Below are 111038 nucleotides of genomic sequence, written 5' to 3'. Positions count from 1 at the left end.
CGAGGCCGGCCAGCTCCACGTCGTCGTAGGTCACCAGCTCGCCGGAGTCCAGCGACTTGCTGACGACGTCGGCGATCAGCACGCCCTCGGTCGCCGACGTCACGGTGACCCGCGGGTCGGTGACGGTCAGCTCGAGCAGCGGGCCGGCGCCCATGTCATGGCCGGCGAAGTACACCCCGCCGACGAAGGCCAGTTCGGCCGTGCCGGCGTCGGCGTCGGCGGTGCCGGTCGCGTCGGCGAACCGGAAGGTCCCGTCCTCGTTTCGCATGGCGGGGTCGCGGACCTCGATCGAGCCGTGCGCGATCGGGCCGGTGATGTAGTTCCGGAACGACGCCTTCACGCCCCAGTCGAGGGTGCCGGCAACGGCGTCGGCGGCAGTCCCGGCCGGTTCGGCGGCGGCGCCGGCGGCCGTCGCGGCACTCCCGGCCGGTTCGGCGGCGGCCAGGGCCGCGGGTGCGGTGCCCGCGACCAGCGTGCCGGTGCCGAGCGCGGCGGCGAGCACGGCCGCCACGGTCCGTCTGAACGTTGTGGTCCTCACGGTCGGTTCGTCTCCTCGGTGCGGCGGCGAGCGGCGACGGCCACGACTCCGCCGCCGAGCAGGGCCAGGCCGGCCAGCGCGGCCGGGACGATCGGGGCGCCGGTCTCGGCGAGGTCGGACCCGCCGCCGGCCGCGCCGGCCGCGCCGGCCGCGCCGGCCGCGGCGCCCGTGGCGCCAGCGGCGCCCGTGGTCGACGACGGCGACGGGGTGCTGCCTGAGTCGGCGCCCGACGCTTCGCCATCGGCGTCGCCGCTGCCGGACCCGCCCGCGCCGGCGAAGGTGAGCGGAAGCAGCACGTCGGCGCTGCGGTCGGCGGTGCGGGTGTGGTCGGCGCGGGTGCCGACGACGCAGCCGTTGGGCGCCTGCGCGGGGTCGAGGCAGTCGGTGAACTCGTCACTCGCGGTGACACTCAGCTGCACGTCGAACGATCCCTTGCCGCCGACTTCGTCGAACGGCGTAGCCAGGCCCTCGCCGTAGGACGGCGGGTTCGACGAGATCCACGCCGAGGAGCCGCCGCCACCCTCCATGTCGGCGCCGCCGAGGCACGGCGTGGGCTGCTGACCAGCTCCGTTGTTGACACACACGACGACGTAGATGCCCTTGGTGAGGTCGTAGCCCTCGCCGTGGATGGTGATCGTCTCACCGGCCGGGTCGAGCCCGTCGACCTTGGAGACGGTGATCGTCTGGCCTTCCGGACCGGTGGCGGATGCGGCCGCCGCGGTCTCGGCGAGGCTCAGCGAGCCCCCCGTCGCCAGGACCACCCCCAGCGCCGTCACGAGTCGACGGCGACGCGAACGCCGTCGGGAAACGTCGGACATGTCCCACCCTTCAACCTGATGTCGGGGTTCTGCGGATCATGAGGCACAGTAACGGTAAAGGTAAGGCATACCTACATTGGGGTAGGCAAACCTAAGATGCAATACTTGTCTCAAGTGCAGCGCCGACCCGGAGGAGCATCCGTGCCGACCACTCGAACGCCGGCCGAGGCCGAACCCCGAACGTTCTCCCAGGCCCTGCGCGAACGCAGCTGGCACCTGCACGACGTCGCGAACGGCGCGGACTACATCAACGCGCTGATGGAGGGCCGCATCAGCCGAGCGGGCTACACCGCGCTCGTCACGCAGCACCTGTTCGTCTACGAGGCGCTGGAATCGGTCGGCGCCGGCATGCGCGACGATCCGATCGCCGGGCCGTTCGTCTCCGACGAGCTCGAGCGCGTGCCGTCGCTGCGGCGCGACCTCGCGTTCCTGCTGGGCGGCGCCGACGCCGTCGACGACCTCGAGCCGCTGCCCGCGACCCGCCACTACGCCGACCGCATTCGCGAGACGGCGCAGTGGCCCGGCGGCTTCGTCGCCCATCACTACACCCGCTACCTGGGCGACCTGTCCGGCGGACTGGCCGTCGGGACGCTGGTCTCGCGCACGTACGGCTTCGAGCTGGGCGGCGACGGCGTGCGGTTCTACCACTTCGAGCAGATCCCGAAGCCGCGGCCGTTCAAGGACGCCTACCGTGCCCGCCTCGACGCGGCGCCGTGGAACCCGGACGAGCGGGAACGCGTCATCGACGAGGTGATCGCCGCCTACGGGATGAACACCGAGATCTTCACCGAGCTCGGCGCGGCCCACCCGTCGCTGCCCGCGGCCGGCTGACGTGCGGCGTCGAGGTCACGGTCTGGTCGTCGCCGTGGCGGCCGGCCTGCTGTTCGGCGCGACGGCGTGCGTGGCGGCGGAGGACGACGCGGCAGACGGGGGGACGGACGCACGGCTGTCGTCGCAGAGCACCCCGGCGGACCCCGCTGCCGATGCCGTCAATGCCTGTCAGGAGCCGGTACCCGGGTTCGGGGTGACCGTCGACGCCGACGGTGAGCCGCTGCCTCCTCGCCCGTCGGCCTCGGCCGGTTCGGAGGCCGTCGACCCGGCCGCGGATCCGCGGGCCGTGCTCGGACCGTCGACCGCCGTCGTCGACCAGACGGTCACGCCGGTCGCCGACGACGTGTCGCCCGCGCTGCCCGTGACGGTCGAGTCCTGCGACGGCGAGACCGTGGTCGTCGACGACGCCAGCCGCATCCTCGCCGTCGACCTCTACGGCACGCTCGCCGAGATCGTGTTCAGCCTCGGCCTCGGCGACAACGTCGTCGGCCGCGACGCCTCCACCGGGTTCCCGCAGGCCGCCGATCTTCCGGTGGTCACGCCCGGCGGCCACGACATGAGCGCCGAGGCGATCCTCGAGCTGAACCCCACCGTCGTCCTCACCGACGCCAGCGTCGGCCCGCCCGAGGTGCAGCAGCAGCTCCGCGACGCCGGCATCCCGGTGATCTTCTTCGACGACGCCCGCGACCTCGACCGCATCCCCAGCCAGATCCGCGCCGTCGCCGGCGCGCTCGGCGTCCCGGAAGCCGGCGAGCAGCTGGTCGAGCGGACGTCCGGCGAGATCGCCGACGCGCTGGCGCTCGCTCCCGCGGGGGCCGACCCGCTGCGCATCGCGTTCCTCTACACCCGCGGCGGCATGGTGCAGCTGCTCGCCGGGCCCGGGTCCGGCGCCGACGCGATGATCCGGGCGGTCGGCGCGGTCGACGTCGGCACCGACATCGGGCTGGACCGGCCGTTCACGCAGATCACGTCCGAGGCGCTGATCGAGGCCGCGCCCGACGTGATCATCATGATGACCAAGGGCCTGGAGTCCATCGGCGGCGTCGACGGCATGCTCCGTCTGCCCGGCGTCGCCCAGACCCCCGCCGGCGAGAAGCTCCGCGTCGTCGACATGGCCGACTCCGTGCTGCTCAGCTTCGGGCCGCGCACCGGGCGCACCATCGAGGCGCTCGCGCACGCCGTCTACCAGCCATGACGGCGGCGGTGTCGGCGCCGCCGGCGCCGGCCGGGCCGGGTCCGGCCGCTGTGCGGGCGAAACGGTGGCGGCGCGGACGGGGCGGACTGCTGATCGGCGCGCTGTCGATCGCCCTGGTCGTCGTGACGATCGTGTCGGCCGGCCGCGGCCAGCTGCAGATCCCGCCGTCCGAGGTGGTCGGGTCGATCATGCATCGGCTCGATGCGAACCTGGAGTGGCTGCTGGCCCAGGTCGGCGTGACGGCGGACCTGCCGCTCGACGTCGGGCCGCGGCCCCAGCACGTGCAGGGCGAGAACACGCTCTGGCTGGTGCGGTTCCCGCGGGTCGTGCTCGCGCTGCTGGTCGGCGCCGCGCTGGCGACGGCGGGGGCGCTCATGCAGGGCGTGTTCGGCAACCCGCTGGCCGAGCCCGCCATCGTCGGGGTCTCGCCGGGCGCCGCGGTCGGGGCCAGCCTGGTGTTCGTCACCGGCGCGAACTTCCTCGGCGAATGGACCGTCGCGGTGGCGGCGTTCGCGACCGGGCTGATCACCACGCTGCTGGTGTACGCGTTGTCGCGGTCGGGCGGCCGGACGGAGGTCGTCACGCTCGTCCTCACGGGTGTCGCGGTCACCGCGGTCGCGTTCGCGATCGTGGCCTTCGCGACGTTCGTGGCGACGCCGGAAGCCCGGGAGCAGATCGTGTTCTGGCAGCTCGGGAGCCTCAACGGCGCCCGTTGGCAGGCGGTTGTGGCGGTGCTGCCCTTCGTCGTGGTCGGGTTGACGCTGGCGATCGCGATGGCGCGGTCGCTGGACCTGCTCGCGCTCGGCGAGCGCTCCGCCCGCCACCTCGGCGTCCACGTCGAGCGTCTCCGCCTCGTCGCCATCGCCGCCGTCGCCATGCTGGTCGGCTCCGGGGTCGCCTTCGCCGGGGTCATCGGCTTCGTCGGCCTGGTCGTCCCGCACCTGATCCGGATGATCGCCGGGCCGGGGCATCGGGTCCTGCTGCCGGCCAGTGCGCTCGGCGGCGCACTGCTGCTGGTGTCGGCGGACCTGGTCGCGCGCACGGCCATCCGGTATGCCGACCTTCCGCTCGGCATGCTCACCGCCCTGGTCGGCGGGCCGTTGTTCTTCTGGCTCCTGCGCCGGACCCGCACCAGCCAAGGCGGGTGGGCATGACGAACACGACGTCGCCCCACGACCAGCCCCGGCGCCCGCACTCGGCGGGACCCGGCCCGCTCGCCACCCGCGACGACCAGCCACCCGCCAGCACCCCCACGCACCGCCACCCAGAACCCCACGCCCGCCACGAGGGGCAGCTGGCCACCGACCCGGCCGACCAACCAGCGCCCACCGACCACCCCGAGGACCAGCACACGCGTCGCCCTCCCGAGCCCGGACTCGGCGAGGACCAGCCGTCGATCGGCCGGCGCCGGCGCTGGGCAGCAGTCCGCCGAGGCCACCGGCTCCCCGCCCCACCCGTCGCCGGGTCGGTCGTCACCGCGGCCACGGCCGTGTCCGTCGCCCTCGGCGGGACGCGTGTCCTGGAGGACGTGAGCATCGAGGTCCGCGCCGGCGAGGTACTGGCGCTGGTCGGACCCAACGGTGCCGGGAAGTCGACGCTGCTCTCGGCCCTCACCGGCGACGTCGCCGTGTCCGCCGGGACCGTCACACTGGCGGGGGCGCCGCTGAGCGCATGGTCGGCGACCGAGTCCGCGATGCGGCGCGCCGTTCTCCTGCAGCAGGTGCGCCTCTCGTTCCCGTTCACCGTCGCCGAGGTCGTCGAGATGGGCCGGGCGCCCTGGGCCGGCACACCCCTCGAGTCCACCGACGACGACGCCGTCCGCGCCGCCCTCGCCGACGCCGACGTCGCGCAGTTCGCCGCGCGCCGGTTCACCTCGCTGTCCGGCGGCGAGCAGGCCCGCGTCGCGCTGGCGCGGGTACTCGCCCAGCGAACCGGCCTGCTACTGCTGGACGAGCCGACCGCCGCGCTGGACCTCCGCCACCAGGAGCTCGTCCTCAGCGTCGCCCGCAGCCGGGCCGCCACCGGCGTGGCCGTCGTCGTCGTGCTGCACGATCTCAACCTCGCTGCCGCCCACGCCGACCGGGTCGCCGTCCTCGCGGGCGGCCGCATCGTCGCCACGGGAGCACCCGCCGACGTCCTCGGCGGCGACCTCCTCACCGAGGTCTACGACCACGACGTCGAGGTGATCGCCCACCCCCGCACCGGTACGCCGGTCATCCTCCCGCGCCGCTGACCTCCACCACCGGACGACGGCGCCCAGCTCCCAGCGCCCCGCGCCCCGCGCAGGCAAGGGGCACCGGCCCACACCGGCACCATCCGCAACGACTCTCATACCTGCTCGCTCCACGCTGACGGCGTCGGCCTGGCCACTCAGCCCCCGGCCAGGCCGACGCCCCACGAGGCGGGCCGCTGAGCCCGCCCTGGTCCACCAGCGTTTCGCCGCGCCCGTCAGCGGCATGGTGCGGACGACGACGCCCGCCGGCCTGGCCATACAACCGCGGCCAGGCCGGCGTCCTCGCGGTTCCCGGCGCCCCCCGACGCCGCCGGGAACCGTTCCCTCGTGCGCCTGCCCAGCGGCAACAGCGCACGCGTCCGTGCCGACGCGGTGAGCGTCGGCGTTGCACAGGTCGGCGCGATCGATCCGCGGCGCCTTCCCCGGCTCCGGGCGGACGGGCCGGAGCCGGGAAAGGCGCCGAGCTCAGCGGGCCGGTCTGGCGCGGCGCACCGTCACCACGACCTGGCTACGAACATGGTTCTGAATCGCTGGCGCAGCCCCGGCCGATGCGCGCGGGCTCGGTGCGCACCGGCGCCGCGGCTCAACGCCGTCAGGTATCGCGGACCAGCTCCGAGCTGCACGTGAGTGGCCCGGTACTTGCGCCTGCGTTCTGCCATGGTTCGATCGCCCCCTCCAACTTGGCGGCCTTACCCCTGAAGAGCCACCGCGTCGGCACCACAGCACGAATGATAAACGTGATCTCTCCCACAGTCATTGGTTTCGCTTGTCCGTATTGAACAAGTTTCGTCGCTTTTGAACCGTCTATTTCAGTCAATTTCCGGACCACGTACGTGTTTACCGAATGCACTAATGCGGACATCCCCGACGCCGGAGCGGCCTGGTCACAGGGACCGTGTGCTCATGATCAAGGGGTGGGATCATGAAGAGTCGACCGTATTGCTCGATCGCGCGTATCAGGGGGATGACGCCGCGTTCGGCACTCTCTACCGCAGGGTGTCCCCCATGGCGCGCCGCGCCGCGCACAACATCGTTCGCGACACACACGCCGCCGACGACCTCGTACAGGAGACGTTCTATCTCGTGCTGCGGGCGGTCCGATCCGGCCGTGGCCCGCGCGACTCCTTCTCGGGCTACGTCCTGGCGACGGTGAAGCACCTGGCCTACCGGTACTGCAAGGCCGAGAGCCGCACCATCGCCAACGACGATCCCGACATGTGGGAGCGCAGCGCCGAGATCGTCCAGTCACCCGCACAGTCGGAGCGCGTCACGGCCGCCTGGGCCTCACTGCCGCCGCGGTGGCGCAGCATCCTGTGGCTGGTCGAGGTCGATCGGTACTCACCGGCCGAACTCGCGCCCGGCCTGTCGCTGACACCGAACGCCGTCTCCAGCCTGGCATCGCGGGCCCGGCAGGCGCTGCGGACGGCGTACCTGGCGATCGACTGAGCGGTTCGGCCCGACGGCGGACGGCGAGCGGCGAGCGGCGGTCAGCGGACGCCGCGCAGCCAGCGCCGTTGCCAGGGAGTCTCGACGGCATGGGGGTTGTAGTGCGCGCGGATCCAGCCGACCGCCTCCGCCGCCGGCACGCCGTCGAGGATCGCCAACGCGGCCAGCGCGGTCCCCGTCCGGCCGCGGCCGCCGCGGCACGCCACCTCGACCCGTTCGCCGTCACCCGCGCGGCGGTACGCCTCGTGCAGCGCGTCGAGGGCGTCGGCGCGGTCGAGGGGGATCCAGAAGTCCGGCCAGCGGATCCGTCGATGCGGCCACGCCGGCATGGTCCCGTCGGTCAGAACCAGCGCGAAGTCGGCCGGGCTGGCCTCGGCGCCGAGCGGCCGGCCGCGCACCGTCACGCCGCTGGGCAGGGTCACCACGCCTTGGTCGTCGAGCCAGTCCTCCATGCGTCGATTCTCCGGCCGCGGCGGGCCGGCCCGGCCGGATTCGCCTACGCCCGCCGCGAACGGCCGGATCAGACGGTCTCCGCGGGGACTGGGGCGGCGGCGGGCTCGACGGACACGGGCACGGCCGACACGGGCCCAGCCGACACGGGCCCAGCCGGCACGGGCTCGGGACGACGAGCAGGAGCCGCCGCACGGCGCAGGCCGAGCGCGATACCGGCGCCGCAGAGCAGCGAACCCGCCAGCCCGACCGGAGTCCACACGGACGTCCCGGCGATGACGCCGACGACCATGCCGGCGATCGGCATGACCCCGGCGAACAGCCCGGCCCGGTCGGCGCCGAGCCGGACCACGCCGCCGTACCAGAGCAGGAACGCGATCGCCGTCGTGCACACGGCCAGGAACGCCAGCGTCGCCGCCTCGGACACCGTCGGCACCACGAGGTCGGCGCCCGGCTCGAGCACCGCCAGGACGGCCAGCAGCGGGACCGCGACGAGGCACACCGCGCCGGACAGCTGCAGCGGGGTGAGCTCCTTGAGCAGCGGGACGGCGAGCAGCGTGAACGCCGCTTCGCAGAGCAGGAACCCGACGGCGTAAGGCAACGCGGCGAGCGGGGCGGTCGTCGCACCCTGCACGACCAGGATCCCGGCGACGACGATCGTGGCGCCGCCGACCGTCCGGGCGCGCACACGGCCACCGTCGAACAGCGGACCGGCCAGCGCCAGCACCAGCGGCGTCGCACCGAGCACCGCCGCCAGGAATGCCGGGTCGGACCGCTTCGTGCCCTCGATGAGCAGCCAGTTGAACGCCGCCAGCCCGGTGCCGGCCAGCAGCACGAGCCGGCCGAGCTGGCTGGGACGCAGCCGCGGGAGCACGACCCCGCGCACCCGCATGACAGCGAGCAGCACGAGCCCGGCGAGCAGGTACCTCCATGCCTGCCCCGCCAGCACCGGGTAGTCGGCGAGCAGCGGGCCGAAGGCGATCGACGCACCCACGATGGTCATGCCGACCGTGCAGGCCAGCGCCCCGGCGAGGGTGGGCGACGTGAATCGGGTCATGGCACGATCCTGGCCGCCCAACTGGCCCATGGACAGGGCCAGATGCGACGTGGTCCACTAGGCCAGTGACGTCCGATGTCGCCGCCGAGCTCGCCGCGCCCTGGGGGCCGCCACCGCCGAACGCGAAGGCCGCCTGGCTACGCGGCCGGCTGATCGACGCGATCCTCGGCGGCCGGCTGCTGCCCGGCACGGCGCTGCCCGGCGCACGCGACCTCGCCCAGGCGGTCGGCCTCGCCCGTGGCACGGCCGACGCGGTGTACGCGCAGCTGCAGGACGAGGGGTTCCTCCGCTCCGAGCCCCGGCGGCGGCCGGTCGTGACCGGCGGCCCCGGTGCGGGCGCACCAGCGCTGGCCCCGCCCAGCTCGGCCGCGCCCCCTCCGTCGCCCGGAGTGCCCGATCCCGCGCTCTTCCCGCACCGGGCCTGGGCCACGGCGACGCGCGCCGCGCTGGCCGGGCTGTCCGAACGCGACCTCGGCTATCCGGACCCGGCCGGGCACCCGCGGCTCCGCGCGGCCCTGGCCGACTGGCTCGCCCGGACCCGTGGTGTCTCCGCCGAGCCGGACCAGATCCACGTGACGGGCGGCGTCTCGCACGCGATGTGGATGCTGACGACGGTCCTCGGCGTGGCGACCTGGGCGGTCGAGCAGCCGTGCTCCCCGGGCACGATCCACCACCTGGTGCGCCGCCCGGTCGAGGTGATGCAGGTGCCGGTCGACGCGGCCGGTCTGGATCCGGCCCTGCTGGCGGGCGCCCGGCCCGGCGAGGACGCCGGCGGCCGCGTCGGCGCGGTGATGATCACGCCGAGCCACCAGTACCCGACCGGCGTGCAGCTGACCGCGCCGCGCCGGCGATCACTCGTCGACTCCAGCCGCGCCGCCGGTCGCTGGATCGTCGAGGACGACTACGACTCCCACCTCGCCGCCCCCGGGGTCGTGCCGGCGGCGGTGCAGGCGCTGGCGCCGGATCTGGTCGTGTTCACCGGATCGCTGTCCAAGCTGCTGGCGCCGGGGCTCCGGCTGGGCTGGATCGTCGCGCCGCCGTCAGTGGCCGACCGGCTGCGAGAGCAGCGGGAGGACTCCGACCTCGGCGTGTCGGCGGTGCTGCAACTGACCGTGGCTGCGCTGATCGAGTCCGGCGGACTGGACCAGCACCTGCGCCGGGCCCGCCGCGTCTACGACGGCCGCCGGGCGCTGCTGGCGACGCGACTGGCGCCCCGATACGAGCTGAGCGGCGCACCGGTCGGGGTCCACGCCTTCGCCCCGACGCCCGACGCGGCAGCGCTGGCGAGCGAGCTGCGAGCGGCCCGCGTACCCGCCGCCACCGTCGACGACGTACGGCATCCGGGCGCCGTGATCTCCGTCGCCGCCGTCCGCTGAAGGCACCGATCGAGATCCCTCGTCCGGCGACGCGGCCAGGTCCCGCCGCGCCCGCTACCGGAGACCAGGGCGCCGCCGCGGTTCGGCTCCACCGACGCCCGACGCCCGACGCTGACGCCGGCGCCGCTGGCGTCAGCATCAGCGGCCCGGCGACCGGCACGTCGGCGGCCCCTCGTACCCGTTCGCGGCGATCACTCCCCAGCGACCTGCGGCCGGTGCACGAGGGGCGATCGTCTCACCGCTCGGATCGGGGCCCGGCGCGATCCGCCGCGGACATGGAACGGCGGCCGCCCCCGCCATGGGGACGGCCGCCGCGCCGTGGATCAGGCGGTCAGACCGCCGCACCCTCCCGGGCCGGCTCGTCCTCGCCGATGATGGCCGAGCGCCGCTTCGAGAACCAGACGGCCCCGACGATGATCGCGACCGCGACGATGGCGATCGTGTACCGCAGGCCGTCGTTGGCGTCCGCACCCACCGACATGGAGACGATGGCCGGCGCGATCAGCACGGAGACCAGGTTCATCACCTTGATCAGCGGGTTGATGGCCGGACCGGCGGTGTCCTTGAACGGGTCGCCGACGGTGTCGCCGATGACCGTGGCGTCGTGGGCGCCGGAGCCCTTGCCGCCGTGGTTGCCGTCCTCGACCAGCTTCTTCGAGTTGTCCCAGGCGCCACCGGAGTTGGCCAGGAACACCGCCATCAGCACACCGGTCGCGATGGCACCGGCCAGGTACCCGGCCAGCGGGCCGACACCGAGGCCGAAGCCGACCGCGATCGGCGCGAGCGCCGCCATCAGGCCGGGCGTGGCCAGCTCGCGCAGCGAGTCCTTCGTGACGATGTCGACCACGCGGCCGTAGGCCGGGGTGGACGTGCCGGCCATGATGCCCGGGTCGTCGCGGAACTGCCGGCGCACCTCGAAGACGACCGCACCCGCGGCGCGGCCGACGGCGTTGATGGCCAGGCCGGAGAACATGAACACGACCGCGGCACCGATGACCACGCCCACCAGGACGTTCGGCGACACGATCTCGAGGAGGAACGAGGTCTCGCCGGCGATGTCGCCGCCGACGTTGACCAGCTCGCGCGAGATGGCGTCCATGTACGACCCGAACAGTGCCGTCGCCGCCAGGACCGCCGTGGCGATCGCGATGCCCTTGGTGATGGCCTTGGTGGTGTTGCCGACGGCGTCCAGCTCGGTGAGGATCTGGGCGCCCTCGCCGTCGACGTCGCCGGACATCTCGGCGATGCCCTGCGCGTTGTCGCTGACCGGCCCGAAGGTGTCCATGGCGACGATGACGCCGACCGTGGTCAGCAGGCCGGTGCCGGCCAGAGCGATGAGGAACAGCGAGAGCTCGACCGAACCGTCGCCCAGCAGGAACGCACCGTAGACCGCACCGCCGATGACCAGCGCGGTGTAGACCGCCGACTCGAGGCCGAGCGCGATGCCGGACAGGATCACCGTCGCCGGGCCGGTGAGCGACGTCTTCGCGACGTCCTCGGTCGGCTTCTTGTCGGTGCCGGTGAAGTAGCCGGTCAGCCACAGGATGATGCCGGCCAGCACGATGCCCAGGAACACGGCGGCGGTGGCCAGGACGCGCGGGTCGCCGTCGTGGTCGCCGAGGCCGCCGTCGAGCTGAGCGAAGCTGTCAGGCAGGTAGGCGAACGCCGCGATGGCACACAGCACCGCTGATACCACCGCGGAGATGTAGAACGCCCGGTTGATCGTGGTCAGGCCGTTCTCGCCGGGGCGCGGCCGCGTCAGGTAGATGCCGAGGACGGCGGTGAGCGCACCGAGCGCCGGGACGATCAGCGGGAAGACCAGACCCTCCTGGCCGAACGCGACCTGACCCAGGATCAGCGCGGCGACCAGCGTGACGGCGTAGGACTCGAACAGGTCCGCCGCCATGCCGGCGCAGTCACCGACGTTGTCGCCGACGTTGTCCGCGATGGTCGCGGCGTTGCGCGGGTCGTCCTCGGGGATGCCCTGCTCGACCTTGCCGACGAGGTCGGCGCCGACGTCGGCTGCCTTGGTGAAGATGCCGCCACCGACACGCATGAACATGGCGAGCAGCGCCGCACCGAAGCCGAAGCCCTCGAGCACCGTCGGCGCGTCCTCCTGATAGGTGAGGACGACGACGGCCGCACCCAGGAGACCGAGGCCGACGGTGGCCATGCCGACGGTGCCACCGGTACGGAACGCGACCTTCATCGCCGGGTCGCGGCCCTCGTCACGAGCGGCGGCGGCGACCCGGACGTTCGCCCGCGTGGCCAGCCACATGCCCATGTAGCCGATGGCGGCGGAGAACGCCGCACCGACCAGGAAGAACAGCGACCGGCCGAACCGGACGCCGGGATCCCCGGGCAACAGGAAGAGCAGCCCGAACACCAGCACCACGAAGATGGCGAGGGTCCGGAACTGCCGGTTGAGGTAGGCCGCGGCGCCCTCCTGCACGGCGCGCGCGATCGTCTTCATGTTCTCGGTGCCCTCACTGGCACTGAGAACCTCTCGGCGAAACAGCGCCGCCATCGCCAGGGATGCCACCGCGATCAACGCGACGACAACCACATAGGAGAGGTTGAGCCCGGTCATTCGTCCTCCTTGACGTCGCCCTCGGGCAGGGCGTTGAAACAGCTGTCCGCGCCCGGTCCGCTGGACCGACCGCTGACAGGAATCGGCTCTTTCTGTGCCGCCGGACCGCAGATGGGCAGGATCCGGCCGACCTGCGGAGTCTAGAGCGCCCTGGACCCAAAGTTCACGTCGGTCCCCCCACCGACATCGTTACCATCGTGTGAAAGTACCCACACGATGCCGCCTGCGCGAGCCCTCTCAGGGCGTCTCCGTGGCGGACACGGCCTCCTCGAGCGTCTCGTGAATCGGGAAGACCTTGGTGAGGCCGGTGATCCGGAAGATCTTCAGGATCCGCTCCTGGTTGCAGACGAGCCGGAGGGAACCGTCGTGCTGGCCGACCCGCTTGAGGCCGCCCACGAGCACGCCGAGACCGGTCGAGTCGAGGAACTCGACCTCACGCATGTCGACGACGATGTGGTAGTGACCCGAGTCGACGAGTTCGACCAGCTGGTCGCGCAGTCTCGGCGCCGTGTAGACGTCGATCTCACCACCGACCGCGACCACGCTGCGGCCGCTCTCGGTACGGGTCGACAACGACAGGTCCACGCAGATCCTCCATGCCTCCATCGGTCAACACACAGCGCTCACCGCGTGCCGGGCTCATCCGCATTCAACCATGATGCGAGACTCACGAGGTGCCCCGCCCGAACGACCTGCTCGAAGTGCTGCTGACCGGTCCGCACCGGACCGGACGTGTCACGCACATCGAATCGATACCCGCCCGGGCTGCGAAGCCCGGCACGTGGCCGCTCTGGGTGGATCCCGTCGTGCGCGATCGCTTCATGACCGCTGGCATCGTAGCGCCCTGGGACCACCAGGCCCAGGCCGCGTCACTGGCCTGGTCACGACGGCACGTCGTCATCGCCACCGGCACCGCGTCGGGAAAGTCGCTGGCCTACCAGCTTCCGGCGCTGACCGCGGCCCGCACCGGCCGCCGGCTCGGCGGCACGACGCTGTACATCTCGCCGACCAAGGCACTGGCCGCCGACCAGCTGCGTTCGCTCGACGAACTGGGCGTCCCCGGCGTCATGGCCACGACCTACGACGGCGACACCCCGATCGAGCTGCGCGACGTGGCCCGCACCCACGCGACGTACCTGCTGACGAATCCCGACATGCTGCATCACGCGATGCTGCCGGCGCACCACCGCTGGGCCGGGTTCCTGCGGTCGCTGCGGTTCGTCGTGGTCGACGAGTGCCACGGCTACCGCGGCGTCTTCGGCTCCCACGTCGCGCAGGTGCTACGGCGGCTGCGGCGCATTTGCGCCATGTACGGGTCGACGCCGACGTTCGTCCTCGCCTCGGCGACGACGGCGAATCCGGCCCGCACCGCCGAACTGCTCATCGGGATGCTGCCCATCGAGGCCGTGACGGAGGACTGTTCGCCCAGCGGCGCGAAGACGTTCCTTCTCTGGGAACCGCCCCTGCTCGGCGACAGCGCCGGCGGTGACGGGCGTGGCGGTGGCGGGCGTGCGGCCCGCTCGGCTGCGCTCGATGCCCGCAGCGCGGAGGCCAGCGGCAGCTCCGCCGGCGATCACGGGCCTGACCGTTCGGCCTCGTGGGGGGTGGACGGGGGCTCCGCGCGACGACGCGGCGTGCTGGCCGAGACCGCGGACCTGCTCACCGACCTCGTCGTGGCCGACGCCCGGACCGTCGCGTTCGTGCGGTCGCGCCGCGCCGCCGAGACCGTCGCCGGGCTGGCACGGTCGGCGCTCTCCGAGGTGGACGCATCGCTGCCGGACCGGGTGGCCTCCTATCGGGCCGGTTATCTCGCCTACGAGCGCCGGTCTCTCGAAGCGGCCCTCAACGACGGGTCGCTGGTCGGGCTCGCGGCGACGACCGCCTTGGAGCTCGGCGTCGACGTGAGCGGACTGGACGCCGTTCTGATCGCCGGCTGGCCGGGGACCCGCGCGTCGCTGTGGCAGCAGGCCGGGCGAGCGGGACGCGCCGGCCAGGAGAGCCTGGCGGTCCTGGTGGCCAGCGACAACCCGCTGGACTCGTATCTCGTGCAGCACCCGGAGGCGATCTTCGAGCAGCCGGTCGAGGAGACCGTGCTGGACCCGGACAACCCCTACGTCCTGGCGCCGCACCTGTGTGCCGCGGCGGCCGAGCGTCCGCTGACCGCTGACGACGCGGCCGTCTTCGGCCCGTCGACCGAGGACGTCCTGGCGACGCTGGAGCACCGGCGCCTGCTGCGACGGCGGGTCAAAGCGGAGACGACCTGGCACTGGACCAAGCGGGAACGTCCGACCGACCTGGCCGACCTGCGCGGCTCGGGCGGCCTCGTCAGCCTCGTCGAGGTGGGCACGGGCCGTGTGCTCGGCACCGTCGACGGTGTCCGGGCGCACTCGACCGCGCACGAGGGCGCCGTCTACGTGCACCAGGGCGACACCTATGTCATCGAGAGCCTGGACCTCGACGACGGCGTCGCGATGGCCCGGCAGGACGCACCCGACTACACGACGACGGCGCGCGAGGTCAGCACGTTGCGGGTGCTGGAGGAGTCGGCGTCGGAGAAGTGGGGGTCGGCGCGCCTCGCCTTCGGCGCCGTCGAGGTGGTCAGCCAAGTGGTCGGCTACCTCAAGCGCGCGCTCCGCTCCGGCGAGGTGCTGGGCGAGGTTCCGCTCGACCTGCCCGAACGCCGCCTGCGTACCCGTTCCGTCTGGTGGACGCTGCCCGACGACGCGATCGACGCCGCCGGAGTCTCGATGGTGGACGCGCCGGGCGCGGCGCACGCCGCGGAGCACGCGTCGATCGGGATCTTGCCACTCGTGGCCAGCTGCGACCGCTGGGACATCGGCGGGCTGTCGACGCTGCTGCACCCGGACACCGGCACGCTCACCGTCTTCGTGCACGACGGACACCCCGGTGGCGCCGGGTTCGCGGAGCGCGGCTTCCACGCCGCGCGGTCGTGGCTGACGGCGACGCGCGACACGATCGCCGCCTGCCCGTGCCGTGACGGCTGCCCGTCGTGCGTGCAGTCGCCGAAGTGCGGCAACGGCAACGAACCGCTCGACAAAGCCGGTGCGGTGCGGCTGCTGGACATGCTGCTCTCCGGGACGGACTGACTCGGGCTCGATTCGCACATCGGCGGCCCGCTGATCGCTACCGTGGGGCGTGGGGGATCGATGAAGGGGTGGTCGTCGTGGTCGCTGTCGCACTGATCGTTCTCCTGCTCGCTCTGTTGCTGACCATCGGTGTGCTCACCGGCGCTGGTGAGTCGCTCTCCGTGGACCTGCTCGGTTCCGAGGTCACGACGTCGGGGTCCGGGCTGTACATCGCCGGTCTGATCACCGGCCTGGCGACACTGGCCGCGCTGTGGTTGCTGCGGGTCGGGCTGCGTAAGGGGTTGAAGCAGCGCAAGCGGATCCGCGACCTCGAGCGACGCGCCGAACGCGCCGACGAGCCGCACGGCGCTCCGGCGGGCGACCGTCCCTCCTCTGACGACGACCGCCACACCGCCACCGACGACGAGCGTCGAGGCAAAGACAGCGATGGCGAACGCCAGGAACCGGCCCGCGCCGACTCGGGATCGCCAGCACCCGACCGCAACGGCTCCTGACGACCGACCGCCCGCCGGGCCAACCCACACACGGGAGCGTTGGCCGGCCATCCGCAAGCGACCGGGCTCTGGTGCACCTCGACCGCCGACGGGCGATCCGCCAGCAACCGACCCTCGTCCACCGTCATCGCCGACGGCACCCCTCGGACGCCTGCCCCGCGGCCCGACCCGCGAACGGGGTCGCCGCACCTGCGTCCTCGAAGCCCCCGAGGATGTCGACGGCCACCAGCCGCAAAGCGCACCGTCCGGTCGAGGCACCTCAACCCAGCACCCAAGCCGACCGCCTGACGTCGCCGCTCAGGACGACGCCTGTGGACCGCGATAGCTGGCCGGCAGCAGGTCCGCGCTTCGCTGGGCATGGTGTCGACGCCGGCCGAGCTCGACACCTTGCTGGCCGACCTCGACCCGGCCCAGCCCTGCCAGCCGCCAGGCCACCGTCGGGCCGAGGCGGCTCGACCCAGCACCTAGGCTGACCGCGTGACGTCGCCGCTCGGGTCGATGCCCGCTCCCGGGCTGGTGCTCGGCGGGATCTTCTCGCTGCAGATCGGCGCCGGTCTCGCGAAAGGCCTGTTCGACACGCTGCCGCCGACCGCCGTGGTCTTCCTGCGATTGGCGTTCTCGGCCGTTGCTCTCGTGGCCATCACCCAGCGGGCCGTCCGAGCCGCCCTGCGTCGCGCGTCTCGGGGTGACCTGGGACTCGCGGTCACGTTCGGGCTCTCGCTGGCCGCGATGAACATCGCGATCTACGAGTCGTTCTCGCGGATCCCGCTGGGCATCGCCGTCACCATCGAGTTCATCGGCCCGCTCGGGGTGGCGGTCGCGCTGTCGCGCCGTCGGCTCGATCTGGTCTGGGTGCTGCTGGCCGCCACCGGCGTCGTGCTGCTGGCCCGGGGCGGACCGGGCGGCATCGATCCGGTGGGTGTCCTGTTCGCGCTGGTGGCGGCCGCCGGCTGGGCGGCGTACATCCTGCTCGGCAAGCAGCTGGGCCAGCGGTTCCCGGGTTCCTCCGGGCTGACCGTCGCCAGCGTGGTGGGCGCGGTCGCCGTGGCGCCGATCGGGCTGACCACCGGCGGCTCCGACCTCTGGCAGCCGCACGTGTTGGCGCTGGCGGCTGGAATCGCTCTGCTGTCATCGGTGATTCCCTACTCCTTCGAACTCGAGGCATTGCGTCGCATGCCCGCGACGGTGTTCGGGATCTTGATGAGCCTCGAACCGGCGGCTGCCGCGCTGGTCGGGCTCCTGGTGCTGGACGAGGTACTGCACCTGCAGGAATGGCTGGCGATCGGACTAGTGGTGACGGCGTGCCTCGGCGCGACCCGGCAACCACCGAGCCGCGCCGAGACCTGACGCCGACACGGTCGGGACGACGCGAGCGCGGGGAGCCGCCCCACGTGGACCGCGCCGTCCCGCACCACGCTGTCCCGCACCGCACCGCGCCGTCCCGCGCCGCGCCGTCCCGCGCCGCCACGCCACGCCGTCCCGCGCCGCGCCGTCCCGCGCCGCTACGCCACGCCGTCCTGCACCGCCACGCCACGCCCTATACGCCTCGCATCACCTCAGGCCGGCCGCGGTGGACCGGCGCGTGCTCGACGGTCCTGGGCGGGCAGCCACGGCAGCGCGGACGTCGTCTCGACCCGCACCTGGACTTCGACCTCCAAGCCGTCGATGACGCAGTCGCGCAGGGCGGCGCCGTTGGCGTGGGCGATGCGGCCGGCGTCGGCGCAGGGATCGGCCGCGCCGAGCGCCAGCTGGTTCGCCGCCGCCAACGCGGCGAGGTCGGCCGCCGCGGCCGCCCGGTGGCGGGCCGACTGACCCGCCGCCAGGACCGCTACCGCCTGCGTCGCGACCATGATCACCAGCACGATCGCCAGGATGAACACCGTCCCAGCGCCGCGCTGGCTGTCGCGGCATCGCGTCGGCATCATCCGGCCTCGGCCAGGGCGACCGAGCGAGCCGACACCGTCGGAGCCGGAAGGGTGTCGCCCAACGGACCCGGCATGGTCATCCGTGCGCTGACCCGGACCTCGACCACGCCGCCGATCTCGTCGACCGCAACCTCCGCACCAGGTGGCGCCGCCTCGGCCGCGACGTCGCGTACCACCGCGAGGTCCTCGCCGCGTGCCGCGGCCCGGGCCGCCTCGCGAGCCGCATCGGTGCACCTCAGGTGCCCAGCAGCGATCGTCACCGCCCAGACCGCCATGAGCAGCGCGACGACCAGCGCCGGGAACGCGGCCGCGATCTCGGCGGTCACCATGCCGCGCTGCGCACCGCGGGCCGACGTCAGACGTCGCGGCCGGCGGCCCGAACCCGGATCGCCCCGAGCCGCGGGTCGACGGCACCTCATCCGCCGATCACCCCGAACGCCTTCTCGATGACCCCGCTCAGCAGGTTCTGAACCGGCTCGCTGGTGAGCAGCTTGTAGAGGATGCCGCCGAAGCCGCATGCTGCGACGGTGCCGACGGCGTACTCGGCGGTGGTCATGCCGCGCTCGCTGCGCAACCGGCCGAGCCGGCGGATGACGTTGGACATGGTGACCTCCCTGGAATCCGGCGGTCCGGCCGGCGCGGAGCCCGCGAGCTGCGGGCCTGCGACCAGATTCATCGGCGCGGCGAGCGGATCCCAGGGCCGAACGCGATATTGGGGACAACCTGCGGAATCGGATGAGTCTGTGGACAGGCGGCACGAAACCGCTGCTCAACGCGTCGACCGGCGGACGGGCCGGTGCCCTCTCGTCGGCCCGCGCAGCAGCCCGTCAGATGCCACCTGTGGCCGACCCGCCGGTCACGACCGTGGCATCGCGCGGCGCGCGCGTCGTCGGCTGGTGCTCGAACGAGCCGACGGCGTACGGTCAGGCGTAGGACCAACCGGACCAAGCGGTGACCTCGATCAGGATGACCGGCCCCCGCGGTGGATCGCTTCGGTACTGGCCGTAGCGAAGTCCCAACGCGACCAGCGCGCCGTCGCGGCCATCGCCGTCGTCGAGGACCACCGCCCGGCCGTCGGCGCGGACCCACCAGAGCTGGGTCCAGTCCTCGTCGTAGTGGTCGCACATGAGCGCCACCAGTGGGTTCTCGGCGATGTTGCGCAGCCGCCGAAGCGCAAGGGTGCTCTTCGGCTTCTGATCGACGGCGATGGCGACGCGGTCGGTACCGGACGACGTCACCAGGGCGAACGTGACGGGGACCAGGTGCGGCCGGCCGTCGGCCCCGGTCGTCGCCAAGTGCGCTACTCGCGCAGCCGACATCCGTCGCCTGCACACCTCCGGCGCCAGCCGCATGACGCATCACCGCCCAGGTCGAGGCTACCGGCGCGGCGTCAGAGGAGGAGCGGCCCCGAGGTCGCGATGATCGGCACGACGCCGACCAGCACGAAGGCGGGTAGGAAGCAGAGCCCCAACGGCGCGGCGGCCCGAGCGCCGAGCGACCTGGCCCTCGCCTCACCGGCCCACCGGGCGGCATCGCGCGCGTCGGCGGACACGCGTTCCAGGACCGGCGACGGCGACGTTCCGCGGATCATCGCCGCAGTGAGTGCTCTGGCCAGCGGTCGCACCGTCGGCTCGGCCGCGAGGCCGGACCAGGCGCGGTCCGGTTCGACGCCGACGCTCGCGGCCGCGGCAGCGTCGACGAGGGCGCGCCCGAGTGGGCCACCGATCGCCGCGCCCACGGTCTCGGCGGCGACGGCGGGCGGACAACCGGCCGAGAGCGCCGCCGTCATGAGGTCGGCGGCGAGCGGCAGCATCGCGACGACCCGTTCGCGGTCGCGTGTGCGAGACGCCGGCTCGAGCCGTCCGAGCCCGTGCCAGGCGGCTACTGCGACGCCGGAACCCGCGATGAGCCCGACGACCCCGCCGAGCAGCCAGAACGCGGCGAGGCCGGCAATCGCCGCGGCCAGGGCTCGGCTCGCGCCGGAGACCGCGGCATGGTCGGATCGTGTGGACGCCCCTGGCCGGTTCCGGCTAGACCCGGCAACGGCGACACCGGGTTGCGCGGACGGTACCGCCGAACCGGCTCTCGGACGATTCCTGCGGTGGTCGCGGTGTCGAACGACGGACCGCAGCCGGGCAACGCCCGGCGGCGGCACCAACGCCACGACGGCGGCGAGCGCGGCACACGTCATGGCCAGCAGCGTCGTCATCGGCTCACCGCCCTGGGACCCGGCGATGCTGACGTCAACGTGCAGGTCGACGTGGTCGCAGGGCCGCCACCCACGCGCCCCCGTCGGTGAGCCGGGCTGCGGCGGTCGCGGCGTCGCCGCCTCACCCGTCTCAACGTCACGGCTCCCAAGACGACCTCGTCTGCCGCGACACCCGATCGACCCAGAACAGTCCGGCACCGACGAAGAACACGGCCGCGACCAGGCAGGCGAGTCCGAACGGCGTGCTGGTGAGGAAGCCGACCGCGTCGGCGTCGCCCGCCGAGAACAGCAGCAACGTCGCCGCCGGCAGGCCGGCCATCAGTCGTGCCGTCGCCCGGACCGAGGCCAGCTGCGCGTCGGCCTCGCGCCGGACGGTCGCCTCGGCTCTGACCGAGTCGGCCACCGCGATGAGCGCGGAGGACAGTGCGGCCCCGGTGCGTTCGGACACCTCCCAGGCCGCGGCGACCGCGCGGAGCGGACCGGCCCCCGGCACCGCGCTCGTGGCCCGCAGGGCTGCCGCCGGATCGCCGCCGAGCGCGGCGCGTCCGGCGGCGGGACCGAACAGCTCAGGCCATTCGGCAGCGACCGCATTCACCGCCTGGGCGGGAGGGACGCCCGATGCGAGCTCACCCGCGAGGGCCACGCATCCCTCGGCGACGTCTGACTCGCGGCGTCGCAGGGCCAGCCGCTGGCGTCGCCGGCGCAGCCAAGACCGTCCGAGCGGGACGGCGAGCACGCCGGCCACCAGCCCGGCCGGGCCTGCCAGCGCAAGACCACCCGCACCTGCCGCGACCGCGCCGCCGATGAGAACGGCGCGCGGAGACAGCCGACGCCGCGCCTCTGCACGACGAGCGCCGAGCCGGCCGAGCCGGCCGAGCCGAATCTCCAGCAACGACGGCCGCCCGGCCCACACCGCCGCTGCCGACCCGCCCAGCACGATCGCGAGCAGCGCCGTCACGGCTCCCACCCCCGCTGCGCGAGCAGGTCTGCCAGTACGTCGAACCCCGGTCCACGCGACACAGCACCGTCGCCGTCGACCCGGAACGCCGCCGCCGTCGCCAGCCCGCCGTCGGCTGTCCGGACTCCGCCGTCGCCGATCACCACGTCGACCTGCACGACCCGCCGCCTGCCGCCGTCGTCGCGGACCAGGTGGATCACGGCATCGAGCGCCGCACGTGCCTGAGCGTGAACAGCCGCCCGGCCCAGACCGGCAGCCAGCCCGAGAGCCTCCAGTCGCGCCGGAACGTCCGCCGTCGAGTTGGCATGGAGCGTGCCGCAGCCGCCCTCGTGACCGGTGTTGAGAGCAGCCAGCAGGTCGACGACCTCGGCGCCGCGGACCTCGCCGACGACGATCCGGTCGGGTCGCATGCGCAGCGCCTGACGGACCAGGACGTCGAGTCCGATGCGGCCCGCACCCTCGACGTTGGCCGTGCGGGCTTCGAGCCGGACGACGTGCGGATGATCGGGTCGCAGTTCCCCGGAGTCCTCGACGAGGACGATCCGCTCACCCGGATGACAGACGCCGAGCAGGGCCTCGAGCACCGTGGTCTTCCCGCAGCCGGTACGGCCGGTGACCAGGAACGCGACCCTGGCCCGGACGAGCGCCGTCAACCAGGGTTCGAGCGCGCCTGGCACCGTCCCCGCGGCAACCAGGTCGGTGAGGCTCAGGGCCCGGCCCGAGGGGACGCGCAGGGAGATGACCGTCCCGTCGGGCGCGATCGGCGGCACGACCGCGTGGAGCCGAACCCCACCGGCCAGGCGGGCGTCGGCGTAGGGGACGGCGTCGTCGAGTCGCCGACCCGCTGAGGCGGCGAGCCGCACCGCGAGCCGCCGCACCGCGGCCTCGTCGCGAAACCGCACCGGCTCGCGCCGTAAGCCCTCGCCGTCGTCGATCCAGACCTCGTCGGGCCCGTTGACGAGCACGTCCGTCACGCCGGGGCGCCTCAGCAGCGGATCGAGCGGACCGGCACCGGTGATCTCGGCTCGCAGCGCCTCGGTGACCTCGAGTACCGCGGCGTCGCCGAGGACCGCGCCCTCGGAGCGCAGCAGGGTCGCGACCCTGGCCGGTGTCGGTGCCTCGGCGGTCTGGGCGAGGGTGGACCGGATGCGGTCGAGCAGCGACTCGTCGAACCTCATGCGCCTACCGGCCGATGATCTCGCAGGAGCGTCTCGATCAGCCGTCCGCACCCCTGGACCAGCGGACCCTTGTCGTCGAGGCCGGGTGGTTCGCCGCGATCGAGCTGAACGCCGAGCCGGGGCTCCGCCGGGAGGTGCATGGCGAACGGCAGGCCGAGCGCCATCGCGACGTCCGGCCCGCCGAGTCCGGATGACGACGGCCCGCGCGTGACCACGCGCACGTCGGCCGCCAAGGTGGTGAGGCCGGCGGCGACGCGGGTGGCGGCGGCGACCGCCCGTACCTCGGCGGGGACGACCAGCAGCACGGAGGCGCATAGCCCGATGGCGTACTCGGCGGCCGGATCGGGCCAGCGCGGCAGATCGAGTACGACCAGGTCGCACGCCCGTCTTGCCGCTGCGAGGACGACGTCGGCGGCGTCGGGCGCGAGCGTGAGCAGGTCGCCGCGGTCCCAGGACAGGACGGCGAGTCCGTGCCGTCCGGGCAGCTCCGACCGCAGCGCCCGGGCGCCGAGCCGGCCCTTGCTGTCGGCGAGGTCGGGCCAGCGCAGGCCGGTGATGTTCTCGGCTCCGAGGACGAGGTCGAGGCCGCCGCCGAGCGGATCGAGGTCGGCCAGGATGACCGCCATCCCCTGCCGGCTCGCCGTCACGGCGAGGCCGGTGGCCAGCACCGACGCGCCCGCCCCGCCACGGCCGCCCATGACGCCGACCACCAGCGCTTCGCCGTCGCCGCCTTCCGCGGTGTCGGCGAACCGGCCCGCCAGCCACGGTTCGTCATCGGGGAGGAACAACACCTGCTCCGCACCGAGCGCGACGCCGCGCCGCCAGACGTCCGCGTCGTCGTGGTCGCCGATCAGCAGGACGCCGGGGCGGCGTGGCAGCGACATCGCCGTCAGCGTGTCGGCCTCGTCGTCGCCGACGACCACCAGTGGGACCTGCGACCAGCGAGAACGCGCCGATTCGGGCCGCCCGGCGAGTTCGAGCTCGACGGATGCCGCGGCGGCGAGCCGGAGGAGGTCGTCGAGGAGCGCATCGTTGTGGGTGACGACCAGCGGCCTCGGTGGCGGCACGACGTCGATCGGGCTGGCCGGTCGACGGAGGGGGCGGGTGGCGGTGCGGGACACGTGGACCTCCGGGGATGGGTGCGGAACTCCCTTCCACCCTTGCCGCTGAGCGTCGTTCGCTGGCGGGCCGATTCGCCGAATGTGGACAACTCCGCGAATCCGTTCGGCCTGTGGACAACCGTTGGTGGCGTCTGGTCGGAGCCGGGCGCGCGTCATCCTCCGGCGCCCGGCGAAGGATGAGGCGGACGCTTCGCGGACGGCGGCCCGCGGAGGAGGAGGGCCGGCCGCGGGCGGGCGGCGGGCGGTGGGGCAGGCGCGGCGGCGGGGTCGGGGCGGGGCGGGGCGGGGCGGGCAGCGATGGTGAGCTGGGTGCTTCGCACTGGGCGGTCTTGGCGCTGAGCAACCGGCGGCTCGACGCCACGGTTCGCGCCGGGCGCAGCTGGGCGACGACCCGGTGTAGGTGGTTGAGGTCGTCGTCGACAACCCGCACCGGCGCCACAGCGACCCAGCGACCCGGCGAGGAGCTGCGGGACAGGTTCGTCCGGCTCGGCGGCGGGGCGAACGCTTTCGACGCGCTGGCCGGCTTCGCCGACGTCGACGACTGTGCCGCGCCGCTTCCATGATCATCATGGATCCGTGGTGCGTGGAGGCCACGAATCCTTGATGATCATGGAAGCCCGCTCAGCCGCGTGCGTGAGCGCACTGGCGGGCTGGCGGGCTGGCGGGCTGGCGGGCTGGCGGGCTGGCGGGCTGGCGGGCTGGCGGGCTGGCGGGCTGGCGGGCTGGCGGGCTGGCGGGCTGGCGGGCTGGCGGGCTGGCGGGGTGGCGGGCTGGCGGGCTGGCGGGCTGGCGGGGTGGGGGGGGGGGGGTCGACTGGGCTGGCGGCGGGCGGGTGGGCCGAGCTCGCCTCGTCTTCCCCGGCTCAGCGGGTCAGCCGGGCCCGTTCGAGGAAGGTGAGGACGGCGGCGTTGAATGCGGCAGGCTGCTCCATCGCCAGCGTGTGACCCGTCCCCGGGACGACGGCGCTGGCCGCGAACTGCGCCTCGGCCTCGATGCGCCCGGCGACCGTGTGGATGTCCGACGAGTCGAGATCGCCGACCAGTACCAGCAGCGGCGTCGTCAGCTCGCCGAGGCGTTCGAGCGCGCCCAGCTCACGCAACGCCCCCGTCCCCGATGCGTGCGCGTCGATGACGTCGCGTGCCATCTGCCGACAGCGCTCCCGCATCTCCGCGTCGACCGTGCCGGGCTCCCGCTGCGGCCCGTCGACCCAGGCGCGCAGGAAGAACTCCACGTACCCGTCGACGTCGCGGACCTGAGCGGCCTCGGCCTGTTGCTGCATGAGCGCGAGAATCGCCGGGTCGGTGAACTGCATGCCGCTCACACCGGGACTGGCCAGCACCATCATCTCGACCACGTCGGGGTACGCCACAGCGAAGTCGATCGCCGTCCGCGCCCCGTACGACAGCCCGACGAGCGAGGCACGCGACACGTCCAGCCCGGCGAGCAGCTCGCGCAGGTCCTCGTACGCCGCGAAGTCCGACTTCGGCGTGGACGACTGACCGTGCCCGCGGGCGTCGTAGCGGATGACTCGGTAGCCGGCGCGGACGAACGGCCCCACCTGGCCGTCCCACATCCGGTGGTCGAGGGAGCCGCTGTGCAGCAGGACCAGGGGATGTCCAGCGCCTCGCTCGTCGAAGAACAGCTCGCCGTCGCGGACCGGGACTCGGCCACTGGTCATTACTCGCATCTCCCGTTCGGTCGTCGGTGAACAAGGCGACCTGACGCAAGGTATGACACCACGAGACGACCTCGGTAGCGTCGTCCATCTCGTGGGCACCCGTGGCTGCGGCCGGGCTTGCAGAATAACTGTGTCGGACCTGGGGGCGATGATGGGCGGGAATGCTCGGTTCGGGTGATCTTTTCGGATTGACGAGAGGTGGTCGGTGTTCCCCCACGTCGGCGATCAGCAGCGCCCAGTGACCGCCGACGTCGTGGTCGACTGGCTCCTCACCGTCGCCGCCGACGGCCTGCGCCGCGGACCGGACGCCGTGACAGCCGGCCTGCGAGCGGTATCGGCCGCAGTCCCTGCCCAGCGCGTCGTCGATGCGGCCGTCGTCCAGGTCCTGCGTGCTCAGGTCGACCGGCTCTGGACCTCCGGCTGGCTCCCCATCGACCTCTACGAAGTCACGCGCAGGCAGGCGTCCGCGCTCGCGGTTCACCTCGTGGTCGACGCCATGGCCGACACCGCGGCCACCTACCCCTCCGCGACGACGCATCCGCGCTGGCTGGCGCAACTCGGCGAGGTCGGGGCCGAGAACTGGTGGGACTCCGCCGTCCCTTATCCCGCCCAATGGGCCGACCACCACGGCGCCGAGCGCTCGGCCCTGCTCGAGGCGGTGGTCCAGCTGGTGGGGTTGGCACTTCGGTTGCCGGCACTGCAGGTCATCCTCCCGCCTCCCGGGCAGGCGACCGCCGGCGGTGGCCAAGCTGGCAGTGGTGACTCCGCAGGAGGCACACCCACCGACGGAGGCGACGCTCGTGGATCGTCCGCCGGCGCCGCCGCGTCCGGCCGTCCGCGCCCGTCGCCGGAGAAGGTGCTCGGCCGGGTCCGTGCGTTGTTGGCCAAGGCCGAGTCGACTCCTTTTCCGGAGGAGGCCGAGGCATTGTCGGCGAAGGCGCAAGAGCTGATGAGCCGCTACTCCATCGAACAGGCCCTCGCCGACGCCGTCTCACCCGAACGGCGCACCACCGTCGCGTCGGCGCGGCGGATCTGGCTGGACGCCCCCTATCTCGGGCCGAAGACGCTGCTGGTCGCGGAGGTCGGGTCGGCCAACCACTGCCGCACGGTCTCCAGCGAGAAGCTCGGCTTCGTCACCGTTCTCGGCACCGACCTCGACCTCGATGTCGTCGACGTGCTGGCGACGTCGCTGCTGGTGCAGGCCGCGCGGGCAATGCTGGCGACCGGTTCCCAGTACTCCCGCCTCGGCACGTCTCGTACGCGGTCGTTCCGGCACTCGTTCCTGCTGTCGTACGCCACCCGCATCGGTGAACGTCTGCGCGACGCCGCTGACCAGACCGCCGCGGCTGCCGGCACCGACCTCGTCCCCGTCTTCGCCGACCGGTCACTCGCTGTCGACACACTCTTCGACTCGCTGTTCTCCACCGCCACCGCCCGCCGCTCGTTCTCGGCCGGCAACGCGGCGGGCTGGGGAGCCGGCCGCAGCGCAGCCGACCGCGCCGTGCTCACCACGGAACGGCGTGCGGTCCGCCGCTCGCGCCGGCCCTGAGCGACAGCCTTCTCGGACCACACGTGTCCGCCCGGCGCGATCGATGAATGGTGTCGGCGGGCCGGGCGCCGAGGTTCGGACGCTGCCTACCGAACGCTGGACTCGGCCTGCTGGGCGCCCGGGGTACCGGTGGCTGAACGCGCGACCCGTCGGAGGCCGACCGTGGGCCGCCGGATGCGGGTTGCCGGTTACCGCCCTGGGTCAGCCCGCCCGGGTGGCGGTTGGTCTCGCGACCGCCGGACGGATCCGACGCTACGGCCCGTTGGTCCGGCATCGAGCGGGCCGCCCGGGCTGCCCACGGCTGAATGCGCCATCGACTGGGGATCACCCGGGTCCGGTGCCGTTCGCGAGTTCGACCCGGGCGACGAGCCAACTACCGGCCACTGGGCGATAGCTGAGGCCGACGTCAAGCACCATGCCGGTGTCGTAGGTCAACGTGCCTTGGGCGTGTGCCGCTGAACCGGGATCGGCCACGTCGATCTGCGTGAGCTCGCCTGTGGGGATCGCCTCGATCGGCACGTCGCGATACCGGGCGGCCTGCTCAGGCGTGAGCCACGACGACATCGTCGCGAACCAGGCGTCGCGGCCGACGCCGGTGCGGGTGAACGCGAGGCCGAATCCACGCGCCACCTCGGACCAACCCGCCGGTGCGCCATCGAGCTCGGCGGACGACGGTGGTGCGCCGTCGCCAGCGGCACCGCCGCCATCGACGCCTCCGCTACCGGGCGCATCGTCCGCTCCGCTACCGTCGCCGCCGGGTCCGGACAGTCCATCCGGTCCGCTGCCGTCGGCGCCACCGACGCTGGGCTCACCGTGGGGCGCGCTGCCTGCGAGGCCACCGGAGCCGGGCACGCCGTGCGCGGCGTCGGGTGCATCGATCGCGTCGGTCGCAGCATCGTCGCCGAGCGAGCCACTCGTCCGGCTGGAGCCGTCGGCCATGCGGCCTCCGACGGCGTCGCCGCCGGGTCGGTCGTAGGTCGGGGACTGCGCGTGCCCGTGCCGGTCGTCGGAGGGGCCGTCCCGGTCGTCGGGCGCAGCGGCGACGTCTTCCGGGGGCGGGTCGGTCGGCTGAGCGAGTGACACGTCGGTGGCCGCGGCGTCAGGCGGGAGGATCGCCTCGGGCGGCGAGCCGGAGGTGAGGATCGCGGCGATGATGGCCACCCCCGCCACCGCGACCGCAGCCACCAGCCCCCAGAGCACGCGTTCGAGCCGCCGGTGCCGCAGGGCCGGATCGCGGAACGGGCCCAGCGTGGGCCAGCCGTCGTCGTCCGGTGCGGTCGCCGGGTCGGGCGGCAAGAGCCTCCGCGGCGGCCGCACCGGCGCACCGGGGCGAGACCCGCCGACGTCAGGGGTGTCGGTCCCGGCCATGTCCGTCACCTCTTTCGTCGACGCGTCTCACCTTCTATGGGTGCTTTCGCGAAGCCGAATGTGACAGTGCCGGCGAAATAGCTGCGATTGATCTGGCCGGGTGCGCGGCGTCAGTCCAGACCGACCGCGTCGGCGAGGGCGTCCATCTCGAGGGCGAGGACGGTCGCCGGCCGGAGGCCCATGCCGTTGAACAGGCCGACGGCCTCGATGCTGACGACGCCGTGCAGCCGCACCCACGCCGTCACCACGCCTGCGAGCGCGACGTCGGGCGCCGTCGTCGCGGCCGGGCCGAGCGCGTCACGGACCCAGTCGGCCACCGCCGGCACCTCGGCGATCCACTCCGCCAGTTCGGCGCGCAGCGGCTCCGCCCGTGGCCACGACCTGCCAGCAGCCAGGATCTCCAGCAGCGGCGCCAGCACGGCCCGGGCTCGATCGACGGTTTCGGCGGGGGCGTCGTAGCGCGGTACGGGCGTCCCGGCCAGCAACAGGTACCGGTGTGGCTGGGCGACGGCCCAGGCGCGGTAGGCGCGCGCGACGGCGTGCAGCCGCTCCCGCGCCGGCGCCTCGGCCGACGCCGACCCGGCGGCGTCGAGAGCGTCGGCCAGTGAGGCGTAGCTGTCGACGATCAGCTCAGTCAGCAGATCGTCGCGGCCGGCGAAGTACTTGTAGAGCGCCGGGCCGGAGACGCCGATCTCCTTGGCGACGCCGGTGAGCGTCAACGCGGCAGCGCCGTCGCGGGCGATCTGCCCGAGGGCGACCTGCTTGATCTCGTCGCGGACCTGCTCGCGGTATCGCTTGCGGCGCTCGACGGCCTCGGCCACGGTTCCTCCTCGCTGTTGATAGACATCCTAACTTGAGTTAGAGTCCCTAACTAACAGTTACGAGGCCTAACTTTGGAGGAGTCATGACGGAGTTGCACGTCGTGCTGGGCACCGGCCCGGCTGGAGCGACGCTTGCGGAGGAACTGCTGCGTCGCGGACACGTCGTCCGCACCGTCGACCGGCGCGGTGTCGCGCAGCTCGAGGGGGTTGAGGCGTACGCCGCCGACATCCGCGATCCCGGGGCCGCCGCGGAGGCCGTCGCCGGAGCCGCCGTCGTCTACCACTGCGTCAATGTGCCGTACGAGCAGCAGGTCGAGGTCATGCCACGCATCCAGGAGGCAGTGCTCGCCGCGGCCGAGACGGCCGGCGCGCGGCTCGTGGTCACCGACACGCTGTACCCCTACGGGCCCACCGGCGGCGCCGTGATGACGGAGGAGACGCCGTGGCGCGCGGTTGCGGCGAAGGGCCGGATGCGCGCCGACCTCGACCGCCGCTACCTCGACGCGCACGCGCGCGGCCAGGTCCAGGTGACCCTCGGTCGGGCCGCCGACTTCTTCGGTCCGCGGGTGTTCAACTCCAGCCTCGGCGCGACGGTGTTCCCGGCGGCCTTGACGGGTGAGACCGCGCTCGCCCTGGGCGACATCGACCTGCCGCACAGCTACAGCTACATCCGCGACGTCGCGGCCGGGCTCGCGCTGCTCGGCGAGCGTCCGGACGCAGCCGGGCGGGTGTGGCACCTGCCGACCGCTCCGGCGATGTCGACGCGGCAGGTGCACGAGCTGATCACGGAGGTCACCGGCCGGCCGCTCTCCGTCGACGTGCTGAGCGAGCCGCAGCCGTGGGGACCGTTCGATGACGTGTTCATGGCTGAGTACGCCGAGCTCTTCTACCAGTACCTCGAGCCGCAGGTCGTGGACTCGTCGGCGTTCGAGCAGGCCTTCGGCGTGCGGCCGACGCCGCTCGCCGACGCCCTTGCCGAGACCGTCGCCTGGTACACGGCGACGCTGCGCCTGCGCGCCGCCGCCGGTTGACGTCGTCGACGCTGTCGGTCCCGCGCGGCACAATTCCGTCGCATGGTGACGATCGACGACGTGCGGCGGCACGCGCTGTCGCTGCCCCGGACCACCGAGGGGCTGGTCCGCGACAGTGTGAAATTCCGCATCAGGAGCATCGTGTACGCGGCGGTCTCGCCCGACGAAACGATCATGGGCTTCGGCTACCCGAAGGACGAGCGGGATGCCCTGGTGGCGTCGGATCCGTCGAAGTTCCTCCCTCCGTTGCCGTCGGACGAGCGGTACCAGTGGGTGCGCGTGCGGCTGGCCGCCATCGACGAGGACGAGATGCGTGAGCTGCTCACCGACGCCTGGCGTATGTGTGTGCCGAAGAAGGTGGCCGCCGCCTACGACGAGTTCGGCACGGAGATCCCGCCGGGCTGACCCGGCAGCCCCGTGACGAACTCGACGCTGGCCTCGCCGGTGGCCTCCAGCGTGGTGATGCCGACGAGCGGCAGGATCGCCGCCTGCTCGGTCGCGTTGGTGCGCACCACGATCGTGGTGCCGTCGACGCTGACGGTGCCCGCGATGCCCGCTGCCGTGAGATGGTCGCGGGCCGCGGCGATGGCCCGGGCCCTATCGAGGCCCGGTGAGCCGATCAGCGTCGCACCGTCGATCTCCTGACCCGCCGCTCGTGCTGCCTCCGCGGCGACGGCGTCGGCTCGCCGCTGAGCGGTCAGCTGGCGCTGTCCGTCGTAGACGAGGCCGGCCATCGCCAGCAGCGCGATGGTCAGGACGGCGAAGGTCAGGGTGAAACTGCCGGTCTGGTCGTGTGGGCGGCGCATCTGCTCACCTCTCCCGATAGGTGTCGACAGGGCTGACGGCAGTCGCCGTGAGCGTGATGGCGGGGACGTGCAGAGGCAGGTCGGCGACCCGCAGCGGGCAACGAACCGTGACGGTGACGCGGCCGCGTTGCCCGGGTGGTGCGCGGAGGCCGGACACGTCGACGTCGATCTCGGTGCGCAGGCACGAGAGCCCCTGATCGTTCAGCGCGGCGCGCGCGACGGCCGCCGCCGCATCGCGGCCGGCCGACGGGGTCCGCTGCAACGAGGCGGCCCGGGCTGCTTCGGTGGCGGCGTGGTCGACCGCGCCGTCGGCGACGGCGTAGCGGCCGGCCAGCGCGATGAGCGCGATGAGGAGCAAGAGGCCGGGTGCCAGGACGGCGAGCTCGAGCGTTGCCGAGCCGCGGTCGGGGCGCGGCGCGGTGCTGCGGCCGGCTCGGCTGAAGCGGCGTTGGCCGGACCGGCCAGCGGTGGCGCCCTCTGGTGGGCGGGCCCGCCCGCGGCCTTGCGAAGGGGACACTGTCTGGCTGGCCACCCGGCGGCTGCACGTCGCACTGGCCGGCGACACCCTGGCGAGCGCCGGGTCGGAGCCGTGGCCTGGTCGATGGGTGGTGACGCGGTCGGTCTCCGCGGCGGACGCCGCGAGGTCGGCGGCCCGTTCGTTGCTCGGCGAGCCCCAGGTCGCGCTCGTCGTCGCGCCAGCGCGACCGAGTCGGGGGCCGGCTGCGGGGTGGGAGGCGCCCTCGTCCGGCACGGGCGGGACCCCGGTGTCCGGGCGGCTCATGGGGCGGTCCATCGTCGGATCGGTGCCGTCGCCGACTGGCTGACGTCGACGCGCCAGCCGGGGATGAGCGTGGTCGACGAGCCGGTCACGGTGACGGTGACGGTGTCGGCGTCGGAGGTCTCATGGATGTCGCCGACCCGCATGACCGTGCCGTCGGTCGTCGCGGCGAGGAAATCGGCCGCCCGTGCCGCGCCGCCGGCGCCGTCGACCAGGCTGGCCGCGCGGACGCCCTCGCGGGCCGCGGACAAGGCGACGTTGCGGGCGTGGAACCAGAGACCGGCGTGCACGATGCCGAAGATCAGCAGGAACACCGCGGGCCAGAGCAGGACTGTCTCGAGGGTGGCCGAGCCGCGTTCTGGGTGTCGGCGAGTCATGTCGATCACCCGATCCGCATCGCGACGGGAGCGGCGAGGATGAGCATGAACACCACCGCCGTGGCCGCCAGCGGCGCCGTCGCCCGTTCGGTTCGCGACCCGGCCCGTGCTTGGTCGCCCGTGAGCAACTCGCTGCGCATGGCCGACGCCCGGGCGCGGAGCACGTCGTAGACGGTGGCGCCCTCGCGCGCGGACATGCGCATGACGTCGCCGGTGTCGGCGAGCTCGGGCAGCCGGAGCTCGCGACCGACCGCGCGCAGAGCCTCCCAGGCCGGGACACCCGCCCAGCGCGCGTGCGCCAGTTCGTCGCGCACCCGCTGGAACGCCCAGGACTGACCGATGCGGGCCGCCGACTCCAGCGACTGGGTGGCTCCGGAGCCGGCCGCACGTTCGAGGGCGACGAGGTCGATGTAGGTGGCCATGGCCCGGCGGAACTCCGCGCGCTTGGCCCGGGCGAGGTCGGCCACCGTGTAGAGCGGCAGGAACGACAGCAGCATCGCCGCCACTGGTCCGGTGATCGCCGGGACCACGAACGGAAGCCGCAGGCCGCCGATCGTGAGCGCCGCGGAAGCCGCCGTCGGCAGTACGAGACCGATGGCCGCGCAGATCGCTCGCTCGCCGAGGAACTGCGCCACGCTGCGGCGCAACAGGGCGAGGTCGCGGTAGGGCACGTGCAGCAGCGACGATCGGGCGCCACGCCGCAGGACGGCTCGTCCCACCCGTGCCGCCACCCCGCCGCCTGGATCGGTCGCCTCGGCGAGGCCGGCTGCCGGATCGGCCGTCCCGGTGAGCCGCTGCGCCGCGTGCACCGGATGCGGCAGCCGGCCGACCCGCCCGACCAGCTCACGGAGGATCACCAGCAGACCGGCGCCGGATCCGAGCCCCAGGAGGACCGCCAGTTGCGTCGTCGTCATGGCACGCCGTCCGCGACGAGGACGCGCGGCTGCCGTGGGGTGGCGCTGATGCGGCGCATCCACACCAGACAGCCGACGTAGCCGGTCAGCAGGCCGATGAGCAGCAGCTGGCCGGACCCGGCACGGTACGGATCGGCATACGGCGTCAGCAGCATGAGCCCGAGTCCGCCGGCACTGATGGCGGTGACCAGCCGGGCCGTCGTGCGGCCGCGCGCTTGCTCGGCGTCGACGGTGCGCCGCACCCGGACGTCGTCGCGGACCGCCGCGGCCAGGCCGTCGAGCACGCTGCTGAGCTGGTCGCCACGGCGGCGGGCACCGAGGATCAACGCGGCGGCGAGCAGGTCGCCCGTCGCGTCGTCGAGGTCGTCGGCGAACGCCCGTAGCGCCGTCTCGGTGTCCCACCGCGCCTGAAGCCTTGCGACCAGGCGGGCGACCTCGGGCCGGATCGGTTCGGGCGCGGTGACCAGGCTGCCGGCGACGGCCTGCTCGATGCCGACTCCGACGCCGAGCACGGTGGCCAGGTTCTGCGCCCAGTCGCTCATGGCCTCGAGCCGGGCGATGTCGGCCTTCGCCGACGAGGTCTGCAGCAGCACGGGCAGCCCCCACACGGCCGCCGGGATGAGTACGACCGCGAGCAGCCAGCCGGTGATCAGCCAGACCCCGAGCCCGACGGTGCAGGCTGCGGCGATGCGTCGACGGGACCGGCGCGCGGCCGGGGTGGCGCCGCGCACGCGCGTCGTCCAGCGGGCGATGGAGGCCCGCCGTGGCGCCGCGGGATCGTCGGGCGCCCGGACCAGGCCGAACCCGGCGGCGGTGGCTCCGCCCAACCCGGCGACCGCGGTGATGGCGGCGACGGCCGGCCTCATGACCGGTCTCCGGAACGCCCGGTGTTCCTGGGCAGAGCCATACGAGGCGGCGGACGCTGGACGCTTCCGGTGCCTCGGGTGCCGCCGGACGGCGCGTTCTGATGCGGCGACGGCTCGGAAGGCGGGTGGACGCTCCACCCGGATGCGCCCGGCGGAGGACTGGTCAGCCAGGACGGCGTGGAGCCGGACCGCAACCGCCCGTCGGTGCCGAGACGGAACACGTCCGTGATGGCCGGAAGTCCGCGTTCGCCCGGTTCCAGCGCGATGATCTCGGTGACCAGCCGGCGGCGCCGGGCGTCCTGGGTGCTCGTGCGGCACTCGACGTGGACGACGAGGTCGACATGCTGGGCGATCTGGCGGTAGGCGAACTCGGCGGAGACGCGGTGGCCGGCTTCCATGGCGCAGGTGACCAGGCGCTCGATCGACGCGCGGGCGGAGTGGGCGTGGATGGTCGACAGCGAGCCGGCGCCGGACTGCATGGCCTTGAACATCGGCAGCACTTCGCGGCCGCGCACCTCGCCGACGATGAGGCGGTCGAGGTTCATGCGGAGTGCGTCGTAGACGAGGTCGTCGAGGGTGATCTCGCCGACGGCACGGCCGTCGGGGCCGCGCTCACCGCTGCCCGGACGGGCCTCCCAGGCGACGATGCGCCGGTGTCGTTCGTGCAGGTGGTGCAGGCCGAGCTCGTACTCGGTCTCGATGGTGCCGAGCTTCTCCTCGGGGTCGATCTCGTTGGCCAGCGCTCGCGTCAGCGTCGTCTTGCCGGCGCCCATCGACCCGGACACCACGATGCTGCGGCGCGTGCGGACCGCCGTCCGCAGGAACGCCGCCGCCTGCGTCGTCAGCGTGTCGCGTTCCACGAGGTCGTCGAGGTCGATGTCGACCAGCCGGTGCCGGCGGATGACCACGACCGGCTGGTGGGTCGTCCAGCCCGAGGCGGCCAGCCGATGACCGCCGTGCAGGTGCAGATGCAGGCTCGGGCTCGCGGTGGAGAACGTGCGCTCGCTGCTGCCGCCGCGCGAGGCGAGGAACGTGAGCATGTCGACCAGCTCGTCCTCGGACTCGACGACCGGTGGCCGCCGGGTGATGCGTCCGTCGCCGTCGATGACGACCACCGGTTCGGCGCCGTAGACCTCGATGTTCTCGACGGCGGGGTCGTCGATCAGTGGTTGTAGCCGGCCGAGCCCGAAGAGCGCGTCGAAGATCGCCTGTGCGAGTGCGGCCTGCTGGTCGACGCCGACGGTGGCGCCGCCGGTCGTGACCGTTTGGCGGACGTGTTCGTCGAGCAGCTGCGCGATGATCTCGCGACCGGCCGTGCGGCGATCGGCCTCGGCCGTCGTCTCGTCGACCTGGTCGGACAACCGGGCGGCGGCCTGCTGGCGGAAGGCACGGACCAGCGTCCAGTCGAGGCCCGGTTCGCTGGGCGGTGTGGCCAGTGGTAGCGCGGTGAGGATCTCGCGGACGCTGCGCCGAGGCGGGCCCACGGCTTCTGCCGCGGCGATGGGCGGCGGCGTGAAGATGGGCAGGCCGGTGATCCGTGGGTCGCTCATCGGACCCCCTTTCCCGTGAGCACAGTGGTCTCGAGCGTGACGTCGAGGACGCGCCGCCGTCGGTCGTCGGCGGCCAGCAGGGCCGCGACCGCGCCGCGGCCCGAGCGGACCAGCCGGGACGACGTCAGCCGCGACAGGCCGGTGCGCAGGCGCTCGCGGCCGTTGACGCGTTCCGCGGCGACGGGATCCCAGTCGACGGCGGACCAGACCGGCAGCGTCGTGGCCTCGGCCGCCTCGTCGGCGCGGTGCGGCCGCCCCGCGCCGACGAGCAGCAGGCCGCGCCGGTCGAGTGCGGCCTCGCCGGCGCCGTCGGGGAGATGGTCGGCGTTGGCGCGGACCGCGACGAGATCGTCCAAGGCGGTGCGGCACACCACCGCCAGCAGATCGGCCGCGCGCAGCAGCGCGTCCGGGCCGTGCCGCATGCCGAACCGGCCGCCGTCGACGATGACGTCGACGCCGTGCCGCGTGACACCGCGGAGCAGGCCGGCGAGCGTGGCCCAGAAGTCGTCGGTGAGGCTCGTCGCCTGTGCCTTCGTGGCCAGACCGGGAAGGGCGAGTCGTGCGCCGTCGTCGCTGAGGGCGATGGTCTGCCCGCGCAACGTGCTGAGGCTCAGCGCGCCGTTGCGGTGGGCGAGCGCGAGGTTGATGAGGCCGAGCTCGTGGCCGACCTCGCCGCGCAGGTGTCCGGCCTTGATGCTGCTGCTACCGGCGACGTCGGCCTCGACCAGCAGGACCGGACGGGGCCAGGTCAACGCGGCGACCAAGGCTGTCGTGGTGACGCCGGGAGCGCCTCGGACCGAGGTGAGCGCGAGCATGGTCATCGGTCGTCACCGCCCTGAGCCTCGGCGTCGAGGACGATGGCGACCCGCCCGGTGGCGACCTTCGCGACCAGGGTGCCGGCGACGTCGCGGGCGACCACGACGTCGACCACCACCTGGCCGGAGTCGAGTACGCCCGAGACACTGACCACGGTGGCCGCGACCGAACGGGACGGTTCCGACGGCGGTGGATCGCCCGCGTTCGGGGTGCCGAAGACGCGCACGTGGTCGCCGGGGACGAGCTCGGCCCGCGGCAGTTGTGCCTCGGTGACCGCGACGCCGACGACGCTCTGCCCCGAAGCCGGCACGTCAGCCGACGTGAGGGCGGCCTCGGTGAGGAGCGTGCCGGCGGGAAGGTCGGTGGCCGCCCGCTGCCCGACGACGGCGGAGAGCTCGCTCGCGGCGACCGGGTGCACCGCAGGATCGGGCGCCGCTCGCGCCGTGGTCAGCCGCGCGGCGTCGAGGACCTCGCCCCGGTGGACGGTATCGGTGACCGCCAGGACCGGAACGGTGTTGCCCGACGACTGCGCCAGGTAGGCCGCGCCCGCGCCGCACGTAGCCAGCAGACCGACGCCCAGCCCGATGAGCGCCGGACGCCGCCGGTACCGCCGCACTGGTACGCCGGGCGTGCTGAACGCTGGATCGAGCGGCTGTTCGAACGGCTCGTCGGTGGTCTCTAGTCCAACGGTCTGCGCCATGGTCGTCCCCTCGAGGGTTGTCGGGGCTGCTCACCCGTTGACCGGCTCGGTGGCGAGCCGGCGAACGCCAGTGAGTGGATCGGTGTCGTCACCCTGGATCGCCTTTCTTGTGTGCTGCTGGCGGTGGTCAGGCCGCCGTGGTGAGTGCTGGCCGGCGTGCCTGGACGGCGCCGGACAGCCGTTGGACGGCCCTGCTGCAGCGTTGGCGCACCGTGGCCGGCGTGAGGCCGAGCTCGCGTGCGACGAGGTGGGCGCCGCCGAGTTGGCCGGGCAGCGGGCAGTAGACGCGGACGAGCAACTCGGCGTCGTCGGCCGTGATGACCCCCTTGCTGATGCCCCAGGTCAGCGTGGCGAAGACCTCGACGACCGGAGCCGGCGCACGGTGGAACACCGGCTCGGCGGCGTCGAGAACCGTGGTGTCGACGAGGTCGGGTGCGTCGTCCTGGAGGGCGACGTTGAAATGGCGGAGGGCGTCCATGCAGAGGTTGACCGCCACCTTGTGCCGCCGTCTGTCGACCGGATAGGTGGCGATGGCATGCCAGAGGGCGGCGACGGAGGCGGCCGTGAGCTGCGGCAGGTCGCCGCGGACGCCCGCGGCCCCGAAGCGGTGGGCGCGGCGGGCGAGGTTGACCGCCCGGCCGAGCATGACCTGCAGGACGAGGCGGCCGGCGAGATGGTCGTCGCGCTCGGTGCGTTGATCGAGCAGGCCGATGAGCAAGCCGTCGGCGACGGCCGGCTGATGTCGGCGCGTCCGCCCGATGACATCGGCCGCGTCGGCCAGTACCGCGCAGCCGTCGAGGCCTTGCAGAGGCCAGCGTTTCGGGACGGGCCGGGCGCCGAGCCGACGCCATTCGGCGTTGAGCTGATCGGTGACGAGGACGGTGGTGCGGGCGGGGACGGTGAGTGTGTTCACCAGCGGGCTCCCAACGCGGATCGGAGGGTGATGACCCGCAGCAGTCCAGCCCGACCGGTTAGCCCGGAAGTTAGCCCTAACCGTCGTCGAGGCGGTTCGTGCGGTTGCCCGTTCTTCCGGCGGCTGGTGCATTCCGCGTGCGGGACCGTGACATCTGGTGCATCCTGGAAGGCTTTGTCCGTCTCCGGCTGTCACATTCGCCGGCCCGAGCGCACCCATAGTCAGCAGACGGGTGTGCTGGAGGGAGTTGCACGTGATCGCTTCGTCGACACCGCGTGCCGTGATGCGTGGCCTGATGGCGCTGCTCGGACTCGCGGCCGTGGTCGCTGGTGGACCGGCGGTGCTGTGGGCCGCCGGCGGCTCGCCGTTGCCTGGCGAGTGGCCGTCGTGGGCCGAGGTCCACGCCGCTGCCGTCCGCCCGGACGACGGCACGCTCTTCCTGGCGCTGCTCATCGTCACCGGCTGGTTGGGCTGGGGGACGTTCGTCCTGAGCCTCCTTGTCGAAGTGCTGGCGACGCTGCGTGGCCGGCCGGCGCCCCGGTTGCCCGGACTCGGCGCACAGCAACGACTCGTCGCCGGACTGGTCGCGGCCGTGGCGGCGGTCGGTGCGGGCGGCCAGGCCGCGTCGGCCGGATCGACGTCGCCGGAACCCTGGGAACCGGCGCCGCCCGTCACGACCGACCTGCTCGATGCGCAGCAGCGCGGCGGTACCCATGTGGTCGTCGACGGCGACACGTTGTGGGAGATCGCCGGAGCGCGACTCGACAACCCACTCCGGTATCCGGAGATCGTGGAGGCATCGTCGGCGACGGTGCAGCCGGACGGCCGTCGGCTCACCGATCCCGATCTCATCGTGCCGGGCTGGACGCTCACCCTTCCGGAATCCGGCGCCGCGGCCGGCGACCTGCCGGACACCGGCGGCCCGCCGGCTGGCGGCGTCGGCCCGGAGCCGGGCACGGATGACACGGCGACGAACTCGGGCACCGAGACCTCGGCGCCGTCCGGTGCGGGTACTGGTTGCGTGCGCTCGGGCTCGGAGGAGCTGGGTCCCGGTGACGAAGTCAGGAGCGGGGACGTGGACGTGGCGGACGTCGGTCGCGCGGACGTCGGTCGTGCGGGTGTCGGCGAGGTGGGTCTCGGTCGTGCGGATCTCGACGGCGTGGGCCTCGGTGCTCCTGAACCCGGCAGCGCGCATCTTGGCCACGCGAGCAGGGGCGATGCGATCCGCGGGGGTGCGGAACGGGGTGACGCGTATCCCGTGCTTGCCGATGCGCTCGAGCCTGACGCCGCCGAGCCTGCTCAGCCCGCTGAGCCAGGCCAGCCCGAGGTGCCCGGCGAGCCCGCCCAGCCCGACCAGCTCGCGGAGCGCGGCAAATCAGGCGAGCCCGAGGAGCCTGGCGAGCTCGTGCGAACGGTGAGCGGCGTCGGTGCGGTGCTGGCGGCGGCCCTGGTCGGCGTGCTGGCCACCAGACGCGCCCGTGAGCAGCGTCGTCGCCGTCCGGGAGAACGGCTGGGTGCGGGCAGCGAGACGGATCAGCGCACCGAGACCGAGCTGCGGCAGGCCGCCGATCCCGTCGCCGTCGAGGTGGTCGACCGAGTGTTGCGCGGGCTGGCCACCTGGCTGGCGCGGGCCGGGCGCGGACTGCCGCCGTTGCGCGCCGTCCGGCTGACCCGGCGCACGCTGGAGCTGTACCTCGCTGCGCCGGCGGAGCTGCCGCCGCCGTTCGCCGGCACCGCGCACGGCGGCGTGTGGACGGTGCCGCTCGACCAGGCCATGCACGACGACGCGGAGGTGCCGGCGCCGTACCCGAGCCTCGTCACGCTCGGGCACGACCACGACGACGCGTTGGTGCTGCTCGATCTCGAGCAGGTCGGGACCCTGGTGGTCGACGGTCCGCCGGAACTGGTGCGGTCGGCGTTGACCGCGGTCGCCGCGGAGCTGGCCACCAGCGCATGGGCCGACGACCTGCGGGTCACGCTGGTCGGGGCGCCGGCACTCGCCGACTTCGACCTGCTCGACACCGGCCGGGTCCGGCACGTGACCGACGTCGAGCAGCTGCTGGACGAACTCACGGTGCGGGTCGCTGACGACCGGTTGCTGCTGGCCACGGCCGGCGTCAGCGGGCTCGGCGCGGCCCGCGTCACCCAGGTCGCCGACGCCGCTTGGACGCCGGAGATCGTGGTGATCGCGGAGCCGCTGCCCACCGGCCAGTGGGATCGGCTCGAAGCGCTGACCGTCACGGCGCCGCGCGTGGCCGTCGCCGCGGTCGTCGGCAGCGGCGAGCCGAACGGGCTGCCGTCACGCGGTCACCGGCTGCGTGGCTGGGAGCCGCATGCCGGCGGAGCGACCTGGGTCCTGCGGCTGGACGGCTCGGCGGAGCGGCCGGTCGCGATCCTCGATCCGCTCGGTATTCCGGTTCGCCCGCAGCTCCTGGACGAGGAGACACGGATCAGGTTCCTGCGGCTGCTCGGCGCCGTCGCCGGACCGGAAGCCGCTGACGTCGCGGCGGTGGCTTCGGCGGGGAGTGCCGCGCGCGCGAATGGCCTGCCCAGAGCACGAGGCGAGGTTCCGGTGCATCGTGCTGCGATGCGTGGAGAACCCGCGACCACCGGGACGGCGCAACGCCTGGTGGCGGGGCCCACGAGGTCCACAACTGAGCCGGATCGTGTCGGCTCGTCCGGTCCGGCCGCCGCGGAGGTTCCTGAGCCGGGGCACGAGCTGCCGCGACTGATGATGCTCGGCGCCGTCGAGGTGGGCAACGCGGCTGAGCTGGGTGAGCAGTCCAAGCTCGGCCAGCTCACCGAGCTGGCGATGTTCATCGCGCTGAATCCGGGATGCGACTCGACGGCGATCGACGAGGCGATCTGGCCGGGCTCGGCGGTGACGAAGACGACGCGGGGGACGGCGATCTCGAAGCTGCGTCGCTGGCTCGGCACCGACGCGGCGGGGTCGTCGCTGCTGCCCCGCAGCGACAGTGGCTACACGCTGCGTCCCGGCGTCCGCAGTGACTGGGACGACTGGCGTGACCTGCTGGCGGACGGACCTGCGCGGGCGTCCGTCACGGAGCTGCGGGCGGCGATCGAGCTGGTGCGCGGGCGGCCGTTCTCCGGACGGGGTCGGCGCCGGTACACCTGGGCCGATCACCTGGCGCAGGAGATGATCGCGAGCATCGTCGACGCATGTCATGAGCTGGCGTTGCGATCGCTCGTCGACCACGATCCGTGGGAGGCGCTGCGCGCGGCGCTGCTCGGCCTGTCCATCGAACCCGGTGTCGAGCTGCTGTGGCGCGACCGGCTCAAGGCCGAGGCGGAGCTGGGCGATCGCGACGGCCTGCTGGACAGCATCGAGAAGCTCCGGGCCGTCGCTGCCGAGATCGGTGGCGGCCTCGAGGCGGAGACGGAGGAGCTGATCGATCGGCTCCGGTCCGGCCGAGGCGCACAGGCCGAGGCGGGCAGTCATCGGGGCACGGGCGGTCAGCTGGGTGCGTCCGAAGTCCCCGGTCGTGCGCCGATCCAGCGGCCGGGACAGCGTGGGCCCGGGCGCCCCCGGTCACCGGCGGGGAGGTGAGCACCGGCATACGCTTCTGGGCATGACCGTAGAACGCGGCGTCGAGGCCCTGCGAGGGTCGGGGCTGGCCCATCAGATCGTCCGTCACCCGCCCGTGAACAGCCTCGAGGAGGCCGCCGCCGCGCGCGGGGTCGATCCGGCTGCCGTCATCAAGACGATCGTGGTCCGGCGGGCCGACGACGACTACGTGTTCGTGCTGGTGCCCGGCGACCGCACGATCGCGTGGCCCAAGCTGCGCACGTTGCTCGGCGTCAACCGGCTGTCGATGCCCGACGCCGCGACGGCCCGCGACGTCACGGGGTACGAGCGCGGGACGATCACGCCGTTCGGGTCGACGCGCGCGTGGCCGGTCATCGCGGACGAGCGGGTGCTCGGGCGGACGGTGTCCATCGGCGCGGGTGCGTTCGGGGTGTCGGCCACGGTCGACGGCGACGAGTTGGTCAAGACGCTCGACGCGACGGTCGCCGACGTCACGGACTGAACGGGCGCTGCCGCGGAGCGGAGGCCGCTCGTCACGCGGCTGACGACCTGGGCCCGGGTCGTGGGCCGACGCCGCGTCCCTCGTGACGGCCCGGCGCTGAGGCCGTCAGCGCGCGACGGCCTCAGCGCGCGACGGCCGAACCCGTCAGGACGGAGGCGAGCACGGTCAGGACGGCAGAGCAGCCGGCGTCGACCTTGACCGACGCGAGGTCGTCGCCCCGGGTGGTGCCGCGGTTGACTATGACCACCGGCCGGCCGGTCTTGTGCGCGTGCCGGGCGAACCGCAGGCCCGACATGACGGTGAGCGACGACCCCGCGACCAGCAGCGCCGCCGCGGAGTCGACCAGCGCGTACGCCGCCTCGACCCGGGGCTTCGGCACGTTCTCGCCGAAGTAGACGATGTCCGGCTTGAGCATGCCGCCGCAGGCCTCACAGTCGGCGATCCGGAAGTGCGCCGTCGCCTCGATGACGGCGTCGGCGTCGGGTGCGATCTCGGCGTCGGCGACCTCGTCGGCGAAATCCGGGTTCAGGGCGGTCAGCCGGTCGGCGACGTGGTCGCGCGGGACGACCCGGCGGCAGCCCAGGCAGATGACGCGGTCGTAGCGTCCGTGCAGGTCGATGACGTTCCGGCTGCCGGCGGCGTCGTGCAGGGTGTCGACGTTCTGGGTGATGACGCCGACCGCGGCGCCGCCGGCCTCCATGCGGCTGACGGCCAGGTGACCGGGGTTGGGCCTGGTGCTGTGGACGTGTCGCCAGCCGACGTGATTGCGGGCCCAGTAGTGGCGGCGGCGGTCGAGGTCGCCGACGAACTGCTGGTACGTCATGGGCGTGCGTGGTGGGGAGTCGGGGCCGCGGTAGTCGGGGATGCCGGAGTCGGTGGAGATGCCGGCTCCGGTCAGCACGGCCACCGGCCGGCCCGACAGCACCGTCGTCGCCTCGCCGACAGCCGGCCAGGCCGGGTGGCCGGGGTCGATGCGGTCGAGCACCCTTCGAGCCTATGTCGCGGACGACGCCGGGGACACCCGGGCACCGGCCGGCGCGGCCGGCGGGGCCACGACGTGTGGGCCGACCGGCGCGAGACGGCGGGTGAAGCAGGCGCGCGGCGCGGCGAGGACGGGGTTCAGGGACGGAGGAGCGGCGGCATGAGCGCGGTGGTGGGACCGCGGCGATAGAGCTGAGCGGGCCGGCCACCGCCACGGGTGGTGGTGCCGACGGTGGGCTCGAGGAAGCCGGGCGTGCCGGTGACCTTGCGGTGGAAGTTGCGCGGATCCAGCTCGACCCCCCAGACCGCCTCGTAGACGGCCCGCAGCTCGCCGACCGTGAATTCGTCGGGGCAGAACGCCGTGGCAAGCGACGTGTACTCGAGCTTCGCGCGCGCCCGTTCCACGCCGTCGGCCAGGATCCGGCCGTGGTCGAAGGCGAGCGACCCGGCGTCGCGCAACAGGTCGTCGACCGGGACGAACCGGCTCGACGCGGCGTCGCTGCCGGCGACGGGCTCAGGTAGGTCCGGCACCAGCCCGAGGTAGGCGACGGAGACGACGCGTTGGCGGGGGTCGCGGCCGGGCGCGCCGTAGCTGGCCAGTTGTTCGAGATGACCCAGCGATGGCGAGAGCCCGGTCTCTTCGCGCAGCTCCCGCAGCGCCGCGTCGGGAAGGTCCTCGTCAGGACGGACGAAGCCGCCGGGCAGGGCGAGGCGGCCGTGGAACGGATCCTCTCCTCGTTCGACGACCAGCGCGGCGAACCGGCCGGATCGCACGGTGAGGATCACGAGGTCGACGGTCACGGCGAACGGCGGGTGCTCGGAACCGGCCATGTCCCACACCATATCTCGTCATCTTGACGATTACACCCAGATCCCCTTATCGTCGAAGAGACGATAAAAGTGACGAGAGGACCAGCGAGATGGCAGAGATCCGCAGCTTCGGCGTCGTGCGACACGTCCGCTCGACCCCGACCGAACACGTCATCCACCAGCGCGGCGACGACGTCGTGTACAGCGGCACCAGCTGCTCGTTCTGGTTCCGGCCGCTGACCGCAGCGCTCAGCGAGGTCCCCGTGGACGACCGTGAACTACCGCTGCTGTTCCACGCCCGCACCTGCGACTTCCAGAAGATCGCCGTGCAGTCGACCGTGACGTACCGGTTCGCCGACCCCGAACAGGTCGCCGGCCGTATCGACTTCGCCATCGACACGGCCACCGGTCGCTGGCGGTCCGCGCCGCTCGATCAGGTCGCGCACCTGCTGACGGAGACGGCTCAGCAGCACGCCGCCGACCTGCTCGTGACGATCCCGATGGCCGACGCCCTGGGCGCCGGGGTCGCGGCGATCCGCGAGCGGCTGCGCACCGGCCTCGTCGACGATGCCCGATTGGGCGACACCGGCATCGTCGTGCTGGACGTGCGCGTTGTCGCCGTGCGGCCCGATCCGGACATCGAGCGAGCGCTGCAGACGCCGGCCCGCGAGCTGATCCAGGAGGAGGCCGACCGCGCCACCTACGAGCGCCGTGCGCACGCCGTCGAACGGGAACGGGCGATCAGCGAGAACGAACTGCAGTCGAAGATCGAGCTGGCCGCCCGCGAGGAGCGGCTGGTCGCGCAGCACGGCGCCAACGAGCGGCGCCGGGCGACGGAGGAGGCGGCGGCCGCGCGGATCGCCGCCGAGGGCGAGGCGGAACGCGTCGGGCTGGCAGCCCGTGCCGAGGCCGACCGGATCCGGCAGACGGGGACGGCCGAGGCGGACGCCGAGTCGGCGCGGATGGCCGTCCTGGCTGAGCTGGACCACCGCACGCTGCTGGCTCTGGCGTTGCGCGAGCTGGCCGGCGGGCTGCCCGACGTCGGGATGGTGAACATCACGCCGGACCTGCTGACGTCGGTACTGGCGAAGCTGACCGACGGGGCGCCGCGCTGATGCTGGCGCCACGCGTGGTGGTCGTTCACCGCCGCACCGAGCTGGAGGAGCTGGTCGACCGGCACGGCACCCGAGGTCAGGCCGAGTTCTTCCTGCGGGGACGCGGCCGCGACCTCGCCGCCGTCCAGCGTCGGCACGACGCCGACGAGTCGGCCCGGCAGCAGGTCGCGGTCGCGGTTGCGAGCGACTGGCGGCGCGGGACGGTCGAGCGCGCCGACCTGGACCGGTTCCGGTTCGAGGACGGCGATGTCGTGGTGGTCGTCGGGCAGGACGGGCTGGTCGCGAACGTCGCGAAGTACCTGGCCGGTCAGCCGGTCGTCGGGGTCAACCCGGACCCGGAGCGCAACCCGGGCGTCCTGGTCCGGCACGTGCCCGACCGCGTCGCGCGGCTGTTGGCAGACGTCGTCGCGGACCGCGCGGGCGTCGAGCGGCGGACCATGGTGACGGCGGAGCTCGACGACGGGCAGACGCTGCTCGCGGTGAACGAGATCTTCGCCGGTCACGCGAGTCACCAGTCGGCGCGGTACTCGCTGACGGTGCCCGGCCGGGAGGCGGAGCGGCAGTCGTCGTCCGGGGTCATCGTCGGGACCGGCACCGGTGCGACCGGCTGGTGCGCTTCGCTCGTGAGCGGCCGGTCCACGCCGCCGCGCCTGCCCGGTCCCGTCGACCGGACGCTTGCGTGGTTCGTCCGCGAGGCATGGCCGTCGCCGTCGACGGGGACGGCCTGCGTCGACGGGCTGCTGGCGACCGGCGACCGGCTGGAGCTGATCGCTGAGACCGACGGGCTCGTGGTGTTCGGCGACGGCCTGGAGGCGGACCGGCTGGTGCTCAGCTGGGGTCAGCAGCTGCGCGTCGGCGTGGCGGAGGCGACGCTGTGTCTGGTGACGGGGTGAGCCGGCTCAGCTGAGGTGGTGGGCCAGCACCTTGCGGTGAGTGTCGCGGGCCTCGGAGTGCCGGGCCCGGCCGTTCTCGGTCGCCGTCACGAACATCGCGCGGCGGTCGTCCATGCACATGGACCGTCCGACCAGGCCGGCCCGCTCGAGCCGCGCGACGGTGCGGGAGAACGCGCTCTGGCTGAGGTACATGCCCTCGGCGAGCTCGTGCATGCGCAGTTTGTCCTGACCCGACTCGATCAGCCGGTCGAGCGCCTCGAACTCGCTCAGGCCGAGTCCGTGCTGGTCCTGAAGCTCGCGATCGAGGTCGCAAGCGACCTTGTTGTAGCAGGTCATGAGGTCGCGCCACTGGGTGACCAGCTCACGCTCCTCGGTCCCGCTCATGGAGCGCACTCTAACACCGCCACCGTATCTATGCAATGACATTTAATGCTTGTGCATCTGATGCACGCGCATGTAATGTCTCGCCCCGTGACTGCACTCGCCGCACCGCCTTCCACCTCTGCTTCACACGACGATCAGCGGTGGACGCCGCGTCTCTGGGGCGTCCTCGCCGTGCTGTGCCTGGTGATGTTCCTCGACGGTCTCGACGTGTCGATGGTCGGAATCGCGCTCCCGTCGATCGGCGCCGAACTGGGGCTGTCGACCACCTCGCTGCAGTGGATCGTCAACGGTTACGTGCTCGGCTACGGGGCGCTGCTGCTCCTGGGTGGCCGCACGGCCGACCTGCTCGGCCGCCGTCGGGTGTTCCTGATCGCCCTCGCCGTCTTCGCCGTCGCGTCGCTCGTCGGCGGGCTCGTCGACGACGGCACGCTGTTGATCGTCACGCGGTTCGTCAAGGGTGTCGCCGCCGCGTTCACCGCGCCCACGGCGCTGTCCATCCTGACCACGACGTTCCGCGAAGGACCGGCGCGCAACAAGGCGCTGTCGATCTTCGCCGTCTTCGGCGCCAGCGGGTACTCGTCCGGGCTCATCCTCGGCGGCCTGCTGACCAGTGCCGGCTGGCGATGGAACTTCCTCATGCCGGTGCCGCTCGCGGTGCTGGCGCTGGTCGCCGGCATCGCGCTGATCCCGCGCGACCGTCCGGCCGACGCCGGCGGTCACGACCTGGCCGGTGCGGCGACGCTCACGGCCGGCATGCTGCTCGCCGTCTACTCCGTCGTGTCCGCGCCGGAACGCGGCTGGGCCGACCCCGTCACCATCGTGCTGTTCGTGCTGGCGGTGGCGCTGCTGGCGGCGTTCGTCGCGGTCGAGCAGCGGGTCGCGCACCCGCTGGTCCGGCTCGGCATCCTGCGGATCGCCTCGATCGTCCGGGCGAACCTCGCCATGATCGCGTTGTTCGGGTCGTACCTGAGCTTCCAGTTCATGCTGTCGATCTACTTCCAGGCCGCGCTGGGCTGGTCGCCGCTGCGGATGGCGCTCGCGCTGCTGCCGGCGGGGTTGATCGTGGCGTTCGGCTCGCCGTACATGAGCCGGGTGATCGACCGGTACGGGACGCAGCGGCCGATCATCGCGGCGCTGGTGTCGCTGAGCGCGGCGTACCTGTGGTTCCTGGTGTTCGGCGGTGATCCGTCGCCGGCCTACGCGACGGACATCCTGCCCAGCGTGGTGCTGATCGGGCTCGGGTTCGCGCTGGCGTTCTCGTCGATCATGTCGCAGGCCACCGCCGGGGTCGACGACTCCGAGCAGGGGTTGGCCGCCGGGCTGGTGCAGACGTCCGGGCAGATCGGCGGCGCCGTGGTGCTCGCCGTGACGACGGCGCTCGTGACGGCCGGCTCGCACACGGCGGACGGCATGAGTGAGGCGACGTTCGAGCAGTTCCGGCCGGGGCTGATGCTGGTCACCGGGGTCGCGATCGGCGGCCTGGTGGTGATGGTGCTCCGGGCCCGCCGGCGTGGTCGCGGCGACGCCCAGCCGGAACCCGTCGAGGACGAGGTGCTCGAGCCGGCCGTGCCCTGACGGGCGGACCGCCCATCCGGTACGCCGGCGGCGACGGGGTCAACGGTGCCCCCGTCGCCGTTGCTGTGCGTTCAGGTGTGGACGAGGCTGCTTCGGGCGGACGGCCGCGCGGGGCGGGCTGCGCGCCGGGCGGTGGCCGGTGGGTCGGTCGCGCTGTGGCGACCGGACCGGAGGTGACTGCCGGGTGGGGCCGCTGTCCGGCGGTGTGGATGTGGCGGATGTGGCGGGTCCGCAGGTGGTGCGGCGGGAGCGGGCGCGTGCCGGGTGGTGGGTTGGTGGCTCACGATGCGTCGGGTGACCGGTCGGGAGCTGCGGACGGTTCGCGGCCACCTTGGTGCGCGCCGGTCGAGTGAGCGCCGCCCGGTGGGCTGGGTGGCGTCAGAGGGCGGCGTGGCGGGTCCGGTGGCAGCTGGGTGGCGTGCCCGCGCCGCAAGCCACTGGAGCCGGGTAGTCCGGCCCCAGTGACCAGCCGGACGTCAGCGAACCCGCGAGAGGTTCGGGGTGCGTTGCGTGGGGATGGTCCCGCCGTCCGCCGCGTCGTCGTCCGGGGTGTCGTCGTCGCCGGAGGCCGAGGAGTGGGCGTCCTGGATGGCGGCCTGGACGGCGCGCTGCCGTTTGAACCGCTCGATCAGTACTGCGACCCCGATGCCGGCGACGACCACGCCACCACCGACGATCGCGTCGACGACGTAGTGGTTGCCGGTGAGGACGATGGCGGCGAACATCAGCAGCGGCATCGTCGCGCCGATGATGCGGACGACGAGCACTCGCGACAGCGCCACCCAGGCGATGCCCAGCAGCAGGATCCAGCCGAAGTGCAGGCTCGGCATGGCGGCGTACTCGTTGACGAACGTGGGCGAGTTCATCTCGCGGTAGGTCGGCGCCTGTTGCGAGATGGTGTCGACGAAACCGTGCCAGGGCAGGAACCGCGGCGGCGCGAGCGGATAGAACGCGAAGATGACCAGGCTGAACGCCCCGGACGCGAGCAACGCGTTCCGGTAGAACGGATATGCCGCCGGCCGCCGGGCGATCAGCCAGACCAGCGTGAGCACGAACACCGGCCAGTAGCCGTAGATGTAGAACCCGTTGGCGGCGTCGACCGCCCATTCGTGGTCGAGGATCAGGCTCTGCAGCTCGGTCTCGACGTGGATCCCGAGCGCCTTCTCGAACGAGATGACGTCATCGGCGTGCCGGAACGCGGCGTCGACACGGTCGCTGGTGAGGCCGCGGACGAGTGTGTAGAGAAGTGCGGCCGACAGGAGAAACGCGATCTCCTTCGCGGCCGTGGCGAGTCGTGTGTCTTTGCGGACCCGGCGCAGCGTGGGCGGGCGCCGGGACATGGTCTCCGAGGCCATCGGTCCTCCATGCTGGCGACGTGCGAGGAGCGCCAGCGCCCCCTTGAAGTTGCCTCTACTTGTCGGCCGACAAGTGCTTGAGTCTCACGCTACGGCGGCACTTGTCGGCCGGCAAGTAGTTAACGTATTGTGTGGCCGCCCTCACTTCCCGATCAGCGAGGCGGCGACGGAGATGACCGACGAGGGACGACCCGGCGCGGATACGGCCGGAAACATCCGCGAGGTCGCGCTCGACCTGTTCTCCCGGCAGGGCTACGAGCGATCGACGCTGCGTGAGATCGCCGACGCGCTCGGAATCACCAAGGCTGCGGTCTATTACCACTACCGGACGAAGGTGGAGATTCTCGACGACCTGTTGCGGCCGATGGTCGACGGCGAGGACTGGATCATCGCCGACGCCGAATCGAACACCGCCGAGATCGGCAGCCCGGGCTGGCGGCTGACGCTCATCGAGCGCTACATCGACCTCCTGCTGGCCCATCGGCGGGTCGCCACCTATGCGATGAACGACCTCGCGGGAGTCTCCAACTCGACCCTGCTCGACCACATGCGCGCCAACGACACCAGGCTGGCGGCGCTGCTGGCCAACGGCGATCTGTCGATCGAGCAACGGGTGCGGACGTCGGCCGCGCTGGGTGTCATCGTCTCGATCCTGGCGCTGCCCGACGTCTCGAACGCGGAGTTGCGGCCGCAGCTGCTGCAGGTGGTGCGCGACGTGCTCGGGCTGACGGAGCACCTGCGCGACGTGGCCTCGGCCTGACGCGCGCCACGCCGGGCCGCACACACCGAGCGGCACCACCCCGGGGGGCGAGAATGGTGCCGCTCTTGACACGAGGCTATGTCCGGCGCCGGTCAAACGGGAAGGAAACGGAGAAAAATCTTGCGCGCCTCCGTGACACGTGGGGGAACGGGGAGTCGTGTGCTTGTCGTGACGGTTGCGGCTGCTCTGCAGCTCGCGGCCTGCTCGGGCTCGGCTCCGGATTCGACGGAGAACGGCTCACCCTCCGCCGGGGCTACTCCCGAAGACAGCCGTGCGCACCCCTCTCCGGAGACGTCTGGTGAGCCGTCGTCCGACCCGTCGCTGGACTGTGACAGCCCGTGCTACGGCGACGCCGAGACCGTCGGCACCCTCACGGAGGACACCGTCGTCGAGGTCAGCGGCATGGCGGCGAGCGTCCGCACGCCGGGGCTGTACTACGTCGTCAGCGACGAGGCCGGCACGTCGGAGGTGGCGGTGGTCCATGAGGACGGCACGCTGGTCGCCCGGATCGAGCTGGCCGGGATGGACGCCGAGAACGCCGAGGCGCTGGCCGTCGGCCCGTGCGGCGACGATCCGGACGCGTCCTGCCTGTACGTCGGCGACATCGGCGATCACGTCGGCCGCGACCACGTCGTCGTCTACCGATCGCCGGAGCCGGACCTCGACGACCCGCCCGCGACCGTCGACGCCGACGCGTTGGAGTTCCGGTACGAGGACGGGCCGACCGATGCCGAGGCGCTGTTCGTGGACCCGGACGGCCGGCCGTTGATCGTCAGCAAGGCGCCGTTCGACAGCGACACCGGCGAGACCGGGACCACCCGGCTGTACCGCGGCCCGGCCGACGGTGGTGAGCTGGCGCTGCTCGGCGAGATCGAGCTGCCGGAGCCGGAGGACGGGTTCCTCGCGGGCCTGGTCGGCAACGTCGTCACGGACGCGTCGGCCGATCTCGAGGCCGGCCGGGTGCTGCTGCGCACGTACGACGAGGTGCTGGAGTACCGGTCGCCGGAGCCCGGCGCCGACGTCGCGTCGTTCCCGGACTGGCCGCTGCGCCGCGTCCCGCCCGGCAACGTGTTGCAGGCCGAGACCGTCGCCCATCTGGCCGACGGCTGCGGGTATCTGACGACGTCGGAGCTGACCGGCTCGATCGACGCCGTCCGCTGCGCGGAGTGAGCGGAGCGAGCCGCGTGGCTCGCTGTGGGGACGTTCCCACAACGCCGTAACGTTGTCGTCCGGGTCTGCGCCGAAGTGCCCGGAGCCCGCATCGCAGTCCATCCGACGGAGGCTGGAAGCCCGCATGCATGACAACCGCGCCCTGGTCGAGAACCGCCTGAAACGAGTCCTGGGCCAGCGGCTCAGGCCGGCCGTCCACCGCACGGTCGCCCCCCTGTCCCTGACGGTCTGGCACGTCGACGGGGGCCAGGGCGAACCGGTGCCGCCGCAGGCCGCGCTGCCGGGCGGCGAGGCGGTCGGCGACGGCCTCTACGCCCCGGTCGAGGTGGGTGAGCGGTGGGGTCCGCCGTGGGGCACGTCGTGGTTCCACGTGACCGGCGAGGTGCCGGCCGAGGCGGCGGGACGGCGGGTCGAGCTGGTCCTGGACCTGGGCTGGGCGGACCACTCGCCGGGCTTCCAGGCCGAAGGGCTCGCGTACCGCCCGGACGGCACGGTGGTGAAGGGCCTGCACCCGCGCAACGCGTGGCTGCCGGTCGGTGGCCCGGTCAGCGGCGGTGAGCGGATCGACCTCTACGTCGAGGCGGCCGCGAACCCGCAGGTGTTCGACGGCGCGACGCCGTTCGCGATCACGCCGCTCGGCGACAAGTCGACCGCCGGCGGTGAGCCGCTGTACCGCATCAACCGGGCCGACGTCACCGTGTTCGAGCAGGACGTGTGGGAGCTCTGGCAGGACTTCGAGGCGATCGGCGGCCTGATGCCGCAGCTGCCCGAGGGCGAGCCGCGCCGGTGGCAGCTGCTGCGCGCCGTCGAGCGGGCGCTGGACGCGCTGGACCTGCAGGACATCGCCGCGACCGCGAGCGCCGCCCGGGCCGAGCTCACCGACGTCCTCACCAAGCCGGCCAACGCCAGCGCGCACCGCCTCTCCGCCGTCGGGCACGCGCACATCGACTCCGCGTGGCTGTGGCCGGTGCGCGAGACCGTCCGCAAGGTCGCGCGTACGACGTCGAACGTGGTCAGCCTGCTCGACGAGTACCCGGACCTCGTCTACGCGATGTCGTCGGCGCAGCAGTACGCCTGGATCGAGGAGCACCGTCCGGAGGTCTTCGAACGGGTCGCGGCGCAGGTCAAGGGCGGCCGGTTCATCCCCGTCGGCGGCATGTGGGTCGAGTCGGACACCAACCTGCCCGGTTCCGAGGCGATGGCCCGGCAGTTGGTCCACGGCAAGCGGTACTTCCTGGAGACGTTCGGCATCGACACGCAGGAGGTCTGGCTGCCGGACTCCTTCGGCTACTCGCCGGCGCTGCCGCAACTGGTGACGCTGTCCGGGTCGCGCTGGTTCCTCACCCAGAAGATCTCCTGGAACAAGCAGAACGTCTTCCCGCACCACACGTTCTGGTGGGAGGGGCTCGACGGCACCCGCGTCTTCACCCACTTCCCGCCGGTCGACACCTACAACTCCGACCTGTCCGGCGGTGAACTGGCGCACGCGGTCCGCAACTTCCGCGACAAGGGCGACGCGAACCGCTCGCTGGTTCCGTTCGGCTGGGGCGACGGCGGTGGCGGCCCCACCCGCGAGATGATCGCCCAGGCGCGCCGGACGGCGGACCTCGAGGGCTCGCCGCGGGTCGCGATCGAGAAGCCGGCCGACTTCTTCGCCGGCGCCGAGGCCGAGTACCCCGACGCGCCGGTGTGGTCCGGCGAGCTGTACCTGGAGATCCACCGCGCCACGTACACGTCGCAGGCCAAGACCAAGCAGGGCAACCGGCGCAGCGAGCACCTGCTGCACGAGGCCGAGCTGTGGTCGGCGACGGCGGCCGTGGCGGGCCGGGCCGAGTATCCCTACGACGACCTGGACCGCATCTGGAAGCTGGTCCTGCTCAACCAGTTCCACGACATCCTGCCCGGCTCGTCGATCGCCTGGGTGCACCGCGAGGCGCAGGACCAGTACGCCGGTATCGCGGCCGAGCTGACCGAGATCATCGAGCGGGCCCAGCACGCACTGGCCGGCGACGGCGACACCACCGTCGCGTTCAACGCCGCGCCGCACGGACGCTGCGACGTGCCGGCCTTCGCCGGGGTGCCCGTGGCGCTGCCGGCGGCCGAGCCGGCGCCGTCGACGGAGGTGGTCGCGGCCGACGGCGGGTACGTCCTCGACAACGGCCTGCTGCGGGTCACCGTCGACGGCCGCGGGCTGCTCACGTCGGTGCTCGACCTCGAGGCCGGCCGCGAGGTGCTCGCGGGTCCCGGCAACCTGCTGCAACTGCACCAGGACCTGCCCAACCAGTGGGACGCCTGGGACGTCGACGAGTTCTACCGCAACACCGTCACCGACCTCGTCGAGGTGGACGAGTTGAGCGCCGACGGCGGTACCGTCCGCGTCGCGCGGCGTTTCGGCGACTCGCACATCGTCCAGGAGATCGCCCTCGAGCCCGGCGCCAGGCGCGTCGACGTCGCCACCGAGGTCGACTGGCACGAGCGGGAGAAGTTCCTCAAGGCGGCGTTCCCGCTGGACGTGCAGACGCAGCGGGCCGCGTACGAGACGCAGTTCGGGCACCACTTCCGCCCGACGCACGAGAACACGTCCTGGGACGCGGCGCGGTTCGAGGTGTGCGCGCACCGGTTCGTGCACCTGGAGGAGCCCGGCTACGGCGTCGCGCTGGTCAACGACTCGACCTACGGTCACGACGTGCGCCGCGGCGCGTCGCCGTCGGGCGGGACGACGACCACTGTGCGGCTGTCGCTGCTGCGGGCGCCGCGGTACCCGGACCCCGAAACCGACCAGGGCGTGCACACGCTGCGGTACTCCCTGGTGCCGGGCGCGACGATCGACGACGCGGTGCGCGAGGGCTACGCGCTCAACCTGCCGGCCCGGCTGGTCGAGGGCGCCGGTCACGAGGTGGAGCCGCTGGTCCGGGTGTCCGGCGGGTCCGTCGTGGTGTCGGCGGTCAAGCTGGCCGACGACCGCTCCGGCGACGTCGTCGTCCGGCTCTACGAGGCGGGCGGCGGGCGCGCGGCCGCCACGCTGACGCCGTCGTTCCCGGTGGCCGGCGTCGAGGAGGCCGACCTGCTCGAGCGGCCCGTCGAGGCGACCGCGCTGGTCGGCGGCGGTGACGCCGTCACCCTGCGGCTGCGGCCGTTCCAGATCGTGACGCTCCGCCTCCGCCGCCCCTGAATGATCACGTTGAGCATGGGTCTTCCCGCCTCCCCAGGCATGCATTCCTGGGGAAGCGGGAAGACACCAACTTGACGTGATCATTCCTCGTCAGCCGGCCGGGACGAACTTCACGGCGCTGGTGCGCAGATAGCCGCTGCGGGCGGCGTTGGAAATCGTGACGTCGCCGCCGGTTCCCGCGGCGAAGTCGAACCGGCCGAGCCGGATCCACTGGTTCCCGCCGCTGGTCTGGTCGATGTCGACGCTGTCGGCGCCGGCCTGGTGCGTGACGGTGTAGCGGGCGCCGGTGCTGCTGTTGGCGTGGTGGGGGACCCAGGCGTACACGTCGTAGCTGCCGGACGTGGGCAGGTCCGGTCGCCAGGTGGCCGTCGCCGTCGTGAGGTTGCTGGTCCGGGTGCTGGAGCGCAGCCAGCCCGGCACGCTCGATCCGGTCCATGTGCCCTGCTCCGCGTACCCGGCGTCGCTGACGCCGACGATGCTCATCGGCAGCGGGGTGACGGCGACGGTGGCCGGCGCCGACTCGTTGCCGGACAGGTCGACGGCGCGGATCTCCAGCCGGTGCGCCTCGCCGTTCGCCAGTTCCTCGATCGGGAAGCCGAGCTGAGTGAAGCTCGGGTCCGCGATGTGGCCGACCGGTCCCTTCGCGTTCACCAACCGCCCGTCGGCGTAGACGTTGTACCCGAGCAGGTCGAGCTCGGCGTTCTGCGACCAGTAGAGGATCGCTCGTCCGTTCGCCGCCTCGCCGACCAGCCCAGTGGGGGTGGCGGGCGCTCGGGTGTCGACCGGGATGCGGACCGACGCCGCGACGGACGGCGCCGACTCACGCCCGGCGCTGTCGACGGCGGTCACCGTGATCTGGTGGCGCTGCCCCGCGAGCATCTCGCGCATCCGGAACCACGGGCGCACCACCGGCTGCCAGCTCACCCGCTGCCCGTCGAGGTAGACGTGGTAGCCGACGACGTCGGAATCCCGGACCGGCCGCCAGTGCCACATCAGCACGGCGTCGCCGGTGGCCGGGATCGCGTTGACGGTCCCGCGCACCCCGGCAGGCGGTTGCGGCGCCGTGTCGCGCGCCGTGGGCACCGGGACGAACTTCACCGCGTCGGCTCGCAGGAACCCGGTGACGCCGTAGTCCTTGCCCAGCTCGACGTGGCCGCCGCTGCCGGCGGCGAAGGAGTACCGGCCGAGGTACGTCCACCGGTCGCTGACGCCGTCGGCCGGGACCACTGTCGTGCCGCCGGCGTGGGTGACGGTGAACCGCGCGGCGCCGGTGTTCAACTCGTTGCCCGGAGTCCATGCGTAGACGTCGTACGTGCTGCTCGCGGGTAGGTCGGGCGTCCAGCGGGCGGTCGAGCTGGAGCCGCTTGCGTAGCGGGTGCCGGTGCCCAGCCAGCCGGTCACCGTCGACGACCCGGCCCAGGTCCCCGATTCGGTGTAGCCGGTGCCGCCGTCGTCCACGACCACCGCGGGGGTGAATCTGGCCGCGTCGGCCCGCAGCGTGCCGTTGCCGGCCGGATCACCCGCGACCCGCACGCCGTGCCCCGCCCCAGGCGTCAGCTCGAACGAGCCGAGGCTGACCCAACGCTGGCCGGCCGTGCGCTGGTCGACCACGACGTCGGTGGTCCCGCCCGCGTGGGTGACGGTGTAGCGGGCGGCCGTGTGCCCGGTGGCCAGGAAGCTCGGGTTCCAGACGTACACCTCGTGCTGCCCGGCCGCGGTGAGCTTCGGCGTCCACGCGGCCGTCGCGCCGGCCTCCGTCGATCGGCGGGTCTCGCGGTCCTGGTAGCCGAACGCCTCCCCGGTGTCCGACCAGCTGCCGTTTTCGGCGTAGCCGGGCTCGCCGTTGTCGACGACGACGCTGCCGGGCGTCGCGCGCTCGCCGTCGTCGGTCGGCGCGTAGTAGCGGAAGTAGTCCCAGGTGGTGACGCCGGGAAGGTGGGTTTCGTCGACCGGAGCGGTGTAGCCGAGCGTCGTCAGCCAGATGCTCTGCAGACCGTGCGGCCCCGCGTAGGGCTGCACCCGGGCGAGGACGCCGTCGACGTACCAGCGGATCTCGTCCGGCCGCCACTCGAAGCCGTACGTGTGATAGCCGTCGGAGCTGTCCGGGCCGACGTAGACGCCGCCCTGGTTGCCGATGTGCTCGGGCACGAACCAGTGGGAGTGGTGCTGGACGCGATCGGGCGCGTGCGAGTCGATCTCGAACCCGTCGATCTCGTTCACCCGGTTGTTGGGTCCCTTGTAGAGCGGCGCGTCCGGCATGCTGTCGCCGAGGCCGGTCGTCCACATGGCCGAGTGGAAGCCCTGGTCGCCCCAGAGCTGGGCGCGGGTCTCGTAGTAGCCGTAGCCGAACCACTCCTTGCTGATGACGCCGCCGCAGGTGTACGGCATGCCGTTGCGGTCCTCGCGCTTCAGCGCGATGTGCAGCAGGCCGCCGGAGACCGTGACGTTGTCCGGGCTGTTGGAACAGATGACCTTCTCGCCCTCGCGGTAGTACCAGTCGCCGGTGTCGAGTCCGGTGCCGTCGCTGTTGACGCCGTCGAACTCGTCCGCCCAGGCCAGCTCGTATCCGGGGAGCGGCGGAGCGGGTCCGTCGGCGAGCGCTGCCGGCGCGGTGTCCGTGACGGGTTCGGCCGCGGCCGCCGGTTCGGGCGCGGCGGACAGCGACATGGTGCTCAGGGCGGCGACGACGCCCAGGGCGAGCGTGGACCAGACCCGGAGACGACGGGCCGGGGCGGAGACGATCACGTGATGACCTCCTGAACCTTCGGGGCGGGGATCACTGACGGACGAACTTGACGGCGTCGGCGCGGACGCAGCCGGCGCCGGTCCGCTCGAGGCGCACGGTGTAGGGCCGGCCGGCGGTCAGCGACAGCGCGCCGCCGACGGGAACCCACGCGTTCCCGGTGGTGTTGAAGTCGACCGCCGCGGAGGCGAGCGGCGTGTCGCCGTCGGCCACCGTCACCGGAGCGTCGGGCTGGCCTCCGTCGCCGCCGAGGCGGTACAGGTAGGCCCGGTAGGCGCCGGTCGACGGGGGCCGCAGCGTCCACGTGGCCGCCGCGCCCGCGACGCAGCTGTAACGGCTGGTCAGCCGGCCGAACGCGGGCAGACCGGAGGCCGCCCAGCCGGTTCCGGACTCCGTGTACCCACCGGCGGGGTCGTCGTTGTCGCCGTAGACGTCGCGCTCGTAGAAGCGGACGTAGTCCCACTGCACCGCGCCCGGCAGCGCGCTGTCGTCGACTCCGGGGCTGTTGTTGAGGTCGATGGCGATGGTGGTCAGCCAGACGTTGAGGAAGTTGTGGACGTAGGTGCTCTGCGAATACGGCGTGCTCCATGCCAGGACGCCGTCGACGAAGAACCGCACCTCGGTCTCGCGCCACTCGTAGCCGTAGACGTGCCAGTCGGCCGAGCTGTCGAAGCCCAGCTCGTCGATCCCGCTGGTCAGGTGGCCGCCGTGGTTCCAGGCGATGACGTTGTGCCGCGCGTCGCCGGGGACGTGCGAGTCGATCTCGAACCCGTCGATCTCGGTGAACGCGCCGGTGGCACCGACCTGCGCCGACCAGAACGCCGAGTGCCAGCCTGAGCCCACGTTCGTTCGGGCCCGGACCTCGTAGTACCCGTAGCGTGGCCGGTCCTTGCTGATCAGGCCGCCGCCGGTGTAATCGGTGGCGGCGGTGGTCGGTGTGCACGCCGGTCCGGAGGTCGCCTCGGGGCAGAGCCGGATGGTCATGACCCCGCCGCCGACACTGACGTTCTCGGGCAGCTGCGTGCTCCAGCCGTTCCACGGCTTGCTGGTGCGGAAGTCCCAGCGGCTGGTGTCGACCGTCGTGCCGTCGAACTCGTCGGCCCAGCTCAGCGCGTACCCGGACGGTGCGGCGAGCACCTGCGCCTCGGCCGCCGCCGGCGCCGTCGGGGTCAGACCGCCGGCTGTGACCAGCGGCAGCGTGCCAATGGCGACCAGCGTGATGAGCGCACGGACCCGCATGGCGACCTCCTCGTCACCGAGGAGACTACGACCATGCGGGTCCGGTGTCTACGATGTGAATGCGGCATCTACGCCGCACGCTTCTGGTGAAACTGTCTACTGTCCGATCTGCCGGTTCCGGCGGCCGCGCAGGCGGCGCCGCTGCGACGGGTCGAGCACGAGGTAGCCGGCGACCGGGATGCCGATCAGCAGCACGACGAAGAGCCAGAAGGGCAGCAGCCAGAGCGCGAGGATCACCGCGGCTGCTCCTCCGACGATCCAACCGGTGTTCTTGCCCATGGCGTGTCCTTTCTCAAAGGGTGCTCCTTCCATTGTCCCCGGTGAACGGCGTTTCGTCTCCATCCACGGGAGGGCTCGTCCCCTACGGGACCGACCAACACGTGGCAAACCTCTGTCGATCACCCCACGTTGACGGGTAACGTCTGCGGGCGATGAAGGTCGTCGTCGCCGCCGAAACCCGTGAGCACGAGCGCCGGGTGGCGCTGGTCCCTGACCTCGTCGGCCGGCTGACCAGCGCCGGCCTCGAGGTCGCCGTCGAGTCCGGAGCCGGACTGGGCGCCCTGCACACCGACGAGGCGTACGAGGCCGCCGGCGCGACGATCGTCGCCGGCGACGCGCTCGCCGGCGCCGAGGTCGTCGTCTCGGTGCAGCCGCTGCCGCCCGAGCGCCTCGCGGCGCTGCGCAGCGGCGCCGTCACCGTCTCCCTCCTGCCCGCGACGCAGGAGCTGGACGTCGTCCGGGCCGCCCGCGACGCCGGCGTGACGGCGTTCTCGCTGGAGCTGGTGCCGCGCATCTCGCGGGCGCAGTCGATGGACGCGCTCACGTCGCAGGCGCTGGTCGGCGGATACCGCGCGGTGCTGGTCGCGGCCGAGAAACTGCCCCGGTTCTTCCCGCTCTCGATGACCGCCGCCGGCACGATCCCGCCCGCCGAGGTGCTGGTGCTCGGTGCCGGCGTGGCCGGGCTGCAGGCCATCGCGACGGCGCGCCGGCTGGGCGCCCGCGTCCAGGCCTACGACGTCCGCGCCGCGTCGGCCGACGAGGTGCGCAGTCTCGGCGCGAAGTTCGTCGAACTCGACCTGCCCAGTCTCGAGGGCTCCGGCGGCTATGCGCGCGAGATGACCGAGGACCGCGCCCAGCTGCAGCGCGACCTGCTGGCGCCGCACGTGTCCGCGTCCGACGTGCTGATCACGACGGCGGCCGTGCCGGGGCGCGCGGCTCCGCTGCTGGTCCAGCGGCCGGCGATCGAGGCGATGAAGCCCGGCAGCGTCGTCGTCGACCTCGCCGCTGAGTCCGGCGGCAACGTCGAGGGCAGCGTCGCGGGCGCCGAGATCCTCGTCGGCGGGGCGCTGGTGTGGGGCGGCCGGAACGTGCCGAGCCAGCTGCCGGTCCACGCGAGCCGGCTGTTCTCGGCCAACGTCGTCAACCTCGTGCTGCTGATGACGGCCGACGGCAAGGTCACGCCCGACTTCGCCGACGAGATCGTCGACGGCGCCGCCGTCACCCACGACGGTGTCGTGCGGCACGCACCCACCCGCGAGCTCCTGGAGGCCGAGTGACCGAGGGCGTCGCGCTGCTGACGGTGTTCGTGCTGGCGGTGTTCGTGGGGTTCGAGGTCGTGTCGAAGGTCTCGTCCACGCTGCACACGCCGCTGATGTCCGGTGCCAACGCGATCCACGGCGTCATCCTCGTCGGCGCGGTCATCGTGGCCGGGACAGCGGACGAGGCCGGCGTGCTGGTGGTCGCGCTGATCGCCGTCGTCCTGGCGACGCTGAACCTGGTCGGCGGGTTCGTCGTCACCGACCGGATGCTGGAGATGTTCGGCGGCAAGCGGCCGCCGGCCGATGCGCCGGCCGCGGACGTCAAGGAGGGCGGCGCGTGATCCCCGTCTGGGCGCAGGTCTGCTACGTCGTCGCCGCCGTCTGCTTCATCCTCGCCCTCAAGGGCCTCTCGTCGCCGAAGTCCGCCCGACGCGGCAACCTCGTCGGCGCGTTCGGCGCGCTGCTCGCCGTCGTCGTCACGTTCATCGCCTACGACATCGACAACCTCGGCTGGATCCTGCTGGCCGTCGCTGTCGGTGCGGTCGGCGGCGCGTGGGGCGCCCGGCGGGTCGCGATGACCGCGATGCCGCAGCTCGTCGCCCTCTTCAACGGCGTCGGCGGCGGCGCGGCGGCCCTGGTCGCGCTGCTGGAGCTGTCCGAGCCGGCCCGAGCGGGCCTGGTCAAGCCGAACGGGTTCTTCAACGACGGCGGGTGGTTCGCCTACGCGCCGCTCAACGACGAGGCCGGTGGCCACACGCTCGAGGAGCTCGAGCGGCTGGCGCAGTTGCTCACCACCGGGACCTTGTCGGCGACGGCGTTCACGATCCTCATCGGCGCGGTGTCGTTCTCCGGGTCCGTCATCACGTTCCTCAAGCTGCAGGAGCTGATGACCGGCCGCCCGATCACCTTCCCGGGCGGCCCGTTCGTCTTCGGTGGCGTGCTGGTGGCGGCGCTGGGCCTGGGCGTGTGGACGGTCGCGACCGGCAGCGTGACGCTGGCGATCATCCTGGCCGTCGTCGGGCTGCTGGCCGGGGTGCTGCTGGTGCTGCCCGTCGGCGGCGCGGACGTGCCGATCGTCATCTCGCTGCTCAACGCGTTCACCGGCCTGGCGGTCGCGGCCGGCGGATACGTGCTGGAGAACGCGCTGCTGCTGGTGGCCGGCACGTTGGTCGGGGCGAGCGGCACGATCCTCACCCGGGCCATGGCGCGCGCCATGGGCCGCTCGGTGTCGTCGATCCTGTTCGGCGCGTTCAAGGGCGGCTCCACCGCCGGCCGCGGCGAGGTGTCGGACCGCCCGGTCCGCTCGGCCGGCCCGGACGACGTCGCGATCATGCTGGCGTACGCCCGCAAGGTCATCGTCGTGCCGGGGTACGGCCTGGCGGTCGCGCAGGCACAGCACACCATCCGCGAGCTGGTCGACCTGCTCGAGAAGCGCGGCGTCGAGGTCGGCTACGCGATCCACCCGGTGGCCGGCCGCATGCCGGGGCACATGAACGTGCTGCTCGCCGAGGCGAACGTGCCGTACGAGCAGCTGCTGGAGATGGACACCGCGAACGGCCAGCTCCGCACGTCCGACGTCGCGCTGGTCGTCGGCGCGAACGACGTGGTCAACCCGGCGGCTCGGACGTCACCGGGCTCGCCGATCTACGGCATGCCGATCCTCGACGCCGACCATGCCGGCGCGATCGTCTTCCTCAAGCGGTCGATGCGCCCTGGCTTCGCCGGCATCGAGAACGAGCTGCTCTTCGACCCGAAGACCACGCTGCTGTTCGGCGACGCGAAGGCCTCGCTCACGGCGCTCGTGACGGCGCTCAAGTCGCTCTGACCCGCTTGGGAATGATCACGTTCAGTAGGGCTCTTACCGCTCTACCACCCATGCATGCCTGGTGAAGCGGGCAGAGTCCTGGCAGTGCCGGGGCAAGCGTTTTCCGACGTCGGCCCAGGCGAGTTCACGCCTCACGAGGCATGCATGCCTCGTGGAGCGAACACACCCATGCTGAACGTGATCATTTCCAGGGCGGTCAGTCGACGACGCCGTAGAGACGGTCGCCGGCGTCGCCGAGGCCGGGCACGATGTAGCCCTTCTCGTTCAGTCGCTCGTCCACCGCAGCGGTCACCACGGTGATCGGCACGCCGAGCTCGCTCGTCTCCTCGTCCAGGTGCTGGACGCCTTCGGGCGCGGCCAGGAGGCAGACGGCGGTGATGTCGTCGGCGCCGCGGTCGACCAGGAACCGGATGGCCGCGGCCAGTGTGCCGCCGGTGGCGAGCATGGGGTCGAGCACGTAGCACTGCCGCCCGGTGAGGTCGTCGGGCAGCCTCGTCGCGTACGTGGTGGCCTGCAGGGTGTCCTCGTCGCGGATCATGCCGAGGAAGCCGACCTCGGCCGTGGGGACCAGCCGGGCCATGCCGTCGAGCATGCCGAGGCCCGCGCGCAGGATCGGCACGATGAGCGGCTTGGGCGAGCTGAGCTTCACGCCGGTGGTCGGCGCGACCGGCGTCTGGATCTCGACGGAGTCGACGCGCGCCTCGCGGGTGGCCTCGTAGGCCAGCAGCGTGACCAGCTCGTCGGCCAGTCGCCGGAAGGTGGGCGAGTCGGTGCGGACGTTGCGCAGCACGGTGAGTTTGTGCGCGACGAGAGGGTGATCGACGGCCAGCAGACGCATGCCAGGAACTTATATGAAAGCGGCGACGGCTGACCGCGGGGTCGGACGTCGGTCCCGGATGAATACCGGGCACGCTCTCGACCAGGTGGGTCTGCTGGTGCTAGCGTCCCCCGAGTGTGCAGGGGTTGCGTCTGAAGAACGGAGGCCAGATGCCCGAGGGCGCCATCGCCGAGCCAGTCGGCTCGGGTGCAGACGATCCCCCGACAACCCCCGGCGGCGAGCTCGTCGCCGACGCCGCACGCCTACGTCAGCGCGCGGTGTTCCTGCGCGAGCTGGCCGAGGCCCGCGCACTGCTCGCTCGCTCCACCCCCTGGCACGGCCGTACCGCGGGCCTGCGCCGGCGGCTGCGGCAGAGCACGTAGGGGCCACACCCCGAGAGGGTCCTGGTGGCGTCCGACGGTGAGGGCGTCGTCGACTTCGTGGTCGTGGCAAACCGCGAGGACGGACGCTGGCAGGTCGAGACCGTGCCACGACAGCTCGGACACGACCTCGGCAGACTGGTCGACCTGCTGCGGCAGCGGCCGGGCGACGTCGGGTCGCTGGCGTTCGTCTCCGTCGACGAGGACTTCTTCTACGCGCTCCGGCTGACCGGCGCCGACGTGCGGTTGCTGCTGTCCGACGTCACCGCCGCCACCGACTGGCCGATGGCCCGCGACGTCGTCGAGCGGCTCGGGCTGCCATTGCCGGACGACGACGACCCGGTGCAGCCGGCCGGGGACCTCACGATCTTCGCCGATCTCGGTGTCGACCCGATGGCGCTGGCCGCCATCTGCGACGACATCGACAACTATCCCGACGAGATGCTCCTGCAGATCGCCGCGCGCGCCGGTTTCGGCCCGCAACTGGACGACGTCCTGCCCTGATCTCCGCCCGGACGCGGTCAGTCGCGGTCCTGCCAGGTGGCCAGGCACGAGCGGTTGCCTTCGGCGTCGGCCAGCACCCAGAACGCGGGGGCGTGCTCGTCGTCGACGACCCGGCCGCCGGCCGCGAGGCATGCCTGGATCCGCGGCTCCACCTGCGCGGGGTCGACCCACACATCGAGGTGCCAGCGCTGGCGCGGCTCGTCGGCGCCCGACGGCTGGAACCACACCGACGGCAGCCGGCCCGCGGGGTCGCGCACCATCGGAGCGCCGGGACGATCCTCGTAGGCGAGCAGGGACCGCCAGAACGGCAGCACGTCGGGCGTGGCGGGGGTGTCCAGGGCGAGGTTGATCCGCGAGACGGACCCGCCGTCGAGCGTCAGGCCGGCGGCCGTCGCCAGGTCGGTGATGGTGCGGGCGAGCGCGACGTCGCGGTCGCCGACGCCGGGCCTGTCGCGGCCGACGAAGGCGACGTCGACGTGGGTGGCGTGCAAGGTGAGCTCGGGATGGTGGTTCGCCTGCTCGGCCGCCGCGCCGATGGCGTTCACCAGTGCCAGGCCGGTCGCGAAGTCGGGCGTGGCGGCCCGGGTGTACAGCCCGTTGCCGAGGTGGGCCCAGCCGTCGAGCCCGCTGGCCGCGACCTGCTGCCCGGTCAGGAATCGCATGGCCGATCGTCTCACGGGCGTCGCGTCAGAAGCCGCCGCGTAGTTGCAGTGCCGTCGCGACGCGGTCGACGGCGAGCGCGTAGGCCGCCTCCCGGTAGCTGCAGCCGTGCTCCTCGCTGAACTCGGCCACCTCGGCGAAGGTCCGCTCGATACGGCCGCGCAGCTCCGTCGCGAGCCGCTGCTCGTCCCACGGCGCGCCGGCGACGCCCTGGGCCCACTCCGCGTACGCGGCGATGGCAGCACCGCCGCCGGCCAGCAGGTCGGGGATGAGCCGCACCCCGCGCGCGTCGAGTACGGCGTCGGCCTCCGGCGTGACGGGGTGGGCGGCGCCCTCGACCACGATGCCCGCGCGCACGCCGTCGACATTGAATGCCGTCAGCACCTCGCCCGTGGCCGCCGGGATCAGCACGTCGCAGTCCAGCGTCAGCAATTCGTCGGGCGCGATGCGCTGCAGCGGCGCCCCGGAGTCGGCGACGGAGTACCCGGCGGCGGTGGCACGCAGCAGCTCCGGAACGTCCAACCCGCGCTCGTTCAGCACCGCGCCGCCCGCGTCGCCGACGGCGACCACCCGCACGCCGCGCACGTACAGCTCGCGCGCGACCCAGGAGCCGACGTGGCCGAAGCCCTGGATCGCGACCCGCTGCGCCCCGAGGTCGAGTCCCCAGCGCCGCGCCGCGGCCTCCAGCACGTACACCAGCCCGCGCCCGGCCGCCGCCTCGCCGCTGGGCACGCCCCCGAGGCTGAGCGGCTTGCCAGCGACGACGCCCGGCCCGTGCCCGTGCCGGCTCCCGTAGGCGTCGAGGAACCACGCCATCACGCGTGCGTCGGTGTTGAGGTCGGGCGCGGCGATGTCGAGCCGCGGCCCCATGATGTGACTGACGGCGAGCGCGTAGCGCCGGGTGAGCGCCTCGAGCTCGGTCGTCGAGTAGTCGGACGGGTCCATCAGCAGGCTGCCCTGGGCGCCGCCGAACGGCAGCCCGTGCAGTGCCGACCGCCACGTCGTCAGCGACGCCAGCGCGCGAGTCTGGTGCAGGTCGGCCCGCGGGTGGAAGCGCAGGCCACCGAGGTACGGCCCGCGGGCGCCGTTGTGCTGCACGCGGTAGCCCTGGACGACGGTGATGCTGCCGTCGTCGCGGCGCAGCGGCAGTTGGACGCCGAGCTCGCGGTCGTGCAGCTTGAGCAGCTCGTTGACGCCCGGACGCAGTTCGAGCAACTCGGCCGCCCGGTCCACCGAACGGTCGACGGCGATGTCGGGCGTGAGGCCGCGGTCGATCATCGAGAGGGAGGTGAGGGTCATGGAAACTCCCGTAAAGCGAACGCTCGTTCTTCTAAGTCTCGCATCTGCATCTTGATCTCGTCAAAGAATCGTGCGTGATTCCTGTGGTCACGCTGAGAATCTCCGGCCGGCGCGTGTGACTCGCCTTACTCGCCCGGCACGTATCGTCGAGGACATGTCCGCGGGACCCGCCACTCGGCGCTACGAGCCGCTCATGCGCATCGCTCTGGCCGAGGCCGAGCTCGCGCCGTCGACCGGTGACGTGCCGATCGGGGCCGTCGTCGTCGATGCCGGCGGCACGGTGCTCGGCCGCGACCACAACCGGCGCGAGGCCGACGCCGACCCGACGGGGCACGCGGAGGTGCTCGCGCTGCGCGCGGCCGCCGCCGAGGTCGGATCGTGGCGGCTGGACGGCTGCACGCTCGTCGTCACGATGGAGCCGTGCTCGATGTGCGCCGGCGCCCTCGTCCTGGCTCGTGTCGACCGCCTCGTCTACGGCGCGCCGGATCCGAAGGCCGGTGCCGTCGGCTCGCTCTGGGACCTCGTCCGCGACCGCCGGCTCAACCACCGCCCCGAGGTCCTCGCCGGCGTCCTCGCCGACGAGTGCGGCGCGCTCGTCCGCGACTTCTTCGCGACCCAACGCTGAGGCCGGCGGCGTGAAGGTCGCCGGCCGGCCGTCTCGCCGCGTGGGGCGGCCGCGCGTCGTGATCGTGGCCCGCTCGCCCGATTTCCTACAGCGCCCGGGGCTCCGGTACCCTCGACGGCGGTAGCGTGTCCGAGCGGCCTAAGGAGCACGCCTCGAAAGCGTGTGTGGGGGCAACTCCACCGTGGGTTCAAATCCCACCGCTACCGCCAGCCGAAGGGCCCCAGCCACGCACTCTCGTGGAGCTGGGGCCCTTCGTCGTTCCCGGGTCACCGCGACGTGCAGGTGCCGCACCGGACCTCGCCGGACCGGCTGGGTCGCCAGACTGCGCTCGCCCTCCTAGCGTGGAAGGCGATCCTCGAGGGGGCAGCCATGACCAGGCACGAGAACATCCCCGTCGATCCGACGCTCACGGACCTGTACAAGGACCTGCACCGGCATCCGGAACTCGGCTTCCAGGAGCACCGCACCGCCGGGATCGTCGCGGATCGGCTCCAGGCGTCCGGGTTCGACGTGACGACGGGTGTCGCCGGCACCGGGGTCGTGGGCCTGCTGAGGAACGGGCCCGGCGCGACAGCGCTGCTGCGCGCCGACATGGACGCGCTTCCCGTCCGGGAGGACACGGGGTTGGACTACGCCAGCACCGTGACGACGACCGACGAGAGCGGCAAGAGCGTGCCGGTCGATCACGCCTGCGGCCACGATCTGCACACGACGTGCCTCCTGGGCGCCGCCGACGTGCTCGCCGGCGACACGGCGAGCTGGTCCGGCACGCTGCTCGTGGTGTTCCAGCCGGCCGAGGAGCTCGGCAAGGGGGCGCAGGCGATGGTCGACGACGGCCTGTACGACCGCTTCCCGGCACCCGACGTCGTCCTCGGCCAGCACGTGGCGCCGCTGCCGGCCGGGAAGATCGCGGGGCATCCCGGCGCGTCCTACGCGGGCTCCGACTCCCTGGGCGTGCGACTCGTCGGCCGCGGCGCGCACGGGTCGATGCCCGAAGCCTCCATCGACCCGATCGTGATGGCGGCCGAGACGGTCCTGCGTCTTCAGGCCGTCATCTCCCGCGAGATCCCGAGCACCGCGACGGCCGTTCTCACCGTCGGCTCGATCCATGCCGGCGACGCGGCGAACGTGATCCCCGGCGAGGCCGAGTTGCAGCTGAACATCCGCAGCTACGACACCGGCGTGCGCCGGCGCATCCTCGACAGCATCGAACGGATCGTCCGAGGCGAGGCCGCGACCGCCGGCGCGACCGACGAACCCACCATCACCGAGATCGAACGGTTCCCCGTCGTGGTCAACGATCCCGCCGCCCTCGGGAGGACGCTGGACGCGTTCGCCGAGTGGCTCGGACCGGACAGCATCCTCGACCCCGGCGCCGGGGCCGGCAGCGAAGACGTCGGGATCCTGGCGACGAGCGCCGGCGCGCCGTTGTCCTACTGGCTGCTCGGCGGCACCGACCCCTCGCTGTTCACGACCGGCGACATGAACGACCCGGCGCTGCTCACCGTGCCGTCCAACCACTCACCCCACTACGCCCCGGTCATCGAGCCGACCGTCGCGAACGGGGTCACCGCCCTCGTCACGGCGGCCCGCACCTGGATGCCGTCGTCGTAGCAGGGCGGGTGTCACAGCACGGAGAAGCCCGGGCGGCTCGCCCCGCCGGGGTCACCGGAACGCGCCAGATCCGCAGGTCAGCGCCGTATCGGCGCGGTCCTGCCCGGCTCCGCAGGGGGACCCGCCGCTTCCCTCGCGTCTCGCCCCTTCCGCACGTCGCGCACCGAAGCCCGGCCGCACTTTAGGCTCTAGACCTGCCGCGACGTGGGTCGCCGGGACAACGGACGGGGGGTGGGGCGTGACCGTCGACTCGCTCAACGTCTTCCTGCTCGCCGGAGCCCTCGTGCTCATCACCGCCGTCATCGCGGTGCGGGTGAGCGTGAAGCTGGGGCTGCCCAGCCTCGTGCTGTACCTGCTGATCGGCCTCGTGATCGGCGAGTCGGGGCTTGGCATCCAGTTCTCCGATCCCGACGTCGCGCAGTCCTTCGCCTACGCCGCGCTGGTCGTGATCCTGGCCGAGGGCGGTCTGACGACCCAGTGGGACGAGGCGCGGCCCGTGTTCGGCATCGGGCTGTCGCTGGCCACCGTCGGCGTGGTCGTGAGCACGGCGGTCGTCGCGGTCATCGGGCACTACGCGCTCGGCCTGGACTGGCTGCCGGCGATCCTGCTCGGGGCGATCTTCGCGCCGACCGACGCGGCCGCGGTGTTCTCGACGCTGCGGCGGTTGCCGCTGAGACGGCGGCTGTCCGGCGCCCTGGAGGCGGAGTCGGGCCTCAACGACGCGCCCGCCATCGTGCTGGTGACGATCCTCAGCGTGGGCCACGGTCCCGAGGGCGGGTTCCTCCTGATCGGGCTGACGGTGGTGTACGAGCTGCTCGGCGGCGCAGCACTGGGCTACGTGGTGGGGCGGGTGGGTGCGGCCATCCTGCGCCGGACCGCGCTGCCGGCGTCGGGCCTCTATCCGCTGGTCGTGCTCACGCTGACCGTGCTCGCGTACGGCCTCGGCGCATTCGCCCACATGAGCGGGTTCGCGGCGGTGTACATCGCGGCGCTGGTGCTGGGCAACTCGCACCTGCCGCACCGCGCGGCCACGCGGTCGTTCGTCGAAGGGCTGGCCTGGCTGGCGCAGATCGGCCTGTTCGTCATGCTCGGCCTGCTGGCGTCGCCGGCGGACATGCCGGGCGCGTTCGTGACGGCGGTCGTCGCGGGCGCCGCGCTGACGTTCGTCGCGCGGCCGATCTCGGTGTGGGCGGCGACGGCGCCGTTCCTGATGTCGATCCGCGAGAAGGTGTTCCTGTCCTGGGCCGGGCTACGAGGCGCGGTGCCGGTCGTGTTCGCGACCATCCCGCTGGCCGAGGGCGTCGAACGGGCCGACTGGCTGTTCGCCGTCGTCTTCATCGTGAGCGTGCTGTACACGCTGATACAGGCACCGACGCTGCCCTGGCTGGCCGCGCGCCTCGGCATGGTGCCGGCCTTCCCCACCCGCGACGCCGACGTCGAGTCCGCGCCGCTGGAGCGGCTGGACGCCGACCTCATCCACGTCCGCATACCGCCCGGCTCGAAGCTGCACGGCGTCGAGGTCGCCGAGCTGCGGGTCCCGATCGGGGTCGGCATCGCGCTGATCGTCCGCGGCGACACGTCGATGGTCCCCGGTCCGCGAACCAAGCTGCTGCATGGCGACGAGATCCTCATCGTCGCGCCGCGAGCGCTGCGCCGTGCCACCGAGGCCCGGTTGCGCGCCGTCGGACGCCGCGGCCGCCTCGCCGGCTGGTTCGGCGAGCGCGGCGGGCCGCACCCCGACGAGGAGGATGAGGGCGTGCCCTAGGAGGCGGCCTCGCAGGGCGGCAGCTCGGCTGACGGCGTCGCCGGCGGCGCCGCGGGATCGGCCAGCGCCTCGAACGCGTTGCCGAGCACGAGGTCGATGGTCGCCTCGGTGCGCTCGTCGGGCACGTACACCGCGCCGGGGACGAGCGTCGCGACGAGCTCGGCGGCGGCCTGGTCGACGGCCCGGGACCGCACCTCGGCGGTCCCTTCGATGGCGCGGTCCAGCGGGTCGTTGTCGACGTCGACGACGACGAAGCCGCGGTCGCGGACCTGCCGGGCGATCGCCGACGCCAGCCCGCTGCGGTCGGTGGCGTTGTAGACGTTCACCTGCACCTCCGCCGGCGCGGGCGCGGCCGTCGGCTGGCCGGGAGCGCACGGCTGGCCCGTGGACGCCGCGGCACTGGGCTCCTCGTCGCCGACGACGTTGGCCCAGCTGTACCAGGCGGCCCCGATGACCACGCCGATCAGGACCAGCAACGTCGCCGACGTGCGGACGCGGCGCCAGCGGTGCCGGCGGGCGGCCTCCTCCTCGGTGAGCTGCTCATCCTCGAACGCCATGCGTGCTCCGGGGTCGGCGGCGTTGCCGCGCGGGCGGGGGTCGTGTGGTCAGGTCAGCCTAGCCGTGAGGCTCCCGTTTCCGCAGGTCATGCCTTGGTGTCGGGGAGAAGTAGGACACGGGCATGGATGACCGGCCGCTGTTGCAGCGCCGCACGGAGCGCGCGGTGCAGCCCGTCCTCGAGGTACAGCTCGCCGCGCCACTCGACCACGTGGGCGAAGAGGTCGCCGTAGAACGTGGAGTCGTCGGCGAGCAGGGTTTCGAGGTTCAGTGTGCGTTTGGTGGTGACCAGTTCGTCCAGACGGATCTGGCGCGGGGGAAGATCAGACCACGCCCGCAGACCCGTGTCGTGCTCGGGGTAGGGCTTGCCGTCTCCGACGCGCTTGAAAATCACCTAGCGCAGTCTAAACGGCGGGCGTCGTTTTGCCTGGCATATGCCGGACCACGTGCGAACGCGGCCGACGAGAGCTCGTTGGCCGCGTTCACGGTTCGCGGTGGTCAGGAGTAGGCCTCCACGGTGTTCGAGCAGTTGCGCAGCTGGCCGGTGGACATCTTCTTCTCACAGGCCCGGAAGATGACCCGGCGGCCCTCCGTGAAATCGTAGTTGTACGTCTTCGTGTCGATCGGGCCCTGGTCCGGGCCGCTGTCGCGATGCTGCCAGCCGCTGGACGTCGAGGGCGACTCACGCCAGACGCCCTGGGACAGGTAGGGCCCCTCGCACCAGGTGAACAGGGCCACCACGCGCCATCCGTTGGACCTGGTGTCCGACACTCGGAGGAGCTCGTCGCGCTCGTAGAACGTCACGGATCCTCCGGAGGTCTGCGCCGTCCAGGACTTGCCGTCCGGATTGGGTTGCTCCCAGCAGCCCCGGGTGGCGACGTCGCCGGGCTTCGGTCCGCTCGGCGCGGCATTGGCCGGCAGCACGACGGTGGTGAGTGCGGCGGCGCCGGCGACGGCGTAGGCCCATCGGGTCAGCGTCCGAAACCGCGGCGATCGGGTGCGGATCGTTGAACGTAGCGTGCTCATGTCGACGTGCTCCAAGCTCGGTCGATGACAGATGCCCGGAGTGTGTCGGCAGCGGCTTTCCCAGGGCTTTCCTTGCGACCTCTCGCGGCGTCCGGGGTCAGGACGGGGTCAGGACGGGGTCAGCTCGGCCAGCCGCCGGGCGAGGTAGCGGCGCTCGCCGTCGTTGCCGGCCACCGCGAGCGCCGCGCGATACTGCGTCGCGGCGGCCGTGTGGTCGCCGGCCCGGCGGAGCAGGTCGGCGCGGGTCGCGGGGAGCAGCGGGTACCCGACCAGCTCGGCGGCGACGGCCTCGACCTGTGCGAGGCCGGCGGCCGGGCCATCCGCCATCGCGACCGCGACCGCCCGGTTCAGCCGCACCACCGGCGTCGGCTGGTGCTCGAGCAGTTGGTCGTACAGCCGGACGATCCGCCGCCAGTCGGTGTCCTCGGCCCGGACGGCGACGGCGTGACAGGCCGCGATCAGCGCCTGCAGCTGGTACGGGCCGGGCTGCTCGTGTGCGAGCGACCGCTGGAGCAGCCCGACGGCGTCCGCGGCCGCCGCGCGGTCCCAGCGGTCGCGGTCCTGCTCCTCCAGCGGCACCAGCTCGCCGCCCGGGCCCGTGCGTGTCGCAGCGCGGGCGTCGTGCAGGCGGAGCAGCGCGAGCAGGCCCAGCGCCTCCGGCTCGTCGGACAGCAGCTCGGTCACCAGCGCGGCGAGCCGCAGCGCCTCGCGGGTGAGCTCCGGTCGCATCAGGCCGTCGCCGCTGGTAGCGCCGTAGCCCTCGTTGAACAGCAGGTACACGACACCGAGGACGGCTGTCGTCCGTTCGGGCAGCTGCTCCGGCGGCGGCACGCGGTAGGGGATCGCGGCGGCGCGGATCTTGTGCTTCGCCCGGACCAGCCGCTTGGCCATCGTCGCCTCGGGGACGAGGAACGCCCTCGCGATCTCCGCCGTCGTGAGGCCGGTCAGCGCGCGCAGCGACAGCGCGACCTGCGCCTCGAACGCCAGCGCCGGATGGCAGCACGTGTAGAGCAGGCGCAGCCGGTCGTCCGGCGGGTGGCTGCCTTGGTCGCCCTGGTCGCCGGGCGGCTCGTCCGCCGTCGCCGCGAGCAGCCGCAGCTTGGCGTCCCCGGCCTTCGCCCGCCGCAGCCGGTCCAGCGCCCGGCGGCGGGCGGCCGTGGTCAGCCATGCGCCGGGCCGGTCCGGGAGGCCGTCGCGCGGCCAGGTCTCCAGCGCGGCGGCGAACGCGTCGGCCGCCGCCTCCTCGGCGAGGTCCCAGTCGCCCGTGCCCGCGATCAGCGTCGCGACGACGCGGCCCCACTCGTCCCGGAACGCCGCGGCGACCGCGGCACCGACCTCGCCGTCGCCGACGTCTACGCCGACGTCGGCATGCCCCGCCCCTCCAGGGAGGGTGCCCACCCTATGGGCGGGTACCGACAGGTCGGCGTCGTTCATCGGACCGGGCGGATCTCGACCTGTCCGAACCGGGCGGCGGGGTGGCCGGCGGCGATCTCGACCGCCTCGTCCAGGCCGGCGCACTCGATCAGTGCGAAGCCGCCGATCTGGTCCTTCGTCTCCATGAACGGCCCGTCCGTCCGCAGCACGTCGCCGTCGCGCACCCGTACGGTCGTCGCCGCCCGGCTCGGGTACAGGCCCTCGTGTGCCCGCAGTACCCCGCGCCTCTCCAGATCGGCCATCCACGCGTGGAACCGGCGCATGCCGTCGTCGTCCACGATGTCCGGCTCGAGCTGCTCCTCGGCGCTGATCAGGAGCAGATAACGAATCGGCGTGCTCATGGTGTCCATCGTGCGCCATCTCGTTCGTCGTGGGGTCGACCGGTCGATACCAACTTCGAGGAGCTCCCCATGTTGACCACCACCTCCGCCGACGGCACCACGATCGCCTACGACCGCTCCGGCTCCGGCCCGCCGGTCGTCTTCGTGTCCGGCGCGTTCAACGACCGGCACACGCTCGCCCCGGTGGCCGCAGCCCTGGCGCCGTCCCACACCGTCGTCTGCTACGACCGGCGCGGCCGCGGCGACAGCGGCGACACCGCCCCCTACGCCGTCGACCGGGAGATCGAGGACCTCGCCGCCGTCCTCGCCGTGGTCGGCGGTTCGGCGGCCGTGTTCGGCTTCTCGTCCGGTGCGAACCTCGCCCTGCTGGCCGCCTCGCGCGGCCTCCCCGTGACGGCGCTCGTCATGTACGAGGCGCCGTTCGCCCTCAGTTCCGACGACCGGCGGCCCGCCGACCTGCCGTCGCGGCTGGCGGCGCTGATCGCGGCCGGGCGCCGCGCGGACGCCGTCACGACGTTCCAGTTGGAGGGCATCGGGCTGCCGCCGGACATGGTGGCCGGGATTCGGCAGTCGCCGTTCTTCCCCCAACTGGAGGCCATCGCCCCCACCGTCATCTACGACGCGACCGTCACCGCGCCGCCGTACGACCAGCCGACGCCGTCGATGCGCGCGCTCCAGGTTCCGGTGCTCGTCCTGACCGGCGCGCAGACCTGGCCGGTGCTGCGGCGGGCGGCCGAGGCGCTCCCGTCCCGCCTGGCCGACGCCCGCTACCTCACCGTCCCCGGCGGCGCGGACCACACGATCCCCGCCCCCGAGACGGCCGAGGTGGTGCGGACGTTCCTGGCCTGAAGCGGCCAGGCGGAAGGCCTCCACGGGACGGACGGGATCGATCGAGCCCGCCGTCGCGCGACCAGGAGCGGCACCGTCCCGGCCCCGGCGGGGACCGGTCGGTGCGTCTGCCCTGGTGGGGCCGAGCTGGCGGAGGATAGGGGATTCGAACCCCTGAGGGATTGCTCCCAACACGCTTTCCAAGCCCGTGACCAGGCGTTTTCCTGGATCCAGAACCGTCCGACCTGCAGACGATGGGTAGCACCTGCCTGTGCTATGGACGGGTCTGAACGGGCCCGAATGAGACGGAAACTGAGACGGGGACGGACGGCTCGCGGTCCACCTGGAGGCGGGATCTGCCTCATCAGTTAGTCGCCCCCGGCCGGTGCGTGAACACCGGACCGGGGACTTGATCCCAACCTGAAGACACCAGGGAGAGACCCATGGTCACCGTACCGAAGCCGAAGAAGCGAGAGATCATCACCCGGGCACCGTTCGTGCATCCCGACGTCGGCGAGATCGTTGCCTTCCACGATGAGGAAGGCCCGACTATCGATGTGACGATCCGCCCGGAGGGTAGCGAGGAGTACGCGCACTTCGGGCTCACCGCGGCCGACGCGCACCAGCTGGCCGACGAGTTGCACCGCATTGGCACCATCGTTCAGCGGGCCGGCTGGACCCCGACGATCCTGACGGATGCTCGGGCGTATCTGCCGGGCATGACCGACGAGCAGATCATCGAGCGGTTGGACCGGCTGTACCGCCGCTGGGGCGGACTCGTCATTGGGTTCCGCGGCCGGCTGGATCGCCGTGCCGGCCGGGCACTCGCGGTCGAGGTCCACATGGAGACGCTGGAACACACCGTCGGCTTGGTCGAGCAGCACGCAGAGACCTTCTCCGGGGTGCCGGAGCTGGCGGACGGGCTGGCGGAGCTGCGGTCCTCGCTGGAGGACGTGCGACAGCTGTACGTCGCTGAGCAGGAGCGTCAGCCGTGAGGGCCGTCGAGGACCGCGATGCGGCGTGCTCGGTGAAGTGGTGCGACGAGACCGGAACCCACGCCGTGCACCGCAAGTACATGGCGTCGGTGCCCGGAGGGGTCCGCGGTGGCGGCCTCGTTGGCGTGAACCTCGCGCAGCGGGTCCAACCGCGGGCGTCGGTGTGTGTCGAGCTGACGGTGACCACCCCGTGGGCGTCGACGTCCGGCTTCCTGTTCGCCGCCGCGTCCGTTCCCGACATCGCGGCGGCGCTGACCGAAGCGGCTGAGCGAGCGACCGAGCTGGGCGGAACGCGTGAACGGCGCGATTGATCGCTAGCGGCTCCGTGACGGTGGCCGGTTCGTTGCCTCAGATTCCCGGATGCCGGGACGAGCGACGAGCCGGCCGCCGTGAGCGGTCCTCGTACGGATGGCTTGGCGATGACCGTGGACTGACGTGAGATACCGCCTGCCTACTAGAAGTTGTGAGGTATATTGATGGGTGCCTGGGTGATTCACGAACACCCTGACGTGGCCAAGTGGTTGGAGGGCCTGACTGGAACGACGGCGGTGACTGTTGCCGCAGCCCTTGACCGCCTGGCCGAGGATGGGCCGGCGCTGGGTCGGCCGACGGTGGACAGCATCAAGGGCAGCCGGCACCACAACATGAAGGAGCTGCGTGCGCGCACGGTACGGATCTTGTTCGTGTTCGATCCACGACGTGCCGCCATCCTCCTGGTGGCCGGCGACAAGCGAGGCGAGTGGGAGCGCTGGTACAAGGCGTCCATCCCGCTCGCAGACGACCGATACGACGAGTGGCTGACCATACTCGACGAGGGCAAGGCATAGGGGGCGAGATGACTCAGGAGATCGAGGCCACGACCAACACCGCGCGCTGGCCGACGTGGACCGAGACCCGCGCGACGCTGAACCTCGACGAGGCGGCGGTTGCCCGGGCACGCGCCGAGCTGGAGGCGGAGGAGGCCGCGTACCGCCTGGCGGAGATCCGGCGCGAACAGCACCGCACCCAGACCGACGTCGCCCGCGACATGGGCGTCAGCCAGAAGCGCGTCAGTGAGATCGAGCGCGGCGACCTGACCCGCACCGAGGTCGACACGATCAGCCGCTACGTCGCCGCACTCGGCGGCCGCATCCGCATCGTGGCCGACTTCCCCGGTCACAGCATCACCGTCCGTTGACCACCGTCGCGTACGAGGTCGTGGAGGTACCTTGAACGATCGATCGCTCTTGGGGACGCATCGCATCGGGCTGGGTGTCACTGGCCCCAGCTCGCCCGCGAGTGGTACGAACAACGTTCGACGCCGAGCATCCCAACTTCCCGAAAGCGGACCACACATGTGGTACGTTTTCGGGAAGTTGCCTAAGGGGTGGAGGGTCAGTGGCCGAGCCACAGAGATCGAATCTGTACGAGACGATCATCTACGAGGGCGAAGCCGCGGAGGCTCGCCTCTGGCAGCTGTGTCGAGCTCGTTCGGAGGCTTTTGCCAGAGCAGCGCTGAGGGGGCACGAGAGGCGTCGCCAGCTTCTGCCCGTTCACCCGCTGACTTACCACGGCCAGGTCGTCTGGGGCGAGACGATCGCGGCACTCAGGCAACAGTTGCTCTCCCTTCAAACGGGTTGGGAGATTGACCGTAGCCTTGGGTACGAGACGAGTCACAACCCCCAGCTCAATGTTGATATTGCTGTCGTCGGTGGTGACGTCTTCACCGGAGTTCACGGGTTCAGACATCCTCGTACAAATAGGCCGCGCGGTCCCGTGTCGCACAAGCGCGTAGAGCACAACCGGGCTCAGTTGGCCCTTGACATCAGTGGCCTCAGGCCTGAGGACATTCAAGATGCGGAGCTTGCGGAGACTTGGTTCTTCCTAATGCACGGGCGCGACGATGTGCTCTACTCAGAGATATCGAGCCCGATGGACCTGGGTCTTCATCGCCGCGTTAGTCAGTGGGGCGAGCGGATCTTGCTGCCGCCACAGCCGATGGTGGGCGCAGTGACGCCGATCCCTTCGGATCAAGAGCCTGATGAGGGAGCGATCGTCCGTGTCGGCCGCAAGGCCTAAGGATTCGTTCAATCCCCAGCGCCTTCGCCTTGCCCGTGAGTTGAGGGGGATCACCAAAGAGGCGTTGGCAAGGGCGTGTGGTGTAAGCCGGCGTGCCGTTACTGATTGGGAAAGCGGAAAGGTTGAGGAGCCACGCGTCGATGCAATCTCCGCCGCGCTGGCCTTTCCCGAGAGCTTCTTCTTCGGCGACGATCTGGCGGAAGTTACTGAAGACGATGCTAGCTTCCGTGCATATTCGGCTCTGTCCGCGAGGCGTAGCAAGAGCGTTCTGGCGCTGGCGTCCATTACGCGCGGGGTTTTCAGTTGGATGGATGAACACTATGAGACTCCGAGTGTGGATATACCAAAGATCGGGGATCTGCTTCCTGTCGAGTGTGAAGGGGAGCCAGATCCCGTACAGTCTGCATATTCGCTTCGGAGCATTTGGGGACTTAGCGCGCGCCCAATTGTCGACATGATGGCATTGCTGGAGAGCCGCGGAGTGCGCATCCTGGCGCTACCTGGATCATCGGTCGATATTGACGCATTTTCATTCTGGCGCGAGGGCAGACCGATTGTGTTCCTCGACTTGGGGAAATCGGCTGAAAGGTTGCGGTTCGATCTCGCGCACGAACTTGGTCATCTTGTCATGCACTACGGGGTCCGAACCCGAGGCGAGCGAACGTATGAGGCGGCGGCGAACATCTTCGCGAGCACGTTCTTGATACCAACTGATGGCATCTTGGCGCAGATAAGGGCGCGCCCGACGTTGGATGACGTCTTTACGCTCAAGCGACACTGGAAGGTTTCTGCGACGGCAATGGTGCGCCGTCTACATCAGCTCGGTTCGATTAATGATTGGCAGTATCGAACGTGGATGGTCGATCTAAGTTCGCGTGGTTTTAGATCGTCTGAGCCGGGTGGTATCGATAGGGAGATGTCCACTCTCTTACAAAGAGTCCTGGCTCTCGCAAGAGAAGACGGTTGGAGATTGAGGCGCCTCGCTTCAGAGCTGCGAGTACCGCTCCAAGATCTCGAAGGTGTTCTGGCCGGCTTGGCAGTTATCCCAGTGGACGGAAGCGGCGAAGACGCGCCACGAAGCCTCGGACACCTAACTTTGGTGAAAGGCACCAAGTTTTCGTAGGTCGATTTGTGCATCGAGTGTTCATAGATTTCCTTGCCCAAGAGCCTATTTGTTCCACTGGTTAAGGTTCCTCAAGCGATCAGACTGAGGCGTCGTTCTCGTAGCTGCCGCCTGTTGGCCGGCGCGGAGTGGGTCAATAGGCGGCGGAGCCGATCACGAAGTGACGCCGTAGGCGCTGTTGAGGCGCGGAGCAGAGGTCATAAGGATGGCTGCGCAGAGAGCGGTGCCGGTGGTGACGCTCAAGCCCGGGGTGCTTCGCAAGAGGCCGACGCGTGCCGCTTGGGTGTTGCGGCGCAGGGACCGGCGCGCCAGCGCCGCATGCCCGAAGTGGCAACACCCAAGCAGCGACGGGGCGGTGGCGGCGCGAAGCGCCGCTCTTGATCTCAAAGAGGTCTATCCGGCAGACGGAAGGAATGCCCGCAGACGAAGTGGCCTCTCGCCCTGTCGCGGGCGAAGCATGATGGCTGGAGTGTCAGCGCTGTTGATGGCCGGCCGCGTGTCAGGCTGTCGTGATCGACGACGTTCTGTGGGGGATTGAGCAACGGTCGGTCGGGGTGCCGGCGGTGAGGTCGGCGTCGGGGTTGGGCGCACTTCTTGTGCTAAGTCCCGGGGTGCATAGCTGGATCAGTCAGGAACCGCGGGATCAGTCGCCCAGTTGGCGCGTATTCCAAGGAACATTTAGCGCATAGACCACAGCGTTGTGGAGGATATACGATCCTCGCCGCTTGAACTTATATGTATCGCGCCGGTGATAAAATTGGACATATCCCGAGCTCTGGTCATAGTTCCCAATCGCGCCCTGCAAGAAGAGGTACTCACCCAACTCTCTAGCGGATATAACGTCCGCCAAGCCCTCCTCGTTTATCCCAGCCTCAAGGTCATTGAGATCAAACTTGCGCGCGGGCAGAGAACCGAGCACCCCATCGAGACTGGCGACCACCCTCGAAGGTAGCAAGCCGACAGCCTCAGCAATCAACTCGGATAGAAAATGATTGCTTGCAAATCGATCGGCAGCCGCCCTAACGAAGCGGCCGGACAATTGATGGCCGCCGGCGACCTCCTGTAGCGTATTGAATAGTTGGGATATATCGCGAGGCGTGTAACGCGTGAACTCCAACACGTATCGAAGCGCCTCCACAGCTCCACCTTGCTTGCCGACCCGTACGGACCGAGGAAGGCATGCGAGGAGGAAATCTGCATCTACCTCCGCCTTCCGCGCCAAATACTCCCATAGCAGCACTTCGCGCGGATCGGCCGCCTCCGCATGCCACTCGATGTGCACTGCTCCATCTGCCGCTATTTTTGGCGCGTCGGCGAACTGCGTGTGCCGGAATACGTCGCTTCGGCACATCACCATTACGTAGATATGGCACTGCGAAATCTTTGACGCCTCCCGCCGGAGGGTGTCGGCAACCCGGACGAGAGCCGCCAACGTTTGCCAGTATGCCGGGTTCTCCGAAATGGCCTTGTCTAATCCATCGATCGCTAAGAGATGCCGATTCGGCGTCGTCGCTTGAAGGATAAGGCGCAGGACGGCATCGCCGACCTGGCCCGGACTCAGCGTTTCGGTGTCGCTCGACGACCTGCCGAACTCGCCAAAGGGTACACGAATGAGTGCCCTACGCTCGCGGACCCGACGCAAAACTTTCGGATAGTCATCCGATGCTAGGCCCGCTTCCTGCAGGTCGCTGAGGAGTCGAATCGCCTGTGGATCGCGGCTAATCGAGCTCGCCGGATCTGAAAGAAGGGATTCAAGGAGACGGACCGACAAGAAGAGTTTCCAAGCAGCATCCGTCATGCTGTTCATCTCGCCACTCACAAGTTTGTGATCCAACGAAGTGAGAGGGCTCTGCGTACGATTTAGCTCGTCAAAGTCAACGTGCTTAGCAAAAATTGAAGGCTCTCCGAGTTGCGCCTCCCACTTTAGCGATACGAACGCGGCGGCGGCGCTCTTGCCAGCTCCCTTTGGACCAAGAATTAAGAACCGCTCGTGATCGGCAACTTTTTCGGCAAGGCTCCAGCGGTCGAAATATGTCCTACGAAAGCGTTCGGGGTCCTTTGCCACTTCATTTTCGGCGGCCGCTAAGCCGAAGTAGAGTGAGCGGAAGCCCCGGTCAGCAGGTCGCCCGGCTCCAGCCCGCGAGCGGTGTGATGTGCCTCGATCGTCTGTCATCTGAACAACCTAGTGGAGCAAGTAGGTTCGCCGCACCGGAGCAGAGGAAGCGGCCGCTGGTCGGACCTTAGCGCTTCCAGCTCCCCGACGCCGGGCTTCCTGCCGGCCACGGAGTCATCCTGCAGGCTACATGCAGCACCGCCGTTTCCACATTAAGGTGGTGGGATGCGCTGCGCATCAGCCGTCGGGCACCAGCCGAAACTATCCACGGATGGCTTCTGTGCTCTGGCTGCCTTGAGACCATGACGATGTGGCGAGCAGTTGCTAGAGAGGCTGGTCTACGGTCAATCGATAGGTCGACTTATATGCCTGTGAAAAGTTGGTACCGCCAGGCTGTCGTCCGTTCTCAGGACTCTCGGCTATAGCTAGATTTAATGCCAGGACCTGCGCCAGCAGATCCTCATTTGGATTGAATCCGTAAGCGTCCAACACGCTTCGATCGAGGGCATCGTGAAGTTGTCGTAGCTCGGACCGTCCAGGCTCGCGCAGAGTGTTGTACTGTTGCGCAAGCGTGAGCCCTCGGTTGAGGTAGTCCTGCCGAAGAGCAATGATCTCAGCTGAGAGCCTAGCGATATCATCAACCTGGTTGGCTGTCGGCTCGGTAGGCCAGGGGAATGTATTCCAGACGGTAGTCGGTGTGTATCTCGGATCACGCTTGAGCTTCGAGCACCTTTCGTCGAACCACATTCGATGAAGGTTGGATGAGAGAACCCCGAACGAATAGTCGTCGTCGAAGGCGAAGACTTGCAGGGATGCGTCTGGCCGTATCGAAGAGTCCACAAACTGGTAGATGGATCGGCGGCCTTCGGCCGCGACTATAGTGAGGGCGAGATACCTGGGCAGTCGAGTGATAGCTCTGATCAGATCGTCCCGGCGATAGGCATGGCGCCACCAGTTCGACAGGAATTTCGCATGATGTTCATTCACATTCGCTTGCGGGTTGGCGATCCGTGCCTCCGCGTTTCGATTAGCCTCCTTGATGGCTGCCTCTTGCCTCTTGGGAAGGACTTGCTCCCTGAGGTGCGCTATCGCTGCGGGATAGGCGGCAGTCGCTTGGAGTTGATCAGTGGCGGGGATATCAATGACGTAGTCGGCTAGCGCCAATTCCTTGATCAACGAGTCCCCGCCAACCGTTGGATGAATGACTTCGTGGGACCCGGGATCCTTGGCTATGAGCATCCTCGCTTGGTCGCGAGTGAGTCTAAAGCCCGTGACATTTCCCGTCGTCTGACCTTGAAAGCAAACCTTCGGCTTCTGGTTAATGCGCAGGGGAATTGCTCGCGCAACATCGGTGCTGGGGCGTAGGGACGCAGGGATATGGTCAACAGGCAACCTCAACTCGCCGTTGTCGAGCCAAAGGATGCGTTCCTGGGGCGCATGGCGTTCACCCTTGATCCAGTTAACAATCGAGACATGCACGACGGCGTCGCCGGACCAGGGCTGGGAGGACACGGCATCGTAGATGACCCCCTCGTGGGCGGTGACGTAGTCCAGGGATACTGCTCTTGAACTTGCGTCGCGTATGGCCTGCGTAGCTACCAGGCCGGCGCGACCGCCTTCGGACAAAGCGTCGTGCGCGAGTGGGAACCAATAGCATACGAAGTCGGATACACCACCGATACGCGGGTGCTGACGGGCCAACCGTTGGGTATAGGTAAGGCCAAGCTCGTCGATCATCTTCCGTCGGCCAAGGTACGGCGGGTTACCAATGATTACGTCTGCCTTGGGCCATGGCGCGAATAGGGCGTCGTCGCGTCGGATGGAGTCGTCGAGATTGTCTAGGGGAAGAACATCTTCATGCTCGTCGAGCTCGTCGGCGGCGAGCTTCTTCGCGAGCATCATGGTTACCTTGGCGACTTCGACCGCGAAGGGGTTGTTGTCCATCCCCAAGAAGTGATCAGGCGTAACGTAGGAGAGTGACCTTTGGTCCGCCAGTTCCATAGATCGCCTCCTGTCCTCGATGAGAAGTTTGACCTCGTTCTCCAGGCGCCTCATTTCGCGATAGGCGACGTACAAGAAATTGCCAGAACCGCACGCAGGATCGAGCACACGGAATGCGCCCATTGCTAGTCGCAGACGTTCCAGGTCCTTGATCGATCTGGTTTCGGAGATCTTCTCGGTCCATGGCTTGACGATGGTGGGAAGGACGACCTTCGCGATGTCTGCCTGCGATGTGAAGTGCGCTCCGTAGGCGTGCCGTTCTCCTTGATCCATCGAGGCCTCGAAGAGGGTTCCGAATATCTCGGGCCGTACTGCCGCCCAGTTGGTGGCGGATGCTTGGCGTAGGGCGGACAGTTCGGCATCGACCAATTCAATCGGTTCGATGTTCTTGAAGAGCCCACCGTTGAAGTAGGGCGTTCCCTTGTATCGGCCTCCCGTCGTGCGCCCCGGCGTATTCATCTCTCGGAAGAGCGCACCGAGCAGGTCATAGGTGTCGGCCGCGCGGTGTGCATCTTCGATCGCCCGCGTAAAGTACCTTCCGGGTAGTAGTCCAATGTCCTCGGCAAACATCGCTACGACGGATTGGAGCACGAAATGTTGGGCCGTGTTTCTGCCTATGCCGCGGGCGTGGAGGTGGCGGAATACCCCAGATACTTGTGCGGCTGCGTCGCGGGTGACGGCGACGAGGTCATTTCTGAGGATAGGTTCCTGTTCGACCGGCAGCATGAATGCAAGCGCGTCGTATCGTTCCGGTAGGTCTTCAATCGAGATGCGCTCGACAGGTTCGTCGAGTTGCTGGTCGAAGTCATAGATCCAGAACTCGTCGAAGTTGCAAAGTACAACGTAGCGCGGCCTGTTGGGAACAGCCTCTAGCCAGTACTGGAATGCTTGCCTATAGTGCCGGGAGAGGTCCGTACCTGCCTTCTTCATCTCGACCAGGCATCGCGGCTTCCAGATCAGATCGGCAAACGATATGCCGCGGTGGTCTGAGCGCTTAATCCTTGCCTCCAGGACTGCACCAACCTCGCGGATGCCTGGGTGGCCGAATGCTTGAAACAGTCGCTCAAGGAACAGTGCGGCTTCGCCCTTCTCGTCCCCTACCAGCCTGGCCTTTCGCCAAGCGACAAAGGCGGCAAGGCTCGCGCGAACAGAGTTGGGTTCCATGTAGCGGAGCCTACGCCGAGGGACGGACACTTGTGGGCATTGCATAGTGCGCGTGGCTGTGGGCGAGTCAGAGGACTGTGTGAGTGATGCGACGACGTCTTCCCAACGGGCGAGCTTGGACGAATGCCGGATCGATGAGCCGCATAGGCGGCTGGTGTAGGAGTGGCGGCCAGTTGCGACTGTCTAACGCGAAAGACGGGAGCTATAGCCCCTGTGGACGAGCCTGTTGTAGGCGTCCTGGACCTGCCTTGGCACCGGCTGCGAGATCGAGAATCCACGCTCGGCGTAGAGCCTGATGCGCTGCGTATCGCCCACCAGCATGTTGATGACGCGGTCGTCGTCGGCGATGGCGTGGAGGTAGTCGCGGAAGCTCTGCAGCCGGGATGAACAGATAACGTCGACGTCTGGCCATTGCTTGCGGCAGGTGGCGTAGGCGCGGCGCTGTTGGTAAGGCCGGGTGATGAGCGTGACGGATTGAGGCGTGATGCCCTGCTCGTCGAGGAGCTGCCTAGCGAAGGTGAGGTTCTCGGCCGTGTTGGTCGCGCGTGGCTCGATGAGGATGGCGTCGGCGGGCACGCCGAGTTCGGTGGCTCGTCGCGCGTAGTGGACGGCTTCGCCGTCAGGAAAGAGTCCGACGGTTGTGGGTGCGTTGGCGCCGGTGAACACGACTAGCGGGAACATGCCGCGGTGGTAGAGATCGGCCGTGTGGTCCGCGACACCGGGGTCGTGGCTGCCGAGACCGATGCCGACGTCCGTGGGGCGCAACTCGTGGTGCAGCTGGTGGTAGTCCCAGAGGATCTGCGCGTCCGCCAGGACGTCATCGGGCAGTCCAGGTCGGTCAGCGCTCATGGTCGTCAGCTACCCACTCAGTCGGGGACCTTGAACGTGTAGCTCCAGGAGAACCGCGACGCCGAGTGCACGCCGCGGGCGAACTCGACCACCTTGCCACTCTCGGTGGTGGTGTGCCGCTGAAGGATCATGACCGGCTCGCCGGCCGGCAGCTCCAGCGTCTCGCGTTCGTCCGGCGTCGGCATGCGTGCATAGAAGGTCTCGGCGATCTCGTGCGGTTCCAGGCCCTGCAAGGTCAGCACGGCGAACCCACCTCCCCGGCCGGCGGGTCCGGGTGTGGGGTCGACGATGGGTGTTCCCTCGACGTCTTCGGGGCGGTAGTAGCTGGCGAGCGTGTGTGTGGGTGTTCCGTCGTCCTTCACGAGCCGGGCGCGCTCGTAGACCGTCGACCCGACCGGCACAGACAGTGCGGTCGCGGTCTCTTGGTCGGCGGGGACCTGCCGGACCGTCTGTGTCTGATCGGTCCACTTCCACGGCCGGCCCGACGCCTCACGGTCGGCGGCGAAGGCGACGAGGTTGCCGAACTTCCACTTGCTCTTGGCGTACCGCTCCGCGCCGAGGCGCTGCATCGGAGGCCGGATGCGAACGACGGTGCCGCGGCGGCGGACGGGCGTCACCAGTCCTTCCGCAGCCAGTAGTGAGACGGCGTTACGGACCGTCTTCACGTTGACGTCGTGCTCGGCGGCTAGTTCGTCCTGCTTGGGCAGCGTGGAGCCCTCGGGATAGTCACCCTGCAAGATCGCCGCTCGGAGCATGTCTGCCAGCTCGCGGTAGCCGGTGGCCATGGCGTCACCTCCAGCCGATAACGGTACCTCTACTCATCGTCTGCGCGGCAGGCGGGTTATAGAGCTACCTCTATTGACACTTGCGATGACGAGATGTTCTATAGAGGTACCCCTATCGGTCAAGGGTGGTCGTGACCGCCCAGAGGAAGCAAGGAGCAGGGCATGGCACTACAGCGAGGGCACCGGTTCCCGGTGGAGTTCGGTGAGGCGTTTCCGCGGGGTCTGGTGTTGGTCGGTGAGATCGAACCGGATCTGGAGTACCAGTCGCAGGAAGAGAGGGCGCGGGGCAAGGAGCAGCGGCAGCTCATGGACGAGGTGACGGGGCTGCGGCAGTGGCGGGCGACGGTGACTGACCCGGATGAGCAGAAGGCGAAGCGCGCCAGCTTCGAGGTGATCTTCATGGCGGAGGTGCAGCCGGCGCCGTTGCCGGATGAGGTCTTGCCGGGGATGCGCCCGGTGGAGCTGGTCGGGTTGACGGCGTCGCCGAAGGTGATGGGTCAGGGCGAGTTCAAGTTCCTCGGGTACGAGTACCGCGCGACCGGGGTCAAGGCTCCCGGCAGCGGTGAGGTTCCGCGTTCGGCTGGGCGGTCCGAGGGGTCGGCGCAGGAGCCGGCGAAGGCGACCGGCGAGAAGAAGGTCGGCTGATGGCGGCCGCGACAGTGCAGGCGCCGTCGGATGTGTATCGGGCGGCGGACTGGCTGGCCGGGCGGCATCCGTGGGTGCGGCAGCTGGTCGAGCGGATCGCCGGGCGCATCGACGTGCATCCGGACTGGCCGGACACCGTCGCTGGGGCCGTGAACGGGCATCTGGCGCACTCGGCGGCGTGGGCGGAGTACGAAGACCGCTTCCCGCCGCCGGACGACGACGCGGCGTTCTGGGAGTGGCAGGAACGCGGTCCGCAGGCGTCGCGTGAGGTGCAGGCGTACGGCGTGATGTCGAGTGGGGAGAAGAACCTCGTTCGCCTGGTGGCCACGCTTGGTGGCCGGGTGGCGTGGTCGCCGATGGATGTGTCGTTCGATCAGCGCGGCGCGGCTGTGCTCGCGGACTGGCTGGCGGTCGTGCACGCCCAGCTGCCGGCGTGGCTGTACCCGGCGGCGTCGGATGACGCGCTGGTGGTGCGGCTGGCCGCGGTGAGTGACGCGGTCAACGGTGAAGGAGTGGCCGCGTTCTCGCGATGAGTCCCCACCGGGGACGGGTCAAGGCCTAGACAACCGCCCGTCCCCGGTGGCCCCAATCAACACCCCCGAATGGAGGGGATTGGTGTGTCCCAACCTACCTCGTGGCGACTCCCGCTCGCCGTCTACGCGCTCGTGGCGGTCGCGCTGCTGATCGTCGCCCCGTGGGTCGTCGCGTCCGTCGACGCCGACCTGGACCGCACGTTCGAGGAGCAGACCGCCGACGTGGATCGGTGTGGTGAGCGGGCATGAACGGCGACCCGGTCCTGTTCGGTGTGCTCCCGCATGACGTCACTGCGACGGCGTACCTGTTCCGCTGCGTGGTCTGTGGGCGTCATCTGGCTCCCGAGCCTGAGACGCCGTGCACGGGCTGCGTGAAGCCGTCTCGCCGGCCCTCGCGCACAACTGCGCGGCGGCGCACGAAGGCGACGTCGTGATCACGGTTCTAGTGGATTGCTCGCGCTGCCCGCGCCTGGTGACCGTGGCTGAGGGGTGGTTCTACCCCGCCACGGGCGAACGGCTGTGCGCCGGCTGCCACGCCACCGCGCACGCCCGCCACCTGGCGCTGACGACCTCCCGCACCTCTGAGGTGACCCCGGTGCAACCAACGAAGCGGACGACGCCTGATCGGGGCGTTCAGAGGCCGGCTGGGAGGTGGACGCGATGATGTGGCTCCTCAAAGTCGTGACGGGCGTGTGGCTGCTCCAGCTCGCGTGGCGGTTCAAACGAGCCCTGGCCGCCGCAGCCCTCGCCGTGTTCGTCTTCGCTGCCTATGGCTGGGCCGGCTTCGTCGTCCTGGTCGTCGGTCCGCCGCTGCTGGCGATGGTGTGGCGCTGGGTGCACCCCTGGTCGTACTGGCGGTACGTGGGCTGGCTGCTGGCGCGGCACCGGCTGCGCACGACCTACGGCCTCCGCTGGGCCGAGGTGATGCAGTCCTGCCGCCTGCACCGCCCGATCCCCGGTCGCCCCGGCGAGTACGCGACACCCCGGCTCGTGCGGGTGTCGGAGAGCGCGGTCGGTGACGTCCTGCACGTGTGGCTGCTCACCGGGCAGGAACCGGGCGACTTCGAACGCCAGGCCGCCGAACTCGCCCACGCGCTCAACGCGCCCGCCGTCCGGGTCACCTCCACCGGTCCCGGCCTCGTCGACCTGACCTTGGTGGAGCGTGACGTGCTCGCTGACGGCGTCGTGCTGGGCGACGTCGAACCGGTGACGGACCTCCGGGCGGTGCGGTTCGCCGTCGGTGAAGACGGCGAGTGGCGGACTCGCGATTACGCGAATATCGCCGCCGAGGTCGGCGGTGGAGTCCCCGGCTCCGGGAAGACGGCCGGAGAAACAGGCCTGGCGTGCGGGCTGATCCAGAACCCAGCCGTGCAATACGTCGTCATCGACGGCAAGGGCGGCGAGGACTGATCCTGGATCACCCCACGCGCCGCCGCCTACACCAACGAAGACGAAGACCTGAACGTCGTCCTCGAGCTGGTCGAGTCCGTGCACCAGCTCATGCGCGCACGTTTGAAGACGCAGAAGACGACTCGGGGGCAGGCGAACTTCTGGAACCTGCCCCTCGACCCGCAGCATCCGGTGATCTTCCTCGTGGTCGACGAGGTCCAGACGTTCACCGACTCCAAAGGCATGGACAAGGACACCAAGACCGTGGCGGCCACGATCACGGCCCGGTTGTCGGCGCTGGTGAAGAAGGGCCGCTCCGCGGGCATCATCACGCGCCTGCTGACGCAGAAACCCACGTCGGATGCGATCCCGACCGCGATCCGCGACAACGCCAGCGTGCGGACCGCTTGGCGGGTGCTGTCCGATGACGCGGCCGAGGCGATCCTCGGACCCATCGTGCGCGGGTCGGCGGTGTCGCCGGTGGACATCCCGGTCGGCATGCCCGGTGTCGCGGTCGTCGCCGACGCCGGCGGGCAGCTCGAACGGGTCCGGTTCCCCTACGTCGACGAGCACACCGCCCAACAGATCGCCACCCGCACTGCGGAGCTACGCCGCGACCTGGCCGACCTCGCCGGCCCGCAGCAGCCCGCCGACAAGACGCCCGCGGACGAGGAGGCGACGACGTGACGGCCCTGCCTAATGACGCGACGATGCGCGAGCTCGCGGCCGGTGAGCGGGTGTGCGTGCGGCCGATCCTGCAACGCGTCACCGACACCCTCACCGGCACCGTCCGCACCGTCGTCATCCCGTGCGGGGCCACGCGGGCGAAGGTGTGCCCCTCGTGCGCGGACGCTGCCCGCCGGCTGCGGATTCAGCAGTGCCGCGAGGGCTGGCACCTCACCGAGGACCCACCCAAGCCAGAACCCGACCCCGACGGCGCAGAGGGCGACGACGTCGACCAGGACGACGACGAGACGGGGCGTCGGGTGCGGTCGACTCGGCGGCGGCAGGACGCGCCTGATCTCCCGCGGCTGGCGGTGTCGGACCGCACCACCGGGCGGGTGTTCACCTCGGCGGACGGGAAGACCTATCGGCCGTCGATGTTCGTGACGCTGACCCTGCCGTCGTACGGCCGCGTCACGGGCGAGGGGGTGCCGGTCGACCCGCGCGCATATGACCATCGGCGGGCCGCGCTGGATGCGATGCACTTCCCGAAGCTCGTGGACCGGTTCTGGCAGAACCTCCGCCGCGCTACCGGGTACTCGGTGCAGTACTTCGCCACCGTCGAACCCCAACGCCGCCTCGCGCCGCACCTGCACGCCGCGATCCGCGGTGCCATCCCGCGCAAGCTGCTGCGTCAGGTGGTCGCGGCGACGTATCACCAGGTGTGGTGGCCGCAGCTCGACGAACCCGTCTACACCGACCCCGAGACGTTGCCGGTGTGGGACGAGCTGGCGCGGGCCTATGCCGATCCGCTCACTGGTGTGGTGCTGCCGTCGTGGGATGAGGCGCTGGATGCCCTGGACGACGACCCGGACGTGAGGCCGGCGCACGTGATCCGGGCGGGGTCGCAGGTCGACATTCAGGGCGTCATCGCAGGAACCCCGCTGGCGGACCGGGTCGTCGGCTACCTGACGAAGTACCTCACGAAGTCGATCACTGACCCGCTCCACGACGACTCCGACGGCGAGGCACCCGTGTCAGCCGCGCGCAGGGCGCACATCGACCGGATCGCAGAAGAGGTCCGGTGGCTGCCGTGCTCACCCACGTGCGCGAACTGGCTGCGCTACGGCGTCCAGCCCAAGGACGCGAAGGGCGGCATGGAGCCGGGCCGCTGCGGGTCGAAGGCGCACGACCGCGACCATCTCGGCCTCGGTGGCCGCCGCGTCCTCGTCAGCCGGCGGTGGACGGGCAAGACTCTTGACGACCATCGCGCGGACCGCGCCGCCGTCGTCCGCGCGGTCCTGGCCGAGGCCGGGATCGAGATGGATGACCACGACGAGCTTTCGGCAACCGAAGCCCGGCCAGACGGCCTGCCCCGCTTCGTCTGGACCACGACCAAGCCGGGCGACCTCGACGCCCCGGCCTACGCCCGGCTCATCGCCCACGCCATCGCACAGAAACACCGCTGGCGAACCCAGTACAAGGACGCCAGGACCCGCGCCGGACCCCAGGCGCTCAGTCTTTCGGCAACTGCAAGGCCTGCCGCTGCCCCGGCGGCGTAACGGAAGGAACAGCCCGTATGAACCACGACGAGACACTGATCGAAATCCGATCAGCCGGTGACGTCCTGACCATCGAGGAAGCCGCACGCTATCTGCGCATCGGCCGGACCACGATGTACGCGCTGGTCATGGACGGAGCGGTCCGCTCCATCAAGATCGGCTACCTCCGCCGCGTGCCGCTGGAGTGCCTGCGCGAGTACGTCGCGGACCAGCTGAGCCGTGCCGAAGCTGCGGGACAGGTGGCGTGATGGCCACCCGCAGACCCAACGGCGCGTCGAGCATCTATCTCGGTAAGGACGGCGACTGGCACGGCCGCGTCACCGTTGGCATCAAGGACGACGGCTCCCCGGACCGCCGACACGTGCAACGCAAGACCGAAGCCGAGGTCATCGCCGCGGTGCGCAAGCTCGAACGCGACCGCGACGCCGGAGCCGTACGCAAGGCCGGCCAACGGTGGACCGTCGAGAGGTGGCTAACCCATTGGATCGAGAACATCGCCGCTCCGCCCGCGATCAGCGAGTACACGCACGACGGGTATCGCCGGGACATCAGGGTTCACCTGGTGCCCGGTGTCGGGAAGCACCGCCTCGAACGCCTGCAGCCCGAGCACCTGGAGAAGCTGTACGCGACCATGCAGAAGGAGAAGGGTCGCAGCGCGGGAACGGCGCACCACGTGCATCGGACCATCCGGGCCGCGCTGAACGAAGCCGTGCGACGCAAGTACCTGACCTCGAACCCGGCCACCCAGGCGAAGGCTCCGAACGTCCAGGAGATCGAGGTCGAGCCGTACGACATCGACGAGGTCAAGCGGCTGCTGAAGGTGGCCGGCGAGCGCCGGAACAGTGCCCGGTGGGCGGTCGCGCTGGCGTTGGGTCTTCGACAGGGTGAGGCGCTGGGGTTGAAGTGGTCGCATCTCGACCTGGAGACCGGGACCTTGCGCGTCCGCCGTAGCCGGCTGCGGCCGAAGTTCGCCCACGGCTGCGGCGAGACGTGCGGACGGCAGAAGGCTGGCGACTGCCCGCAGCGCATCCAGGTCAACGCCGACACGAAGGACACGAAGTCACGCGCCGGCCGCCGCGTCGTCGGACTACCGACCCAGCTCGTCACGCTGCTCGAAACTCACCGGAAGGAGCAGGACGCCGAGCGGATCGCCGCCGGGGATGACTGGAAGGACGAGGGCTGGGTGTTCGCCAAGCCCAACGGGAGAGCGCTCGCCCCGGCGACCGACTGTCACGAGTGGAAGCGGCTGCTGAAGTCCGCCGGCGTTCGTGACGGCCGGCTGCACGATGCCCGGCATACGGCGTCGACCGTGCTGCTGATCCTCGGCGTGCCGGAACGCACCGTCATGTCCATCATGGGATGGTCGTCGACAGCGATGGCGGCCCGATACCAGCACGTCACCGACCCGATCCGACGAGCGGTCGCGGCGCAGGTGGACGGGCTGCTGTGGGCGGACCAGGGCGACGACGAGAAGGCCGACGGCGAAGGCAAATGAGACGAGAACTGAGACGAACGGCCCCACCGGCCCGACCTCGCTTGAGGCCGGTCGGTGCGTCTGCCCTGGTGAGCGTGGCGGAGGATAGGGGATTCGAACCCCTGAGGGATTGCTCCCAACACGCTTTCCAAGCGTGCGCCCTAGGCCACTAGGCGAATCCTCCGTCGGAGAGGTTATCGGACGTGGGCGCTCCGCCTGAAATCGGCGGCGCGATGTGATGCCGAGCCGCCGAGCACGTACACTGGCAGCCGACCCCTCGCGTGGCGGCACCCCGCCTAACTCCCCCAGGGCCGGAAGGCAGCAAGGGTAAGTGGGCTCTACCGGGTGCGCGAGGGGTCCTTTGCGTCCTCGATGGGAATCTGTCGGCGGGGACGACTAGGGTTCGCAAGGTGTCGTCGCTAGCTCTGTATCGCACCTATCGGCCAGGCCGGTTCGCTGACGTGGTGGGGCAGGAGCATGTCACCGTCCCGCTGATGCGGGCGCTGGCCAACGACCGCGTCCACCACGCCTACCTCTTCTCCGGCCCGCGCGGGTGCGGCAAGACGTCGTCGGCGCGCATTCTGGCGCGGTCGCTGAACTGCGAGAAGGGCCCCACCGACGAGCCGTGCGGGCAGTGCCAGTCGTGCCTCGACCTCGCGCCGAACGGGTCCGGCAACATCGACGTCGTCGAGCTCGACGCCGCCACGCACGGCCTGGTCGACGACGCCCGCGACCTGCGCGAGAAGGCCCACTTCGCGCCCGTGTCGTCGCGGTTCAAGATCTACATCATCGACGAGGCGCACCAGCTGGGCCCGGGCGCGGCGAACGCGCTGCTCAAGCTGATCGAGGAGCCGCCGGCTCACCTCAAGTTCATCTTCGCCACCACGGCGCCCGACAAGATCATCGGCACCATCCGGTCGCGTACGCACCACTACCCGTTCCGGCTCATCCCCACGAAGACGCTGCAGCAGAACCTCGGCTGGATCTGCGAGCAGGAGGGCGTGCCCATCGAGCCGGCCGCGCTGGCGCTGGTCGCCCGGGCCGGCGCCGGGTCCGCGCGCGACGCGCAGTCGATCCTCGGCCAGCTCATCGCCGGTGCGGGCGACGACGGCGTCACGTACGACCTCGCGGTGGCGCTGCTCGGGTTCACCGACGCCGCCATGCTCGACCAGGTCGTCGAGGCCATCTCCGCGGCCGACGGCCGATCGGTCTACGCCGCGGTCGACCAGGTCATGGACGCCGGGCACGACCCTCGGCGGTTCCTCACCGACCTGCTGGAGCGCTTCCGCGACCTCATCGTCCTGCGGGCGGCGCCCGACGCCGTCGCCGAGGGGCTGCTGGACCTCCCGCCCGAGCAGGCCGAACGCATGGCCATGCAGGCCACTCGGTTCGGCCCGTCCGACCTCGTCCGGCTGGCCGCCGTCGTCGACGAGGGCATCACCGCCATGAAGGGCGCCACGCCGACGCGGCTGCAGCTCGAGCTGGTGTGTGCGCGGCTGCTGCTGCCCGGCGCCGACGACACCGTCTCCGGCGTCCAGGCTCGCCTCGATCGCGTCGAGCGCCGGCTCACCGGCGGCGAGCCGCTCCCGTCCGCCGCAGCACCGGTCACTGCCGCGCCGGCCGAGCCCCCGGCGCCGGTCGCCGAGGCTCCGCCGGGCGTGTCCAAGCGGGCGGCCGCGTTCGCGCGGGTGAACCCGTCCGCCGACTCCGCGCCCACGTCGCCGCCGGCCACGGCCCCGCCCACGTCGCCGCCGGCCACGGCCCCGCCCGCGACGCCCGAGGCAACGGCTCCGGTCGCCGCGCCGCCTGCCGCGGCCTCGCCCGAGGCAACGGCTCCGGTCGCCGCGCCGCCGCCGGCCGAGCCGGCACCGACGGCGTCCGCCCCCGCACCCCCGGTTCCCGACGCGGCAGCAGCCCCAGCCGAGCCGGCGCCGAGTCCGCCACCTGCCGCTGAGTCCGCCGACGTCGCGCCGCTGCCGTCCGAGCCCGTCAGCCGGCCGGCGCCCACGTTCGAGGCGCCCGCCGACGAGCCTGGTGCACCCGACTGGTCGCCGGCCGACGAGCCGGCGGCCGTGGCCGAGCCCGACCTGCCGTCCGCGCCGCGGGCCCACGAGGCGGCGGCAGCTCCCACCCAGACCCCGCTGGCCGAGCAGCCGCCCGCTCAGGCGCCCCAGCCCGCCCAAGCGGCCCGGCCTCCGCAGGCTGGCACGCCGCCGCCCGCTGCGGCACCGACGCCGGCGCCGCAGCCGATCCCGGCCGCCGGAGCGTCGGGCGGCGTCGCCGACCTGCGCCGCATGTGGCCCGAGGTGCTGGTCCGGCTCAAGGAGATCAAGCGCACCCCGTGGAGCCTGATCTCCCAGGAGTCCGTCGTCTCCGACGTGTCCGACGGTGTGCTGACCCTCGCGTTCCGGCAGCCCACGCTGCGCGACACCTTCGCCCGCCGTGCGGACTTCCAGGAGTGCCTGCAGCAGGCCATCAAGGAGGTCCTGCTGCTCGACCTTCGCGTCGACGCCATCGTCGACCCGTCCGCCGACCCGTCGGCCCAGAACCGCGCCGCCGCCGCGCCGTCCGCGCCCGCAGCCCCGGCCCGGCCTGCGCCGTCGGCCGAACCGCAGCCGCAACCACAGCCCACGCCGCCCGCCGGCGACCCCCGCGGCCCGGGCGACGCCGCTCCCGACGCGCCGCCGTCCGGCCGTGCGGCCGCGGCCAAGCAGGCCGCCCGCCTGGTCAAGGAGCAGAGCGGCGGCGCGACGGCCGGTGCCGCGGCAGGCGCCGCGACCACCGGGGACGATGCCGCTCGAGCTCGCCGGGCCACCGACGACGACGCCGATCCCGACGGCGACGCCGATCTGGCCGACGACGGCGTGTCCGAGCGCGAGCTGCTCGAACGGACGCTCGGCGCCACCGTCATCGCGGAGATCGAGCACGAGTGATCACTTCGTCAACGCACCTGGTCAGATCGGGCCGGGTCGGTGACGTAGGCTCGCTGTGACCATGTGCCAAGACAAGACCCCGCGTGGGTGAGGAGGCAGCCGTGTTTCCGCCTGATTCCGAAGGCTTCGACATGAGCCAGCTGCTGCAACAGGCCCAGCGCATGCAGGAGCAGCTCCTCTCCGCCCAGCAGGACATCACCGAGGCCGAGGCCACCGGCAGCGCCGGCGGCGGGCTGGTCCGGGCCACCGTCACGGGCGCCGGCGAGCTCACCGACCTGCAGCTGGACCCCTCCGTCGTCGATCCCGACGACGTCGAGACGCTGGCCGATCTCATCATCGCCGCGGTCCGCGACGCGCACGCCGAGATCCAGCGCCGCGCCAACGAGCAGCTGGGCTCGATCAACGCCGACGTCGCGGGCCTGCTCGGCGGCGCCGGCGGCGCGGGCAACCCGCTGGCCGGCCTGTTCGGCGGCGGCGCACCCGGTGCGCCCGGCGCACCCGGTGCACCCGGCGGCGCCCAGGACACCATCCGGGGCGAGATCGAGGGCGACGAGCGCCCGTCCGGCCAGGGCAGCTGAGCCGAGGCCGTCATGTACGAAGGCGTCGTCCAAGACCTGATCGACGAGCTGGGGCGGTTACCCGGCGTCGGGCCGAAGAGCGCCCAGCGCATCGCGTTCCACCTGCTCGCGGCCGACGCCGACGACGTGCGCCGGCTGGTCGCCGCGCTCACCGAGGTCAAGGAGAAGGTGCGGTTCTGCACGGTGTGCGGCAACGTCGCGCAGCAGGAGCAGTGCCGCATCTGCCTCGACCCTCGCCGCGACCCCACCGTGCTCTGCGTCGTCGAGGAGCCGAAGGACGTCGTCGCCATCGAGCGCACTCGCGAGTTCCGCGGCCGCTATCACGTGCTGGGCGGCGCCATCAGCCCCATCGAGGGCGTCGGTCCCGACGATCTGCGCGTGCGTGAGCTGATGACCAGACTGGCCGACGACACCGTGCAGGAGATCATCCTGGCCACCGACCCGAACCTCGAAGGCGAGGCGACGGCGACCTATCTGGCCCGGATGATCAAGCCGATGGGGTTGCGCGTCACGCGGCTGGCCAGTGGACTGCCTGTGGGCGGTGATCTCGAGTACGCCGACGAGGTCACCTTGGGCCGCGCATTCGAAGGACGGAGACTGCTGGATGTCTAGCACTGTGACACGACCTGCCGACGACCCTGCCACCGAGTACGGCGACTTCGCCGCGGAGATCGCCGACCAGATCGAGAGCTTCCTGCTGGCCGTCCGCGAGATCGCCCGTGGCGCCGACCCCGGCAGCACGCTGTCGCTGCTGCTCCTCGAGGTCAGCCAGCTGAGCCTGGCCGGCGGGCGGCTCGGCGCCATCAGCGACGTCGTGCCCGACGAGCGGTTCGAGCCCGACGCCGGCCCCGACGCCGACGTCGACGAGCTGCGCATGCGCATCGCCGCCCTGCTGGAGCCCGTCGACGGCTACGTCGAGGTCGTCGATCCTGTCGACCCCGAGCGCGGCGCCACCGGGTTCCGGCTCTCCGACGACCTCGCCAGCATCGCCCAGGACCTGCTGCACGGGCTGTCGCACTACAAGGACGGCCGGGTCATCGAGGCGCTGTGGTGGTGGCAGTTCTCCTACCTGTCCTCGTGGGGCTCGACGGCGGGTTCGGCACTGCGTGCGCTGCACTCCCTGATCGCCCACACCCGCCTCGATCACCACGACGAACGCATCGAGGTGGCGCAGGAGGCGCTGCTGCCCGTCGAGGCCGAACTGTAGGCCGAACTCCGAACATCCTGTCCCGCGATCCGGACGTCTCGGGGCACAGTCAGCAGGTCGCCTAGACTGCCAGGGGCACTGATGGCTGTGGGAGGAGTGTGCCGTGGGGCTGGTTGTGCAGAAGTACGGGGGTTCCTCCGTCGCTGACGCCGCGGCCATCAAGCGGGTGGCGCAACGCATCGTCGCCACCAAGAAGGAGGGCCACGAGGTTGTCGTGGTCGTCTCCGCCATGGGCGACACCACTGATGAGCTGCTCGATCTGGCCCAGCAGGTCTCGCCGCTGCCGCCGGCCCGCGAACTCGACATGCTGCTCACGTCCGGTGAGCGCATGTCCATGGCGTTGCTGGCCATGGCCATCGGCGACCTCGGCCACGAGGCCCGGTCGTTCACCGGCAGCCAGGCCGGCGTCATCACCGACTCCGTGCACGGCCGCGCCCGCATCATCGACGTCACGCCTGGACGCATCCGCCAGGCGCTCGACGGCGGTGCCATCGCCATCGTGGCCGGCTTCCAGGGCGTCAGCCAGGACAGCAAGGACATCACGACGCTCGGCCGTGGCGGCTCGGACACCACGGCCGTGGCGCTGGCGGCGGCGTTGAACGCCGACGTGTGCGAGATCTACACCGACGTCGACGGCGTCTTCACCGCCGACCCTCGCATCGTCCCGGTCGCGCGCCGCATTCCGCACATCTCCTACGAGGAGATGCTCGAGATGGCCGCGTGCGGGTCGAAGATCCTGCACCTGCGTTGCGTCGAGTACGCGCGCCGCTACGGCATCCCGATTCACGTGCGGTCCAGTTTCTCGACGCTCACCGGCACGTGGGTGTCCGATTCCCAGGGAAGTGAGCAGGCCGACATGGAGCAGCCGATCATCTCCGGCGTCGCGCACGACAGCAGCGAGGCGAAGATCACCGTCGTGGGCGTCCCCGACAAGGTCGGCGAGGCCGCCACGATCTTCAGTTCGGTCGCCGCGGCCGACGTCAACATCGACATGATCGTGCAGAATGTCTCGGCCGTCGACACCAACCGCACCGACATCTCGTTCACGTTGCCGGCCAGCGACGGGCGCAAGGGCGTCGAGGCGCTGACGGCCATCCAGGGCACGGTCGGCTTCGAGTCGCTGCGCTACGACGACGGCATCGGCAAGGTGTCGCTCATCGGCGCCGGCATGCGCAGTCACCCAGGGGTCAGCGCGAAGTTCTTCAGCTCGCTGGCCGACGCCGGGGTGAACATCGAGATGATCTCGACGTCCGAGATCCGCATCTCGGTCGTGGTCCGCGCCGACGACATCGACGCTGCGGTCACCGCCATCCACCGGGCCTTCGACCTCGACGCCGATCAGGTCGAGGCGGTCGTGTACGGGGGGACCGGCCGATGAGCGACAACCGTCCCACTCTCGCCGTCGTCGGCGCCACCGGCGCCGTCGGCACCGTCATGCGCGACATCCTCTCGACCCGGCAGAACGTCTGGGGCGAGATCCGGCTCATCGCGTCGGCCCGCTCCGCCGGCCGCCGGCTCACCGTCCGCGGCGAGGAGGTCGAGGTCCAGGAGTTGACCGCCGACGTCTTCGACGGCGTCGACGTCGCCATGTTCGACGTTCCCGATGAGGTGTCCGCCGAGTGGGCGCCGGTCGCCGCCGAGCGTGGCGCCATCGTGGTCGACAACTCCGGCACGTTCCGCATGGACCCCGACGTCCCGCTGGTGGTGCCCGAGGTCAACGCGCGCATGGCCCGCAACCGGCCGCGCGGCATCATCGCCAACCCCAACTGCACGACGCTGTCGATGATCGTGGTGCTCGGCGCGCTGCACGCCCAGCTGGGGCTCACCGCGCTGCACGCGTCGTCGTACCAGGCGGCGTCCGGCGCTGGTCAGGCCGGCATCGACACCCTGCACGACCAGCTCAACAAGGTCGCCGGCAACCGCGAGCTGGGCACCCACCCGGGCGACGTCCGCCGGGTGGTCGGCTCCGACCTCGGGCCGTTCCCCGCGCCGCTCGCGCTGAACGTCGTCCCGTGGGCCGGTTCGCTGAAGAACGACGGCTGGAGCTCCGAGGAGCTGAAGATCCGCAACGAGTCGCGGAAGATCCTCGACCTCCCCGGTCTCAAGGTGTCCGCCACCTGCGTCCGGGTGCCGGTCGTCACCACCCACTCGGTGACCATGCACGCCACGTTCGAGAACGAGGTCACCACCGAGCGGGCCTGGGAGATTCTGCGCGACGCCCCCGGCGTCGTGCTCTACGACGACCCCGCCCGCGGCGAGTTCCCGACCCCGGCCGACGTGGTCGGCACCGACCCGACGTGGGTCGGCCGCATCCGCCGCTCGCTGGACGACCCCCACTCGCTGGAGCTGTTCGTCTGCGGCGACAACCTCCGCAAGGGCGCGGCGCTCAACACCGCGCAGATCGCCGAGCTGCTGGCCGCGGAGCTCACCACCGCCTGACGGCGTGAGCAGCCCGTCCGTACGGAGCTCAGAAGCGGTAGTGCAGGACGATCGTTCCGGTCCGGGACCAGGCGGTGCTGTGTGATGCCACCCGGTGGTAGCGGCGCCAGGCCGGCGGGAACTCGGCGACCTCCGGTTCGCGGCTGAGCAGGATCTCCCGGATCAGCTGCAGCTTCGGGTTCCATTGCTCGGGTGCGCGTGGGTCGTCCATGCCGGGGAACTTGACGAGGTCGGCGACGGACTTGGTGCCGCGGGCGTGCCGCGCGATCCAGATGGCGAAGCGGGTGTAGCTGTTGAAGGCGATCTCACCGCTGGGAAAATGATCGACGAGCCGGTTCCATAGCGCGACCAGCTCGTCCTCGCTGAGGAACGCCATCATGCCGTCGGCGACGATGACGGCCGGCCGGTCGCCGGGGACGGAGTCGAGCCAGTCCGGGTCCCGCACGTCGGCCGCGATCACGTGCGCGTTCGCCCGCTCCTCCAGCACCTCGTCCCGGGTCGTGCTGACCGCCGGGAGATCGACGTCGTACCAGTCGGCGGTGGGCGGTGGCGCCAGCCGGAACGCTCGAGTGTCCAGCCCGGCACCCAGATCCACCCCGACGGCGTCGGGGTGGCGGGCCAGGAACCGCGCGGCCACCTGGTCCAGTTTTTTGGCCCGCAGAGCGACGTTGAGCACGAGGTTGGTGTCGATGCGCAGCTGGTCGTAGTCGTAGTCGAGTTCGCGGACGAGCCGGTCCGCCATGGCGTCGCCGAGGATCGGGTGCCGGCGGCGGTAGTCGAGGGCCCTGGCGTACAACGTCAGGAACAGGCTGTCCTCGAGCGGGGTGAAGGCCGGGAGCACGACTGCCATCGGTTCGCCTTCCACGGACATCGGCGGATCCACCGGATCCTCCCGGCCGCCCGGGCCGCCGGCATCACCCCCGCCGGATGATGACACCGCGCGGGACGTGGGGTCAGGCCGGAGGAGCCGCCGAACGCACGACGGCCAGGGTGGCGGGGCCGCCGGTGGACCAGGTACCGGTCAGCACGTGGTCGCCGACCACCTCGGCGCCGACGACCCGGACGACGACCAGCTCGAGGTCGCGGGCCCGCACGATGGTCGTCGGGCCGTCGTCGTGCATGGTGAGCGCGGTGTCCTGGGGCAGGTCGGGGCCGGCCCCTCGGCCGCTGCTGATGACCCGGGCCGACGGCTCGCGCGGGACCAGTTCGCCGTCGACGTCGACCAGTTCCTCGGCCTGCGGGGCGCCGGCCAGGACGGCCCGGGCCAGCGCCGCCACCCAGACCGGGTCGGCGCAGCCGTCGTAGACCCAGCGGGTGCCGAGGACGGAGTGCTCCATGGTGCCGACGAGCGCGTGCTCGGCGCCGGCGACCGGGGCGCCGCGGTAGGTCAGCGGCACGTGCAGCACCGCGCCGCTGTCGGCCCGCAGCAGGTGCGCCTCGAGGCCGACCTCGCCGGCGGGGTCGTCGTACCGGTAGGCGCCGGCTGCCTGGACCTCCCCGGCGCCGGCGGCCCACGGCCGGCCCGGCAGCCAGGTGGTCAGCAGCTCCAGCTTGCTGGGCCGCAGCGTCGCGCGGTGGATCAGCGCCATGCTCAGGCGAGCTTCGCCTTGACGGCGGCCGCGACCTTGCTGCCCTCGACCCGGCCGAGGACCTGCGGCTGCACCAGCTTCATCACCTTGCCCATGTCGCGCGGCGACTCAGCGCCGGACTCGGCGATGGCGGCCGTGACGATGGTGTCGAGTTCGTCGTCGGTGAGCGGCTGCGGCAGGTACTCGGCGATGACGGCGGCCTCGGCATCCTCGTTCTCGGCGCTGTCCGTGCGGCCGCCGGTGCGGAACGCCTCGGCCGCCTCGCGCCGCCGCTTGACCTCGCGCGTCAGCAGCGCCGTGACCTCGTCGTCGGTGAGCTCACGGGCGGCGGAGCCGGCCACCTCCTCGTTGCCGATGGCGGCGAGCACCATGCGGAGGGTCGCCTTGCGCACGTTGTCCTTCGCGCGCATGGCGGCGGTGAGGTCGGTACGGAGTCGGTCCTTGAGGGCTGCCATGCGCCTAGTCTGCCTCAGCAGCCGTGCGACGGCGGCAGCCCCGGCGCCGAGCACGGTGCGGGCGCCGGCGACGTCCGGATCGCGGCGGCGGAAACCGTCGCCGGCTCCTCGGCGGCCGGCGCCGTGGCCGGCGGTTCGGTGAGAGCGCGCGGCCGCAGCGTCAGGGCCGCGACGGCGCCGACGGCCAGCAGGCCGGCGCAGACGCCCATCGCGATGCGGTAGGCGTCGGTGAGCAGGTCGGGGTTCTCGTACGCCGCGCCGGACAGCCCGGCGATGGTGGGCAGGGCGGCGACGGCCAGCAGCCCGGCCGCGCGGGCGACGCCGTTGTTGACGCCGCTCGCGACGCCGGCCAGGTGCTGCGGCGCCGACGCCATGACCGTCGCCGTCAGGGTCGGGACCAGCGTCGTCAGGCCGATGCCGAGCAGAGTGACGCCCGGCAGGACGTCGGCCAGGTAGGTGTCGCCCTCGCCGACCGACACGAGCAGCCCGACCCCGACGGCGCCGCACAACGAGCCGGCCACGAGCGGTGGCCGGACGCCGAACCGCTTGGCGAGGTCGGCCGAGCGGCCGGAGAACAGCAGCATGAGGATGGTCGTCGGGATGGTCGCGATGCCCGCCTCGAGCGGACTCCAGCCCAGCGACACCTGCAGCTGCAGCACGATGAAGAACATGACGCCGGACAGCCCGGCGTAGACCGCGAACGTCATCAGGTTGATGCCGCTGAACGTGCGGTCGGAGAAGAGCGACAGCGGCACCATCGGGTGCTCGGCCACCCGCTCGCGGTAGAGGAACCCGGCCGCCGCGGCGACGGACAGCACGGCCATACCGACGTTCAGCGCGGACGCGCCGCCCTCGGGCCAGCTGATCAGCGCGTACGTGCTGGCCCCAAGCGCGACGGCGCCGAGCGACGCCCCCGCGACGTCGAACCGGCCGCCGGCCTCCTCGTCGCGGCTCTCCGGCGCGCTGACGAGGATCAGCCACACCGTCACGGCCGCCAGCGGGACGTTGATGGCGAACACCCAGCGCCAGTCGAACTCCAGCAGCCAGCCGCCGAGCAGCGGGCCGATGACGCCGGCCACGCCGGTCAGCCCGGCCCAGGCGCCGATGGCCCGCGGCCGGTCGTCGGGGTGCATGGCGGTCTGCAGGATGGCGAGCGCCCCGGGTGTGAGCAGCGCACCGCCGATGCCCTGCAACGCCCGCGCGGCGATCAGCACCTCGACCGTCGGGGCCAGCGCGCACAGCACGGACGCCGCCGTGAACCACACGACACCGATGAGGTAGACGCGCCGCCGGCCGAGACGGTCGCCCAGGGAGCCGCCCAGCAGGATCAGCGCCGCGAGCGTGAGGGTGTACGCGTTGACGGTCCACTGCAGTGCCGCGAGGCTCGCGTCGAGCTCGCGCCCGATGGTCGGGAGAGCGACGTTGACCACCGTGCTGTCGAGGAACGCCATGCCGGACCCGAGCGCGGTCGCCGCGAGCAGGGCGCGACCGCGGGGAGTGGCGAGTCGTACACCGTCCGTCATGGTGAAGGAGAGTACTCGCGGGGTCCGACTGTGGGACTCTGGAGACATGGTCGTGAATCGGGTGGCGCTCGCGCTGGCGGCGACGGCCGCCGCCGGGCTCGTCTACTCGGCCGGCTATGAGGTGCGGGCCTACCGGCTGCGCCGTTTCGACGTCCCGGTGCTGGCCCCGGGCAGCCGGCCGTTGCGCGTGCTGCACCTGTCCGACCTGCATCTCACGCCCGGTCACCGCGGCCGGGCGGCCTGGGTGCGCAAGCTCGCGGCGCTGGAGCCGGACCTCGTCGTCAACACCGGCGACAACCTCGCTCATCCGGAGGCCGTCCCGACGGTGCTCGACGCTCTCGGGCCGCTGCTGGACCTGCCCGGGGCGTTCGTCTTCGGCTCCAACGACTACTTCGGGCCGCAGCCGAAGAACCCGGCCCGGTACCTGCTGCCGCTGGAACGCATCCGCGAGCAGAACGCCCGCACCCACGCCTCCGCCGTCGACCTGCCGTGGAAGGAACTGCGCGACGAGTTCCGCTCCGCCGGCTGGCTGGACCTCACCAACACCCGCGGTTCGTTGACCATCGACGGCCGCCGGCTCGCCTTCGCCGGTGTCGACGACCCGCACCTGGGCCGCGACCGCCTCGACGACGTCGCCGGGCCGGCCTCCGCGGCGGACCTCACGGTCGGCGTGGCGCACGCGCCCTACCAGCGCGTCCTCGACGCCTTCCACCGCGACGGGTACCAGCTGCTGCTCGCCGGTCACACCCATGGTGGCCAGCTGTGCGTGCCCGGCTACGGCGCGCTGGTCACCAACTGTGACCTCGACACCGCCCGCGTCAAGGGCGTCTCCCGGCATCCCCGAGTCGGCGGGGCCGGAGCGGCCTGGATGCACGTGTCGGCCGGCCTCGGCACGTCGCCGTACGCGCGGGTCCGGTTCGCCTGCCCACCCGAGGCGACCCTGCTGACACTGACCGGCGAGCGCTGACCTCCTGCCGGCCTGACCGAGTGCTGAACCGGATTTCGATCCTGCGCCCGGCTCGGATATGCTGACTCAGCACTTCGGGGTGTGGCGCAGCTTGGTAGCGCGCTTCGTTCGGGACGAAGAGGTCGCAGGTTCAAATCCTGTCACCCCGACGCAGGTCAGAGGCGGTTTCCGGTTCATCGGGAGCCGCCTTCCTGCTGCTCGTGCGCCCCACGTGCGCCAGGAGCGCCAGAACGGCGCGCCCAGGACTCCGCCACGCGGCTGTGGGCATCCGGCTGCAGATGGGCGTACCGCTGCGTCGTGGCGTAGTCCTCGTGGCCCAGCAACGCCTGCACGTCGTACAGCGGCACACCGTCCTGCACGAGCCAACTGGCGGCCGTGTGCCGCATGATCCGCGGCGGGAACCGGCGGATGCCGGACGCCTCGACGGCCGGGTACCAGATGCGGTTCCGGAAGTCGCCGTCGTCGATGGGGCCACCGGCCGGCGCGGTGAACACCAGCGCGGTGCGCGGTCGGCCGACCATGAGCGTGCTCATGCGCTCCAGCGTCCCGGGCGGGACCGGTACGGTGCGCCGGGACATCATCGACTTGGGGTACTCGCGAAGGCCGTCGCGGGTCATGACGTGCGTGACGTGGATCTTGCCGCGTATCCAGTCCACCCGGTGCCCGTGCAGACCGTAGATCTCGCCGGGCCGCAGGCCGACGTCCATGCCCAACTCCACCAGGGTGCGGTGGGCGACATCCGTGAATGCGTCGTACAGGGCCCCGGCCTCGTCGCGCTCGTAGAACTCGATGGCCCAGGCGGACCGCTTCGGCAGCTCGAGGTCCGCGAACGGGTTGGTTAGCACGATGGGCGGGTGCTCCTTCATCGCGGCCTTGTACAGCCCGCCCATGAGGAACACGATGTCACGGACCGTCGCCGCCGAGAGCGTAGGGACATCGTCATCGTCGATCGAGACGTCGCGCCCTTTGTGGCGGGCGCGGCGAGTCTCCACCAGGTCGTTGACCCACTCCTGGGCCTCCATCCGCGTCACCGCGTTCATTGGCCAGGTGCCCCAGCGGTCCTCGCAGTGCGTGCGCCAGAGGGAGGCGTTCTTCTTCGTGGGGGTATCGAGCACGCGGGCCGCACTGACGCGGTCGTGCCACTCCTCCACGCGGATCTCGCCGACTCGGGGGTCCCGGACCTCACCGCGGTTGTACTGCGCCTCCAGCTCGGTGGCCCACTTCCTGGCGACGCTCTTCAACGGGTCGGTCGAGGTGACCTTCTTCCCGTTCGGCATCCGGACGGTGGCCTGCCACTTCCCCGACGGCAGCTTACGGATGTACATCTTGGCCGTCCCGCTGGCGACGCTCGGCCTTGATCTCGGCCATCATGCGGTCGGCGTTCTCGAAGTAGTAGTTCGCCCGCGCCAGGTCGTCGCCGTCGAGCTCCTCGGGCTCCTTCCCGCGGTGGAGGTCCAGGATCGCTGACGCGTACGCAGCCTTGTACACCCTCGACGCACTCGGCATCGCGAGCGGACCAGCCAGGTATCGGCGCGGCAGTCGGGCACCGGGGGCCGGGTTGAAGTCGCGGCCGCACGCCATGTCACTCAAGCCGTGGCGCCAGCCCGTGCGCCGCACGCGTTCCCGGACGACCCCGTGCATGATCGTCCCCGCCAGGAACGAGGTGGATACAGCGGCGACGAATACGTAGATGAGCTGCCAGCCGGTCCCCAGGAAGAAGATTCCTGCGAATGTCAGTGCACCCATCAGCACGTAGATCGCGATCCACAGCGGCAGGTTGCGACGATAGACCTGGAGAGCCGCTCGCAGGCTGTGTGCGATCTCGTACCGGATACGGTAGGTGCTGTCGAGCTTACGCATTGCCTCCCCCATGCGTGTCGGCCTGGCGCAGGCGTCCGAACTCCCGCGCCGCGGCCATCAGGACTGTGATGAATTCGTCGTGCTCGTGCTCAGGGTCGTACCAGTCGACATCGAGGCGTCCCTCGGCGACGTTCACAAGCTGCTTCATCTGTGCGCGGCTGCGGTGCAGCTGTCGGTGCCACTCCTGTAGCAGCACGCGGCGCATCTCCGGCGCGATCGTCGCACGGCTGATCAGCTCGACGGTCGGATCGACGACCTGCTCGACCTCTGGCGGCTCAGCGCCGCCCAGTTCCTCGGACGTCATGTGGCCGGCGAGCACCAACAGGCGCGGCAGCGGGGTCCGGAAGAGGTCAGCCAGCTTGCGCAGCTGAGCGACGTCGGGCGTGGCCTTGCCGTGCCGCCAGCGGCCAACCGTGGACCCGTTCACCTCGAGCTCGCTCGCCAGGGCCAGATCACTCTCGTAGCCGAAGGCGCGCATCTGCACGGCCAGCCACTGGCTGAACGTGACTGCGGGGTCCGGCTGCCTGGCCACACTCGCTCCCTGTCCTCGACATTGCGTCCACGCACAACGTACAGCGCCCGGCCGTGCATGCGCAAGCACTCGGGTCGATCGAATGCATCAGTGCACATTAATCCTGCTCACGCGCAATGCGATATCTATCGAGGCAGGAGGCAGATGAGTGTTCGTGCACTCATGCAGGATCTGCCAGTTTGTGATCTGCATCGGCGCATGGTCTACTGGTCTGCATGAGCGCAGAGCACACCTTGCGCCAGACGCAGACGGCGGTCCACTTCCGGTTCCGCGCTGGTGCCTGGGAACGCATCGCCGAGGAGATGGGGTGGCCGAGCTACTACGCGGCCTCCACCGCGCTCGGCGTGAGCAACACGACGCTGTCGAGGGCCGTCACCGGCCAGACAGCGCCTGGGGAGCGGCTGATGGCGGCCATCCTGTGCCAGCTCCCGCGGCACTGGCGGCACGAGGATGTGTTCGAGCTCGTGGCCGACGGCGAGGCGGTGACGGTCCGATGACGACCATCCGGCTGTACACGCCCAAGGCCGCCGGCACCGACGTCCTCGGCTGCTCCGAGAACTCGGTCTATCGGCTGGTCGCCGACGGCGTGCTGCGCGCCGTTGACATCTCGCGACCGGGCTCGCGGCGGTCCAAGCTCCGGATTCGCAGCGATGACCTGCTGGCGTACATCGAGCAGCAGACGCGGGTCACCAGGTCGTGAGCATCAAGGTCATGTCCTGGGTGCTCCAGCACTCCCGCAGCCGTATGGGCGAGCGGCTGGTGCTGCTCTCCATCGCGGACTGCGCGAGCGCCGACGGCGGCAACGCCTGGCCCAGCATCGCCGAGCTCCGCCAGAAGGCCGGCATGTCCGAGCGAGCCGTCCAGGGCGCCATCAAGAGGCTCGTGGAGATCGGCGAGCTGGTGGTCGAGTACGGCACCGGGCCGTACCGCCACAACCGCTATCGCGTCGTCATGGACCCCGCGGAAGCTGCGCCCTCGACCCCGCAGGATGTGCCCCCCGCAGATTCTGCGCCCCCGCAGGAAACGACGTCGGACCCCGCAGCAAACGACGCCCTGACCCCGCAGCAAACGACAGCCGACCCCGCAGCGAACGACGCCCCATATAAGGAAGAACCGTCCTTGGAACCGTCCATAGAACCGTCCAAGGAACCGTCCGGTTCGGAGCTGGCGCTCCCGGCCGACGTCGTCGACGCCGAGATCGTCGAGTCCGAACCGACTGCCCGGGACCTCATCGCCGAATGGATCGACCACCGCAGCGTCGACGACAAGCCCGACAGTCGGACCAAGGGCCAGATCGCCAAGAACGTCGGCAACCTCCTCGCCGAGGGCATCCCGTACGACCGCGTCCGTCGCGGCCTCCAGTTGTGGGACGAGAAGCGCCCGCACCCGTCGACGCTCCACAGCTTCGTCCAGCAGGCCGGCGCGCCGGGCCCCACCCGCGGCCGCCCAAGCACCACCGACCAGCGCGTCAGCGACACCCTCGCGCTCGCCGCGAGGTACGCCCAGGAGGGACAGTGAACAAGTCCGAGACCGCGACCATCCTTGCGATGGTCCAGAGCTTCGACCGTCGCACGGTCGGTGAGGCCGACATCGCCGCGTGGGAGGCCGTACTCACGGACATCCGGCTCGACGACGCCAAGGCCGCCGTCCTCGGCCACTACCGCAAGTCGCGTGCCTGGCTCATGCCCGCCGACATCGTCGACTTCGTCACCCTGCTGCGACGCACCAGGCGGGCGCGGATCCCCCTGCCGGCCGCACCACCTGAGCTCGTCGACGGCTCCGGCTACCCGATCCCCGAGGACGCCGAGAAGTGGCGCGCCTACGTGGAGTGGCGCGACGAGACGCTGCGCGCCATCGCCGATGGGCAACTCGTGCCAGACCCGCCGACCGACGTCTTACTGCGCGACATGGACGAGGTCCAGGCCGCCGGTGACGGCATCTGGGCGCAGACCCTCGCACCGTGGCCCGGCGCGGAGCCCGTCGCCGCCATCGAAGAACTCAAGCCCCGCGACATGTCCGCCCTGGGCGATGTCGTCAAGACCATCTAGGAGACGACTTCAGCATGACTGAACCCACCAAGCCGACCCCGGCCCAGCTGTCCGACGAGCTGCCCGCGTCCTGGTTGGAGCCCGACGGTGTCACGCTCACTCCGTGGGGCAGCCTCGGCATGACGGTCGACCGTCACATCGACGACATCCACGACCTCGACGCCGGCCAGAAGGACCAGGCCGAGCTGATCGTCGCCCTCGACCGCCGGGTGACCGCGCTCGAGGGGCGGGCCGGCGTGACGCCGCCCGTCGACACGACCCCGATGGGCACCACGCCCACGAAGGTGCTCGTCCCCACCAAGCGCCGCCCCGACGACTACCTGCTCGGTCTTTGGGTCGGCGCGGCGTGCGGCATCGGCGCCGTGATCGCGGCGCTGGGGATTCTCGAGGCGGTGCGCTGATGGCCGCAGCGTTCATCCAGTGCCGGTACATGCGCCTCAACGGCGAGCAGTGCACCGGCGAGGCCCTAGACCCCGACGGCGAGATCCTGCTGTGCATGAAGCACGCCGGCCGCGTCATGGTGATGGTGCGCGAGGCGCACGCCAAGAAGCTCCAGGTCTGACCACGAGCTTCTTGGCCAGAACATCATGGTGCCCCGGCCGCCCGAAACGGCCGGGGCACCACCATTGTCAGCGCGTCGGAAGGTATCGGCGGCCAGATCCCGGCGGACCGGCCTGGACCGAGTCGCCCGTCACCCTGATCCAGCCAGCAGGACCGTAGACCGCCTGTGCCCGGCTGATCGCCTTGATGATGAGCGTGCCGCTGTCGCCGACGGTGTAGCCGACCGTCCCGCCACCGTTCACGCCCCGGTACCTGTGTATCTCGCCTGACGGCAGCTCGACGTCCACCTTGCTCTCCACGAGCTCGTCCTGCTTGAAGTCGATGTCGTCCTCGAAGTACTCGATCTCGTTCGCCTGGAACGCCCAGAGCTCTGCCACGCGGTTCCCCCCTCGGGTTGGTGGAGTCCGCACCGTACGCACCACCCCGGACAGAATGGCGTGTTGATGACACCGCCACGAGAGCCCCGCGGCATGACCCTCGAGGAGCTTGAGCGCCAGAGGTTCTGCGCCATCAAGGACGCCGCCGTCTACTTGGGCCGCACGTACGCCTTCGCGCACCAGTTGGTGAAAGAGCAGAAGATCGCGTCGGTCTACCAGGGCTACCGGCGGATGGTCGTCGTGAAGTCGCTCAAGGCGTACGCCGACCGCCTCCCCATCGACCACCCCGACGCGTGAGCGGCCCCCTCCGGCCCGGCGGCGATCAACCCGCCCCATTTGCTCTCGCGCAGGTACCGATAGCGCGCAACACTGGGTCGTATGAGCGGTGACGGGAAGCGGCACACGGACGAGGAGATCCAGGCCGCCGCTGAGCGATTCGAGAAGTGGGCTGACGAGCTCGAGCCCGAGGACTTCGAGGTGATCGACCTGACTGGGCCACGCGCCGTCGACGACCAGACTCCTGCCGACGAGGAGGAGTAGACGCGTGCCCCGGCGGCTTGGAACCGGCCGGCACCTACATGGTCCACTTCCTCGGCCTCTTGTACTCGCGGCCGTTATCAGGGTCTTTCACGACATCAGGCAGCTGCGCGGCCCTGATTCTCGGCAAGTTGATGTGGAACGACGCGGACATGAGCTTCTTCAACTCGTCGGAGTGACGCTTCGGCGGGAACGCCGCGGCGAAGAAGCTGCGCGGGGCCAGCTCGCGAGCGGCCTTAATGCCTGGCACCAAGTCGCTGTCGGCGCTCAAGATCAGAGCTGAGGTCATGTTGCCCTTGGCGGCGTCCAACACGAGCGTGGACGCGATGTTGACGTCGGTCTCCTTCTCTTCGTACTTGGTCCAACTCTTGCCGCATCCACGGCAAGTCACGGTGTCGCTCTGGTGGCGCCCTTGGATGATGGCGATCTTGTCGCCGTTCTGAGCGAGGAGCGCAGACTGGTACATGCCCTGACGAGATGCGGCTTGAGGCTCACCCAGGACAGGCGCCGTGAAGTACTTCACGGCCGCCAACTGGCTGCGCGGGCGCAAGGACCGGGCGAGTGCGACGAGGTCAAGCCAGAGAAGGCGGCACCGGGCGGCGTCGTGCAGGCCGTAATAGAGGTTGAAGCCGTCGACGTACATGATGAGCTTGTCCAAGATGTGAGCCTCTCGCCCGTATGCTCCCCGCCAGAGTGGCTAAAACTGTAGATCCACTACGCACTGAACGCTAGACATCTGACGCTGAAACGTCATACACTCCAGGTACCTCGCCACGGCCGAAAGGCTGTTGGCCCAACGGCCTCTCCTCGTGAGAGGCCGTTTTTGTTTGTGCGCCTGTCGGACCAAGAGTGTTACTGCGCGACCGCGCTATAGCTCGGCATAGCACTTCGTAGCTTGTACGCTTATGGCATGGCCAACGCGCTGTACTACCCGCGGGCGAACCGCACCGCTCAGTGGTTCGGCAACGCGTATACGGGCTCGCTCGTCGACCCGGACAAGGTGGTCTGGCACACCACGGAGACCGGTGGGTGGCCCGGCTACGGCGGCGGCGCCTCTGCTCCGACGCTGACCTACCACGCGCTGATCCACCAGTGGCGCCAGCACTTCCCGTGCAACCGGTCCTCGCGGGCGCTGCGCAACGAGCCCGGCGGCGTCGAGACCAACACCGAGGACGCCCTGCAGGTCGAGATCATCGCCTACAGCGACGAGCGCCTCGCCGAGCAACGCGGCCACCTCCCCGTGTCCGAGCTGGACAGCGAGGCGATCGACGACCTCGCCGACTTCGCCGAGTGGGCGAACCGCGAGTGGAGTGTGCCACTCCGGGCCGATGTCGGGTGGCTCTACAGCGACTTCAACCGACACGGTAGTCGCGGGAGCGCCGCTGCAGCTCGACCTGTTCGGCGAGGTCGAAGCTGCGACCCGCGAGCCGCGGCGGGTCTAGGTAAGCCTTAGCGGCCCTGGCGCACCGAGCACCCCGACGCTATGGTCGTCGCTCGCCCGACTGCCTGGGGCAACCCGTTCCGAGTCGGTGACGTCGACCATTCACCGACGAGGTCGTCGCCGACCGGGCTGGAGCAGTCGCGGTCTTCGTCAAGGCCAACGGTGACCCGGCCTGCCTGGGCAGGAGCCGCCCACCGCGGACTCGGCGGCCGCGACCTCGCCTGCTGGTGCCCACTCGACAGGCCATGCCACACCGACGTGCTGCTGAGCATGGCTAACGGGGACCGGAGGCCGGGGTGGTAGCTGCCGCCGCGCCCGCAGAGTCACTCATCCACGCTGTGAGGGGAATCTAATGGCGTCGGCCGGAGGTCCGGACAGCGAGGGAGTCCGACAAGGCAACAGGGGACTGGGCCGCGACGTCCCAGGTGCGCAGCAGGCCGCACATGCCGTACCGGTAGGTCCGCTCCCGCCGCTCGCCGACGTGGACCGACGCCGTACGCAGGTGGCCGGCGTCGCCTCCGGCTAGGTTCGCGAGGACCCGTTCGGTATCGTCGACGCCGGTCCGGACAGTCTGCTCCCAGGTGCGACGCCAGCCAGGCACCTTTGCGGCAACCAACGCGCCGGCCCGCTCGTGCAGCCGGTCTAGGGCGGCCGGCCCTTCCGCGGCGACCCGGTCGCGCAGGTGCGCGAACCCCTCCAGTGCGAGGTCGCGGCGGCGCCGGACCGCGGTCTCGACGCCGTCCTCGTCGGCGTCGCTGCGGGGCAGCGCGGCGGCCGCGGCATAGCGCTCCGGGTCGGCTAGCACGTCGTCGGGGAAGGTGAAGACCGCGTCGCCGGCCTCGGGCAGCCCGGCGTTCTGCATGACGACGACGATTTCCAGCCCGCCGTCGTTGACCAGCCGGTGCACCGTGCCCGGCGTGAACCACAGGACGGTCCCGGCGGCCAGTGGATGCTCCGAGGCCCCGGCGGCGCTGAGGGTCTGCAGGCGGCCGCTGCCGCCGACGACGACGTAGCCCTCGCCGGACGCGGTGTGCAGGTGTGGCGAGCCGCCGGCCAGCCCGTCGGGCGTCGGCCAGTCGTAGACGGTGAGGTGGCTGACCGCCGTCCCGCCGGGAAAGCCGGACCGCGGCGCCGTCATCGGCCCACCTCCTCGAGGCGGTTGCCAGCAGGCTGTGCCAAGGCGGCCAGTGCCGCCGCGCGGTCCGGGTCGCTCGCGCCGTCGGCGACAACAACGGTGTAGGCGAAACGCAGCGTGGCGCCAGGTTCGAACGGCAGTTCCTCGCTGAAGAACGGCGCCGGGCAGAGCGCCGCGAACGCCTCGGTGCGCACGAACCACTGCGGCGGGTGCGCCGGGTTGTCCGCGTGGTCGACGATGACGATGGTGGACGCGCCGCCGGTCTCGTCGTGCGGCCCGGTGAATCCCATCCATGGCGCCCGCTGCCCGCGCAGGTCGTCGCGACCGGCGACGCCGGGCGCCAGCACAGTCC

The 111038-nt window shown here is 71.2% G+C and carries 116 protein-coding genes, 3 tRNA genes and 1 other RNA gene (2 of these 120 only partly in view); 63 read left to right on the top strand and 57 right to left on the bottom strand.

Going from position 1 to position 111038, the window contains the following annotated elements:
• On the bottom strand, positions 1–538 hold the start of the coding sequence (locus DZA62_RS12885; RefSeq protein WP_116949299.1) for an HtaA domain-containing protein. Its footprint begins 4574 nt before the window's first position; only the first 538 of its 5112 coding nucleotides appear in the window; it begins with the start codon at positions 536–538; its stop codon lies beyond the left edge, outside the window.
• Positions 535–1314: a hypothetical protein gene (locus DZA62_RS12880; protein ID WP_198663702.1), complete on the bottom strand. Its 780-nt coding sequence runs from the start codon at positions 1312–1314 to the stop codon at positions 535–537. The genes DZA62_RS12885 and DZA62_RS12880 overlap by 4 nt, the downstream gene beginning before the upstream one ends.
• Before the next feature lie 183 nt (positions 1315–1497).
• Here DZA62_RS12880 and DZA62_RS12875 point away from each other — a divergent pair, with 183 nt between their 5' ends.
• The 5 genes from DZA62_RS12875 to DZA62_RS12855 all read left to right on the top strand — a co-directional run bounded on the left by DZA62_RS12875 (position 1498) and on the right by DZA62_RS12855 (position 7061).
• Positions 1498–2187, top strand: a complete 690-nt coding sequence (locus tag DZA62_RS12875) for a biliverdin-producing heme oxygenase (protein WP_198663701.1) — start codon at positions 1498–1500, stop codon at positions 2185–2187.
• 286 nt (positions 2188–2473) lie between these two features.
• The gene (locus tag DZA62_RS12870; RefSeq protein ID WP_408618762.1) at positions 2474–3382 is read left to right on the top strand and encodes a heme/hemin ABC transporter substrate-binding protein; all 909 of its coding nucleotides are present in this window, start codon (positions 2474–2476) and stop codon (positions 3380–3382) included.
• Entirely contained in the window at positions 3379–4536 is a 1158-nt protein-coding gene (locus tag DZA62_RS12865; RefSeq protein ID WP_116949296.1) for a FecCD family ABC transporter permease, read from the top strand. Before DZA62_RS12870 ends, DZA62_RS12865 begins: the two co-directional genes overlap by 4 nt.
• Before the next feature lie 242 nt (positions 4537–4778).
• Positions 4779–5615: a heme ABC transporter ATP-binding protein gene (locus tag DZA62_RS12860; RefSeq protein WP_408618760.1), complete on the top strand. Its 837-nt coding sequence runs from the start codon at positions 4779–4781 to the stop codon at positions 5613–5615.
• 852 nt (positions 5616–6467) lie between these two features.
• Positions 6468–7061 carry an RNA polymerase sigma factor gene (locus DZA62_RS12855; protein WP_116949295.1) on the top strand — a complete coding sequence of 198 codons (594 nt, stop codon included), beginning with the start codon at positions 6468–6470 and terminating at the stop codon, positions 7059–7061.
• Between the two features lie 41 nt (positions 7062–7102).
• Here the strand turns inward: DZA62_RS12855 and DZA62_RS12850 are convergent, their stop codons facing one another.
• Positions 7103–7513, bottom strand: coding sequence for a protein-tyrosine phosphatase family protein (locus tag DZA62_RS12850; RefSeq protein ID WP_116949294.1), 411 nt, complete (start codon positions 7511–7513; stop codon positions 7103–7105).
• A 68-nt stretch (positions 7514–7581) separates the two neighbouring features.
• A complete protein-coding gene (locus tag DZA62_RS12845; protein WP_198663699.1) occupies positions 7582–8568 on the bottom strand; it encodes a DMT family transporter in 987 nt (328 codons plus the stop codon).
• Between the two features lie 65 nt (positions 8569–8633).
• On the opposite strand from DZA62_RS12845, the gene DZA62_RS12840 reads away from it, so the two are divergent.
• Positions 8634–9944 (top strand): aminotransferase-like domain-containing protein, encoded by a 1311-nt coding sequence (locus DZA62_RS12840; RefSeq protein ID WP_116949292.1) that lies wholly within the window; start codon positions 8634–8636, stop codon positions 9942–9944.
• A 331-nt stretch (positions 9945–10275) separates the two neighbouring features.
• Here DZA62_RS12840 and DZA62_RS12835 read toward each other — a convergent pair whose 3' ends face one another.
• Together DZA62_RS12835 and DZA62_RS12830 are read right to left on the bottom strand one after the other, a co-directional pair.
• A complete protein-coding gene (locus tag DZA62_RS12835) occupies positions 10276–12534 on the bottom strand; it encodes a sodium-translocating pyrophosphatase (RefSeq protein WP_116949291.1) in 2259 nt (752 codons plus the stop codon).
• A 237-nt stretch (positions 12535–12771) separates the two neighbouring features.
• Positions 12772–13119: an STAS domain-containing protein gene (locus DZA62_RS12830; protein WP_116949290.1), complete on the bottom strand. Its 348-nt coding sequence runs from the start codon at positions 13117–13119 to the stop codon at positions 12772–12774.
• Between the two features lie 89 nt (positions 13120–13208).
• On the opposite strand from DZA62_RS12830, the gene DZA62_RS36340 reads away from it, so the two are divergent.
• The 3 genes from DZA62_RS36340 (at position 13209) to DZA62_RS12810 (ending at position 17482) form a co-directional block, all read left to right on the top strand.
• Positions 13209–15641, top strand: a complete 2433-nt coding sequence (locus DZA62_RS36340) for a DEAD/DEAH box helicase (RefSeq protein ID WP_198663698.1) — start codon at positions 13209–13211, stop codon at positions 15639–15641.
• A gap of 77 nt (positions 15642–15718) precedes the next feature.
• Positions 15719–16135, top strand: a complete 417-nt coding sequence (locus tag DZA62_RS12815) for a hypothetical protein (protein ID WP_157987639.1) — start codon at positions 15719–15721, stop codon at positions 16133–16135.
• Between the two features lie 477 nt (positions 16136–16612).
• Positions 16613–17482 carry an EamA family transporter gene (locus DZA62_RS12810; protein ID WP_198663697.1) on the top strand — a complete coding sequence of 290 codons (870 nt, stop codon included), beginning with the start codon at positions 16613–16615 and terminating at the stop codon, positions 17480–17482.
• A 209-nt stretch (positions 17483–17691) separates the two neighbouring features.
• Here DZA62_RS12810 and DZA62_RS12805 read toward each other — a convergent pair whose 3' ends face one another.
• The 9 genes from DZA62_RS12805 to DZA62_RS12765 form a co-directional block, all read right to left on the bottom strand.
• Entirely contained in the window at positions 17692–18060 is a 369-nt protein-coding gene (locus DZA62_RS12805; RefSeq protein ID WP_116949288.1) for an Rv3654c family TadE-like protein, read from the bottom strand.
• Positions 18057–18389 carry a TadE family type IV pilus minor pilin gene (locus DZA62_RS12800; RefSeq protein WP_116949287.1) on the bottom strand — a complete coding sequence of 111 codons (333 nt, stop codon included), beginning with the start codon at positions 18387–18389 and terminating at the stop codon, positions 18057–18059. The genes DZA62_RS12805 and DZA62_RS12800 overlap by 4 nt, the downstream gene beginning before the upstream one ends.
• A gap of 86 nt (positions 18390–18475) precedes the next feature.
• Positions 18476–18664 (bottom strand): DUF4244 domain-containing protein, encoded by a 189-nt coding sequence (locus DZA62_RS12795; protein WP_116949495.1) that lies wholly within the window; start codon positions 18662–18664, stop codon positions 18476–18478.
• A gap of 319 nt (positions 18665–18983) precedes the next feature.
• Positions 18984–19412: a TIGR03668 family PPOX class F420-dependent oxidoreductase gene (locus DZA62_RS12790; RefSeq protein ID WP_116949286.1), complete on the bottom strand. Its 429-nt coding sequence runs from the start codon at positions 19410–19412 to the stop codon at positions 18984–18986.
• A 38-nt stretch (positions 19413–19450) separates the two neighbouring features.
• Positions 19451–20269, bottom strand: a complete 819-nt coding sequence (locus DZA62_RS12785; protein WP_116949285.1) for a type II secretion system F family protein — start codon at positions 20267–20269, stop codon at positions 19451–19453.
• A 136-nt stretch (positions 20270–20405) separates the two neighbouring features.
• The gene (locus DZA62_RS12780) at positions 20406–21227 is read right to left on the bottom strand and encodes a type II secretion system F family protein (protein ID WP_157987638.1); all 822 of its coding nucleotides are present in this window, start codon (positions 21225–21227) and stop codon (positions 20406–20408) included.
• On the bottom strand, positions 21224–22405 hold the full coding sequence (locus DZA62_RS12775) for a TadA family conjugal transfer-associated ATPase (RefSeq protein WP_198663695.1): 1182 nt from the start codon (positions 22403–22405) through the stop codon (positions 21224–21226). Before DZA62_RS12775 ends, DZA62_RS12780 begins: the two co-directional genes overlap by 4 nt.
• Entirely contained in the window at positions 22402–23472 is a 1071-nt protein-coding gene (gene ssd, locus DZA62_RS36335; RefSeq protein ID WP_198663694.1) for a septum site-determining protein Ssd, read from the bottom strand. The genes DZA62_RS12775 and ssd overlap by 4 nt, the downstream gene beginning before the upstream one ends.
• 916 nt (positions 23473–24388) lie before the next feature.
• A complete protein-coding gene (locus DZA62_RS12765) occupies positions 24389–25204 on the bottom strand; it encodes an alpha/beta fold hydrolase (protein ID WP_157987637.1) in 816 nt (271 codons plus the stop codon).
• Between the two features lie 238 nt (positions 25205–25442).
• On the opposite strand from DZA62_RS12765, the gene DZA62_RS12760 reads away from it, so the two are divergent.
• Positions 25443–26753: a DUF2786 domain-containing protein gene (locus DZA62_RS12760; RefSeq protein ID WP_116949280.1), complete on the top strand. Its 1311-nt coding sequence runs from the start codon at positions 25443–25445 to the stop codon at positions 26751–26753.
• A 324-nt stretch (positions 26754–27077) separates the two neighbouring features.
• Here DZA62_RS12760 and DZA62_RS12755 read toward each other — a convergent pair whose 3' ends face one another.
• On the bottom strand, positions 27078–27914 hold the full coding sequence (locus DZA62_RS12755) for a hypothetical protein (RefSeq protein ID WP_157987636.1): 837 nt from the start codon (positions 27912–27914) through the stop codon (positions 27078–27080).
• A gap of 317 nt (positions 27915–28231) precedes the next feature.
• A complete protein-coding gene (locus DZA62_RS12750; RefSeq protein ID WP_116949278.1) occupies positions 28232–28942 on the bottom strand; it encodes a TetR/AcrR family transcriptional regulator in 711 nt (236 codons plus the stop codon).
• A gap of 83 nt (positions 28943–29025) precedes the next feature.
• Here DZA62_RS12750 and DZA62_RS12745 point away from each other — a divergent pair, with 83 nt between their 5' ends.
• Both DZA62_RS12745 and DZA62_RS12740 read left to right on the top strand, forming a co-directional pair.
• A complete protein-coding gene (locus DZA62_RS12745; protein ID WP_116949277.1) occupies positions 29026–29973 on the top strand; it encodes an NAD-dependent epimerase/dehydratase family protein in 948 nt (315 codons plus the stop codon).
• Between the two features lie 42 nt (positions 29974–30015).
• Entirely contained in the window at positions 30016–30378 is a 363-nt protein-coding gene (locus DZA62_RS12740; protein ID WP_116949276.1) for an MmcQ/YjbR family DNA-binding protein, read from the top strand.
• On the opposite strand, the gene DZA62_RS12735 is transcribed toward DZA62_RS12740, so the two are convergent.
• The 9 genes from DZA62_RS12735 to DZA62_RS12695 form a co-directional block, all read right to left on the bottom strand.
• Complete coding sequence (locus DZA62_RS12735) at positions 30342–30779, bottom strand: pilus assembly protein TadG-related protein (protein ID WP_116949275.1); 438 nt, start codon at positions 30777–30779, stop codon at positions 30342–30344. The genes DZA62_RS12740 and DZA62_RS12735 overlap by 37 nt on opposite strands.
• Before the next feature lie 4 nt (positions 30780–30783).
• Positions 30784–31560, bottom strand: coding sequence for a TadE/TadG family type IV pilus assembly protein (locus DZA62_RS12730; RefSeq protein WP_116949494.1), 777 nt, complete (start codon positions 31558–31560; stop codon positions 30784–30786).
• Positions 31557–31934: a TadE family protein gene (locus DZA62_RS12725; protein WP_157987635.1), complete on the bottom strand. Its 378-nt coding sequence runs from the start codon at positions 31932–31934 to the stop codon at positions 31557–31559. Before DZA62_RS12725 ends, DZA62_RS12730 begins: the two co-directional genes overlap by 4 nt.
• A gap of 5 nt (positions 31935–31939) precedes the next feature.
• Entirely contained in the window at positions 31940–32848 is a 909-nt protein-coding gene (locus DZA62_RS12720) for a type II secretion system F family protein (protein ID WP_116949273.1), read from the bottom strand.
• Positions 32845–33714 (bottom strand): type II secretion system F family protein, encoded by an 870-nt coding sequence (locus DZA62_RS12715; protein ID WP_116949272.1) that lies wholly within the window; start codon positions 33712–33714, stop codon positions 32845–32847. Before DZA62_RS12715 ends, DZA62_RS12720 begins: the two co-directional genes overlap by 4 nt.
• On the bottom strand, positions 33711–35264 hold the full coding sequence (locus DZA62_RS12710) for a CpaF family protein (RefSeq protein WP_116949271.1): 1554 nt from the start codon (positions 35262–35264) through the stop codon (positions 33711–33713). The genes DZA62_RS12715 and DZA62_RS12710 overlap by 4 nt, the downstream gene beginning before the upstream one ends.
• Complete coding sequence (locus DZA62_RS12705; RefSeq protein WP_116949270.1) at positions 35261–36085, bottom strand: hypothetical protein; 825 nt, start codon at positions 36083–36085, stop codon at positions 35261–35263. Before DZA62_RS12705 ends, DZA62_RS12710 begins: the two co-directional genes overlap by 4 nt.
• Positions 36082–36780 carry an SAF domain-containing protein gene (locus DZA62_RS12700; protein WP_116949269.1) on the bottom strand — a complete coding sequence of 233 codons (699 nt, stop codon included), beginning with the start codon at positions 36778–36780 and terminating at the stop codon, positions 36082–36084. The genes DZA62_RS12705 and DZA62_RS12700 overlap by 4 nt, the downstream gene beginning before the upstream one ends.
• Positions 36781–36907: 127 nt before the next feature.
• Entirely contained in the window at positions 36908–37693 is a 786-nt protein-coding gene (locus tag DZA62_RS12695) for a hypothetical protein (RefSeq protein WP_116949268.1), read from the bottom strand.
• A gap of 157 nt (positions 37694–37850) precedes the next feature.
• Between DZA62_RS12695 and DZA62_RS12690 the strand changes: the two genes are divergently transcribed.
• Complete coding sequence (locus DZA62_RS12690) at positions 37851–41261, top strand: LysM peptidoglycan-binding domain-containing protein (RefSeq protein ID WP_157987634.1); 3411 nt, start codon at positions 37851–37853, stop codon at positions 41259–41261.
• 22 nt (positions 41262–41283) lie between these two features.
• Positions 41284–41742, top strand: a complete 459-nt coding sequence (locus DZA62_RS12685; RefSeq protein WP_116949493.1) for an aminoacyl-tRNA deacylase — start codon at positions 41284–41286, stop codon at positions 41740–41742.
• A gap of 121 nt (positions 41743–41863) precedes the next feature.
• On the opposite strand, the gene DZA62_RS12680 is transcribed toward DZA62_RS12685, so the two are convergent.
• The gene (locus tag DZA62_RS12680; protein WP_232827411.1) at positions 41864–42727 is read right to left on the bottom strand and encodes an NAD-dependent protein deacetylase; all 864 of its coding nucleotides are present in this window, start codon (positions 42725–42727) and stop codon (positions 41864–41866) included.
• 134 nt (positions 42728–42861) lie between these two features.
• The gene (locus tag DZA62_RS12675; RefSeq protein WP_198663693.1) at positions 42862–43554 is read right to left on the bottom strand and encodes an NUDIX hydrolase; all 693 of its coding nucleotides are present in this window, start codon (positions 43552–43554) and stop codon (positions 42862–42864) included.
• Positions 43555–43643: 89 nt separating this feature from the next.
• Here DZA62_RS12675 and DZA62_RS12670 point away from each other — a divergent pair, with 89 nt between their 5' ends.
• Positions 43644–44648 (top strand): SPFH domain-containing protein, encoded by a 1005-nt coding sequence (locus DZA62_RS12670; RefSeq protein ID WP_116949265.1) that lies wholly within the window; start codon positions 43644–43646, stop codon positions 44646–44648.
• The gene (locus tag DZA62_RS12665; RefSeq protein WP_232827409.1) at positions 44648–45541 is read left to right on the top strand and encodes an NAD(+)/NADH kinase; all 894 of its coding nucleotides are present in this window, start codon (positions 44648–44650) and stop codon (positions 45539–45541) included. Before DZA62_RS12670 ends, DZA62_RS12665 begins: the two co-directional genes overlap by 1 nt.
• A gap of 6 nt (positions 45542–45547) precedes the next feature.
• On the opposite strand, the gene DZA62_RS12660 is transcribed toward DZA62_RS12665, so the two are convergent.
• The gene (locus DZA62_RS12660; protein ID WP_116949491.1) at positions 45548–45925 is read right to left on the bottom strand and encodes a MarR family winged helix-turn-helix transcriptional regulator; all 378 of its coding nucleotides are present in this window, start codon (positions 45923–45925) and stop codon (positions 45548–45550) included.
• A 75-nt stretch (positions 45926–46000) separates the two neighbouring features.
• Here DZA62_RS12660 and DZA62_RS12655 point away from each other — a divergent pair, with 75 nt between their 5' ends.
• On the top strand, positions 46001–47500 hold the full coding sequence (locus DZA62_RS12655) for an MFS transporter (RefSeq protein ID WP_116949263.1): 1500 nt from the start codon (positions 46001–46003) through the stop codon (positions 47498–47500).
• Positions 47501–47976: 476 nt separating this feature from the next.
• Here the strand turns inward: DZA62_RS12655 and DZA62_RS12650 are convergent, their stop codons facing one another.
• On the bottom strand, positions 47977–48855 hold the full coding sequence (locus DZA62_RS12650) for a phosphatase PAP2 family protein (RefSeq protein ID WP_116949262.1): 879 nt from the start codon (positions 48853–48855) through the stop codon (positions 47977–47979).
• A 172-nt stretch (positions 48856–49027) separates the two neighbouring features.
• On the opposite strand from DZA62_RS12650, the gene DZA62_RS12645 reads away from it, so the two are divergent.
• The 3 genes from DZA62_RS12645 to DZA62_RS12635 all read left to right on the top strand — a co-directional run bounded on the left by DZA62_RS12645 (position 49028) and on the right by DZA62_RS12635 (position 53957).
• Positions 49028–49615, top strand: coding sequence for a TetR/AcrR family transcriptional regulator (locus tag DZA62_RS12645; protein ID WP_198663691.1), 588 nt, complete (start codon positions 49028–49030; stop codon positions 49613–49615).
• Positions 49616–49783: 168 nt separating this feature from the next.
• Complete coding sequence (locus DZA62_RS12640; RefSeq protein WP_157987633.1) at positions 49784–50785, top strand: hypothetical protein; 1002 nt, start codon at positions 49784–49786, stop codon at positions 50783–50785.
• Between the two features lie 124 nt (positions 50786–50909).
• Complete coding sequence (locus DZA62_RS12635) at positions 50910–53957, top strand: alpha-mannosidase (protein ID WP_116949259.1); 3048 nt, start codon at positions 50910–50912, stop codon at positions 53955–53957.
• 90 nt (positions 53958–54047) lie between these two features.
• Here the strand turns inward: DZA62_RS12635 and DZA62_RS12630 are convergent, their stop codons facing one another.
• The 3 genes from DZA62_RS12630 to DZA62_RS12620 all read right to left on the bottom strand — a co-directional run bounded on the left by DZA62_RS12630 (position 54048) and on the right by DZA62_RS12620 (position 58218).
• Positions 54048–56702 (bottom strand): golvesin C-terminal-like domain-containing protein, encoded by a 2655-nt coding sequence (locus DZA62_RS12630; protein ID WP_116949258.1) that lies wholly within the window; start codon positions 56700–56702, stop codon positions 54048–54050.
• 31 nt (positions 56703–56733) lie between these two features.
• A complete protein-coding gene (locus DZA62_RS12625; protein WP_116949257.1) occupies positions 56734–57939 on the bottom strand; it encodes a family 16 glycosylhydrolase in 1206 nt (401 codons plus the stop codon).
• Positions 57940–58035: 96 nt separating this feature from the next.
• Positions 58036–58218 (bottom strand): hypothetical protein, encoded by a 183-nt coding sequence (locus DZA62_RS12620; protein ID WP_116949256.1) that lies wholly within the window; start codon positions 58216–58218, stop codon positions 58036–58038.
• Between the two features lie 152 nt (positions 58219–58370).
• Here DZA62_RS12620 and DZA62_RS12615 point away from each other — a divergent pair, with 152 nt between their 5' ends.
• The 3 genes from DZA62_RS12615 to DZA62_RS12605 are packed head-to-tail and all read left to right on the top strand — an operon-like array spanning position 58371 to position 61302.
• The gene (locus DZA62_RS12615) at positions 58371–59495 is read left to right on the top strand and encodes an NAD(P) transhydrogenase subunit alpha (RefSeq protein WP_116949255.1); all 1125 of its coding nucleotides are present in this window, start codon (positions 58371–58373) and stop codon (positions 59493–59495) included.
• On the top strand, positions 59492–59818 hold the full coding sequence (locus tag DZA62_RS12610) for an NAD(P) transhydrogenase subunit alpha (protein WP_116949254.1): 327 nt from the start codon (positions 59492–59494) through the stop codon (positions 59816–59818). The genes DZA62_RS12615 and DZA62_RS12610 overlap by 4 nt, the downstream gene beginning before the upstream one ends.
• Positions 59815–61302 carry an NAD(P)(+) transhydrogenase (Re/Si-specific) subunit beta gene (locus DZA62_RS12605; RefSeq protein WP_116949253.1) on the top strand — a complete coding sequence of 496 codons (1488 nt, stop codon included), beginning with the start codon at positions 59815–59817 and terminating at the stop codon, positions 61300–61302. The genes DZA62_RS12610 and DZA62_RS12605 overlap by 4 nt, the downstream gene beginning before the upstream one ends.
• A gap of 196 nt (positions 61303–61498) precedes the next feature.
• Here the strand turns inward: DZA62_RS12605 and upp are convergent, their stop codons facing one another.
• Complete coding sequence (gene upp, locus DZA62_RS12600) at positions 61499–62140, bottom strand: uracil phosphoribosyltransferase (RefSeq protein WP_116949252.1); 642 nt, start codon at positions 62138–62140, stop codon at positions 61499–61501.
• 149 nt (positions 62141–62289) lie between these two features.
• Here upp and DZA62_RS12595 point away from each other — a divergent pair, with 149 nt between their 5' ends.
• Both DZA62_RS12595 and DZA62_RS12590 read left to right on the top strand, forming a co-directional pair.
• On the top strand, positions 62290–62502 hold the full coding sequence (locus tag DZA62_RS12595; protein WP_116949251.1) for a hypothetical protein: 213 nt from the start codon (positions 62290–62292) through the stop codon (positions 62500–62502).
• A gap of 24 nt (positions 62503–62526) precedes the next feature.
• Positions 62527–63003: a tRNA adenosine deaminase-associated protein gene (locus DZA62_RS12590; protein ID WP_198663690.1), complete on the top strand. Its 477-nt coding sequence runs from the start codon at positions 62527–62529 to the stop codon at positions 63001–63003.
• A gap of 17 nt (positions 63004–63020) precedes the next feature.
• Here DZA62_RS12590 and DZA62_RS12585 read toward each other — a convergent pair whose 3' ends face one another.
• Both DZA62_RS12585 and DZA62_RS12580 read right to left on the bottom strand, forming a co-directional pair.
• Positions 63021–63665 (bottom strand): VOC family protein, encoded by a 645-nt coding sequence (locus DZA62_RS12585; protein WP_116949249.1) that lies wholly within the window; start codon positions 63663–63665, stop codon positions 63021–63023.
• Positions 63666–63690: 25 nt separating this feature from the next.
• Positions 63691–64962 carry a Glu/Leu/Phe/Val family dehydrogenase gene (locus DZA62_RS12580; protein ID WP_116949248.1) on the bottom strand — a complete coding sequence of 424 codons (1272 nt, stop codon included), beginning with the start codon at positions 64960–64962 and terminating at the stop codon, positions 63691–63693.
• Between the two features lie 154 nt (positions 64963–65116).
• Here DZA62_RS12580 and DZA62_RS12575 point away from each other — a divergent pair, with 154 nt between their 5' ends.
• The 4 genes from DZA62_RS12575 (at position 65117) to DZA62_RS12560 (ending at position 68966) form a co-directional block, all read left to right on the top strand.
• Positions 65117–65587: a nucleoside deaminase gene (locus DZA62_RS12575; RefSeq protein ID WP_232827407.1), complete on the top strand. Its 471-nt coding sequence runs from the start codon at positions 65117–65119 to the stop codon at positions 65585–65587.
• A gap of 119 nt (positions 65588–65706) precedes the next feature.
• Positions 65707–65796, top strand: a tRNA-Ser gene (locus tag DZA62_RS12570).
• Positions 65797–65956: 160 nt separating this feature from the next.
• A complete protein-coding gene (locus DZA62_RS12565; RefSeq protein ID WP_116949247.1) occupies positions 65957–67201 on the top strand; it encodes an amidohydrolase in 1245 nt (414 codons plus the stop codon).
• 238 nt (positions 67202–67439) lie between these two features.
• Positions 67440–68966 (top strand): potassium/proton antiporter, encoded by a 1527-nt coding sequence (locus DZA62_RS12560; protein ID WP_116949246.1) that lies wholly within the window; start codon positions 67440–67442, stop codon positions 68964–68966.
• On the opposite strand, the gene DZA62_RS12555 is transcribed toward DZA62_RS12560, so the two are convergent.
• The 5 genes from DZA62_RS12555 to DZA62_RS12535 all read right to left on the bottom strand — a co-directional run bounded on the left by DZA62_RS12555 (position 68963) and on the right by DZA62_RS12535 (position 72310).
• Complete coding sequence (locus tag DZA62_RS12555) at positions 68963–69523, bottom strand: LytR C-terminal domain-containing protein (RefSeq protein ID WP_116949245.1); 561 nt, start codon at positions 69521–69523, stop codon at positions 68963–68965. The genes DZA62_RS12560 and DZA62_RS12555 overlap by 4 nt on opposite strands.
• 86 nt (positions 69524–69609) lie before the next feature.
• On the bottom strand, positions 69610–69915 hold the full coding sequence (locus tag DZA62_RS12550) for a type II toxin-antitoxin system VapB family antitoxin (RefSeq protein ID WP_116949244.1): 306 nt from the start codon (positions 69913–69915) through the stop codon (positions 69610–69612).
• A gap of 104 nt (positions 69916–70019) precedes the next feature.
• Positions 70020–70547 carry a hypothetical protein gene (locus DZA62_RS12545; protein WP_157987632.1) on the bottom strand — a complete coding sequence of 176 codons (528 nt, stop codon included), beginning with the start codon at positions 70545–70547 and terminating at the stop codon, positions 70020–70022.
• A 108-nt stretch (positions 70548–70655) separates the two neighbouring features.
• Positions 70656–71981: an RNA polymerase sigma factor gene (locus DZA62_RS37210; RefSeq protein ID WP_116949242.1), complete on the bottom strand. Its 1326-nt coding sequence runs from the start codon at positions 71979–71981 to the stop codon at positions 70656–70658.
• Complete coding sequence (locus DZA62_RS12535; RefSeq protein ID WP_116949489.1) at positions 71978–72310, bottom strand: YciI family protein; 333 nt, start codon at positions 72308–72310, stop codon at positions 71978–71980. Before DZA62_RS12535 ends, DZA62_RS37210 begins: the two co-directional genes overlap by 4 nt.
• Positions 72311–72391: 81 nt before the next feature.
• Here DZA62_RS12535 and DZA62_RS12530 point away from each other — a divergent pair, with 81 nt between their 5' ends.
• From DZA62_RS12530 to DZA62_RS12500, 7 genes are all read left to right on the top strand, one after another.
• A complete protein-coding gene (locus DZA62_RS12530) occupies positions 72392–73171 on the top strand; it encodes an alpha/beta fold hydrolase (protein WP_116949241.1) in 780 nt (259 codons plus the stop codon).
• Positions 73172–73647: 476 nt separating this feature from the next.
• Positions 73648–74145, top strand: a complete 498-nt coding sequence (locus tag DZA62_RS12525) for a hypothetical protein (RefSeq protein ID WP_157987631.1) — start codon at positions 73648–73650, stop codon at positions 74143–74145.
• Positions 74142–74456, top strand: coding sequence for a hypothetical protein (locus DZA62_RS12520; RefSeq protein WP_116949239.1), 315 nt, complete (start codon positions 74142–74144; stop codon positions 74454–74456). Before DZA62_RS12525 ends, DZA62_RS12520 begins: the two co-directional genes overlap by 4 nt.
• A gap of 165 nt (positions 74457–74621) precedes the next feature.
• Positions 74622–74972, top strand: a complete 351-nt coding sequence (locus DZA62_RS12515) for a type II toxin-antitoxin system RelE/ParE family toxin (RefSeq protein WP_116949238.1) — start codon at positions 74622–74624, stop codon at positions 74970–74972.
• Between the two features lie 8 nt (positions 74973–74980).
• Positions 74981–75322 carry a helix-turn-helix domain-containing protein gene (locus DZA62_RS12510; RefSeq protein WP_116949237.1) on the top strand — a complete coding sequence of 114 codons (342 nt, stop codon included), beginning with the start codon at positions 74981–74983 and terminating at the stop codon, positions 75320–75322.
• A gap of 200 nt (positions 75323–75522) precedes the next feature.
• Entirely contained in the window at positions 75523–76203 is a 681-nt protein-coding gene (locus DZA62_RS36330) for a hypothetical protein (RefSeq protein WP_116949236.1), read from the top strand.
• Positions 76184–77326, top strand: coding sequence for a helix-turn-helix domain-containing protein (locus DZA62_RS12500; protein WP_198663689.1), 1143 nt, complete (start codon positions 76184–76186; stop codon positions 77324–77326). Before DZA62_RS36330 ends, DZA62_RS12500 begins: the two co-directional genes overlap by 20 nt.
• A 643-nt stretch (positions 77327–77969) precedes the next feature.
• On the opposite strand, the gene DZA62_RS35690 is transcribed toward DZA62_RS12500, so the two are convergent.
• From DZA62_RS35690 to DZA62_RS12485, 4 genes are all read right to left on the bottom strand, one after another.
• Positions 77970–79499: a P-loop ATPase, Sll1717 family gene (locus DZA62_RS35690; protein WP_157987630.1), complete on the bottom strand. Its 1530-nt coding sequence runs from the start codon at positions 79497–79499 to the stop codon at positions 77970–77972.
• 264 nt (positions 79500–79763) lie between these two features.
• Entirely contained in the window at positions 79764–82604 is a 2841-nt protein-coding gene (locus tag DZA62_RS12495) for a DNA methyltransferase (RefSeq protein WP_116949234.1), read from the bottom strand.
• Between the two features lie 183 nt (positions 82605–82787).
• Positions 82788–83453: a YdcF family protein gene (locus DZA62_RS12490; RefSeq protein ID WP_116949233.1), complete on the bottom strand. Its 666-nt coding sequence runs from the start codon at positions 83451–83453 to the stop codon at positions 82788–82790.
• A gap of 17 nt (positions 83454–83470) precedes the next feature.
• Positions 83471–84238 carry a GntR family transcriptional regulator gene (locus tag DZA62_RS12485; protein WP_116949232.1) on the bottom strand — a complete coding sequence of 256 codons (768 nt, stop codon included), beginning with the start codon at positions 84236–84238 and terminating at the stop codon, positions 83471–83473.
• Between the two features lie 162 nt (positions 84239–84400).
• Here DZA62_RS12485 and DZA62_RS12480 point away from each other — a divergent pair, with 162 nt between their 5' ends.
• The 8 genes from DZA62_RS12480 to DZA62_RS12450 all read left to right on the top strand — a co-directional run bounded on the left by DZA62_RS12480 (position 84401) and on the right by DZA62_RS12450 (position 90525).
• Complete coding sequence (locus DZA62_RS12480; protein ID WP_116949231.1) at positions 84401–84883, top strand: hypothetical protein; 483 nt, start codon at positions 84401–84403, stop codon at positions 84881–84883.
• Positions 84883–85416: a hypothetical protein gene (locus DZA62_RS12475; protein ID WP_116949230.1), complete on the top strand. Its 534-nt coding sequence runs from the start codon at positions 84883–84885 to the stop codon at positions 85414–85416. The genes DZA62_RS12480 and DZA62_RS12475 overlap by 1 nt, the downstream gene beginning before the upstream one ends.
• Before the next feature lie 84 nt (positions 85417–85500).
• The gene (locus DZA62_RS35685) at positions 85501–85665 is read left to right on the top strand and encodes a hypothetical protein (RefSeq protein ID WP_157987629.1); all 165 of its coding nucleotides are present in this window, start codon (positions 85501–85503) and stop codon (positions 85663–85665) included.
• A gap of 411 nt (positions 85666–86076) precedes the next feature.
• Positions 86077–86826, top strand: a complete 750-nt coding sequence (locus DZA62_RS12470) for a hypothetical protein (RefSeq protein ID WP_157987628.1) — start codon at positions 86077–86079, stop codon at positions 86824–86826.
• Between the two features lie 90 nt (positions 86827–86916).
• Positions 86917–87492 (top strand): hypothetical protein, encoded by a 576-nt coding sequence (locus DZA62_RS12465; protein ID WP_157987627.1) that lies wholly within the window; start codon positions 86917–86919, stop codon positions 87490–87492.
• A complete protein-coding gene (locus DZA62_RS12460; RefSeq protein WP_198663687.1) occupies positions 87489–89030 on the top strand; it encodes a replication initiator in 1542 nt (513 codons plus the stop codon). Before DZA62_RS12465 ends, DZA62_RS12460 begins: the two co-directional genes overlap by 4 nt.
• Before the next feature lie 17 nt (positions 89031–89047).
• A complete protein-coding gene (locus DZA62_RS12455) occupies positions 89048–89278 on the top strand; it encodes a helix-turn-helix domain-containing protein (protein ID WP_116949227.1) in 231 nt (76 codons plus the stop codon).
• Complete coding sequence (locus DZA62_RS12450; RefSeq protein WP_116949226.1) at positions 89278–90525, top strand: tyrosine-type recombinase/integrase; 1248 nt, start codon at positions 89278–89280, stop codon at positions 90523–90525. Before DZA62_RS12455 ends, DZA62_RS12450 begins: the two co-directional genes overlap by 1 nt.
• Before the next feature lie 75 nt (positions 90526–90600).
• On the opposite strand, the gene DZA62_RS12445 is transcribed toward DZA62_RS12450, so the two are convergent.
• Positions 90601–90688 (bottom strand) — tRNA-Ser (locus DZA62_RS12445).
• An 84-nt stretch (positions 90689–90772) separates the two neighbouring features.
• Between DZA62_RS12445 and ffs the strand changes: the two genes are divergently transcribed.
• From ffs to DZA62_RS12410, 7 genes are all read left to right on the top strand, one after another.
• Positions 90773–90869: signal recognition particle sRNA small type (gene ffs / locus DZA62_RS12440), an RNA gene on the top strand.
• A gap of 45 nt (positions 90870–90914) precedes the next feature.
• Positions 90915–93437, top strand: coding sequence for a DNA polymerase III subunit gamma and tau (locus tag DZA62_RS12435; RefSeq protein WP_116949225.1), 2523 nt, complete (start codon positions 90915–90917; stop codon positions 93435–93437).
• Positions 93438–93568: 131 nt separating this feature from the next.
• Positions 93569–94015 (top strand): YbaB/EbfC family nucleoid-associated protein, encoded by a 447-nt coding sequence (locus tag DZA62_RS12430; RefSeq protein WP_116949224.1) that lies wholly within the window; start codon positions 93569–93571, stop codon positions 94013–94015.
• A gap of 12 nt (positions 94016–94027) precedes the next feature.
• A complete protein-coding gene (recR, locus tag DZA62_RS12425) occupies positions 94028–94627 on the top strand; it encodes a recombination mediator RecR (protein ID WP_116949223.1) in 600 nt (199 codons plus the stop codon).
• Positions 94620–95222 (top strand): DUF5063 domain-containing protein, encoded by a 603-nt coding sequence (locus DZA62_RS12420; protein WP_116949222.1) that lies wholly within the window; start codon positions 94620–94622, stop codon positions 95220–95222. The genes recR and DZA62_RS12420 overlap by 8 nt, the downstream gene beginning before the upstream one ends.
• 103 nt (positions 95223–95325) lie before the next feature.
• Positions 95326–96600 carry an aspartate kinase gene (locus DZA62_RS12415; protein ID WP_116949221.1) on the top strand — a complete coding sequence of 425 codons (1275 nt, stop codon included), beginning with the start codon at positions 95326–95328 and terminating at the stop codon, positions 96598–96600.
• Complete coding sequence (locus DZA62_RS12410) at positions 96597–97661, top strand: aspartate-semialdehyde dehydrogenase (RefSeq protein WP_116949220.1); 1065 nt, start codon at positions 96597–96599, stop codon at positions 97659–97661. The genes DZA62_RS12415 and DZA62_RS12410 overlap by 4 nt, the downstream gene beginning before the upstream one ends.
• A gap of 28 nt (positions 97662–97689) precedes the next feature.
• On the opposite strand, the gene DZA62_RS12405 is transcribed toward DZA62_RS12410, so the two are convergent.
• From DZA62_RS12405 to DZA62_RS12390, 4 genes are all read right to left on the bottom strand, one after another.
• Positions 97690–98511, bottom strand: a complete 822-nt coding sequence (locus tag DZA62_RS12405) for a class I SAM-dependent methyltransferase (RefSeq protein WP_116949488.1) — start codon at positions 98509–98511, stop codon at positions 97690–97692.
• Positions 98512–98614: 103 nt separating this feature from the next.
• The gene (locus tag DZA62_RS12400) at positions 98615–99250 is read right to left on the bottom strand and encodes a CG0192-related protein (protein ID WP_116949219.1); all 636 of its coding nucleotides are present in this window, start codon (positions 99248–99250) and stop codon (positions 98615–98617) included.
• Positions 99251–99252: 2 nt separating this feature from the next.
• Entirely contained in the window at positions 99253–99705 is a 453-nt protein-coding gene (locus DZA62_RS12395; RefSeq protein WP_116949487.1) for a GatB/YqeY domain-containing protein, read from the bottom strand.
• Positions 99706–99719: 14 nt separating this feature from the next.
• Complete coding sequence (locus DZA62_RS12390; RefSeq protein ID WP_198663686.1) at positions 99720–101228, bottom strand: MFS transporter; 1509 nt, start codon at positions 101226–101228, stop codon at positions 99720–99722.
• Between the two features lie 46 nt (positions 101229–101274).
• Here DZA62_RS12390 and DZA62_RS12385 point away from each other — a divergent pair, with 46 nt between their 5' ends.
• Both DZA62_RS12385 and DZA62_RS12380 read left to right on the top strand, forming a co-directional pair.
• Entirely contained in the window at positions 101275–102195 is a 921-nt protein-coding gene (locus DZA62_RS12385) for a metallophosphoesterase (protein WP_116949217.1), read from the top strand.
• 75 nt (positions 102196–102270) lie between these two features.
• A tRNA-Pro gene (locus tag DZA62_RS12380) sits at positions 102271–102344 on the top strand.
• 24 nt (positions 102345–102368) lie between these two features.
• Here the strand turns inward: DZA62_RS12380 and DZA62_RS12375 are convergent.
• From DZA62_RS12375 to DZA62_RS12365, 3 genes are read right to left on the bottom strand one after another with little or no spacing between them, the layout of a single operon-like run.
• Positions 102369–103520: a tyrosine-type recombinase/integrase gene (locus tag DZA62_RS12375; RefSeq protein ID WP_116949216.1), complete on the bottom strand. Its 1152-nt coding sequence runs from the start codon at positions 103518–103520 to the stop codon at positions 102369–102371.
• Positions 103507–104055 (bottom strand): hypothetical protein, encoded by a 549-nt coding sequence (locus DZA62_RS12370; RefSeq protein WP_157987626.1) that lies wholly within the window; start codon positions 104053–104055, stop codon positions 103507–103509. The genes DZA62_RS12375 and DZA62_RS12370 overlap by 14 nt, the downstream gene beginning before the upstream one ends.
• Entirely contained in the window at positions 104048–104587 is a 540-nt protein-coding gene (locus DZA62_RS12365; RefSeq protein ID WP_116949214.1) for a helix-turn-helix domain-containing protein, read from the bottom strand. The genes DZA62_RS12370 and DZA62_RS12365 overlap by 8 nt, the downstream gene beginning before the upstream one ends.
• Positions 104588–104802: 215 nt before the next feature.
• Between DZA62_RS12365 and DZA62_RS12360 the strand changes: the two genes are divergently transcribed.
• From DZA62_RS12360 to DZA62_RS35680, 6 genes are read left to right on the top strand one after another with little or no spacing between them, the layout of a single operon-like run.
• Positions 104803–105084: a hypothetical protein gene (locus DZA62_RS12360; RefSeq protein WP_116949213.1), complete on the top strand. Its 282-nt coding sequence runs from the start codon at positions 104803–104805 to the stop codon at positions 105082–105084.
• Positions 105081–105287 carry a helix-turn-helix domain-containing protein gene (locus DZA62_RS12355; protein ID WP_116949212.1) on the top strand — a complete coding sequence of 69 codons (207 nt, stop codon included), beginning with the start codon at positions 105081–105083 and terminating at the stop codon, positions 105285–105287. Before DZA62_RS12360 ends, DZA62_RS12355 begins: the two co-directional genes overlap by 4 nt.
• Positions 105284–106105, top strand: a complete 822-nt coding sequence (locus DZA62_RS12350; RefSeq protein ID WP_116949211.1) for a helix-turn-helix domain-containing protein — start codon at positions 105284–105286, stop codon at positions 106103–106105. The genes DZA62_RS12355 and DZA62_RS12350 overlap by 4 nt, the downstream gene beginning before the upstream one ends.
• The gene (locus tag DZA62_RS12345; RefSeq protein WP_116949210.1) at positions 106102–106635 is read left to right on the top strand and encodes a hypothetical protein; all 534 of its coding nucleotides are present in this window, start codon (positions 106102–106104) and stop codon (positions 106633–106635) included. Before DZA62_RS12350 ends, DZA62_RS12345 begins: the two co-directional genes overlap by 4 nt.
• Before the next feature lie 14 nt (positions 106636–106649).
• A complete protein-coding gene (locus DZA62_RS12340; RefSeq protein ID WP_116949209.1) occupies positions 106650–107036 on the top strand; it encodes a hypothetical protein in 387 nt (128 codons plus the stop codon).
• Positions 107036–107197, top strand: a complete 162-nt coding sequence (locus DZA62_RS35680) for a hypothetical protein (protein WP_157987625.1) — start codon at positions 107036–107038, stop codon at positions 107195–107197. The genes DZA62_RS12340 and DZA62_RS35680 overlap by 1 nt, the downstream gene beginning before the upstream one ends.
• A 67-nt stretch (positions 107198–107264) precedes the next feature.
• Here DZA62_RS35680 and DZA62_RS12335 read toward each other — a convergent pair whose 3' ends face one another.
• Positions 107265–107573: a hypothetical protein gene (locus DZA62_RS12335; RefSeq protein ID WP_116949208.1), complete on the bottom strand. Its 309-nt coding sequence runs from the start codon at positions 107571–107573 to the stop codon at positions 107265–107267.
• Positions 107574–107666: 93 nt separating this feature from the next.
• Here DZA62_RS12335 and DZA62_RS12330 point away from each other — a divergent pair, with 93 nt between their 5' ends.
• Together DZA62_RS12330 and DZA62_RS35675 are read left to right on the top strand one after the other, a co-directional pair.
• On the top strand, positions 107667–107870 hold the full coding sequence (locus DZA62_RS12330) for a hypothetical protein (protein WP_116949207.1): 204 nt from the start codon (positions 107667–107669) through the stop codon (positions 107868–107870).
• Positions 107871–107951: 81 nt separating this feature from the next.
• A complete protein-coding gene (locus tag DZA62_RS35675; RefSeq protein ID WP_157987624.1) occupies positions 107952–108113 on the top strand; it encodes a hypothetical protein in 162 nt (53 codons plus the stop codon).
• Between the two features lie 34 nt (positions 108114–108147).
• Here DZA62_RS35675 and DZA62_RS12325 read toward each other — a convergent pair whose 3' ends face one another.
• On the bottom strand, positions 108148–108768 hold the full coding sequence (locus tag DZA62_RS12325; RefSeq protein ID WP_116949206.1) for an NYN domain-containing protein: 621 nt from the start codon (positions 108766–108768) through the stop codon (positions 108148–108150).
• Positions 108769–109020: 252 nt separating this feature from the next.
• On the opposite strand from DZA62_RS12325, the gene DZA62_RS12320 reads away from it, so the two are divergent.
• Together DZA62_RS12320 and DZA62_RS37560 are read left to right on the top strand one after the other, a co-directional pair.
• On the top strand, positions 109021–109563 hold the full coding sequence (locus DZA62_RS12320; protein WP_116949205.1) for a hypothetical protein: 543 nt from the start codon (positions 109021–109023) through the stop codon (positions 109561–109563).
• Positions 109564–109593: 30 nt separating this feature from the next.
• Entirely contained in the window at positions 109594–109854 is a 261-nt protein-coding gene (locus tag DZA62_RS37560) for a DUF4326 domain-containing protein (RefSeq protein WP_116949204.1), read from the top strand.
• A 46-nt stretch (positions 109855–109900) separates the two neighbouring features.
• Here the strand turns inward: DZA62_RS37560 and DZA62_RS12310 are convergent, their stop codons facing one another.
• Positions 109901–110689 (bottom strand): cupin domain-containing protein, encoded by a 789-nt coding sequence (locus tag DZA62_RS12310; protein WP_116949203.1) that lies wholly within the window; start codon positions 110687–110689, stop codon positions 109901–109903.
• A protein-coding gene (locus DZA62_RS12305) for a DUF6807 domain-containing protein (protein WP_116949202.1) crosses the window boundary here: on the bottom strand, positions 110686–111038 show its 3' end. Its footprint extends 580 nt past the window's final position; only the last 353 of its 933 coding nucleotides appear in the window; its start codon lies off the right edge, out of view — the gene reads right to left on this strand; its stop codon occupies positions 110686–110688. The genes DZA62_RS12310 and DZA62_RS12305 overlap by 4 nt, the downstream gene beginning before the upstream one ends.

Source organism: Jiangella endophytica (genome assembly GCF_003427025.1).
Taxonomy (GTDB): domain Bacteria; phylum Actinomycetota; class Actinomycetes; order Jiangellales; family Jiangellaceae; genus Jiangella; species Jiangella endophytica.
The sequence above is the reverse complement of the archived record's forward strand: the minus strand, read 5'-3'. Positions and strand labels throughout refer to the sequence as shown.

What these genes read in the sequence shown, in the direction of transcription:
- DZA62_RS12450 (WP_116949226.1), top strand. Translation starts at nt 89,278, where the DNA reads ATGGCCACCCGCAGACCCAACGGCGCGTCGAGCATCTATCTCGGTAAG.
- DZA62_RS12390 (WP_198663686.1), bottom strand. Translation starts at nt 101,228, where the DNA reads ATGACGGACGGTGTACGACTCGCCACTCCCCGCGGTCGCGCCCTGCTC.
- DZA62_RS12405 (WP_116949488.1), bottom strand. Translation starts at nt 98,511, where the DNA reads ATGGCAGTCGTGCTCCCGGCCTTCACCCCGCTCGAGGACAGCCTGTTC.
- DZA62_RS12790 (WP_116949286.1), bottom strand. Translation starts at nt 19,412, where the DNA reads ATGCGGCTGGCGCCGGAGGTGTGCAGGCGACGGATGTCGGCTGCGCGA.
- DZA62_RS12430 (WP_116949224.1), top strand. Translation starts at nt 93,569, where the DNA reads ATGAGCCAGCTGCTGCAACAGGCCCAGCGCATGCAGGAGCAGCTCCTC.
- DZA62_RS12385 (WP_116949217.1), top strand. Translation starts at nt 101,275, where the DNA reads ATGGTCGTGAATCGGGTGGCGCTCGCGCTGGCGGCGACGGCCGCCGCC.
- DZA62_RS12725 (WP_157987635.1), bottom strand. Translation starts at nt 31,934, where the DNA reads ATGACTCGCCGACACCCAGAACGCGGCTCGGCCACCCTCGAGACAGTC.
- DZA62_RS35680 (WP_157987625.1), top strand. Translation starts at nt 107,036, where the DNA reads ATGGCCGCAGCGTTCATCCAGTGCCGGTACATGCGCCTCAACGGCGAG.
- DZA62_RS12555 (WP_116949245.1), bottom strand. Translation starts at nt 69,523, where the DNA reads ATGGCGTTCGAGGATGAGCAGCTCACCGAGGAGGAGGCCGCCCGCCGG.
- DZA62_RS12665 (WP_232827409.1), top strand. Translation starts at nt 44,648, where the DNA reads ATGCTGGCGCCACGCGTGGTGGTCGTTCACCGCCGCACCGAGCTGGAG.
- DZA62_RS12475 (WP_116949230.1), top strand. Translation starts at nt 84,883, where the DNA reads ATGGCGGCCGCGACAGTGCAGGCGCCGTCGGATGTGTATCGGGCGGCG.
- DZA62_RS12670 (WP_116949265.1), top strand. Translation starts at nt 43,644, where the DNA reads ATGGCAGAGATCCGCAGCTTCGGCGTCGTGCGACACGTCCGCTCGACC.
- DZA62_RS12805 (WP_116949288.1), bottom strand. Translation starts at nt 18,060, where the DNA reads ATGATGCCGACGCGATGCCGCGACAGCCAGCGCGGCGCTGGGACGGTG.
- DZA62_RS12375 (WP_116949216.1), bottom strand. Translation starts at nt 103,520, where the DNA reads ATGTACATCCGTAAGCTGCCGTCGGGGAAGTGGCAGGCCACCGTCCGG.
- DZA62_RS12705 (WP_116949270.1), bottom strand. Translation starts at nt 36,085, where the DNA reads ATGACCATGCTCGCGCTCACCTCGGTCCGAGGCGCTCCCGGCGTCACC.
- DZA62_RS12340 (WP_116949209.1), top strand. Translation starts at nt 106,650, where the DNA reads ATGACTGAACCCACCAAGCCGACCCCGGCCCAGCTGTCCGACGAGCTG.
- DZA62_RS37210 (WP_116949242.1), bottom strand. Translation starts at nt 71,981, where the DNA reads ATGAACGACGCCGACCTGTCGGTACCCGCCCATAGGGTGGGCACCCTC.
- DZA62_RS35690 (WP_157987630.1), bottom strand. Translation starts at nt 79,499, where the DNA reads ATGACAGACGATCGAGGCACATCACACCGCTCGCGGGCTGGAGCCGGG.
- DZA62_RS12395 (WP_116949487.1), bottom strand. Translation starts at nt 99,705, where the DNA reads ATGGCAGCCCTCAAGGACCGACTCCGTACCGACCTCACCGCCGCCATG.
- DZA62_RS12310 (WP_116949203.1), bottom strand. Translation starts at nt 110,689, where the DNA reads ATGACGGCGCCGCGGTCCGGCTTTCCCGGCGGGACGGCGGTCAGCCAC.
- DZA62_RS12785 (WP_116949285.1), bottom strand. Translation starts at nt 20,269, where the DNA reads ATGACGACGCTGCTGGCCATGACGTGTGCCGCGCTCGCCGCCGTCGTG.
- DZA62_RS35675 (WP_157987624.1), top strand. Translation starts at nt 107,952, where the DNA reads ATGAGCGGTGACGGGAAGCGGCACACGGACGAGGAGATCCAGGCCGCC.
- DZA62_RS12565 (WP_116949247.1), top strand. Translation starts at nt 65,957, where the DNA reads ATGACCAGGCACGAGAACATCCCCGTCGATCCGACGCTCACGGACCTG.
- DZA62_RS12645 (WP_198663691.1), top strand. Translation starts at nt 49,028, where the DNA reads ATGACCGACGAGGGACGACCCGGCGCGGATACGGCCGGAAACATCCGC.
- DZA62_RS12480 (WP_116949231.1), top strand. Translation starts at nt 84,401, where the DNA reads ATGGCACTACAGCGAGGGCACCGGTTCCCGGTGGAGTTCGGTGAGGCG.
- DZA62_RS12700 (WP_116949269.1), bottom strand. Translation starts at nt 36,780, where the DNA reads ATGGCGCAGACCGTTGGACTAGAGACCACCGACGAGCCGTTCGAACAG.
- DZA62_RS12715 (WP_116949272.1), bottom strand. Translation starts at nt 33,714, where the DNA reads ATGAGGCCGGCCGTCGCCGCCATCACCGCGGTCGCCGGGTTGGGCGGA.
- DZA62_RS12495 (WP_116949234.1), bottom strand. Translation starts at nt 82,604, where the DNA reads ATGGAACCCAACTCTGTTCGCGCGAGCCTTGCCGCCTTTGTCGCTTGG.
- DZA62_RS12615 (WP_116949255.1), top strand. Translation starts at nt 58,371, where the DNA reads ATGAAGGTCGTCGTCGCCGCCGAAACCCGTGAGCACGAGCGCCGGGTG.
- DZA62_RS12410 (WP_116949220.1), top strand. Translation starts at nt 96,597, where the DNA reads ATGAGCGACAACCGTCCCACTCTCGCCGTCGTCGGCGCCACCGGCGCC.
- DZA62_RS12545 (WP_157987632.1), bottom strand. Translation starts at nt 70,547, where the DNA reads ATGAGCACGCTACGTTCAACGATCCGCACCCGATCGCCGCGGTTTCGG.
- DZA62_RS12850 (WP_116949294.1), bottom strand. Translation starts at nt 7,513, where the DNA reads ATGGAGGACTGGCTCGACGACCAAGGCGTGGTGACCCTGCCCAGCGGC.
- DZA62_RS12685 (WP_116949493.1), top strand. Translation starts at nt 41,284, where the DNA reads ATGACCGTAGAACGCGGCGTCGAGGCCCTGCGAGGGTCGGGGCTGGCC.
- DZA62_RS12465 (WP_157987627.1), top strand. Translation starts at nt 86,917, where the DNA reads ATGCGCGCACGTTTGAAGACGCAGAAGACGACTCGGGGGCAGGCGAAC.
- DZA62_RS12730 (WP_116949494.1), bottom strand. Translation starts at nt 31,560, where the DNA reads ATGAGCCGCCCGGACACCGGGGTCCCGCCCGTGCCGGACGAGGGCGCC.
- DZA62_RS12370 (WP_157987626.1), bottom strand. Translation starts at nt 104,055, where the DNA reads ATGCGTAAGCTCGACAGCACCTACCGTATCCGGTACGAGATCGCACAC.
- DZA62_RS12620 (WP_116949256.1), bottom strand. Translation starts at nt 58,218, where the DNA reads ATGGGCAAGAACACCGGTTGGATCGTCGGAGGAGCAGCCGCGGTGATC.
- DZA62_RS12530 (WP_116949241.1), top strand. Translation starts at nt 72,392, where the DNA reads ATGTTGACCACCACCTCCGCCGACGGCACCACGATCGCCTACGACCGC.
- DZA62_RS12595 (WP_116949251.1), top strand. Translation starts at nt 62,290, where the DNA reads ATGCCCGAGGGCGCCATCGCCGAGCCAGTCGGCTCGGGTGCAGACGAT.
- DZA62_RS12510 (WP_116949237.1), top strand. Translation starts at nt 74,981, where the DNA reads ATGACTCAGGAGATCGAGGCCACGACCAACACCGCGCGCTGGCCGACG.
- DZA62_RS12330 (WP_116949207.1), top strand. Translation starts at nt 107,667, where the DNA reads ATGACCCTCGAGGAGCTTGAGCGCCAGAGGTTCTGCGCCATCAAGGAC.
- DZA62_RS12585 (WP_116949249.1), bottom strand. Translation starts at nt 63,665, where the DNA reads ATGCGATTCCTGACCGGGCAGCAGGTCGCGGCCAGCGGGCTCGACGGC.
- DZA62_RS12625 (WP_116949257.1), bottom strand. Translation starts at nt 57,939, where the DNA reads ATGCGGGTCCGTGCGCTCATCACGCTGGTCGCCATTGGCACGCTGCCG.
- DZA62_RS12720 (WP_116949273.1), bottom strand. Translation starts at nt 32,848, where the DNA reads ATGACGACGACGCAACTGGCGGTCCTCCTGGGGCTCGGATCCGGCGCC.
- DZA62_RS12855 (WP_116949295.1), top strand. Translation starts at nt 6,468, where the DNA reads ATGCGGACATCCCCGACGCCGGAGCGGCCTGGTCACAGGGACCGTGTG.
- DZA62_RS12835 (WP_116949291.1), bottom strand. Translation starts at nt 12,534, where the DNA reads ATGACCGGGCTCAACCTCTCCTATGTGGTTGTCGTCGCGTTGATCGCG.
- DZA62_RS12745 (WP_116949277.1), top strand. Translation starts at nt 29,026, where the DNA reads ATGACGGAGTTGCACGTCGTGCTGGGCACCGGCCCGGCTGGAGCGACG.
- DZA62_RS12710 (WP_116949271.1), bottom strand. Translation starts at nt 35,264, where the DNA reads ATGAGCGACCCACGGATCACCGGCCTGCCCATCTTCACGCCGCCGCCC.
- upp (WP_116949252.1), bottom strand. Translation starts at nt 62,140, where the DNA reads ATGCGTCTGCTGGCCGTCGATCACCCTCTCGTCGCGCACAAACTCACC.
- DZA62_RS12320 (WP_116949205.1), top strand. Translation starts at nt 109,021, where the DNA reads ATGGCCAACGCGCTGTACTACCCGCGGGCGAACCGCACCGCTCAGTGG.
- DZA62_RS12675 (WP_198663693.1), bottom strand. Translation starts at nt 43,554, where the DNA reads ATGGCCGGTTCCGAGCACCCGCCGTTCGCCGTGACCGTCGACCTCGTG.
- DZA62_RS12575 (WP_232827407.1), top strand. Translation starts at nt 65,117, where the DNA reads ATGTCCGCGGGACCCGCCACTCGGCGCTACGAGCCGCTCATGCGCATC.
- DZA62_RS12650 (WP_116949262.1), bottom strand. Translation starts at nt 48,855, where the DNA reads ATGGCCTCGGAGACCATGTCCCGGCGCCCGCCCACGCTGCGCCGGGTC.
- DZA62_RS12400 (WP_116949219.1), bottom strand. Translation starts at nt 99,250, where the DNA reads ATGGCGCTGATCCACCGCGCGACGCTGCGGCCCAGCAAGCTGGAGCTG.
- DZA62_RS12795 (WP_116949495.1), bottom strand. Translation starts at nt 18,664, where the DNA reads ATGTCCAACGTCATCCGCCGGCTCGGCCGGTTGCGCAGCGAGCGCGGC.
- DZA62_RS12660 (WP_116949491.1), bottom strand. Translation starts at nt 45,925, where the DNA reads ATGAGCGGGACCGAGGAGCGTGAGCTGGTCACCCAGTGGCGCGACCTC.
- DZA62_RS12515 (WP_116949238.1), top strand. Translation starts at nt 74,622, where the DNA reads ATGGGTGCCTGGGTGATTCACGAACACCCTGACGTGGCCAAGTGGTTG.
- DZA62_RS12735 (WP_116949275.1), bottom strand. Translation starts at nt 30,779, where the DNA reads ATGCGCCGCCCACACGACCAGACCGGCAGTTTCACCCTGACCTTCGCC.
- DZA62_RS12455 (WP_116949227.1), top strand. Translation starts at nt 89,048, where the DNA reads ATGAACCACGACGAGACACTGATCGAAATCCGATCAGCCGGTGACGTC.
- DZA62_RS37560 (WP_116949204.1), top strand. Translation starts at nt 109,594, where the DNA reads ATGGTCGTCGCTCGCCCGACTGCCTGGGGCAACCCGTTCCGAGTCGGT.
- DZA62_RS12580 (WP_116949248.1), bottom strand. Translation starts at nt 64,962, where the DNA reads ATGACCCTCACCTCCCTCTCGATGATCGACCGCGGCCTCACGCCCGAC.
- DZA62_RS12765 (WP_157987637.1), bottom strand. Translation starts at nt 25,204, where the DNA reads ATGACCAGTGGCCGAGTCCCGGTCCGCGACGGCGAGCTGTTCTTCGAC.
- DZA62_RS12655 (WP_116949263.1), top strand. Translation starts at nt 46,001, where the DNA reads ATGTCTCGCCCCGTGACTGCACTCGCCGCACCGCCTTCCACCTCTGCT.
- recR (WP_116949223.1), top strand. Translation starts at nt 94,028, where the DNA reads ATGTACGAAGGCGTCGTCCAAGACCTGATCGACGAGCTGGGGCGGTTA.
- DZA62_RS12485 (WP_116949232.1), bottom strand. Translation starts at nt 84,238, where the DNA reads ATGGCCACCGGCTACCGCGAGCTGGCAGACATGCTCCGAGCGGCGATC.
- DZA62_RS12635 (WP_116949259.1), top strand. Translation starts at nt 50,910, where the DNA reads ATGCATGACAACCGCGCCCTGGTCGAGAACCGCCTGAAACGAGTCCTG.
- DZA62_RS12740 (WP_116949276.1), top strand. Translation starts at nt 30,016, where the DNA reads ATGGTGACGATCGACGACGTGCGGCGGCACGCGCTGTCGCTGCCCCGG.
- DZA62_RS12490 (WP_116949233.1), bottom strand. Translation starts at nt 83,453, where the DNA reads ATGAGCGCTGACCGACCTGGACTGCCCGATGACGTCCTGGCGGACGCG.
- DZA62_RS12470 (WP_157987628.1), top strand. Translation starts at nt 86,077, where the DNA reads ATGATGTGGCTCCTCAAAGTCGTGACGGGCGTGTGGCTGCTCCAGCTC.
- DZA62_RS12775 (WP_198663695.1), bottom strand. Translation starts at nt 22,405, where the DNA reads ATGAGGTTCGACGAGTCGCTGCTCGACCGCATCCGGTCCACCCTCGCC.
- DZA62_RS12865 (WP_116949296.1), top strand. Translation starts at nt 3,379, where the DNA reads ATGACGGCGGCGGTGTCGGCGCCGCCGGCGCCGGCCGGGCCGGGTCCG.
- DZA62_RS12355 (WP_116949212.1), top strand. Translation starts at nt 105,081, where the DNA reads ATGACGACCATCCGGCTGTACACGCCCAAGGCCGCCGGCACCGACGTC.
- DZA62_RS12845 (WP_198663699.1), bottom strand. Translation starts at nt 8,568, where the DNA reads ATGACCCGATTCACGTCGCCCACCCTCGCCGGGGCGCTGGCCTGCACG.
- DZA62_RS12420 (WP_116949222.1), top strand. Translation starts at nt 94,620, where the DNA reads ATGTCTAGCACTGTGACACGACCTGCCGACGACCCTGCCACCGAGTAC.
- DZA62_RS12800 (WP_116949287.1), bottom strand. Translation starts at nt 18,389, where the DNA reads ATGGTGACCGCCGAGATCGCGGCCGCGTTCCCGGCGCTGGTCGTCGCG.
- DZA62_RS12360 (WP_116949213.1), top strand. Translation starts at nt 104,803, where the DNA reads ATGAGCGCAGAGCACACCTTGCGCCAGACGCAGACGGCGGTCCACTTC.